The 94107-nt window shown below is 44.7% G+C and carries 93 protein-coding genes, 1 pseudogene and 2 riboswitches; of the genes and pseudogenes, 36 read left to right on the top strand and 58 right to left on the bottom strand.

Features of this window, described 5'->3' with window-relative positions; all coding sequences use genetic code 11:
• Window positions 1-193: 193 nt before the first annotated feature.
• On the bottom strand, window positions 194-1060 hold the full coding sequence (locus CN378_RS20210) for a nucleotidyltransferase-like protein (protein ID WP_098354268.1): 867 nt from the start codon (window positions 1058-1060) through the stop codon (window positions 194-196).
• A 154-nt stretch (window positions 1061-1214) separates the two neighbouring features.
• Here CN378_RS20210 and CN378_RS20205 point away from each other — a divergent pair, with 154 nt between their 5' ends.
• Window positions 1215-1565 carry a YgzB family protein gene (locus tag CN378_RS20205; protein WP_098354267.1) on the top strand — a complete coding sequence of 117 codons (351 nt, stop codon included), beginning with the start codon at window positions 1215-1217 and terminating at the stop codon, window positions 1563-1565.
• A gap of 85 nt (window positions 1566-1650) precedes the next feature.
• Here the strand turns inward: CN378_RS20205 and perR are convergent, their stop codons facing one another.
• From perR to CN378_RS20165, 8 genes are all read right to left on the bottom strand, one after another.
• Complete coding sequence (perR, locus tag CN378_RS20200) at window positions 1651-2091, bottom strand: peroxide-responsive transcriptional repressor PerR (RefSeq protein WP_371928721.1); 441 nt, start codon at window positions 2089-2091, stop codon at window positions 1651-1653.
• Between the two features lie 92 nt (window positions 2092-2183).
• On the bottom strand, window positions 2184-2732 hold the full coding sequence (locus tag CN378_RS20195) for a cob(I)yrinic acid a,c-diamide adenosyltransferase (protein ID WP_098354266.1): 549 nt from the start codon (window positions 2730-2732) through the stop codon (window positions 2184-2186).
• Window positions 2733-2734: 2 nt separating this feature from the next.
• Window positions 2735-3685 carry a D-2-hydroxyacid dehydrogenase gene (locus CN378_RS20190; protein WP_098354265.1) on the bottom strand — a complete coding sequence of 317 codons (951 nt, stop codon included), beginning with the start codon at window positions 3683-3685 and terminating at the stop codon, window positions 2735-2737.
• A 227-nt stretch (window positions 3686-3912) separates the two neighbouring features.
• Complete coding sequence (bcp, locus tag CN378_RS20185; RefSeq protein WP_098354264.1) at window positions 3913-4377, bottom strand: thioredoxin-dependent thiol peroxidase; 465 nt, start codon at window positions 4375-4377, stop codon at window positions 3913-3915.
• A gap of 73 nt (window positions 4378-4450) precedes the next feature.
• Window positions 4451-4855 carry an ion channel gene (locus tag CN378_RS20180; protein WP_098354263.1) on the bottom strand — a complete coding sequence of 135 codons (405 nt, stop codon included), beginning with the start codon at window positions 4853-4855 and terminating at the stop codon, window positions 4451-4453.
• A 61-nt stretch (window positions 4856-4916) separates the two neighbouring features.
• Window positions 4917-5702 carry an ABC transporter permease gene (locus tag CN378_RS20175; protein ID WP_098354262.1) on the bottom strand — a complete coding sequence of 262 codons (786 nt, stop codon included), beginning with the start codon at window positions 5700-5702 and terminating at the stop codon, window positions 4917-4919.
• 3 nt (window positions 5703-5705) lie between these two features.
• The gene (locus CN378_RS20170; protein ID WP_098354261.1) at window positions 5706-6497 is read right to left on the bottom strand and encodes an ABC transporter permease; all 792 of its coding nucleotides are present in this window, start codon (window positions 6495-6497) and stop codon (window positions 5706-5708) included.
• 51 nt (window positions 6498-6548) lie between these two features.
• Complete coding sequence (locus CN378_RS20165) at window positions 6549-7559, bottom strand: ABC transporter ATP-binding protein (protein ID WP_098354260.1); 1011 nt, start codon at window positions 7557-7559, stop codon at window positions 6549-6551.
• A 199-nt stretch (window positions 7560-7758) separates the two neighbouring features.
• Here CN378_RS20165 and CN378_RS20160 point away from each other — a divergent pair, with 199 nt between their 5' ends.
• Together CN378_RS20160 and CN378_RS20155 are read left to right on the top strand one after the other, a co-directional pair.
• Window positions 7759-9045, top strand: coding sequence for a glutamate-1-semialdehyde 2,1-aminomutase (locus tag CN378_RS20160; protein WP_098354259.1), 1287 nt, complete (start codon window positions 7759-7761; stop codon window positions 9043-9045).
• A gap of 259 nt (window positions 9046-9304) precedes the next feature.
• Complete coding sequence (locus CN378_RS20155) at window positions 9305-10387, top strand: FUSC family protein (protein ID WP_098354258.1); 1083 nt, start codon at window positions 9305-9307, stop codon at window positions 10385-10387.
• A 46-nt stretch (window positions 10388-10433) separates the two neighbouring features.
• Here CN378_RS20155 and nikC read toward each other — a convergent pair whose 3' ends face one another.
• From nikC to fabL, 11 genes and pseudogenes are all read right to left on the bottom strand, one after another.
• The gene (gene nikC / locus CN378_RS20150) at window positions 10434-11330 is read right to left on the bottom strand and encodes a nickel transporter permease (RefSeq protein ID WP_098354257.1); all 897 of its coding nucleotides are present in this window, start codon (window positions 11328-11330) and stop codon (window positions 10434-10436) included.
• 28 nt (window positions 11331-11358) lie between these two features.
• Window positions 11359-12363, bottom strand: coding sequence for an ABC transporter permease (locus tag CN378_RS20145; protein WP_098354256.1), 1005 nt, complete (start codon window positions 12361-12363; stop codon window positions 11359-11361).
• Between the two features lie 158 nt (window positions 12364-12521).
• Window positions 12522-14101: pseudogene (locus CN378_RS20140) on the bottom strand (ABC transporter substrate-binding protein).
• Window positions 14102-14176: 75 nt separating this feature from the next.
• Entirely contained in the window at window positions 14177-15142 is a 966-nt protein-coding gene (locus CN378_RS20135) for an ABC transporter ATP-binding protein (protein WP_098354255.1), read from the bottom strand.
• Window positions 15117-16133 (bottom strand): ABC transporter ATP-binding protein, encoded by a 1017-nt coding sequence (locus CN378_RS20130; protein ID WP_098354254.1) that lies wholly within the window; start codon window positions 16131-16133, stop codon window positions 15117-15119. Before CN378_RS20130 ends, CN378_RS20135 begins: the two co-directional genes overlap by 26 nt.
• Window positions 16134-16439: 306 nt before the next feature.
• Window positions 16440-18188: an ABC transporter ATP-binding protein gene (locus CN378_RS20125; RefSeq protein ID WP_098354253.1), complete on the bottom strand. Its 1749-nt coding sequence runs from the start codon at window positions 18186-18188 to the stop codon at window positions 16440-16442.
• A gap of 164 nt (window positions 18189-18352) precedes the next feature.
• Window positions 18353-18883 carry a nucleoside tri-diphosphate phosphatase gene (gene ntdP, locus CN378_RS20120; RefSeq protein WP_034762875.1) on the bottom strand — a complete coding sequence of 177 codons (531 nt, stop codon included), beginning with the start codon at window positions 18881-18883 and terminating at the stop codon, window positions 18353-18355.
• Window positions 18884-19090: 207 nt separating this feature from the next.
• Window positions 19091-19351, bottom strand: a complete 261-nt coding sequence (locus CN378_RS20115) for a YgaB family protein (RefSeq protein ID WP_098354252.1) — start codon at window positions 19349-19351, stop codon at window positions 19091-19093.
• A 187-nt stretch (window positions 19352-19538) separates the two neighbouring features.
• Window positions 19539-19715, bottom strand: coding sequence for a hypothetical protein (locus tag CN378_RS22770; RefSeq protein ID WP_179884999.1), 177 nt, complete (start codon window positions 19713-19715; stop codon window positions 19539-19541).
• Between the two features lie 76 nt (window positions 19716-19791).
• The gene (locus tag CN378_RS20110) at window positions 19792-19995 is read right to left on the bottom strand and encodes a gamma-type small acid-soluble spore protein (RefSeq protein ID WP_098354251.1); all 204 of its coding nucleotides are present in this window, start codon (window positions 19993-19995) and stop codon (window positions 19792-19794) included.
• A gap of 76 nt (window positions 19996-20071) precedes the next feature.
• On the bottom strand, window positions 20072-20815 hold the full coding sequence (fabL, locus tag CN378_RS20105; RefSeq protein ID WP_098354250.1) for an enoyl-[acyl-carrier-protein] reductase FabL: 744 nt from the start codon (window positions 20813-20815) through the stop codon (window positions 20072-20074).
• 103 nt (window positions 20816-20918) lie between these two features.
• On the opposite strand from fabL, the gene CN378_RS20100 reads away from it, so the two are divergent.
• Window positions 20919-21143, top strand: coding sequence for a hypothetical protein (locus CN378_RS20100; RefSeq protein ID WP_034762579.1), 225 nt, complete (start codon window positions 20919-20921; stop codon window positions 21141-21143).
• A 41-nt stretch (window positions 21144-21184) separates the two neighbouring features.
• Here the strand turns inward: CN378_RS20100 and mutY are convergent, their stop codons facing one another.
• Window positions 21185-22288, bottom strand: coding sequence for an A/G-specific adenine glycosylase (gene mutY / locus CN378_RS20095; protein WP_483295105.1), 1104 nt, complete (start codon window positions 22286-22288; stop codon window positions 21185-21187).
• Between the two features lie 52 nt (window positions 22289-22340).
• The gene (locus tag CN378_RS20090; RefSeq protein WP_098354248.1) at window positions 22341-22649 is read right to left on the bottom strand and encodes a hypothetical protein; all 309 of its coding nucleotides are present in this window, start codon (window positions 22647-22649) and stop codon (window positions 22341-22343) included.
• Window positions 22650-22736: 87 nt separating this feature from the next.
• On the opposite strand from CN378_RS20090, the gene CN378_RS20085 reads away from it, so the two are divergent.
• Complete coding sequence (locus CN378_RS20085; protein WP_098354247.1) at window positions 22737-23723, top strand: metal-dependent hydrolase; 987 nt, start codon at window positions 22737-22739, stop codon at window positions 23721-23723.
• Between the two features lie 44 nt (window positions 23724-23767).
• Here the strand turns inward: CN378_RS20085 and CN378_RS20080 are convergent, their stop codons facing one another.
• The gene (locus CN378_RS20080; protein ID WP_034762572.1) at window positions 23768-24043 is read right to left on the bottom strand and encodes a YfhJ family protein; all 276 of its coding nucleotides are present in this window, start codon (window positions 24041-24043) and stop codon (window positions 23768-23770) included.
• A gap of 150 nt (window positions 24044-24193) precedes the next feature.
• Here CN378_RS20080 and CN378_RS20075 point away from each other — a divergent pair, with 150 nt between their 5' ends.
• Entirely contained in the window at window positions 24194-24358 is a 165-nt protein-coding gene (locus tag CN378_RS20075) for a small, acid-soluble spore protein K (RefSeq protein ID WP_034762570.1), read from the top strand.
• Between the two features lie 31 nt (window positions 24359-24389).
• On the top strand, window positions 24390-24548 hold the full coding sequence (locus CN378_RS20070; RefSeq protein ID WP_082051311.1) for a YpzG family protein: 159 nt from the start codon (window positions 24390-24392) through the stop codon (window positions 24546-24548).
• Window positions 24549-24584: 36 nt separating this feature from the next.
• Here CN378_RS20070 and CN378_RS20065 read toward each other — a convergent pair whose 3' ends face one another.
• On the bottom strand, window positions 24585-24911 hold the full coding sequence (locus tag CN378_RS20065; RefSeq protein ID WP_098354246.1) for a YfhH family protein: 327 nt from the start codon (window positions 24909-24911) through the stop codon (window positions 24585-24587).
• Between the two features lie 102 nt (window positions 24912-25013).
• On the opposite strand from CN378_RS20065, the gene CN378_RS20060 reads away from it, so the two are divergent.
• A complete protein-coding gene (locus CN378_RS20060) occupies window positions 25014-25685 on the top strand; it encodes an SDR family NAD(P)-dependent oxidoreductase (RefSeq protein WP_098354245.1) in 672 nt (223 codons plus the stop codon).
• Between the two features lie 47 nt (window positions 25686-25732).
• Here CN378_RS20060 and recX read toward each other — a convergent pair whose 3' ends face one another.
• Entirely contained in the window at window positions 25733-26539 is an 807-nt protein-coding gene (recX, locus tag CN378_RS20055) for a recombination regulator RecX (protein WP_098354244.1), read from the bottom strand.
• A 90-nt stretch (window positions 26540-26629) separates the two neighbouring features.
• Between recX and CN378_RS20050 the strand changes: the two genes are divergently transcribed.
• The 3 genes from CN378_RS20050 (at window position 26630) to CN378_RS20040 (ending at window position 28017) form a co-directional block, all read left to right on the top strand.
• Complete coding sequence (locus CN378_RS20050) at window positions 26630-27535, top strand: TIGR01777 family oxidoreductase (protein ID WP_098354243.1); 906 nt, start codon at window positions 26630-26632, stop codon at window positions 27533-27535.
• Window positions 27536-27606: 71 nt separating this feature from the next.
• The gene (locus CN378_RS20045) at window positions 27607-27732 is read left to right on the top strand and encodes a YfhE family protein (protein ID WP_079531092.1); all 126 of its coding nucleotides are present in this window, start codon (window positions 27607-27609) and stop codon (window positions 27730-27732) included.
• Between the two features lie 99 nt (window positions 27733-27831).
• Window positions 27832-28017: a YfhD family protein gene (locus tag CN378_RS20040; protein WP_060673389.1), complete on the top strand. Its 186-nt coding sequence runs from the start codon at window positions 27832-27834 to the stop codon at window positions 28015-28017.
• Window positions 28018-28111: 94 nt separating this feature from the next.
• On the opposite strand, the gene CN378_RS20035 is transcribed toward CN378_RS20040, so the two are convergent.
• The gene (locus CN378_RS20035) at window positions 28112-28612 is read right to left on the bottom strand and encodes a DoxX family protein (RefSeq protein ID WP_098354242.1); all 501 of its coding nucleotides are present in this window, start codon (window positions 28610-28612) and stop codon (window positions 28112-28114) included.
• A gap of 383 nt (window positions 28613-28995) precedes the next feature.
• On the bottom strand, window positions 28996-29337 hold the full coding sequence (locus CN378_RS20025) for a VOC family protein (RefSeq protein WP_098354240.1): 342 nt from the start codon (window positions 29335-29337) through the stop codon (window positions 28996-28998).
• A 97-nt stretch (window positions 29338-29434) separates the two neighbouring features.
• Here CN378_RS20025 and CN378_RS20020 point away from each other — a divergent pair, with 97 nt between their 5' ends.
• Window positions 29435-29947, top strand: coding sequence for a TetR/AcrR family transcriptional regulator (locus tag CN378_RS20020; RefSeq protein ID WP_098354239.1), 513 nt, complete (start codon window positions 29435-29437; stop codon window positions 29945-29947).
• A gap of 59 nt (window positions 29948-30006) precedes the next feature.
• Here the strand turns inward: CN378_RS20020 and CN378_RS20015 are convergent, their stop codons facing one another.
• A complete protein-coding gene (locus tag CN378_RS20015) occupies window positions 30007-30252 on the bottom strand; it encodes a hypothetical protein (protein WP_098354305.1) in 246 nt (81 codons plus the stop codon).
• Between the two features lie 150 nt (window positions 30253-30402).
• Between CN378_RS20015 and CN378_RS20010 the strand changes: the two genes are divergently transcribed.
• Entirely contained in the window at window positions 30403-32025 is a 1623-nt protein-coding gene (locus CN378_RS20010; protein WP_098354238.1) for an ABC1 kinase family protein, read from the top strand.
• 76 nt (window positions 32026-32101) lie between these two features.
• Here CN378_RS20010 and cphA read toward each other — a convergent pair whose 3' ends face one another.
• The 3 genes from cphA to CN378_RS19995 form a co-directional block, all read right to left on the bottom strand.
• Complete coding sequence (gene cphA, locus CN378_RS20005; RefSeq protein WP_098354237.1) at window positions 32102-34732, bottom strand: cyanophycin synthetase; 2631 nt, start codon at window positions 34730-34732, stop codon at window positions 32102-32104.
• A 14-nt stretch (window positions 34733-34746) separates the two neighbouring features.
• A complete protein-coding gene (locus CN378_RS20000) occupies window positions 34747-35541 on the bottom strand; it encodes a cyanophycinase (protein ID WP_098354236.1) in 795 nt (264 codons plus the stop codon).
• A gap of 243 nt (window positions 35542-35784) precedes the next feature.
• The gene (locus CN378_RS19995) at window positions 35785-36099 is read right to left on the bottom strand and encodes an MGMT family protein (RefSeq protein WP_098354235.1); all 315 of its coding nucleotides are present in this window, start codon (window positions 36097-36099) and stop codon (window positions 35785-35787) included.
• Window positions 36100-36282: 183 nt separating this feature from the next.
• On the opposite strand from CN378_RS19995, the gene CN378_RS19990 reads away from it, so the two are divergent.
• The gene (locus CN378_RS19990; protein ID WP_098354234.1) at window positions 36283-37026 is read left to right on the top strand and encodes a Cof-type HAD-IIB family hydrolase; all 744 of its coding nucleotides are present in this window, start codon (window positions 36283-36285) and stop codon (window positions 37024-37026) included.
• A 115-nt stretch (window positions 37027-37141) separates the two neighbouring features.
• Complete coding sequence (locus CN378_RS19985) at window positions 37142-37654, top strand: CBO0543 family protein (protein ID WP_098354233.1); 513 nt, start codon at window positions 37142-37144, stop codon at window positions 37652-37654.
• A gap of 144 nt (window positions 37655-37798) precedes the next feature.
• On the opposite strand, the gene CN378_RS19980 is transcribed toward CN378_RS19985, so the two are convergent.
• The 4 genes from CN378_RS19980 to CN378_RS19970 all read right to left on the bottom strand — a co-directional run bounded on the left by CN378_RS19980 (window position 37799) and on the right by CN378_RS19970 (window position 43192).
• Window positions 37799-39934 (bottom strand): ATP-dependent Clp protease ATP-binding subunit, encoded by a 2136-nt coding sequence (locus CN378_RS19980; protein ID WP_098354232.1) that lies wholly within the window; start codon window positions 39932-39934, stop codon window positions 37799-37801.
• Window positions 39935-40225: 291 nt separating this feature from the next.
• On the bottom strand, window positions 40226-40672 hold the full coding sequence (locus CN378_RS19975) for a hypothetical protein (RefSeq protein ID WP_142323638.1): 447 nt from the start codon (window positions 40670-40672) through the stop codon (window positions 40226-40228).
• Window positions 40673-40776: 104 nt separating this feature from the next.
• Window positions 40777-40935 carry a hypothetical protein gene (locus CN378_RS22765; protein ID WP_179884998.1) on the bottom strand — a complete coding sequence of 53 codons (159 nt, stop codon included), beginning with the start codon at window positions 40933-40935 and terminating at the stop codon, window positions 40777-40779.
• A 205-nt stretch (window positions 40936-41140) separates the two neighbouring features.
• A complete protein-coding gene (locus tag CN378_RS19970) occupies window positions 41141-43192 on the bottom strand; it encodes a catalase (RefSeq protein ID WP_098354230.1) in 2052 nt (683 codons plus the stop codon).
• Window positions 43193-43420: 228 nt separating this feature from the next.
• Between CN378_RS19970 and CN378_RS19965 the strand changes: the two genes are divergently transcribed.
• The 4 genes from CN378_RS19965 to CN378_RS19950 all read left to right on the top strand — a co-directional run bounded on the left by CN378_RS19965 (window position 43421) and on the right by CN378_RS19950 (window position 47647).
• Window positions 43421-44056 (top strand): DUF4004 family protein, encoded by a 636-nt coding sequence (locus CN378_RS19965; protein ID WP_098354229.1) that lies wholly within the window; start codon window positions 43421-43423, stop codon window positions 44054-44056.
• A 26-nt stretch (window positions 44057-44082) separates the two neighbouring features.
• Entirely contained in the window at window positions 44083-44874 is a 792-nt protein-coding gene (locus tag CN378_RS19960; RefSeq protein WP_098354228.1) for a polymer-forming cytoskeletal protein, read from the top strand.
• Window positions 44875-45045: 171 nt separating this feature from the next.
• Complete coding sequence (locus CN378_RS19955) at window positions 45046-46341, top strand: alkaline phosphatase family protein (RefSeq protein ID WP_098354227.1); 1296 nt, start codon at window positions 45046-45048, stop codon at window positions 46339-46341.
• A gap of 31 nt (window positions 46342-46372) precedes the next feature.
• Entirely contained in the window at window positions 46373-47647 is a 1275-nt protein-coding gene (locus CN378_RS19950) for an MFS transporter (RefSeq protein WP_098354226.1), read from the top strand.
• A 53-nt stretch (window positions 47648-47700) separates the two neighbouring features.
• On the opposite strand, the gene CN378_RS19945 is transcribed toward CN378_RS19950, so the two are convergent.
• From CN378_RS19945 to CN378_RS19930, 5 genes are all read right to left on the bottom strand, one after another.
• The gene (locus tag CN378_RS19945; protein WP_098354225.1) at window positions 47701-48336 is read right to left on the bottom strand and encodes an FMN-dependent NADH-azoreductase; all 636 of its coding nucleotides are present in this window, start codon (window positions 48334-48336) and stop codon (window positions 47701-47703) included.
• 122 nt (window positions 48337-48458) lie between these two features.
• Complete coding sequence (locus CN378_RS22760; protein ID WP_179884997.1) at window positions 48459-48602, bottom strand: hypothetical protein; 144 nt, start codon at window positions 48600-48602, stop codon at window positions 48459-48461.
• A gap of 109 nt (window positions 48603-48711) precedes the next feature.
• Window positions 48712-49254: a DUF3189 family protein gene (locus CN378_RS19940; protein WP_098354224.1), complete on the bottom strand. Its 543-nt coding sequence runs from the start codon at window positions 49252-49254 to the stop codon at window positions 48712-48714.
• A 119-nt stretch (window positions 49255-49373) separates the two neighbouring features.
• Complete coding sequence (locus tag CN378_RS19935) at window positions 49374-49895, bottom strand: ferritin (protein ID WP_098354223.1); 522 nt, start codon at window positions 49893-49895, stop codon at window positions 49374-49376.
• Between the two features lie 81 nt (window positions 49896-49976).
• The gene (locus CN378_RS19930; RefSeq protein WP_098354222.1) at window positions 49977-50915 is read right to left on the bottom strand and encodes a DMT family transporter; all 939 of its coding nucleotides are present in this window, start codon (window positions 50913-50915) and stop codon (window positions 49977-49979) included.
• Between the two features lie 165 nt (window positions 50916-51080).
• Here CN378_RS19930 and CN378_RS19925 point away from each other — a divergent pair, with 165 nt between their 5' ends.
• Together CN378_RS19925 and CN378_RS19920 are read left to right on the top strand one after the other, a co-directional pair.
• Window positions 51081-51419, top strand: a complete 339-nt coding sequence (locus CN378_RS19925) for an ASCH domain-containing protein (RefSeq protein ID WP_098354221.1) — start codon at window positions 51081-51083, stop codon at window positions 51417-51419.
• Between the two features lie 10 nt (window positions 51420-51429).
• On the top strand, window positions 51430-51876 hold the full coding sequence (locus CN378_RS19920; RefSeq protein ID WP_098354220.1) for a hypothetical protein: 447 nt from the start codon (window positions 51430-51432) through the stop codon (window positions 51874-51876).
• Window positions 51877-52072: 196 nt separating this feature from the next.
• On the opposite strand, the gene CN378_RS19915 is transcribed toward CN378_RS19920, so the two are convergent.
• On the bottom strand, window positions 52073-52480 hold the full coding sequence (locus tag CN378_RS19915; RefSeq protein WP_098354219.1) for a potassium channel family protein: 408 nt from the start codon (window positions 52478-52480) through the stop codon (window positions 52073-52075).
• 157 nt (window positions 52481-52637) lie between these two features.
• On the opposite strand from CN378_RS19915, the gene CN378_RS19910 reads away from it, so the two are divergent.
• Both CN378_RS19910 and CN378_RS19905 read left to right on the top strand, forming a co-directional pair.
• On the top strand, window positions 52638-54221 hold the full coding sequence (locus CN378_RS19910) for an ATP-binding protein (protein ID WP_098354218.1): 1584 nt from the start codon (window positions 52638-52640) through the stop codon (window positions 54219-54221).
• Between the two features lie 12 nt (window positions 54222-54233).
• Window positions 54234-54932 carry a response regulator gene (locus CN378_RS19905; protein WP_098354217.1) on the top strand — a complete coding sequence of 233 codons (699 nt, stop codon included), beginning with the start codon at window positions 54234-54236 and terminating at the stop codon, window positions 54930-54932.
• Window positions 54933-54975: 43 nt separating this feature from the next.
• Here the strand turns inward: CN378_RS19905 and CN378_RS19900 are convergent, their stop codons facing one another.
• From CN378_RS19900 to CN378_RS19890, 3 genes are read right to left on the bottom strand one after another with little or no spacing between them, the layout of a single operon-like run.
• Window positions 54976-56490, bottom strand: coding sequence for a tripartite tricarboxylate transporter permease (locus CN378_RS19900; RefSeq protein WP_098354216.1), 1515 nt, complete (start codon window positions 56488-56490; stop codon window positions 54976-54978).
• A 13-nt stretch (window positions 56491-56503) separates the two neighbouring features.
• The gene (locus tag CN378_RS19895) at window positions 56504-56962 is read right to left on the bottom strand and encodes a tripartite tricarboxylate transporter TctB family protein (protein WP_098354215.1); all 459 of its coding nucleotides are present in this window, start codon (window positions 56960-56962) and stop codon (window positions 56504-56506) included.
• Between the two features lie 53 nt (window positions 56963-57015).
• Window positions 57016-58029, bottom strand: a complete 1014-nt coding sequence (locus CN378_RS19890; RefSeq protein ID WP_098354214.1) for a tripartite tricarboxylate transporter substrate binding protein — start codon at window positions 58027-58029, stop codon at window positions 57016-57018.
• A 463-nt stretch (window positions 58030-58492) separates the two neighbouring features.
• Between CN378_RS19890 and CN378_RS19885 the strand changes: the two genes are divergently transcribed.
• Both CN378_RS19885 and CN378_RS19880 read left to right on the top strand, forming a co-directional pair.
• On the top strand, window positions 58493-59215 hold the full coding sequence (locus CN378_RS19885; RefSeq protein ID WP_098354213.1) for a TerC family protein: 723 nt from the start codon (window positions 58493-58495) through the stop codon (window positions 59213-59215).
• 99 nt (window positions 59216-59314) lie between these two features.
• On the top strand, window positions 59315-60019 hold the full coding sequence (locus tag CN378_RS19880; protein WP_098354212.1) for a DUF421 domain-containing protein: 705 nt from the start codon (window positions 59315-59317) through the stop codon (window positions 60017-60019).
• A 33-nt stretch (window positions 60020-60052) separates the two neighbouring features.
• Here the strand turns inward: CN378_RS19880 and CN378_RS19875 are convergent, their stop codons facing one another.
• Window positions 60053-61102 (bottom strand): NAD(P)/FAD-dependent oxidoreductase, encoded by a 1050-nt coding sequence (locus CN378_RS19875; protein ID WP_098354211.1) that lies wholly within the window; start codon window positions 61100-61102, stop codon window positions 60053-60055.
• Window positions 61103-61282: 180 nt separating this feature from the next.
• Here CN378_RS19875 and CN378_RS19870 point away from each other — a divergent pair, with 180 nt between their 5' ends.
• The 4 genes from CN378_RS19870 (at window position 61283) to CN378_RS19855 (ending at window position 65107) form a co-directional block, all read left to right on the top strand.
• Window positions 61283-62128: an ABC transporter ATP-binding protein gene (locus CN378_RS19870; protein WP_098354210.1), complete on the top strand. Its 846-nt coding sequence runs from the start codon at window positions 61283-61285 to the stop codon at window positions 62126-62128.
• The gene (locus CN378_RS19865) at window positions 62079-63005 is read left to right on the top strand and encodes an iron-hydroxamate ABC transporter substrate-binding protein (RefSeq protein WP_098354209.1); all 927 of its coding nucleotides are present in this window, start codon (window positions 62079-62081) and stop codon (window positions 63003-63005) included. Before CN378_RS19870 ends, CN378_RS19865 begins: the two co-directional genes overlap by 50 nt.
• Before the next feature lie 69 nt (window positions 63006-63074).
• On the top strand, window positions 63075-64082 hold the full coding sequence (locus tag CN378_RS19860) for a FecCD family ABC transporter permease (protein WP_098354208.1): 1008 nt from the start codon (window positions 63075-63077) through the stop codon (window positions 64080-64082).
• Complete coding sequence (locus CN378_RS19855) at window positions 64079-65107, top strand: FecCD family ABC transporter permease (protein ID WP_098354207.1); 1029 nt, start codon at window positions 64079-64081, stop codon at window positions 65105-65107. Before CN378_RS19860 ends, CN378_RS19855 begins: the two co-directional genes overlap by 4 nt.
• Window positions 65108-65288: 181 nt before the next feature.
• Here CN378_RS19855 and CN378_RS19850 read toward each other — a convergent pair whose 3' ends face one another.
• The 7 genes from CN378_RS19850 to CN378_RS19820 form a co-directional block, all read right to left on the bottom strand.
• The gene (locus CN378_RS19850) at window positions 65289-66269 is read right to left on the bottom strand and encodes a bile acid:sodium symporter family protein (RefSeq protein WP_098354206.1); all 981 of its coding nucleotides are present in this window, start codon (window positions 66267-66269) and stop codon (window positions 65289-65291) included.
• Complete coding sequence (locus CN378_RS19845; RefSeq protein ID WP_098354205.1) at window positions 66266-67663, bottom strand: FAD-binding oxidoreductase; 1398 nt, start codon at window positions 67661-67663, stop codon at window positions 66266-66268. The genes CN378_RS19850 and CN378_RS19845 overlap by 4 nt, the downstream gene beginning before the upstream one ends.
• Window positions 67664-67880: 217 nt before the next feature.
• The gene (locus CN378_RS19840) at window positions 67881-68975 is read right to left on the bottom strand and encodes a threonine aldolase family protein (protein ID WP_098354204.1); all 1095 of its coding nucleotides are present in this window, start codon (window positions 68973-68975) and stop codon (window positions 67881-67883) included.
• A 15-nt stretch (window positions 68976-68990) separates the two neighbouring features.
• Window positions 68991-69953, bottom strand: coding sequence for an alpha/beta hydrolase (locus CN378_RS19835; RefSeq protein ID WP_098354203.1), 963 nt, complete (start codon window positions 69951-69953; stop codon window positions 68991-68993).
• A 151-nt stretch (window positions 69954-70104) separates the two neighbouring features.
• Entirely contained in the window at window positions 70105-71493 is a 1389-nt protein-coding gene (locus CN378_RS19830; RefSeq protein WP_098354202.1) for a bifunctional metallophosphatase/5'-nucleotidase, read from the bottom strand.
• Between the two features lie 123 nt (window positions 71494-71616).
• Complete coding sequence (locus CN378_RS19825) at window positions 71617-72234, bottom strand: class F sortase (protein ID WP_098354201.1); 618 nt, start codon at window positions 72232-72234, stop codon at window positions 71617-71619.
• Window positions 72234-73025, bottom strand: a complete 792-nt coding sequence (locus tag CN378_RS19820; protein WP_098354200.1) for a DUF4397 domain-containing protein — start codon at window positions 73023-73025, stop codon at window positions 72234-72236. Before CN378_RS19820 ends, CN378_RS19825 begins: the two co-directional genes overlap by 1 nt.
• Before the next feature lie 241 nt (window positions 73026-73266).
• Window positions 73267-73368: riboswitch (purine riboswitch) on the top strand.
• 76 nt (window positions 73369-73444) lie between these two features.
• Between CN378_RS19820 and ade the strand changes: the two genes are divergently transcribed.
• Window positions 73445-75190 (top strand): adenine deaminase, encoded by a 1746-nt coding sequence (gene ade / locus CN378_RS19815; protein WP_098354199.1) that lies wholly within the window; start codon window positions 73445-73447, stop codon window positions 75188-75190.
• 247 nt (window positions 75191-75437) lie between these two features.
• Here ade and CN378_RS19810 read toward each other — a convergent pair whose 3' ends face one another.
• On the bottom strand, window positions 75438-76952 hold the full coding sequence (locus tag CN378_RS19810) for a flotillin family protein (protein WP_098354198.1): 1515 nt from the start codon (window positions 76950-76952) through the stop codon (window positions 75438-75440).
• A 240-nt stretch (window positions 76953-77192) separates the two neighbouring features.
• A riboswitch (cobalamin riboswitch) is annotated at window positions 77193-77383 on the top strand.
• 154 nt (window positions 77384-77537) lie between these two features.
• On the opposite strand from CN378_RS19810, the gene CN378_RS19805 reads away from it, so the two are divergent.
• Complete coding sequence (locus tag CN378_RS19805; RefSeq protein ID WP_098354197.1) at window positions 77538-78011, top strand: acyl-CoA thioesterase; 474 nt, start codon at window positions 77538-77540, stop codon at window positions 78009-78011.
• 29 nt (window positions 78012-78040) lie between these two features.
• Here CN378_RS19805 and CN378_RS19800 read toward each other — a convergent pair whose 3' ends face one another.
• Together CN378_RS19800 and CN378_RS19795 are read right to left on the bottom strand one after the other, a co-directional pair.
• On the bottom strand, window positions 78041-79045 hold the full coding sequence (locus CN378_RS19800; protein WP_098354196.1) for a hypothetical protein: 1005 nt from the start codon (window positions 79043-79045) through the stop codon (window positions 78041-78043).
• Window positions 79038-79922 carry an ABC transporter permease subunit gene (locus CN378_RS19795; RefSeq protein ID WP_098354195.1) on the bottom strand — a complete coding sequence of 295 codons (885 nt, stop codon included), beginning with the start codon at window positions 79920-79922 and terminating at the stop codon, window positions 79038-79040. Before CN378_RS19795 ends, CN378_RS19800 begins: the two co-directional genes overlap by 8 nt.
• 110 nt (window positions 79923-80032) lie before the next feature.
• Here CN378_RS19795 and CN378_RS19790 point away from each other — a divergent pair, with 110 nt between their 5' ends.
• On the top strand, window positions 80033-80611 hold the full coding sequence (locus CN378_RS19790) for a hypothetical protein (protein ID WP_098354194.1): 579 nt from the start codon (window positions 80033-80035) through the stop codon (window positions 80609-80611).
• A 601-nt stretch (window positions 80612-81212) separates the two neighbouring features.
• Window positions 81213-82448 (top strand): IS110 family RNA-guided transposase, encoded by a 1236-nt coding sequence (locus CN378_RS19785; protein ID WP_098354193.1) that lies wholly within the window; start codon window positions 81213-81215, stop codon window positions 82446-82448.
• A gap of 209 nt (window positions 82449-82657) precedes the next feature.
• Here the strand turns inward: CN378_RS19785 and CN378_RS19780 are convergent, their stop codons facing one another.
• The 3 genes from CN378_RS19780 to CN378_RS19770 form a co-directional block, all read right to left on the bottom strand.
• Complete coding sequence (locus CN378_RS19780; protein ID WP_098354192.1) at window positions 82658-83122, bottom strand: SMI1/KNR4 family protein; 465 nt, start codon at window positions 83120-83122, stop codon at window positions 82658-82660.
• A 293-nt stretch (window positions 83123-83415) separates the two neighbouring features.
• Window positions 83416-85386, bottom strand: a complete 1971-nt coding sequence (locus tag CN378_RS19775) for a beta-propeller fold lactonase family protein (protein WP_098354191.1) — start codon at window positions 85384-85386, stop codon at window positions 83416-83418.
• A 12-nt stretch (window positions 85387-85398) separates the two neighbouring features.
• Window positions 85399-87459, bottom strand: a complete 2061-nt coding sequence (locus CN378_RS19770; protein WP_098354190.1) for a hypothetical protein — start codon at window positions 87457-87459, stop codon at window positions 85399-85401.
• A gap of 212 nt (window positions 87460-87671) precedes the next feature.
• Between CN378_RS19770 and CN378_RS19765 the strand changes: the two genes are divergently transcribed.
• The 3 genes from CN378_RS19765 to CN378_RS19755 all read left to right on the top strand — a co-directional run bounded on the left by CN378_RS19765 (window position 87672) and on the right by CN378_RS19755 (window position 94069).
• Entirely contained in the window at window positions 87672-88334 is a 663-nt protein-coding gene (locus CN378_RS19765; RefSeq protein ID WP_098354189.1) for a VC0807 family protein, read from the top strand.
• A gap of 107 nt (window positions 88335-88441) precedes the next feature.
• Entirely contained in the window at window positions 88442-89692 is a 1251-nt protein-coding gene (locus CN378_RS19760; protein ID WP_179884996.1) for a helix-turn-helix domain-containing protein, read from the top strand.
• A 300-nt stretch (window positions 89693-89992) separates the two neighbouring features.
• A complete protein-coding gene (locus CN378_RS19755; RefSeq protein WP_257141216.1) occupies window positions 89993-94069 on the top strand; it encodes a S8 family serine peptidase in 4077 nt (1358 codons plus the stop codon).
• The last annotated feature ends 38 nt before the right edge of the window (window positions 94070-94107 follow it).

The following is a 94107-nucleotide window of genomic DNA, read 5'->3' as shown; positions in this document are numbered from 1 at the left end:
TTCAAGGTTCAATGTGTAAGCGCTTCGTTTAAGCGACTTTTTTATCTTATCAAGTTGCGTCGTTATTGTCAACAACTTTATAAGCTTTTTTTAAGTCGCCACTGACCGCTCGTTGCCGTCGTTCAGCAGCGACATTTATTAATATAACAAGGTTATAGAGTGAAGTCAACGAAAAATTAATATTTTACTATAATTATTTTGCAGCTCGGTAATATCGATGATAAATCCCTTGTCCCTTGGTTTCTATATCTACAATTTCAACAAGCCCTTTATCCGTCAAATATTCAATGAGCATGCTTAAATCTACCGAGTAGTGTCTGGCTTCTGAATGATTAAGAAGATCCTGGAACGTCCAGTGTTCTTTTTGACCGAGGATGTCTAATAGATGCTCGGTCGAAACCTTGGTTCTTGAGTGGATGAGAAACTCGCTTGCTAAAAATAGCAGTTCAAGACGTTTATCAATCTCCTCATCACTTGTGACGAGTTCTTCATAGAGTTTATAAATCTCGGGCTCTATTTGCTTAACCTGGTTCCATACGGTCACCTCCGGGTGGAAACCATTTTCGATAACCGCAAGTCTAGCTAAATGATGCAATGAATGAACAATATGATTGTAGGCATCTAAATAATGTTTGCTTTCAAAGAATTCTTTCCCATCCATGTAACGGCGAATCAATTTTGCGAATTCCATGCCCATCTTGATCTTTCTTCCATAGAAAGGGAAATCTCTTAACTCTGTCTTAAGATTATGGATGAACTCATTCCGGTCAAACAGGACTTTCCCATTGAACAGCCAATCGATCACTTTACGGTTGGATCCGAGTAAAATCCACTCGTTCAGTTTCGCTTCTGTCACGATATGTAACGCGGCCTTTTGTTCCTTATAAGAATAGTGTTTGATGAACACCGGTTCTTCCGCTTCCTTCACAACCAGGAAAAGGACGATATCAAAGGTATCGGTCAACGGGCTTGATTTTTTGCTTTGTTCTATAAGAAGCGCTCCTAAAGTATTGGGGTGACTTGTACGCTCTTGGTATATCGGTCGTAAAATGTCTTCCATTTCATACTCCTCCACATCACTCATTGGTTGGTTACTATTTCGACATTCAAAGAGGATTTCCTTCTCTGAATAAAGTCATTTTTCGACAAATCGGTTTCGTATCCCTCTTATTACAACAAATATGGTATAGTATTTTTTTAGGAGGGACAATCATATGGCTAAGAAATATTCAAGTAAAATCAATAAAATCCGTACGTTTGCCTTAAGTTTGGTTTTCATTGGATTTATCATTATGTACGTCGGTATATATTTTAGAGAACATCCATGGGTCATGACAATATTTATGCTGCTGGGTTTTCTGGGAATCATCGGAAGTACGGTTGTCTACTTCTGGATCGGCATGCTGTCCACGAAGGCCGTGCAGGTGACATGCCCCAATTGCGGAAAGGTCACCAAGGTCCTTGGGCGTGTGGACATGTGCATGTATTGTAATGAGCCCCTCACCCTTGACAAGAACCTTGAAGGTGAAGAGTTCGATGAGGACTATAATAAAAAGAAAAGATAAAGCTGCATGAGAAAAGACCTTCAACGGAAGGTCTTTTTTTAAGGCAAAAAATAAAAGAATGGTCCTGATTCAGAACCATTCTTAGCTAATGTGTTTCTTTAACCGAGCAATCAGAGCAAGTTCCGTAGATTTCCATGCGATGGTTGTTCACTTTGAACCCTGTCACATGGGAAGCCAGCTGTTCCACTTCATCGAGCCCTGGGTAGTGAAAGTCAACGATTTTTCCGCAGCCATCGCAGATGACATGGTAATGATCGGTTGTCACAAAGTCAAAACGACTTGAAGCATCGCCGTAAGTCAACTCTTTTACTAACCCTACTTCACGGAATACGCGTAAATTATTATAAACGGTCGCCACACTCATGTTAGGGAATTTCCCTTCGAGTGCTTTGTATATATCATCGGCAGTTGGATGGGCCATTGAATCTATGAGATACTCTAATATCGCATGACGTTGAGGAGTGATACGGACTCCCGTTTCCTTCAATGTCGAAATCGCTTCTTTTAATTGTCCTTCTTCAGACATCGTCATGCACCTCTTTTCATAAGAATTATTATTTTATAATCTTTATAAATAGTGTACTAATCAACGGTCCCTTTTGTCAATCTTTCTCCTTCTCACTCGTGGAGGTTTTTCTCCTGTTCCCCCAGCTGCTGATTGATGTAACGGCCTGCTACGAACAGGTAGTCGGAAAGCCGGTTCAAATAAGACAGGACCAGCGGATTAATGTCTTCTTCAATTCCTACAGCCTCTCTTTCAGCTCTCCTGACGATCGTCCTTGCAGTGTGAAGGGCGGCACCGGCCGGCTGACCACCCGGAAGAATGAAATTGCTGAGTGGGGTGAGGGAACCGTCCAGAAAATCGATTTGGTCTTCCAATTCTTTAATATGTGTCTCATCCAGCTTCCATTTCACTTCTTTCCCTTCAGGTGTGGCGAGTTCGGCACCGACATGAAAGAGTATGGTTTGCACTTTATGAAAGAACTCTTCAAATTGCTCTTTTCCATCAAAGTATTCGGATTTGATATAACTTAGACCGAGACCGATCATTGAATTCGCTTCATCACATGTTCCGTAGGCCTCTACCCGTTGATCTTTTTTGGATACGCGGGTTCCATATACCAGGGAGGTGGTTCCCTTGTCTCCCGATTTCGTATAAATCTTCATGTTTAATATCCCCTCTCTGTATCAATCACGTTAATAAAGTTTTCCCTGTTATTACTATATGTAGATAAATTCTTTTTAAAGATGTCTAATGCTCTAGGCATATATTTTTTGGTGATACTTGAAAGGTGTGGTGTCACCGTGATGCCTTCAGTCTTCCAAAAAGGGTGATGACCAGCTAACGGTTCCTCTTCGAATACATCCAAATACATCCGGCTGATCAGCTTCTTTTCCATCACTTCAAGAATGACGGACTCCTCCATGAGATCCCCGCGGCCCATATTGATGAAAACGGCCGTATCCTTCATCTTTTTAAAGTCATCCACTTTCATGATGTACGCAGTATGCTCCGTGCTCGGCAAAACGGATACGATGTAATCGAACCCGGCCAGCTGTTCCCTGAAGGTTTCCAGGGTGAACATTCTGTCAAAATGTTCCGCCGGCGATCCTGTGGAGTTCACACCGCTGACATTCATATGAAACGCTTTTGCCAGACGGGCGATTTCCCCTCCGATAGCACCGGCTCCGATAACGAGAAGAGACGCTCCATGAAGCTCGGAGGTAGGCAGTCTTCTACTCCATACGGCGTCCTTCTCCTGCTCCCAAACCGCCTGAAGCTGTTTCGCATGCTGAAGCATCAATCCGATCGAAAATTCCGCCATGGGGATCTTATGGATACCCCTTGCATTGGTTACGAGGATTCCCCTTCGTTTGATCGCATCAAAAGGCATTTTCTCCAATCCCGCTGACGTCACCATGATCCATTTACAACTTTCACTCATCCTAATGTGATCGTCCGTTAAATCTTCCCCCATTGTAACGATCACTTCTGCGTAAGGCAGATCCTTTTCTGCTTCCTTGATTTTTTTATAAAAAAGAAACTCGTTCTCAGGGAAGCTGTTCTCAATATCTGAGACGAATTCTTCCTTAGGACGAAATGTAAAGATGATTTTCATGTCGCTTCCTCCCATTCCCTGTTGCCCATTATTTTACCATATAGAGGCGCGATCGCCCTAGTTAAAGCATACTTTGAGCATAAAAAAAGAGGATCGACATGGTCGATCCTTCTACACGGATGAGACTGACTTATTTGAGGAGGTTGCCCTACTCTTACTATATGTCCTTACACGTCTTGTGAATGGACAAAAGCCTCAAACATATTAAAATAGGCTTGAAAATAGGCTTAGGAAAGGTTGTCTTCAATGTACTGAAGAGCTTCCTCTACATGTCCCTTCACTTTCACCTTTCTCCATTCCTTAACCAGGTTTCCTTCTTTATCGATGATGAAAGTCGAACGTTCGATGCCCATATATTCTTTTCCGAAGTTTTTCTTCAGTTTCCACACGTCATATTCCTCCGCTGCCTTGTGATCTTCATCAACCAGAAGAAGAAATGGCAGCCCATGTTTGTCTATAAACTTTTCATGTTTTTCTACGGGATCAGGACTCACACCCAGGATGACGGCATCAAGATCTTCAAAGTTCTCATGCTGATCCCTGAAATCGCACGCTTCCGTCGTACAGCCAGGCGTCATGTCCTTCGGATAAAAATAAAGGACCACGTTTTTCCCCCGGTAATCGGAAAGCTTCACCTTTTCTCCGTTACTTGCCAATAATTCAAATTCAGGTGCTTTTTGACCAACTGTCATTTGTCTTCCCCTCCAATTGGATATCGTTCTGACATTAGCGTACCCAATAGAAGAAAAAAACTCAAACCATACGCTACTTGTTTTCGTAGTTCAAAAAGGATTTCACCACAAAGGCTGCCGGTATCGTATACCCAAGCCATGACTCTATAAGGGCGATCCCCCTTCCGATCCCGACCGGAGTCACATCCCCATATCCTACTGAAAAAAGGGTGATGCCGCTGAAATACATGGTTGTAAAAAAATGATCGAGAAAATCACCAGTAATGGGAGCTCCCCCCTCAACCAGAATCGGGACCCCCTCAAGTTCGAGCAGCGTGAACATCAGTCCGAAACCGACCATAATCGTGATGTAGCTCATACCCAAAAAGAGAAAGTGATGAAGGGAAACATGATGTTCTTTCCACCTCGAAGGATAAAATAATGCACGCAGGCTCATGATCATGCAGAACAGAATGAAAAACCCAATGATATAAAGCATATACATACCCTCTTTTTTCTGCTTGTCTTAGTATATGTACGCTTACCATCAGGAAATCATTCTAGTTACCTGCGCCTCTGTACCGTTTCACGCCTTCATTCCATAGAACGATGGAGAAAATGAAAAATCCGATTCCAACAAATGGTGTGAGGAACGAATACGGGTACCATTCCGTCTTTTCCAGGAAAAAGGCAGATGGATACACTCCCACGAACGCAAAGGGAAGGATCCACGTCAACACAAACCGGATGACACTATTATAAATATCAACCGGGTATCTTCCATAGTTCCCGATATTGTACATCATCGGCATGATGGACGTTTTCGCATCAGACCAGAATGCAATGCTTGCGAGGGCAATGAAGATCCCCGCATAAACCAGTGCCCCACCGAAAACAAAGACGATGAAAAGGATCGGTTCATACCACTCAAATGTAATATCAAGCCTGCCACCCGCGTAAAACATAACGGCCATCCCGGTGAGGACACCAAAAAGGGACTCTAACTCCATCCGCTCCAAAATCACTTGAAACAAACTATGGATAGGTCTTGTCAGGATCCGGTCGAATTCCCCCTTCACCACATACCGGTCGTTAAAATCCCAGATATTGAAGAAGGAACTGAACAGAGCAAACGGAACCAGGAAAAATCCATAAATGAAAATGATTTCATCCCTCGTCCACCCGCTCAATAACTGGGTGTGTCCGAATACAACGAGGATAAATACAAGATTAACAGCTTGAAATAGCAAATCAGACAGAATCTCGACGATCAGGTCGGCTCGATATTGCAGCCGTATCTTCATATATTGGGCGACGTATTGAAAGAACATCTTCACATAAAACATCGGTCACCCTCCTTGAATGATCATTTGTTTTTTTGCCATGACCCACAGCACTTTGATCGGTATGAGAAGAATCAACGACCAAAGGCCCTGCATCAGAATCGCATGGAACGACTCCGAAGTCGTAAAACCATTCGTGAAAATCATGCTCGGGACATAACTGATACTTTGAAACGGCAAGTACTCCATCACATTCTGCGCCCACAGGGGGAAAAAGTGAATCGGCAGAAGCAGTCCCGAGAATAAATCGATTACCACTCGCTTGGCCCGGATCAGACCGTCATTATTAAATAAGAAAAAGGTCGTGATACCTGTCAGCAAATTGATTTGTGTATTGATAATAAAACTGAAAAGGATCGAAATTGCAAATAAGCCGATCGTGTCAAAACCTGTACCGATTTGAAGCGGAAAAATCAGGCTCACGATGATCATCCCCGGGAAGGAGAAAAAGACCAATCGGAAGATCCCCTCACCAAGTCCCTGCATTGTTTTCATTCCGAGATAGTTATAGGGCCTGATGAATTCAACGGCCACTTTCCCCTCTTTGATTTCCTGCGCAATTTCGCGATCAATATTATTGAAGTAAAAGGCCCTTGCCATCCATGATACGGCTACATATGTCGTCATCTGGATGATTGATAATCCTTCGATATCCTGTTTGCCCCCGTAAATGGCCTGCCATAAGAAATAGTAAGCCCCGATATTGATACTGTAGATTAAGATCCCGCTATAATAATTCGTCCGATAGGCGAGCATCATCAGAAATCGGATACGGATCATTTCGATATACTTAGCCATGATACCCACCCCAACACAAGAGCAGGCGTGGAGTCACTTTTATTCCACCACTCATCTTGTCACAGCCCCTTTTTCATAGATGTTTCGGATGATCTCTTCAGTGGTCGTCTCTTCTATCTTCATGTCCTTCACTTTGAAGTTCGCCACAACGTCGGTGATGAGCTGTGAGATGACTTCTTCATCGGCTTCCGTTACGGCAGAATAAGATTGCTTCTTCTCGTCAAAGGACCATGAAATGCTGTGATTCTTAGTCAGGTCGGATAAAGCGGACAGTGATACTTCATCCAGGAATTGAAAGACGACTTCTTTCTGATCTCCCCAGTTTTCTTTCAAGCGACTCAGTTCACCATCATAAATGATTTTCCCTTCATCCAGCATGACGACCCGTTCACATAAGGCTTCGATATCCGATAAATCATGGGTCGTAAGTAAAATGGTTGTATTGTACTTCTCATTGATTTCCTTTAAAAATTGACGGATCTTCAATTTCACCAGGACATCCAATCCGATTGTTGGTTCATCCAGGAATAATAAAGGCGGGTTATGAACAAGCGCGGCGGCCAGCTCACATCTCATTCTCTGCCCAAGAGACAGCTTGCGCACCGGTTTGTCCAAAAGCGGCGCAATATCCAGTGTCTCAATCACGTGATCCATATGCTCCTTATATTGTTGATCAGGTACTTTGTACACCTTTTTCAAAAGCTGAAAAGATTCCTGTACGGCAATATCCCACCAGAGTTGTGAGCGTTGTCCAAACACAACGCCGATCGTCTGAACGAATTTTTCCCGGTCGCGATGGGGGTTCATTCCATTGACGGTCAGTTCTCCCCCTGTCGGAGTCAGGATGCCCGTCAGCATTTTGATGGTAGTGGACTTTCCGGCCCCATTCTCACCGATGTATCCAACCATCTCCCCCTGTTCCACTTTGAATGAAATATCATTCACCGCAGGAACGACTTTATAATTACGCGTAAACAAATCCCTGAAGGCACCCTTCAGCCCCGAACGACTGGAAAAAGCCTTGAATTCCTTACGCAAATGATTCACTTCAATCGCATTCATCTTGCGTCCTCCTAGATTTTCTTGAAATAGGTTTCTCTTTCACAAACAAACTATAGTGTACCACAGAGAGCACGGTCCCTTTGAACAGTCTGCTTGAAAAGTAGTGTGCCCATTGATTCCCTATTTGCTAAAGTTTAAAAGTCCGTACTACAATAGAGAGGTAGTGCATAGAAAAATATACTTTTACCGGGAGGAAAACATGAAATTCACTGAATCAGAAACTTTACATACAGAAGCACTGGAACATATAGTCGGAGGCGTGAACAGCCCATCGCGTTCCTATAAAGCAGTGGGAGGCGGCTCCCCAGTTGCCATGGAAAGAGGAAAAGGCGCATATTTCTGGGATGTGGACGGAAACAAATACATCGACTATCTGGCAGCATACGGCCCGATCATAACGGGACATGCTCACCCGCATATCACCGAAGCGATTACCAGGGCTGCAGCAAACGGGGTCCTGTACGGAACGCCTACGGGTCATGAAGTGAAATTTGCGAAAATGATCAAAGAAGCTATGCCTTACATGGACAAAGTCCGCTTCGTCAATTCAGGTACAGAAGCCGTGATGACGACGATCCGTGTGGCGAGGGCCTATACCGGGAAAGACAAAGTCATTAAATTTGCAGGCTGCTACCATGGACACTCGGATCTGGTGCTGGTTGCAGCCGGTTCCGGACCGTCCACCCTCGGAACGCCGGATTCTGCGGGTGTTCCAAAAAGCATCGCGCAGGAAGTCATCACCGTTCCGTTCAATGACATTGAACCATTTAAGGAAGCGATGGAGAAATGGGGTGACCAAATCGCGGCGGTCCTTGTAGAACCGATCGTCGGAAACTTCGGGATCGTGGAACCGAAGGAAGGGTTCCTCCAGCAGGTGAACGACATCGCCCATGCCTCTAATTCCCTTGTGATTTATGATGAAGTCATCACAGCGTTCCGCTTTACTTACGGCGGCGCACAGGACATGTTAAAAGTGAAGCCGGACTTGACAGCCCTTGGGAAAATCATCGGCGGCGGCCTGCCGATCGGTGCTTACGGCGGGAAAAAAGAAATCATGGAACAGGTCGCCCCTTTAGGACCTGCTTACCAGGCAGGAACGATGGCCGGTAATCCTGCTTCCATCCTATCAGGAATTGCCTGTCTTGAAGTTTTAAGAGAAGAAGGCGTATACGAGAAGTTGAATCAACTTGGGGAGATGCTTGAAAAAGGGATTTTAGCAGCGGCAGAAAAACATAATACGCCGATTTCCATTAATAGATTAAAGGGCGCCCTGACTCTCTACTTCACTACTGAAAAAGTGGAGAACTACGAACAGGCTGAAGCGACAGACGGAGACATGTTTGCAAAGTTCTTTAAGCTTATGCTTCATCAAGGAATCAATCTTGCACCATCTAAATATGAAGCATGGTTCTTGACGACAGCTCATACAGAAGAAGATATCAAGGTTACCTTGGAAGCCGTCGATCAGGCATTTGCACAATTATAATAGAAGAGGAAAAAACGGATAAGACTGTTTCGCCAGGTTACATGACCTGGTGAGGCAGTTTTTTTTGACGATCAGAATAATTCGTTTCCACCTCACATAACTATGGATGTTGCAGTGAAACTGGTGTTTACACCCCCTCTGAAACAGGTACATATTTTTGTAGAAACTTATTTGAATTTCCCTATTGATATTACTTGTAAGTACATGTATAGTACAGTATTGTTTATTAAAAAGTAACACAAGAAAGGATTCTAATTCCATGAAACTTGGTGCTCGCATCCTCAAAACGGGAATTGCGATTGTATTGGCTCTACTTGTATCCCAGCTGCTCGGCATTCCTTCCCCGGTGTTCGCGGGAATTGCGGCGGTATTTGCCGTCCAGCCCACCATTTACCGTTCTTATCTATCCATTATCGAACAAATCCAAGCGAACCTGATCGGAGCCGGAATTGCCGTTTTATTTGTCCTATTATTCGGCAGCAATCCACTGATAGTCGGCCTGGCAGCTGTGATTGCCATTGCCATCATTCTTAAATTAAAGCTGCAGAACACAATCGGTCTTGCACTGGTTACCATGATTGCCATCATGGAAGTGACAGATCAGGATTTTATCCAATTTGCTTTCATTCGTTTCTCGACCATCATGATCGGGGTCTTCTCATCGTTTCTCGTCAACCTGGTGTTCCTGCCTCCGAAATATGAAACTAAGCTTTTTCATAAAGTATCGGACTCAACCGAAGAGATCCTGAAATGGATCAGGTTAAGCTCGAGGCACGCTACGGAATTCCATCTTTTGAAAAAGGACCTGGAGCGCATCAAGGAAAAACTTATAAAGGTCGACCAACTGTATCTTCTGTATAAAGAGGAACGGGATTATTTCAAGAAGAATTCGATTGTCAAAAGCCGCAAGCTTGTGATTTTCAGACAAATGATTTCTTCAACCAATCGGAGCTTCGAAATACTGAAGCGCCTTAATCGATATGAAAACGAAATCTTTCAATTGCCCGACGAATTACGGGGCGTCATTAAAAACCAACTTGACTGCTTACTTACCTATCATGAACAGCTGCTATTGAAGTTCCTTGGCAAAATGCATCCACATGCGGAATCAGAAGCACAGCAGGATGTATGCCTGCATCGTAAAGAGCTGATGAATATCATGCTTGAGGAAGTCAAGCATCATTCGAAGGACGACAACATCCATAACTTCCATCTGCTTCATATCTTCTCTGCCATTTTTGAATACGATGAGCATTTGGAACATCTAGAAAAGCTTATTACAAGCTTCCAATCGTATCATAAAGATGAAAATGAAGTGATGATTGCCGAAGAAGAAGAATAAATAACAAAAACGGAGCAAAGATAGGATCCTTTGCTCCGTTTTTTGTTTAGTTTTTCATTTTAGGGTCAAGGGCATCCCGAAGCCCGTCCCCCATCAGGTTGAATCCTAATACAGTCAGCATGATGGCAAGTCCCGGGAAGATCATCGTCCACGGGGCCTGAAGCATATACTGTCTCGCATCAGACAGCATTTTCCCCCATTCAGGTTCAGGAGCCTGGGCTCCTAGACCAAGGAAACCGAGGGCTGCTGCTTCAATGATGGCAGTCGCGATGGCCAGTGTTCCCTGCACAATGATGGGAGCCATACTATTTGGCAGCACATGACTGAATAGAATCCGGAAATCGCTCATCCCGATGGCTTTGGCTGCCATTACGTACTCCTCTTGCTTCACACTCAACACCCTTGATCGAATGAGTCGCCCGAAATTTGGGATATTGATGATGGCAATGGCTATCAATGCGTTTCTTAGTGAAGGCCCAAGAGCAGCTACGACGGCAATCGCTAACAGGATGCTTGGGAATGCAAGCATGATATCAAAGATACGGGAAATGATGGTATCGACCCATCTGCCGTAATAACCCGCAACGATTCCAAGTAAACTACCAATTACAGAAGACCCGATAACGGCGAAGAACCCGACCCATAGAGAAATACGGGCGCCATGGATGATTCTTGATAAGATATCCCGGCCAAAGTCATCCGTCCCTAACCAATGCTCTGAAGATGGTGCCTGAAGCCTCTTTGAAAGGTCCTGCTCATTGATTCCCTGTGGTGCGATGAGGGGTGCTGCAATCGCCAGGATGATAAAGAATAGGACGATACAAAATCCGACGAGTGCTATCTTATTCTTGGTGAAGCTTTTCCATGCTTCCTTCCAGGGAGAGACCGTCTCTTCCTCCAGAGAAGGATGAAGCTCCTTTTGCGGTTCTGCTAATTCTGCCATGAGAGATCACCTCTTTCTTCTATTGATGTTAGTTGTATTTAATGCGGGGATCGACAGCCGCATAGAGTAAGTCGACGATTAGATTGATCGTGACAAAGATCATGGCAACGACCAGGATTCCAGATTGCACGACAGGATAATCCCTATAACCGATCGCCTCATAAATATATCTTCCGATCCCTGGCCAGCCAAAGATGGTTTCCGTCAGGATCGCTCCCCCAAGGAGAAGGCCCATCTGCAACCCGATGACTGTCAGGACGGGTATGATGGCATTTTTCAACGAATGTTTATACACGACCCAGAACATTTTTAAGCCCTTTGCACGTGCAGTACGGATATAATCAGATCGCATGACTTCCAGCATACTTGAACGAGTCATACGGGCTATGATCGCCATCGGGATCGTTGCCAAGGCAATTCCCGGTAGGATGATGTGTTTCAACACGTCACCAAGCTGGTCGAACCGCCCTTGCATGATCGTATCAAGAATATAGAAGTTGGTAATGGAATCAACGGGGTTTCGTATATTCTCCCTACCTGTTGTAGGCAGGATGTCCAGCTGAATGCCGAATGTCCATTGTTCCATTAATCCCAGCCAGAAAATAGGCACGGAAACACCGATAAGGGCAAGAATCATGGCCGTATAATCGAACCATGAGTTTTGGAACCACGCACTGATGATACCGGCATTGACCCCGATGACGACTGCAATGATGATTGCCACGATCGCAAGCTCAGCCGTAGCCGCCAAATATGGCCAGATTTCAGATGAAACTTCTGTCTTTGTCCGCAGGGAACTGCCTAAATCCCCTGTCAATAATCCTTTAAGATAATCAATGTACTGGATATACCAGGCATTATCGAGACCGAGCTGATCTCTTAACGCAGCCACGGCTTCTTTCGTAGCCTGCTGCCCTAAAATGACTTGAGCGGGATCTCCCGGAATCGCACGGATGATGGAAAAGACGATAAGAGTCATCCCCAGTAAAACAGGAATGAGTTGCAGTAATCGACGAATGGTGTATTGGAACATTAAGTTCACCTCTCTGTGTGGAGATTCTGATATAGATAGAATAGTAAAATTGCATAATTGGCATTACTCATTTGTTTGTCGGGACTGAACAGTTGGCTCCGCTTTTCTATGTACAAAGGGGAGAAATCTGCGATGTCTCCCCTTTGGTTTGTTGCTTATTACTCCATGTCCACTGCGCCTAACCAGTCGGAACCGGTTGGATGTGGCTTGAAGTTTTTAAGAGCTGCACTTCCTGCAAGTAGTGGTGTAGAGTGAGCAAGTGGTACCCACGGAGCATCCTCATGGATGATTTCCTGGGCTTTCTTGTACAGCTCTTCACGTTTTGCAGGATCTACTTCTGTTTGAGCATCAATTAAGAGTTTGTGAACTTCATCGTTTTTGTAGTAAGAGTAGTTATTGCTTCCGATATTATCTTCGTCAAGAAGGACATAAAGGAAGTTATCAGCGTCTCCATTATCACCTGTCCAACCAAGTAGGAATGCGTCAGCTTCCCCGTTTTTCGCTTTTTCCAGGTACGTCGCCCACTCGTAAGATACGATTTTGGCTTTTACTCCTACTTCAGCTAGATCTGCTTGGATCGCTTCCGCTACCTTTTGGCCGTCCGGCATATATGGACGAGGAACTGGCATAGCCCATAGTTCCATTTCAAAACCATCTTTATGACCTGCTTCAGCAAGTAGTTCTTTCGCTTTTTCAGGGTTGTACTCATAAGCCTCGATATCGTCATTGTATCCGGCGATTACTGGAGGCATCGGGTTTTTGGCCATTTCAGCTTTCCCTTCGAAGAAAGCATCAATGATCTCCTGCTTGTTGATTGCATAATTGATTGCCTGACGTACTTTAGGGTCATCGAAAGGCTTACGAGTAGATGTTAAACCTAAGTATCCAACGTTCATAGATGGACGTTCGAATAATTGCAGGTTGTCATCACCCTCGACTTTGCTTGCATCACTCGGATTGATACCATCAGCAAGATCGATTTCACCGGAAATCAGTGCATTCAGACGGGCTGAGTTTTCAGGAATCGATTTGAATACGACTTGATCTAATTTTGGTAGATCTTTGTTCCAGTAGTCTTCGTTTTTCTCAAGGACGATTTTGTCATTTCGCTTCCACTCGACAAATTTGAAAGGACCAGTCCCTGAATCTGTTGGTGTTTCAGCAAGCTTGTCACCTAGTTCATCAATTGCTTTCGGACTTACGATTGCGAAAGGACTCATGGCAACATTCTTTAAGAATGGAGCTTTAACACAAATTCAACCGTCATATCATCAGTAGCTTTCACTTCTTTGATCACATGACCTTCATCGGCTTTGAAACCGCCGAACATGGAACCGTAGTAAGGGAATTGATCTGCATTCCCGTTCATCCAGCGCTCAAAGTTCTTCACAACGGCATCTGCATTGAAATCAGTGCCATCCTGGAATTTCACTCCGTCTCGCAGCATGAATGTGTACGTTAAACCATCATCGGATACCTTCCATTCTTCTGCTAATCCCGGGTTCACTTCCGTATCCTGCTCTCCGAACTTTACAAGTGTTTCGAAGATGTTCTTCGTTACTTTAAATGATTCACCATCCGTTACTGTTCCTGGATCAAGCCCTACAGAGTCTCCCCCGCGGCCAAAGATCAGTACTTTAGGATCTCCATTATCTCCGCTGTTGCCGCCTTCACCTGAAGATTTCTCATCTCCTCCACATCCGTAAAGCGCGGATGATACGAGCAGGATGAGCAGCATTAAAATTGACCAGCTTTTTTTCCTCAACTAAATCCCCTCCTGAATGTTGTTTATATACTTATGAGGCTTGCCAGCCTAGTAAAGGTGACAAGCTACATAATGCCCTGGTTGGTGTTCCTTGAATTCCGGCACTTTCTGTTTACAAATCTCTGTTGCGTGCGGACATCTGGTATGGAATGTACAGCCGCTCGGCGGATTCGAGGGACTCGGGATATCACCCTGCAAGAGGATGGTTTCCCTCTCAAAATCCGGATCCGGTACAGGCACCGCTGAGAGTAGAGCCTGTGTGTATGGGTGCAGCGGCTTTTCATAGAGATTTTCACTATCGCTCAGCTCAACCATCTTCCCTAAATACATCACACCGACCCGGTCACTAATATGTCTGACTACACCAAGATCATGCGCGATGAAGATATAGGTGAGCCCGAACTCTTTTTGTAGATCCTGCATCAGATTCAATACCTGTGACTGAATGGATACGTCAAGGGCCGATACGGGCTCGTCTGCAATGATCAGCTTCGGCTTCGTCATGAGCGCCCTTGCAATCCCGATCCTTTGCCTTTGTCCACCACTGAATTGATGTGGATAGCGTTTGGCGTGATAACTGCTCAGGCCGACGATATTGAGGAGTTCATGCACCCTCTCTTTTCTTTCCTTGGCAGAGCCCATTCCATGAACCTTGAGGGGTTCTTCAAGAATCTTTTCCACCGTATGTCTTGGATTCAAGGATGCAAAGGGATCCTGGAAGACCATCTGCATTTCCCTGCGTATCTTCCTCATTTCCGAGTTTGATAGACTCGTAAGCTCACGGTCCTCGAATGTAACCTTCCCCTCGGATGGATCAATGAGTCTCATGAGCATCCTGCCCGTCGTGGACTTCCCGCATCCACTCTCCCCTACTATTCCCAGGGTTTCTCCTTTATTCACGGTAAACGATACCCCGTCCACCGCTTTTACAGAGCTGACAGGTCGTCCGAGGATTCCCCCTGTAATCGGGAAATGCTTCTTAAGATTCTCAACCTTTAGCAACGGTTCCGTCATAAACTCCCTCCTCCACTTCATCGAACAGGAAGCATCGTGTGCAATGTCCTTGTGATGTTTCATATAATTCCGGTGTTTCGACTAAACAGCGATCAAATGCTGAATCACAGCGGGCTGCAAAGCGGCACCCAATCTTAATGGATCCCGGTTTCGGAACATTCCCCTGGATCGAATGCAGCCGCTGCTGCTTGATACGCATATCGGGTACGGACTTTATCAGGCCTTTCGTGTATGGATGCTGAGGGTCCTTAAAGATTTCTTCTACGGTTCCCTCTTCCACCACTTTACCTGAGTACATCACGACCACCCGTTCACATGTTTCAGCGACAACCCCTAAATCATGGGTGATCAGGAGTACGGCTGTGTTCAGTTCTTTATTCAAACGCTTCATCAACTTTAAAATCTGAGCCTGGATCGTTACGTCCAGTGCCGTCGTCGGCTCGTCTGCAATCAGTACGCGGGGATCACACACCATCGCCATGGCGATCATGACCCTTTGTCTCATCCCGCCGGATAATTGATGAGGATATTCCTTGATCAATTCTTCCGCTCTCGGCAAACCGACCATCTTCATGATTTCAACAGCTTTATCCCTTGCTTGTTTCTTTCCGACTTTCGTATGTATGCGTATTGCTTCGATTAATTGATCTCCTATGGTAAAAACAGGGTTTAACGATGTCATCGGTTCCTGGAAGATCATCGCTATATCATTACCCCGGATGTCTCTCATCCGCTTTTCAGATGCCTGTGTCAGGTCTTCCTCTTTATAAAGGATCTTTCCACCTACTATTTTCCCGGGGGGTTTTGGTACGAGACCCATGATAGATAGGGATGTGACGCTTTTTCCGCATCCACTTTCCCCTACGATCCCCAGCACCTCCCCTTCATTCACATGAAAACTGACTCCATCGACTGCAGGAACTTCTCCATCATCCGTAAAAAAGGAGGTCCTCAAATCTTCCACTTTCAGTAAAGGACGTTGTTCGCTCATTCAAATCCTCCTCTTTAAAACTATCTCTCTTTTCATAATAGTGATTATTTTCTAAATTTTATATGCTTCTTATTATACAAGATGTTACAAATGTTGCAATCTATTTTCAGAATTTTTCTACATAAAGTCGATATTCCCATATCAATTCAATATATGTCCAATTAACCTTTTCATTCCTTCCATATAAAGTTATTTAGTCCTACTATGTTCATGAAACACCTGAAATTAGTTTCATATATTTTTTTGACATACAAAAAAAGTCATGACATTTATCACAGTAATCGTGATATGTCATGACATTCGATATTATTGATCAAGCTGTTGAACCTGGAAGAGTTTGTGGTAGTGGCCTTGTCTCGCCATCAGCTCATCATGTCTTCCCATTTCAACCACTTCTCCGTGCTCCATGTGAATGATGCGATCAGCATGAGTGATCGTTGACAGACGATGGGCCACGATGAAGGTTGTCCGGTCTTTTGCCAGGATTTCAAGGGATTCCTGGATGAGGTGCTCACTTTCTAAATCAAGGGCAGATGTCGCCTCATCCAAAATGAGGATCGGCGGATTCTTCAGGAATACCCTCGCAATCGCCACCCTTTGCTTCTGACCTCCCGATAGCTTGACGCCGCGTTCCCCAACACGGGTATCATAGCCTTGAGGCAATTTCATAATGAAATCATGCGCATTCGCAGCCTTCGCTGCTTCAATCACCTCTTCATCCGTCGCCTCGGGATTACCGAACTTAATATTCATCTTGACTGATTCACTAAAGAGAATATTGTCCTGCAGCACCATCCCGATATTGTCACGTAAAGATCTGACCTGAAATCTCCTGATGTCCGTGCCGTCTAACAGGATTTCACCTTCCGTTACATCATAGAAGCGCGGGATCAGGCTGACGAAGGATGATTTCCCTCCGCCGCTCATCCCGACTAATGCAACGGTTTCTCCCGTTTGAATATCCAGGTTAAGGTTGCGAAGTACTCTCTCCTCATCTGATTCATAGCGGAAAGAGACATTTTTGAACTGGATATCCCCGCGAACATTTTTACATGGAATCGCTCCCGGTTCATCATCGATATCGTACTTTTCGTCCATGAATTCAAAGACACGGTCCATGGAAGCAATCGATTGAGTGAGTGTCGTGGATGAGTTCACCAGGCGTCTTAGGGGACCATAGAGACGGTCGATGTATGCGATAAAGGCGGCCATTGTACCAATCGTCAAGTCTCCATTAATGACCTGCAGCCCTGCATACCCGATGATGATCAAGGGTGAAATATCGGTGATCGTATTGACGACCGCGAAGGCTTTTGCATTCCAGCTGGTCTGCATTAAAGCTTTCGTTAAGAAATTATTATTCTGCTCCTGAAATTGTTTTTGTTCATAATCTTCAACAGCAAAGCTCTTGATGACAGCCATCCCCTGGACCCGTTCATGCAAATGACTTTGAACTTCCGCCAGTGCCTGGGAACGGTCCCTCGTCAAGCCTCTCAGCCTGCCGAAGAAATAACGGACGGAGAAAGCGTAGAATGGAAAAGCAATGAGTGACACAAGCGTCAGGGATACATCCATCGTGAACATGATGGACAGGGCGATCACAATCGTGGCCGCGTCCAGCCAAAGATTCATCAGACCTGTTATCACGAAATTCTTCGTCTGCTCCACGTCATTGATGACCCTCGAAATGACTTCTCCTGCCCTTGTATTCGAATAGTACTTAAAGCTGAGTCGCTGAATATGAGAGAATAGATAATCCCTCAAGTCAAAAAGGATCTTGTTGCCCGTCCACTGTGCAAAGTACTGCCTGTAATATTCCACCGGCGGTCTTACGAGCACGAACAGGACAAGCATGATCCCCATGATCATGAGCAGCTGACTTGTCTTCTCATCAGCCGTTAATCCTTTAGCCCCCACTATATCATCGATGACATATTTAATTAATATGGGGATCAACAAGGGAATCGTAAATTTAATGATACCTATGATTAATGTACCTATGATTTGCCACTTATAAGGTTTGACAAACTGAAGGTACCGTTTGATACTATCCAAGTGATTACTCCTTTCTAAGATATGCCTGTTTAGTTTGCCCCAATAAAAAGGGGTGACCCAGTATGGAACGCAGCATTGTCCCCCCTCAAGTCAAACAATGGAAATGAGGAGGTTGCTCCTTACTGGGTCAGCCCTTTGATACCTATACAATTTTCAAAACCCTGTTACCCCCTGTGGGTCAAGTAACGCTCGTACCAGATATCAATAAAGTCCGGGGCGAATGGCCCTTTCCGTTGCCGTATCCAGCGAACAAGCTTGTCGACATTCCGCTTGAGGATGTGATCGATCACATCCGGGTAACCGTATAGTTTCCGATGAGCTTCATATTCGTCTTCATCGAGTAGCGTATATGTCATGTCAGGAAACACTTTTATATCCAAGTCGTAATCGATATACTTGATCGCCTCATGATCATATACAAATGGTGAACTTAAATTACAATAATAATAAATACCGTCCTCACGAATCATACAAATAATGTTAAACCATAGCTCCGAATGAAAATAGCAAATGGCCGGTTCTCGGGTCATCCACGTCCTTCCGTCTGACTCCGTCACCATCGTCCGGTCATTTCCACCGATGATCTGATTCGTCGTCCCTTTCAGGACCGTCGTCTCATTCCATATGCGGTGAATGTTTCCATCATGCTTAAAGCTATGTATTTGTACAGATTTTCCTTCAGTGGGAACCGCCATCGTATCCCCTTCTTTCATTTCAAAATTACCCTTATATATGCTTGTCTATTTTATCATTATAACGTTTCCTCAGAAAATTTAAAACAAAAGGGCTATTCTTAAAGAAAATATCCTTTAAGAACAGCCCGATCCGGTTAAAAAATGAGGGTTATATTGAATATGTTCAGCTTCCACGATTGAGACATAGAGGTAACTTGTGAATGCCCTTTACGTGGTGACGCTACTTTGTTCCTTCTGATAAGAAAGGATCACTTCATCTGTCTGTCTTTCGAAAACTTGTTGAATCTCCCTGAGCTCCTTCTTCTTTGAAAGGATTTCCTTTTGAAGTGATTCAACCTTTGTCATTTCCTGAAGCTTCATCAATTCTTCCTCTAACTCCTGACAACGTTCTATCTCAGACTGAAGATATAACAACTTATCCATCGTCTCTAACTGCTCTGTGACCAACTCATTAAAACGCTGATGCATCACTTCAACCCACTCCTCTACACAAGCTCTCCTAACACATTCTCCCTTCTGTGCCCAAACCCTTTGACTACTTATGTCACAATCCCGAAAGTTTTGTCGAGGTGGTGAATCATGTGGGAGCAGGAGGACAGGTTCTATCTATTCCATTATATGTAAAAAGACGCAATAACCTTTCAGAATGACGCAATTAATAGAAAAACGACGCAATAAATTTTAAAATGACGCAAATATCAAAGAAATGACGCAATCCTCTCTCTTCCCCTTCTTTCAAAAAGACTATTCCCCCAACCATCCAAGCTTTTTCACCACTAAAATTCCCACCCAAGACCTCATTTCTCAATCCAATAGTCCATGATCCGGTCATATCCTCCCTAAAGGGGGCAAAAATGCGAAAAAGCACCCAATCAAATGGGTGCTTTTCCCTGTCAAAAACAATTCAATTATTGTTGTTGACCGTATTTACCAGAAGCTTTCGCTTTGTTAGCTTCTGCTTGTTGGTTTTGTTGCTTCACGTGTTGTGCAGCAGTTGTTTCTGAAGCGAACTCAGTTCCGTATTGTTGCTGAGCTCCTGCAGATTGAGCGTTTTGTTGTTTCACGTGTTGAACGCTTGTACCAGATTGAGTTTTGTTTGGTTGTTTTGCCATTGTAATCACCTCCACGCTTATTAAGATAACCAAGCGTGGATTTCACTATTCGATAATTTTACGGAAAAAAATCCCACTATACAAGAAGTGAGCGGCCACCGTCGACGATGATGGTTTGACCCCTGATCATGGAAGAATCGTCCGATATGAGGAACATGACAGACTTCACAAGATCATCGATTTCAACCATACGTCCAGCAGGCGTTTTACTGCGGGCATCCTCCAACAGCTCCTCACGGTTAGGGAAATGCTTCAGTGCATCTGTATCGATTGCGCCACCGGATACGGCATTGACAATAATATCTCTTGGGGCAAGCTCCACAGCAAGGTAACGGGTAAGGGCCTCAACAGCAGCTTTCGAGACACCTACCGTTGTGTAATTGTCTAAATAACGGATTGACCCAAGAGAACTGATGCTGACGATGCGTCCACCCTTATCCATCAATTTTGCGGCTTCCTGGGCACAGAATAATAAAGCCTTGCTGTTAATATTCATCGTCCAATCCCAATGAGACTCTTCAAGCTCCATGACAGGACGCAAAACCCCGGACGCTGCGTTACTTACCAATACGTCCAAACGGCCGAATTCTTCTTTGATCTGTTCGAACATCGATTTGATTTTATCGACGTCCCCCACATTCGCCCGTACAACAAAAGCTTTACGGCCGAGTTTTTCGATTTGTTCAGCCGTTTCAAGGGCACCTTTTTTACTACGGGCATAATTGACGACGATATCGTATCCTTTTTCAGCCAGTTGTATCGCGATTTCTCTTCCAAGTCCGCGGCTGCTTCCTGTTACTAATGCTACTTTTTGACTCATGTTTTTTCATCCTTTCAATTTCATTTTCCAATTGGTCCAAGGCATAAAGACACCCTGAACACGCAAACTAATAAGAGCATATCAGTTAATGGAGGAATGAGTTATGTATGTAGGCAGAGATATGACCGAGCTTTCAATGATTCCCAAAGATGAATGGAAAAAGAGCGAACTTGCTTTCTTTCATCATTCACTACAACAAATAGTACCTTATTTGAACGCGGAAGGACAATCGATTCACCGGGAAATAGTCGAAGAAATTGAAAACCGCGGTGGATTGAAGCGCGGCGAAGCCGATTATACCCATGGTACGAAAATCAGTTACGACTGAAGTGGCAATGATGAAAGGAGCAGCATGTCCCGCTGCTCCTTTTACTTCCGTAAAACCCCTGTTCCTGCTTCCTGCCAGATTTTCTGATGTGAGACAGGAAACGCATACCTCTCCATCTCCTGAGGGGTCACAGCTATCAGGTCGCTGTCCGCGAGCATGCTGCTATTAAGAGATCCGACAAATACTTCAATATCCCAGACGATATGAGAGAAAACATGCTGAATTTTTGTCACAACCCCCGCCTTTAAGGTACAGTCAACGTTATACTCTTCTTGTATGAGATCAAGCAATTGCTTCCTTCCACTGCTTCCATTCCCCACTTCGAAATTAGGGAATTCCCATAGATTGGCGAGCAGGCCTTTACCCGGACGTTTATGGATGACGACCCGATCATCTTCTGTGAACAGAACGGCTGCCGCCATATTCAGCTTACGTGCGGATTTCTTCTTTGATTTGATCGGAAGCTCTGTTTGTACACCTTCTTCAAATGCCTGACAGTGCTCCCTTACCGGACAAAGCAGGCAGGATGGAGATGTCGGGGTACAGATCAAGGCCCCCAGTTCCATCAATGCCTGATTGAAAAAAGAAGGATTTTCTTCTGAAATAAGCTCCCTTACCGCTTCTTCAAATACTTTTCTGGACGAAGGCTTGGCAATATCGAGCCAAATGGAAAGGATACGTGAGAATACCCTCATCACATTCCCATCAACAGCAGGCTCAGGCTTGCTGTAGGCAATACTTAATATCGCCCCTGCCGTGTAGGGTCCCACACCTTTTAAAGAGGAGATTTCTTTCGGGGTATCAGGAACGATTCCTTCATACTTTTCATTCACTTCTTTGACGGCAGTCTGCAAATTTCGGACCCTTGAGTAATAGCCAAGCCCTTCCCATGCTTTGAGTACTTCTTCTTCGTCTGCTTTAGCAAGAGCATCTATGGTAGGAAATCTCTCGATGAATCGGTTAAAATAAGGTATGACCGTATCCACCCGCGTTTGTTGAAGCATGATTTCGGATACCCACACCTTGTAAGGATCCTGATCCTTCCTCCACGGCAGATCACGCTGTTCTCTTGAAAACCATGAAATTAAATCGTGCTGGAATTCCTCGCGGTTGATGGTTTGTAAGTTCTTCAATGGTTCTTCTATCAATTTTGTACCTCCAGGATGTTAAATGTTACATTGATTAGGGAATAAATAATTAATAGTCTGTTTTTAGGCAGACAAGGCTGATTTCTTGTAATCCACCACAAATACATTCGTCCAATAATCCAAATAATAAATGACGACGGGACATCCGTAAACGTTTTAATACATGAAAATGGGATTCAGTCGGCACCACAAAGGTTTCGAAATATGTATTCGAATCACCTTCAGCCTTATCCCAATGGAAATTGAAGGCATCATATTGCGGTAATGTCTCTGCGATATTGGTCATAATTTGCTTATAACGGGTCTTGAAATTCTGCTTGATTTCATATTCCAAGTAAATGTGCACGGTGTTTTTCATTGAAATAATCTCCTTTTAACCATATCATGTTCACCAATGACAAGTCATAAACAAATCTTAGAAATGCGAGCCAAGGGAGGACTTTTTTTGGATACAGGCACTCATATCGTCATGGGCTTTGCTCTCGGGGGCTTAGCCACCTTAGATCCCGTTGTTGCTGAAAGTGCAGCCACTTCTCAAAGTGTGTTAGTTGCAGCAGTCATCGGCTCACAAATACCAGATATCGATACCGTATTGAAATTACGTAATAATGCGGTTTACATCCGTCATCACCGTGGGATTACCCATAGCATACCTGCGGTCGTTCTCTGGCCGCTCTTAATCATCGCTTGTCTTTATCCTTTTTTCCCAGGGGCGGATTTGCTTCATTTATGGATTTGGACATTTGTGGCCGTATTCCTTCATGTATTTGTCGACATTTTCAACGCATATGGGACACAGGCCATCAGGCCGATTTCGTCGAAATGGGTCGCTTTAGGGGTTATCAACACGTTTGACCCGATTATTTTCGGGATTCATATTGTCGGTTTAATCCTTTGGGGAGTCGGACTACCTCCTGGAAAAACCTTTTTGCTCATGTACATTGTGATTTTCGCCTATTATGTGTTGAGGTTCCAGGTCCAAAAAGCCGTAAAAAATGCGGTGAAGCGAAGAATTCCACAAGCGGAAAAAATTATCGTTTCACCTACCATCAGGTTTTTCCAGTGGCGGCTGGCAATCGTAACGAAGGAGCATTATTATGTCGCACGGGCCTACAGACGGTCGATTACGATTTTTGATAAGTTCGAACGGGTGGCGATACCTGAAAATCCAGTCATCATTGCCGCCAAGAAAGATAAAAATCTGGCCGCCTTTCTCTCCTTTTCCCCCGTTTATCGTTGGGAAGTGGATGAATATGACGATCATTTCGAAGTTCGCTTCATCGATCTCCGCTATCGGAATAATGGTCACTATCCATTCGTCGCCCTGGTGCAGCTCGACAAAGACCTGACCATCGTCAGCTCCTACACAGGATGGGTCTTCAGCGAAGAAAAACTACGCTCGAAAGTCGACATCGACATTTTAATCGATTAACTAAAGTGAGGGACGGACCTTTTCAAGGTCCGTCCCTCATCACTTTAATGCACTAAATCATCATCTTCTTTGTCGTCGATCAGGTGTTTGTATTTCGGGTTTTGGGCAGCGAATTCATGGATTTGTTCTCCGTACGTATTGACCCATTGGCGGACGACTTTTTCCGTTACTGCTTTCCCTTTATAATCGTAACCTGCCTTGGCGTATGTTGCTTCGAAATCTTCCCATACCAATTCAATCCAGGTCCTCGCTTTTTCATACGAAAGTTTATTATTCTTTTCGATTAACAATTGTGTTAATTCGTGGAATGTTGACTCCATTTTGTCTCCTCCTTTTCCATATATTAAGTTCGTGCTTTTATGATAATGTCGACCATTTCACCCATACTAAAGGTACGTGGTTAAGCTTAGTTGTGAATCTTTGCTTCTTCACGGTATGAGTCAGTATATTTCACCTTTTAGGAGGCACATATGCGAAATAAATCGACAGGGTTCCCCAATATGAACAACAATAAATTCGAAGGTGAACCGAGAGCAAAAGCGGAATATGCATCTAAAAGGGCTAACGGCACCATCAATACCCATCCTCAAGAACGCATGAAATCTTCTGGACAACGAGATCACGACTCACTTTAATACAGTGAAATTTGATTAGGGGGTAGTCACGATGGCAAACATGAAAAACAACTTCTACCGCAATAAGTACAGCAGTCCATTTAACAAGGCATTCTACAATCCGAAGCATGCCCATTCACAGGCAAATGGACAAACGACACAAACTCAAGACTTAATCATTCTGGAAAACCAGACACGTAAGCGTTCCTAGATTTCTGAGGTCCGTCTCCCTTGACGGACCTCTTCCTTATTTCTTCTCCCCGGCTAAAAGGGAAATGGGTAAAGCTTCTTCTTTCCCGTCTCCGCCCAATCGGTACCCCCAGGCGAATACTCCATTCAGATAGTCCACTTTGAAATAAGTGCCCGGATCTCCTTCAATCCCATAAATCCCACCAGGCTTATAAGCATCTGGATCCATAAGATAAGCCTGCGCCATAAGGGCTTTTCGCTCCAATACGGCAAACTCATTCACAATCCCCAGCTGTTCAGCTTTCCGCGCCTTCTCCGTCAACGAAGCAATCTCCTGCTTCAACTCATGTTCCGTCATCTCACTATATCTTCTCTCTTGTTCCATTCCTCATCACCTCTACTAATAGTAGTATAGAGAAAATGATACAATAAGAAAAGCGGAAGCGGCTTGGTCAGACCCGACAAGCATAAGAAAGGATGATTCAACATGAAGACAGCCATCATCACAGGCGGAGGCTCCGGCCTCGGGAAAGAATTAGGAAAGCTTCTCAGCAAACAAGGATTTCATATCTTACTGCTCGGACGAACAGTAGAAACCTTAAGGATAGCGGCAGCGGAAATTGAAGAGTTAGGGGGCGAGGCATCCTTTGTCGCAATGGATATCCGCTCGAACGTTGACATAGAAAAGCTTTCCGGGCATCACCTGACAAACCACAGCATTTCGTTACTCATACATAACGCAGGCGTAGGCTACTTCGGTCCATTCAAGGATTCGAGTGACGATGAATTGGTAAGCATGTTCGAAACCAATGCCCTCGGGCCGATCCGGTTAACGAAAGAACTGCTGCCTCAACTGGAGCCGGATAGCACCATCATCAATATCATTTCTACAGCCGGTCTCAGGGGTAAGAAAAATGAGTCCTTATATGTAGCCAGCAAGTTCGCCCTCAGAGGGTTTGGTGAAAGCCTCCAGAAAGAATATGAAGGCTCTGACCTCCGTGTCGTCAACGCCTATATGGGCGGGATGAATACTCCATTCTGGGATGATAGCGACCATATCAGTGACCCTTCAAGGCTTCGCTCTCCTAAAGAGGTTGCGGAATTGATCGTGAATGAATACAAAGAAAAAGACGAAATCGTCATCGAATCAAAAAAATAAAAAGCCAGCCCTTGTTACATAACGAGGGCTGACGACTGATCGTCCATTCACTCTTCATTTTCTCTTAATTCTTCCAACAGCCTTTCGATATCTTCCATGGAAAATCCTTTTCGATACAATGTTTGTTTCATCTTCTGTACATATTCAAATCCATCATATTTTGAACTAAGCTTTCTGTGAGCCTTCAATCCCTGATGGTAAACGGCATCCCATCGCTCATCTTCATCCCTGTCCGATTCAACGGTTTCCCATACGATTTTCATAACAGAACCGGGATACCCTTTTCTCATCAAGTTTTGTTCAATCTTCTGCCTGGCAATCATCTTGGAATCTTTTCGATATTTGTGAAGGAGCTTTTCTGTCAGGGCGACCGCCTTGTCCACCTGTTTTTCTTCTGTAAAAGCCGCGAGTGCCTCTTCGATATAAGAGTCGCCAACACCTTTTCTCCTTAATTCCCCGCGGATCCAGGTCGGTCCCTTGTCGGCCGTATTCATCTGAGTAGCGACAAACGCATGGGCAAATTCCAGATCATTGATGTATTTAATCTCATTCAATTTATGGATGACTTCCTGGATGACGCCATCCTCCGGGTCCCCTTCTTGTAAGTGATCGCGGATTTCCTTCTCTGTTCTCATCCGATAGGCTAAATACTGAATCGCTTTATTGAAAGCTTTTTTCACATCATCTTCATATTGAAGCTCAGAAATTTCAAGCTCATCGATTTCCAATCCTTTTCTGAGCTGAAATTTCGCCAATACTGCCTCATCCACACTGAAGGCATATTTCCCATCTATAAATAAATTGTAGCGCTCATCGTTCTTTACTTGCTTCGTTATTTTCGTAATCTTGCCCATTTTTTCCACCTCATAGTAATCCTAACACATTCAGCATATGTTTTTTATTCTGTAGATAGGTAAAATAATAAGTATATTGGAGGGATGATGATGAAGATCGCTATCACAGGTGGTACGGGTTTTGTCGGTCAGGCTTTGACGGAGGAACTTTTAGAACACCAACACGAAGTACTGATCCTTACCCGAAATCCGGATAAATACGACAATCGTTCAGGTGTTACCTATGTAAAATGGCTATCCGACGGTGCAAAACCCGAAGAGGAACTCGAAGGTATCCATGCCTTCATTAACCTTGCAGGGGAATCCATCAACAGCGGCCGCTGGACGGATGAGCGTAAGAAACGAATCATCAATAGCCGGATCAACTCAACTCAAGAGGTTATCAACATTATGAAGGCACTGACAGAGAAACCGGCGTGTCTTATCAACGCAAGTGCAATCGGCTACTATCCTTCTTCAAAAACGAATACGTATACGGAAGCGTCAACAGAAACGGCAGACAACTTTTTAGGAGAAACCGTTCAAATTTGGGAAAAAGAAGCGAGCAAGGCCAATCAGCTGGGAATCCGGGTGGCATATGCACGCTTCGGAATTATTCTGGGAAAAGACGATGGCGCCCTGCCCCGTATCGCTCTTCCTTATAAGATGTTTGTGGGAGGAACGGTCGGATCCGGGGACCAATGGATGTCGTGGGTCCATATAAAAGACATCGCAAGAGCGGTGCATTTCATTGCGGAAACAGAAGGGATTTCCGGACCCGTCAATGTCACCGCCCCTTCCCCCGTCACCATGAAAGAATTCGGGAAGACCCTCGGCTCTGTCCTCGGCAGGCCCCACTGGATACCGGTCCCTTCACTTGCTTTAAAAGTGGCTATGGGGGAAATGAGCGCCCTTGTACTCGAAGGACAAAAAGTCCTTCCAAGTGTCCTGTCTGAACACGGTTTTCAATTCCGGTATCCTGAATTGAGCAGTGCCCTCATTGATATTTATCAATAACTCACAGGTATGTCCCTTCCTTTTCACGGCAAAAATAGAACTAATCTTGAAAAGAAGGGATGTACATAGGAATGGATAATAAGAAAAAGAAGGACAAAAACAAATCGGTTCTATCAAGCGCTCAGGAAGTAACGTACTCAAGGGAGTTCAAAGCAGCTGATCGTGCGGGTGGCTTCAGCTCAAAAGCCCATAGATAGTCATTTATTACCTGACTATAAATCCTTACTTTGAAGAAAGATAAAGGTACAGGCCATAAACCTGTACCTTTATTTTTTAACCAAAAGGGGATGTTGATATTGGGAAGATCACGCGGCCATAGTAAAAGAGGAAATAAAAACAGCCTGCCACAAACACCCGCTCAGCTCAAATCTGATGGTGTTGACGAAGAGTTCTCAAGAGAACTTGCCGACCAGGCTGACATGGAAGCACAAGCCCGTGCGAATGCTGCCAATCAGCGTGCACGTGTGAAGAAAAACCAATAGTAGAGTCCCGTAAGGTAAAAAGACAGGCCCTGAGGAATTCAGTCTGCGAAAGCCCCACGCTGTGACAGCATGGGGCTTTTTACATTTACATTAGTCAAACGACAATCGGCTTTTTATGCTTTCCTTCATGATGATTGAACATCTGTTTCAAGTACGGGATCACCCAATGATCAGCTCCCCAAAGGTAAGCACCTCTGCCTGCAAAAAGGAGGATGATGGCAGTGGTGTAAAGGACGGGATTAGTGCTGACAGTCCCTGCCATTAAGAAGTTAATGTTCATGAAAGCACCTGCAAGAAGAGCCGGGATGGTCATGAATCCTGCAATCAACCCTACCCCCACTAATATTTCTCCCCAAGGAATTAAAACATTGAACAGTTCTACGTTCGGTAAAGCAAAACCTTTCAGAAATTCTGCATACCAGCCTTGTACCGCAGGATGATCGCCTGTCGCTTTAGTCAATGCACCTTGCAAAAATCCGCTTGCATCAAAGCCATCATTCACCTTATGCCAGCCTGCCTCTAACCACTGGACGCCCAACCAAATCCTCATCACTGTCCAAACCGCACTCACCTTTTGATTTTCCCACCATCTCATGATGGATCATCTCCTTTTGGATGTATACTTGTGAAACAATTCACAAATGATATTGCATTGGGATGTCTTTGTGTTTATTATGTGGAAGCTGTATAATTGTGAAGTATTTCACATGTTCTTTACACTTATAATATTCCTCTTCTTAAGCCCTAATACAATAGGCTTTTATGTCGTTCACAAAGGTGTCAAAATCGGTGAGTTTTACGTAGAAGCAGAGGTTCTCGCGGGGGATTGGCACGGGGTTTCAGCTGCAGAAATTGAAACGAAAATCAGCAGCTGAATATTTGGGGGTAGTTTAGCTGCTGATTCATTCTTCCGTTTTAACTGCTGATTTCAAGCGGTATTTCACCTGTTAAATTGAGTGTAAAACCCACCTTACCTCCCTAACGCTCACGGCTCAAATCAAGAATCCGGATTAGATTTTCGCTATCATCCTGATATATGGCATATCTTCCTGGTGGAATATCACATGGAGTCTTAATGAAATGGAGCTCTTCCTGGTGTTGTTGATAATAATCATCGACGCTGTCTACAATAAACATTCCGCCTGGTACTAATTCAGGCTCATCATTTTCAATCATCAATTGAACATCCGTTCCCGGAAGCCTGAGGGCAATTGTATGATCCCCTTCCCTCCATGCTTCTTCAAATCCTAACGTGTCTCGATAATAAATAAGAGATTTCTTTAAATCTGTTACAGGATGACATAGAAAAGCCAGTTTCATTTACTCCACCTCAATTGATATTTTTACCAAAGGCATAACTTGGTTATGTATAACGTAACTTAGTTACAAATTGTTGTCAATATGATATGATACATATATGAAAAATTGGATACCTGTACCGGGAAGTAAAAAAGAGACGATTATCAGATTAGCACTGGAACAATTTAAAGAGAAAGGATATGAAGGAGTCAATATCAAGGATTTAGCGAAGGAGGCGAATATGACGACCGGGGTGATCTATCACCACTTTGGTTCAAAGGCTCAATTATACACGGTGATCAGACATGATGTTGAGCAACGAATTATTGACCGGATGGAGGGGGCAGCCGATACGGTAAATGATCCTGTCAAAAAACTTGAAATGGCTTTTATAACTGGGCTCGATGCCACCATTAAGTTGAACGTCGGCCGGTTACTGTGTGAAGAAAATCCACACGCCATCGATAAAATAGAAGAATTTGTTCAACACCTTCTTACAGGAACCGTAAAAGGGCTTGAATTTATTATCCTTCCATCCTGGCGTTCTATCTTGGAAGCTGTAGAAAATGAAAAAATTGACCAAAGCGAGGGAAAAAGGCTATTATCTTGGCTTTTTCAAGAAAAGATGTGAAAGAGACACCCGCCTCTTTCACATCACCAAAGCCAGTACCTTATCCACCCACGCATCCTTCACCCGGATTTTCTCTTCCATATTGTTTCAATCAATCTCAAAGTCAGATAAATAATCAAAGTTGAGGCTGCCATTAGGAGAAACGAGTTCGTGATTAAATTAAAATCCATTTCCTTCACGGTACTTAGAACATGACCATTGTTATCCATTTTGTAAATGATCCATCCGTTGTATTCTAAGAATCGATAGGAGAGGATCAATCCGACAATAAAGCCACCAACAATGGAAATCCAGCCTTTTTTCAATTCACATCCACTCCCCCTTATCCCATTCATTTTACCATAAAAATCCATAAATCCGACTGCTTTTTTCTGAAAATACAAAAACCGAAACTTTCTTATTTTCCATACGTATTACATAATAGATATAGATATCCGTTTACAGGGGATGAAATGATGAAGACAGAAAACAAGCTTTGGAGAATGTGGAAGGTATTATCACTCGCCTTATCCATTGTCATAAGGGTCTACTGGTACCGACTGCGAGGGAAGTCCCAATGGGAGAAAGATAAACTTTGGGAACGAATCGGAAAAGAATTCAAAGACACTCTGTTTGAATTAAATGGGGTGTTGATCAAGGTTGGACAACTATTAAGTATACGTGAGGATCTGCTTCCAAAAGGATTCATCAATCAAATTCAAGATTTGGTTGATCACGTCCCTCCTTCTCCCTGGGGGGACATTGAATCGGTTCTTGAACGGGAATGGGACGGCTCCGTTTCTTCCAAGGTATTAGCCATTGATCAAGAAGCCATCGCTTCCGCTTCCATCGGGGAAGTGTACAAAGCAACACTGCTGGATGGTACACAAGCGGCCATCAAAGTGCAGCGGCCGGAAATCCCATCACTTGTGAAGACGGATTTCCGCACTCTATCCATCATCATCTGGTTTGCCCGGCACTTCGCTCCAATGCCAAAGGAATTCCTTGATTTTAAGATGCTATATAGAGAATTGAAGCAGGTCATCGAGCAGGAGCTGGACTTTTCGAAGGAAATGAATACCGCCATTTCTTTTAAACAGCGATTTAAAGATCATTCCAATGTAAAGATCCCGGCGATGTACCCCGAACTCTGTACAGACAAAGTATTGGTGATGGAATGGGTCGACGGGGTTCGATTGAATGATAGAAAAGCGATAGGGGCATATGGATTGGATGGTCAGAAGCTGGCAAAACAATTATTCCGTCTCTTTCTTCCCCAATGGCTCGAGCCCGGGATCTTCCACGCCGATCCGCATGCAGGGAATATACTGCTTCAGCACGATGGTACTTTTGTTCTCTTGGATTACGGCATGATCGGGGAAATTTCGAAAAGGGATTCTGCCCATTTTCAAGATCTTCTCGAAGGGATCCTGTTAAAGAATTTCCGTAAAGCATCCGAGGCATTGGCTGACCTTGGATTCCTGCTTCCTGACGCAAGTCCGAAAACGATTGAGCCTGTGTTGAAGGAATTTGTCACACTTGATATGGAGCAGTTCAAGCAGATGGATCTCCTAAGCGTGAAGAAGGAAATCAACGATATGGTGAAATCATTACCTGTACAGGTGCCGACCCGCTTCATCTTTTTGGGTCGATCTTTTGCAACCATTGAAGGGCTCGTCCATACGCTGAGTCCGGATGAAGAAACCCTTGATATCGTCAAGCCGGCCTTCTTGGACTGGGTGAAGGAAAGCAACACGAACAAATGGGAGCTTCTCATGAAATGGGTCAGTGCCCAGCCCCTTTTTCAGACCGTCCAGAAAGTCCGGCAGTTGTTGGATGTCCCTGAAAAAGCACTAGAACAAAAGGACCTTCATCAGCAAAATGAGTTTCAATTCAAGATATACGAAAGCCAAAAAAAGAAAGCTTTTATCCTGATACTGTCAGGGTGCGCCGGCGGATTCACAGGACTTGGTTTCGATATGGAGCTCCTCCTTCAAGTCAGCATTGGACTTGCAGGATTCGGTTTGGCTGTGTATACGGTTACTGCCACAAGACAAAGAAGCTGGCTGAAGAAATTGAAGAACGGGCAGCTGCATTAACGAACAGTGCTTATTGAAAGGAAAAGCTCAGAGTCGCCTCTGAGCTTTTTTACATATGTGTGATTGTAATCCGATTCTATTCAGCCCTTTGAAACTCTGTTATTGATAGAGAACTCTTCATGACCTCTTCTGTAAACGTTTGAATCGAAGCGTAATCGTCATATAAAAACAGTAATGTGTCACCGGGTTGTGACATCTCCCAGGCCATGAACAAAGCATGGATCTCTTCTGGCTGCACATGAATCGATGGTTGTTCTTTGGATTGTTTGACCCCCATGGTCAGCAAATGGACGGTTTCCCCAGGGGTTCTCCCTCTTAAATTCAGGTCTTCCTTGATGATGAAGATATCCGATTGCTCTCCAAAAATCCTCCCCATGTCCTGAATCGTTTCGTCTTTCCTGTCTCCCGCAGCTGAGCCAACCGTGATGACCCTTCCATCCTTAAAATGAACGATGGTGTCGAACAAGGCCCTCAAGCCCGCTGGATTGTGTGCATAATCAACAATGATGGTTCTTCCTTGTACCGTTTGTACATTGAAACGTCCGCGATTTTGGTTTTCTGTCGGCAGAAAACTGATCACCCTGCTCCGAAGTTCCGAGAGTGGACGCCCTAACGAATGGGCGGCTGCAAGCGAGCCGAGCACATTCAGGATATTGTACCTGGCAGCTCCGTTGATGGTGATGGGGATATGGGAGACCGGCAGGAATCTTTCGGTTTTCCCCTCACAGGTATGCATGACCCAGCCTTCATCCATGTACCACGCCTCATACCCGTTCTCTATATGCTCCTGTATCACAGGATTGGAAAGGGAAAGGGAGAAATAGATGATCTTCCCGTACGTTTCAGTTGCCATTTCAACACATCTTGGGTCATCTGCGTTCAATATGCATGATCCTCCAGGCAGAACTACTTCGGCAACGGTCTGTTTCAGCTTTTTTAAATCCTCCAGAGTATCTATGCCATTCAGCCCCAGATGATCTTCACTGATATTGGTGATAACGGCAACGTCACAATGCCTGAAAGCCAGACCTTCCCTAAGCATGCCTCCCCTGGCCGTTTCAAGCACAGCCACGTCTACACCAGGGTGGGATAGGACTTTCCTCGCGCTTTTTGGACCGCTGCAATCACCTTCATCAATCTGATGTTCGTCGATCCAAATCCCGTCCGAGCATGTAAAGCCGACGGTCACATTCTCCTTTTGCAAAAGATGGGAGACCAGCCGGCACGTCGTGGTCTTACCGTTCGTTCCTGTCACAGCGACTATCGGGATGGCGGCTTCCTCGCGATTTGCGAATAAATAGTCTACAATCGCTCCCCCGACGTCCCTGCTTTTTCCTTCTGAAGGATAATGATGCATCCGGATCCCCGGCGCAGCATTCACTTCAAGAATCGCTGCAGTCCCCTTTTCGAATGGGACTGTTACATCCGGGGACAAAATATCGATCCCGGCAATATCCAGACCGATCGCCGCCGCTGCTCCTTCAGCCATCTTCCGGTAATGGGGATGGACATCATCTGTCACGTCAATGGCGGACCCGCCAGTCGAAAGATTCGCGTTCCCCAAAACCTCAAGGGCCTGTCCCGTTTTAAGGACAGAATCAAGGGAATGACCAGCCTTCTCCAGTTGTACAACGGTCCGTTCATCCAGGGGAACTCTGCTCATCGCCTTCTCGTGTCCTTCTCCGCGCAACGGATTTTTGTTTTCGCTTTCAATTAATTCCTTGATTGTTTTACGGCCATCACCGATTACCGAAGGAGGGAGGCGAAGACTCGCTGCAATCAGTTCGCCATTCACGACAAGAAACCGGTAATCATTCCCTTTATAGTAACGCTCGACGATATAATCGGTCCCTTCATTGTATACACAGCGAAATGCCGTCAATAGGTCAAGGTCATTCTGGATATCCGTCACGATATTTTGTCCCTGACGTCCATTGACAGGTTTGATCACGAGAGGGAATCCGAGTTTCTCAGCAGACTGAAGAAGCTCGAATTCGTTTGAAACCACGTCACCATCCGGAACGGGAAGTCCGGCACTCTTCAATAATCGTTTTGTCTCATCTTTATCACAGGAATTCTCTACAGCAAGGTAAGAGGATTGACTCGAGATGGTCGCCTGAACGAATTTTTGTTTCTTACCGGTCCCGAGTCTTAAGTGACTGTTTGTACCCGTCCTTTCAACCGGTATCTTCCGGTCTTTGGCTGCTTGATATATCGCTTCTGTACTCGGTCCCATTTTATGCAGATGATAGAGATCTGAAGTTTTTGATATGTAAGGCTCGGCACTGACCTCTTGTTCATCAAGAATGGCTGAAACGATCTCCATTGCTGCTGTAAACGCATAATAGCCGGACTTCTTCTCCACATAATCGTAGGTCACAAAGTAAATCCCTTTCCTTTCACCCGTGATGGTCTTGCCGCGCTTGACAGATATCCCCGCCAGATGCTGGATTTCAAGTGCGATATGTTCAAGGATGTGGCCCATCCACGTCCCCTCATACAGGCGCTCCACAAAGCCCCCTGCATACCCCCGTGAACATGTATGTGTGAATAAGGATGGCATGACCTTAAGCAAACGGTCAATAAACCCCTCGAGCAGATTCGAGGGCTTCTCTTCGAACCCTTCTATATCGAGTTCGATGCAGATCGTCGGTTTGAAGCTGTATAAATTAGGACCGGATAAGTAATTGACGCGATTGATTTTCATTGAATGTTCTCTCCTTAAGATATAATTAGTTCCCGTTTGGTTAAATCGAAAATCGCGCCCTCACCCAGTGTGTGAAAACGAATATCAGAAATGGTCATGTTTTCTTTATTTTCGGCAACATCTACATAGGAAGAGGTTTTCCCATCGAAAATGCTCACATTGAATTCACCTATCACTTCAAATTGATTCCGTTCACTATTGACCCAAATGGCTGTATTTTCATCAATTCCCACACCGATGATCTGAGGATTTAAGGCAATGGCCCTCATCAGCCTTGTAAATCGATCACGCTGGGAAAAATGCTGATCAATAATGACGTCTTCGAGGAACCCGAAGCCAGAGCCCATTTCCAGGATGGAGACATCTTCTTTTTTTGAAATTTTGGATGATATGATCATCAACCTGCTCATGACAGCAGCGCCTGCACTCGTCCCGCCTATGAAAAGACCCGACTTCCACTCCTGGAAGCAGTGTTTATAGAAGGTTGTCCCCCCAAGGATGCTTGTGAGCCTGAGCTGATCCCCGCCTGTCATGAATAACCCCGACAGTGTCGACAGCTGCTCCATCAGTTCGGGATTGTCCGCTTTCTCCCGGGAATCCAAATGGAGCAAGAGTGGTTTTGTTCCATGTAGAGTGTGAAACAAGCTTGCGTATTCATTCCCCACTTCCTCCGGATAAGCTGTAGCAGTCGTCACGATCCCAATCGGGCCCTGTCTTGTTTGACATAGTTCAGCGAACTTCGATAAGATGACTTTCTCATCCGATTTATCCTCGTTGCCTCCAATGATCAGCAAATCACCTTTTGCCATCTTTCATCAACCTCTTCGCTCTCATTTATTTTCCAAAAATATAGTTGAAAATTAAAAATATAATTTGTATTCAACAAAGCATCTATACCTCTTTTTGCCACTGTTTAAACCTGTGCAGAAAAAAATGACCTGGTCCATCCTTTTTCAAAGTTGGACCAGGTCATCTTGCCATAAAGTTTACCTACATGGTGCTATGCATCAATTTTACAATAATGCAATAATGTTCCATCATCCTTACTTGTCTCACTCAGGTCCGGGTATATACTGATACGCCTTCATCTCAATTCGATTTTCCCCTATAAACTGAACCCCCTCCGCTTCAAGCGATAGCCTTTGGGTCAGCAACTGCTCTTCATCCCGGAAACCGATTTCCCCTTTGCTATTCAAAACCCGGTGCCAGGGGAGTTTATATTTTTCACTCATGGAATGTAGAATCCTCACGACCTGCCTTGCCGCCCTGGGACTGCCTGCCAGTGCTGCGATTTGGCCGTACGTCATCACTCTTCCATGCGGAATGCGCTGAATGATTTTAACCACTTCTTCAGTAAACGGCTTCATGTGAATTCATTCCCCTTTTCATATGTAAATACATAGCCTCTCTTCCTCTCAACATATACTTCTTCCATTGTATTATGTATTCCCCTATATATGAAATCATCTATCACCAAGTCGCGTCCCTAGAAGATATGCTCCGAGTATATTAAACTGTATATGAATGAATAGAAGGACGTGATAGGAAAAATGGATATCAAACTGATTGCACTGGACATGGATGGAACTCTCGTGAATCATGAAGGAGAAGTTTCCCCGGAAAATGAACAAGCCATTCAGCGCGCGAAGGAAAAGGGGATTCACGTCGTGTTGAGTACCGGCCGGTCCCTCTTTACATGCCGGGACATTTCTGATGAGCTTGGACGTTCCTCTTATCTTGTCACCGTGAACGGCGGGGAAATCTACGATCATGAATATAATCTGGTGGACAGCATCCCCCTTGAGACTGACCTTGTAAAGCAGCTGTGGGCCCTTAAGGAAGAGCATGATGTGTATTTCTGGTCTTCCACTTCCCAAGGGTTATTCAATAGTAAGAAGCCTTTTGATCAGGACATCGAATCCTATAACTGGCTGAAATTCGGATTCGATATTCAGGATGATGACGTACGTAAAGTCATGATGGACGAACTCGTAAAAAATGAAGCATTGGAAATCACGAACTCATCACCGACCAATATTGAAATCAATCCAGCCGGGGTCAATAAAGCGGCCGCATTAGTGAAGGTGTGCAAATGGCTGGATCTTTCAATGGACCAGGTCATGGCAGTCGGTGACAGCATGAATGACATCGCCATGATCCGTGAATCAGGCTTCGGAGTCGCCATGGGCAATGCTCAGGAAGCTGTGAAGGAAGCCGCCGATTGGGTAACGGGCATCAATACCGATCACGGTGTGGCTCAAGCGATTGATAAAGTTCTGAAGGAAATGGAATAAATACAGAGAAAGTGCCTGATTCTCGATTGAATCAGGCACTTTCTCTGTACAAAGGGTCTATTCTTTTTCCATTACGTCTATAATAAGTAACAAAAAACAAGGATTGTACCCCATTATGTATCTAATACTGGTAGTCGTGGTTTATATACTTTTCGCAAAGTTCTTTATTGATTGGAAGCGTTGGAAGGACTTTTACCCAACGGTTCAGTTTTATATTATCTGCAATCTCTCTTATAACGTCGTTTTTTATAACCATACGCTTTGGGAGTATAGAGCGGTGACGGTCGACTGGTTGAATCATACGTTAATCGATCTCGTTTTCACCTTTTTCATCATTCCAGTGGTGATTATGATTTATCTTCGTTATTTCCCCTATCGGAAAAAGAAATTTCTGTACGTCTCAAGCTGGATCGCATACTTTACGTTCCTGGAATACTTATTTCATAAAAAAGGGCTTTTCCTTTACGAAAATGGCTGGAATTTAGGCTGGTCTGCTGTATTTAATATCATCATGTTTTCCATTTTGGGACTGCATCACAAGAAACCGCTGCTAGCACTCATCTTATCCGTTCCTATCATTGCCATCCTATTATTGATCTTCCATCCATCTTTTCATGATTTAAAGTGAGGGTGTTTCCATGAACTCCATTTCCACACCTCTATTTATTGTCCTGGTTATAGGCGTCTATGTCACGATGGCCATATACATCGCCATTTTAAAACGAAAAGAATGAAGAAAGAAGCACCCTGGTTTCAGGATGCTTCTTTTCGTTTATTTCACGACGATTTCTTCATTTTCAACGGATACGATCAGTTCCGTTACGCCTTCTTCATCAAGGAGGAAGTCGGCAATGTTATCTTCCACTCTTTCCTGGATCACCCTGCGTAATGGACGTGCACCAAATTCAGGGTGGTAACCAAGTTCAACGAGCTTCCGCTTGGCTTCATCATCGATGGTCACAGTGATGCCCTGTTCCTTAAGCTCAGTCTGTAACTCATTCAGCATGAGATCAAGAATTTGGAGAAGCTCTTCTTTTTCAAGAGATTCAAATTCAATGATACTGTCAAACCGGTTCAGGAACTCCGGTTTAAAGTAGGCACCAAGTGATTGAAGAATATTCGTTTCTTTAATCGCATCTGTGCCTCCGGTGTTGAAACCGACTACGGTTTCCTTCTTGTCTGTCACTCCTGCGTTACTTGTCATGATGATGACCGTTTCTTTGAAACTGACCGTTCTACCCTGACTATCAGTAAGACGCCCGTCTTCAAGGATTTGCAGGAACATATGCTGCACATCCGGGTGTGCTTTTTCGATTTCATCAAGGAGGATGATGGAATAAGGATTTCTTCTCACTTTTTCTGTCAGTTGTCCGGAATCCTCATGGCCTACATAGCCTGGAGGTGAACCGATCAATTTAGAAACAGAGTGTTTCTCCATATACTCACTCATATCTAATCGAAGCATGGAATCTTTGGATCCAAACAGCTCTTCTGCCAGTGTCTTCGTTAATTCTGTTTTCCCTACGCCGGTTGGACCCACGAATAGGAATGACCCGATCGGACGGTGCTTCGCCTTCAAGCCTGCACGGCTGCGGCGGACCGCCTTCGCTACTTTCTTCACTGCTTCTTCCTGGCCGATCACTTTGTGGGCAAGGTTTTCTTCAAGTGATTTCATCCTCTTGCGATCATCACTTTGAAGCTTTCCTACCGGTATACCCGTCTTGCCCTCAATGATTGTCTGGATCAATTCTTTTTCCACAAGAGGCTTGGCATCAGACTTGCCTTCACCCAGCTGTCTTTCCAATTCTGCTTCCTCGTCCCTAAGAATCGCCGCTTGCTCATAATTCTCTTCCTTCGTGGCCTGCTCTTTCTTTAATCGTACATCATTTAATTTTTTGTGGATGGCCGTTTTATCCTTGCCTTCCGATAGCAGATTGACTTTTGAACCTGCCTCATCCATTAAATCAATGGCTTTATCGGGGAGGAACCGGTCCTGGATATAACGGTGGGACAATTTCACACAAGCCTCGATGCTCTCTTCTGTAAATTCCACTCCATGATAGTCTTCATATCTATCTTTTAATCCTTTTAGGATTTCAATGGCTTCCTCGGGTGTCGGCTCATTGACCATCACCGGCTGGAAGCGGCGTTCAAGTGCCGCGTCTTTTTCGATTTGGCGATACTCCTTCAACGTGGTGGCCCCGATTACTTGCAGTTCACCGCGGGCTAAAGCCGGTTTCAGGATGTTTCCTGCATCCATGGAACCTTCTGCGGAGCCGGCACCGACTAATTGATGGATTTCATCAATGAATAGCATTACGTTTTCGCGTTTCTGCAGTTCACTGATGATGGCTTTTAAACGTTCTTCAAAGGAACCGCGAACGCCTGTACCGGCAGTCAATGAAGCAACATCCATCACATACACTTCTTTATTTAATAATTTGGATGGAACATCACCTGCTACGATCTTACGTGCCAACCCTTCTGCGATCGCTGTTTTTCCGACACCGGGCTCCCCGATCAATACGGGGTTGTTTTTATTGCGTCGATTCAGGATCTCAATGACGCGTTCCACTTCTTTGTCGCGGCCGATGACAGGATCAATCAATCCGGCTTTCGCAGCCCCTGTCACATTTCGACCAAACTGATCGAGAATGCCGTTTCCTCCATTCCCATCCTTTTTTTGTGGGGAAGATGGCTGATGGTTGCTTTGGAATCCTTGGTCAGGGCTTCCACCCATACTCATGCCTTTAAACAGTTCATCGAACGGAAAGCCCCCATGAATGCCAGAAGGTGCCTGCTGCTTTTGAAAGCAAGTTGAACACATCTTCATACTGGACTTCTTGCCATTCATTTGCGTATACACTTCGATGGTTGCCTGATTATGCTGACATACTTGGCATTTCATTAAACATGACCTCCTATAGTCTTGTTATATTTAAATGATTAATAATTAGCGAATGGATAAGGTCAGCTTGTTTATGTTTGACTTTGACTTTCTTTGACCTTATATACTCAGTATACTTTGACCTTTTTTGACTTTCAAGATTTTTGCTTATGGAAATTTTTGCTCATAAAGGGCGCGTATGACCGTTGATTGATGAGTATAAAGGGAGGCAGTGGCCAAATCAAGTAATTGATTTAGAGGGGTTCTCTCAAGCGGAAACACAAAAAAAAACCGGCATATTCGCCGGCTCTATTAATACAAGTGTTCCCAGTTACCTTTGTCACAACCATGCTTCTTTTTACAGCACGTACATTTTTTTATCTTCTTTAATTCGTCCAGAATATCTTCAAGAAGTTCTTTGATGTCCCCTAATCCATTCGTTTCCTCGTGCTGGTCTTTTTTACATCCATCATGCTTATAGGCATCTGACTGTTTTTTAGACATACGCTGTTTCACCACCTTTTCAACCATGGGCAGCACATTCATCACGTTCGCCATGGCCCCTAAGTTCCCAAGTGAACCCAGTGCATCCAGAGAATGATTCCCTTCAGCTTTTAATAGTCCTTTTAAACCGTCCTCATTTAATAAAGAACCTAGTGTATCCTTTGCTGACTCCAAATCCAATTTCGCTGCATCTTCTTTTGTGTATTGGTTGATTAATTCCATGATACCTTCTAGTGGATTATTTTTTTCACTCATTGATTTCCCCTCCATCTCTTCGAAAACTCCAATATAAATGGCATTCATTGAATACGGAATCCTTACCTGTCCTAAAAGGAATGGTAGACCTTTATCTCTTCGGTTTAGATAAAAGAACCTACTGCAAGCAGAACGAGAATAGCGATTCCTACAATCAATGCTGCCAGAGGATTAATGGCAAGCAATACTAGAAAAGCCACAATTAGTAGAACTAATAACAAACTGTAAAAATCAAATTCACTATGAGAATGACTGACACCCATTCTTATTCACCTCACTTATTCAGTATTGGTAAATCATTTTACATGGTTATCTTATGTACGCATTGCTAGTTTCGAATGATATAAACGTCTATTCTCTAGTAAAAAGGGCGTTTTTAATATAAAAAAATGCTAGACCTTAAAAAATCAGGTCTAGCATTTCCTTCTTTAAGTAGAGAGAGGGTCTCTCTTCTTTCTTCATTTATTTTCATACCAATTCACGATCCCAATGACGATGGGCTGCGATGGCTGTCGTGTACTCTTTGGCAAATGACTTCATGTCATCTCCCGTTACAACACCGGAACCGCTCACACCGGCTTCTTCCAACCAGTGGATACCTTCATGTGTGGCACCTATCGGCTTAAAGTGAGAATATGCTTCTTTCACAAAGTAGGTCGTGTCCTGAGAGAATTTTTTATCTACGTTCTCCCCTCCTACAACGTAAAGACTGTCGAACAGTACTGATTCTCCTGTTAAGAATGTATGGTCCACTTCAAGCTCGGTGCCATCATCCCCTTTACGCATCCCCAGTTTGTCACTGATGATTTCAGGCTGGACACCCTCTTCCTTAAGGGAAGATAAAACCATCTTCACATCTTCTCCCTTATAGCCTTCTCCAAGGATGACACCCACTTTACGGGTGGCCGGGTTTTTAATCGTATGTTCCTGACTAAGGGCTTTTGAGGACTTCGTTACGTTCGAGCCTTCTCCTTCAGGCACTTCTATATTAATCGCTTCGGCAAAACCTTTTGCAAGGTCCATGCTGACGTTTGCAAACATTTCGACGACCTGCTTTTGAACCGATTTACTCTTCACTTTTCCCAGTTCAAAGCTGAAGGCTTGTACGATATGCTCTTTTTCAGGGCCGCTCATGCTGTTCCAGAACATGGTTGCCTGTGAGAAGTGATCCTTGAAGCTTTCACTTCTTGCCCGGACCTTGCGCCCTTCCACTTTTTCTTGATAATGAGTATAGCCTCCCTCTTCCGCCGAAGCAGGGGCTGGTGTATTGTGAGCAAGCGAATTGTTATGATAGCTCACCTGCCCTTTGTTGATGGTATGCCGGCCGTATCCATCACGCTGGTTATTATGGAAAGGGCACACGGGTCTATTGATAGGAAGCTCGTGGAAGTTCGGACCTCCCAGGCGGATCAATTGTGTATCTGTATAGGAGAATAAGCGGCCTTGTAACAACGGATCATTGGAGAAATCGATTCCAGGAACGACAGATCCAGGATGGAATGCCGCCTGCTCCGTTTCGGCAAACACATTGTCCACATTGCGATTGAGGGTCATTTTTCCGACGATCTTCACAGGGATTTCCTCTTCCGGCCATAGCTTGGTGGGATCGAGCACATCAAAGTCAAAGTTAAATTCATCTTCTTCCTTGATGAGCTGCACGCCCAATTCAAACTCAGGGTAGTCCCCATTTTCGATGGATTCGTACAAGTCGCGGCGGTGGAAATCAGGGTCTTTCCCATTGATCTTCTGAGCCTCATCCCAAACGAGGGAATGGGTTCCAAGCACCGGTTTCCAATGGAACTTCACAAAATGCGCTTTGCCTTCTGCGTTTACCAGGCGGAACGTATGGACACCGAAGCCTTCCATCATCCTGAGGCTCCGGGGAATTGCCCGATCCGACATGGCCCACATCACCATATGGGCGGATTCCTGATTGTTCGCAACAAAGTCCCAGAACGTGTCATGTGCTGAAGCAGCCTGCGGCATTTCATTATGGGGTTCCGGTTTAAGGGCATGAACGAGGTCAGGGAATTTAATGGCATCCTGAATAAAGAAAACCGGGATATTATTGCCGACGAGATCATAATTTCCTTCTTCTGTATAAAATTTGGTTGCAAATCCCCGCGCATCACGTACCGTCTCCGCTGAACCCCTGGATCCCGCTACAGTGGAGAAACGGACAAAAACAGGTGTCTTCTTTGAGGTGTCCTGAAGAAATCCGGCCCGGGTATATTCTTTCATAGAGTCATAGAGTTCGAACTCTCCGTGTGCAGCGAACCCGCGTGCATGGACAATCCGCTCAGGAATCCGTTCATGGTCGAAGTGGGTCATTTTCTCACGGAAGTGGAAATCCTCCATTAAGGTAGGTCCCCGCTCTCCTGCTTTCAGCGAGAACTCATCCTCTGATACTTTCAATCCTTGATTCGTTGTAAGATGCTTTCCTTCATCCTCCACGCGATACTGTTCAAGCTGTTCATCCTTGCTTTTCGCGTTCACCTTCGTACGACGATCTTCTCCCATTCTTTCATCCCTCTCTACGGTTATTAATGTTTACTATGTAAAACATTCTGTTTCCTTAGTACCCTTGATGGGTTGGATTAAACATTAATTGGACAGTTTGGCAGGTAGTGGATGAAAAAAGGGTTCTTCATTTTTTTTACATTTTTCTTTACTAACGTAACATTGTTCTGTTAGACTGTTTATAAAGTAACGTAACAATGTTTTGTTACGAAAAGAGGTGATTCCTCTATGGAAACCGATCTTATTTCCAAGAAGGAAGTATTGGAGCTGACGGGGATATCCTATGGTCAGCTTTACCGGTGGAAACGGAAGAATATCATACCTGAAAGCTGGTTCATCAAGAAATCGAGCTACACCGGGCAGGAAACATTCTTCCCCAGGGAAAAGATGCTTTCCCGCATCGATACGATCAAAGAGATGAAAGACGGCTATTCCCTGGATGAGCTTTCGGACTTCTTTTCACCCAATCCCGCCAGGATGGAGATCAGTAAGGAAGAATTACGCTCACTCAGCATCCTTTCAGAACAAACGATGGCCCTCTGCTCCCCGCTATTGGCGGTTAAAGACGCATTCGAATTCCAGGATATCTTGAATATGCTGATCATCGAGAAGGCACAGAGGCTTGAGGTACCTGAGGAAGCAAGGCAAACCCTATTTCTTTTTCTTCATGAGAAGTTCACACCACTGCAGGAATCTTCCCTTGAACTCATAGGTATCCGTAAAGGAGAGGCGTATATGTGGATGCTCCTGCCCCTCCCCTCGGACTTTGTAGTGGACCATATGGCTCAAGTCGTATTGAGATTCGATTTACAACAGATGACGGAAGAATTGAAAATCACGTTAACAAATACGAAAGGGATTTGATGTCCCTTAATTTGGAGGAAAACAGGATGAATACAGTGGAAAAGAATAAGCTTCATGATTTGAAGATCAGCGGATCAGGGACATCCGGCGGAGGACTGTTTGATGAAGTGAAGATCAGTGGAAGCGGAAAGATCGCAGGTGACGTTGACTGCCGGGAGATGAAAATCTCCGGATCCGGCACCGTTGCAGGCAATGTGAAATCCGGCCTCATTAAAACAAGCGGTTCCTCCACCATCGAAGGCGATACAAAGGCAGAAACAATCACGACGAGCGGCAGCTCTAAGTACGATGGCTCCGTCATGGCGTCCGAAATGAACATAAGTGGATCGAGTAAAGTGACCAGGGACCTTATCGTTGAGAAATTCAAGATAAGCGGTTCATGCAAAATAGGCGGAAAGATCCAGGGCGGATCGATCAAAGCGAGCGGTTCCCTGCGGGTTGATCAGGACTGTGAAGTCGAAACCTTCTCTTCTTCGGGCTCCGTCCATATCGATGGATTGCTCAATGCCGACAAAGTCCACATCGAAATCAATCATGAATCTTCCATTAAAGAAATCGGTGGCGAGAAGATCTCGGTTACACACCACAGCTCGAACGGACTGATCAAGCAAGTGGTCAATTTCCTTCTGCAAAAAGAAGATTATTTGTTTTCCGATCTAATCGAGGGCGATGAAGTCTATCTGGAAAACACGAAAGCGAAACTCGTGCGGGGTAAAAACGTCGTGATCCGTGAACATTGCGTGATCGATACGGTAGAATACTCCGGCACCCTTGATGTACACAAGGACAGCACGATATTAAAAAAGGTAAAAATCTAATATCCTGGTGACAGGGACGGCTTCTCCCTTCCCTGTCTTTTTCAAGACATATCCCCCCCTTTTTACATCCCCTTAACTTCCTCATCATCTAAATTTCATGTTTTTATTCTGAATGTTCTGCTATATTAATAGGTATATAGTACAATCCTGCATCGGAAACTGGAGGACCTTATGAAACGTTTGACCGATCACCTGATCATCATCTCATTCGACTGTTTATCTGCTTTGGATTTTCCCATTCTGAAAGACCTCCCCCACTTCCAGGAACTGCTTGCACATGGATCCTTCTGCCGAAGGGTCAAAACGATCTACCCTTCCGTCACCTATCCCTGTCATGCAACGATCGTCACCGGCAAATACCCCAACCGCCACGGTGTTGTCAATAATACGCTCCTTCAACCGGGCAGGGATTCCCCGGATTGGCACTGGTACCGGAAGTCCATCAAGGGAACCACCCTGTATGATGAAGCAAAAAAAGCTGGAATGACCACGGCCGCTCTGCTTTGGCCGGTGACAGCGAAAGCGGATATTGATTATAATATGCCCGAAATATTCGCCAATCGACCTTGGCAAAATCAAATCCTTGTGTCCCTGTTGAACGGCAGTCCCCTCTATCAACTGCAGATGAACCGGCTCTTTGGTCATAGTCGCAACGGCTTGAATCAGCCTGAGCTGGATGATTTCGTCCTCCAATCAACGGTCGAAACCATAAAAAGGAAACCCGGCTTATTGCTTGTCCATTTTACAGACCTCGACACCCAGCGGCATTACCACGGCTTTTCTTCTGAGGAAGCACATGCGGCCCTCCGCCGACATGATGACAGATTGGGAAGGATCATAGAAGCCCTAAAGGAGAACGGTATGTATGATCAATCGACCATTGTCGCCCTCGGGGATCATAGTGCCCTCGATGAATCAAAGGCCGTTCAACTAAACGTCCTTTTAAGGGAAAGGGGGCTGATCACCATAACCCGCCGCGGGAAGGTGACTGATTGGAAGGCTTACTGCAAAGGATGTGATGGATCGGCTTATGTGTACACAAAGGATCCGGGAACGACCCGGGAAGTGAAATCACTATTGTCAGAGCTGCAAGCTGACCCTTTAAATGGAATCGAATCCATTCTAACCGGTGAAGAGGCTGCAATGAAAGGGGCCGATGAGCAGTGTGCATTTATGCTCGAGGCACGGACCGGTTTTTATTTTAAAGATACGCTGGATGGGCCCTTCATTCATTCGATTACCCCGGAGGATGTGAAAGAGAAGCGTTATACGTACGGCTCTCACGGCTATTCTCCCGAAAAGGAGAACTACTCCACGATTTTCATGGCTTTAGGAAAAGGGATACGCTCAAACCAGGAGATTCCTTCTATGTGCCTCACCGATGAAGGACCAACCTTTGCAAGATTGCTCGGCGTTAGCTTAGAAAATAGTGATGGGAAACCGATCGAAGAGATACTGGATATCTAAAGAAGACTTTGTTTCCTTAGGGGGAAAAAACATGAAACGTTTTTCGAAAGAAGAAAGCAGCTGGATCTTTTATGACTGGGCAAACTCAGCCTATTCCATTATCATTTCTACCGCGGTCTTTCCGCTTTTCTATAAAGCGGCCGCCACCAATGCAGGTATCGGTGCCGCTGATTCGACAGCATACCTGGGGTACACCATCGCAATTGCGACCTTCATCCTCGCCATGATCGGTCCGATACTTGGGACCATAGCAGATTATGAAGGCTACAAGAAGAAGTTCTTTTCCTTCTTCTTTGCATTAGGGGTGACATTCACGGCCCTCCTCGCTTTTGTTCCAAGTGACCAGTGGCTTCTTTTATTAATCTTTTATACAGTGGCAGCCGTCGGTTCAGCCGGTTCGAACGTCTTTTATGATGCTTTCTTGACCGATGTTACGACAGAAGAACGGATGAACCGTGTATCATCGAGGGGATTTGGATTCGGGTATATCGGCAGTACGATCCCGTTCATCTTAAGCATCGCCATCATCATCTTATCCCAGAATGGGACCCTGCCCTTTTCAGTCACCGTCGCCAGTAAGATTGCCTTTGTGATCACCGCATTATGGTGGGGACTATTCTCCATCCCACTGTTAAAAAATGTCCATCAGCGCTACTTCATCCAACGAGAAAAAAGCCCTGTGGCGAATAGCTTCAAACGCCTCGGCAAAACGGTGAAAGAAATCAGGAAATACCGGGCACTCTTTTTATTTCTGCTTGCTTACTTCTTTTATATTGATGGTGTCGGTACCATCATTACCATGTCGACGGCATATGGATCGGATCTCGGGATCACCTCCACCAACCTCTTGATCATTCTATTTGTGACCCAGGTGGTGGCCGGACCATTCGCAATACTATATGGAAGACTCGCTGAAAGATTCACCGGGAAAAAGATGCTTTATGTGGGAATCATCGTGTATATCATCGTTTGCATTTACGCCTACTTCCTGGAAACGACCATGGACTTCTGGATTCTCGCCATGCTTGTCGCTTCGTCCCAGGGGGGCATCCAGGCACTGAGCAGGGCGTACTTCGCCAAACTGATCCCTAAGAAAAATGCGAACGAATTCTTCGGCTTCTATAACATCTTTGGTAAATTCGCGTCGATCCTGGGTCCTCTACTCGTTGCGGTCACAGCTCAAGTGACAGGGGAATCCAACAGTGGCGTCTTCAGTCTTGTCATTCTCTTTATCATTGGTATTGTGATCCTTGCCTTCGTTCCTGAGCCAAAAGGAAATGACATTGAGAAGCCTGCGATTTTCTAATAATAGGAAAGAGCCTGAACAATATCGCTCAGGCCCTTTCCTTTTTTCTGATCTTAAAATGTATGTGCTGCATCCTTCGCCCTTGCGATGGCATTCGCCTTGATTTCCTCAGCTTTATCAGGCATGGCCGCATGCCCTTCTACAAATAGCCCCTCAAAAGAAGGCACTCCAAAAAACTGCATGATAATACTTAAATAACGATGACCCATCTCCATACCCGCAGCCGGTCCCTCGGAATAAATACCGCCACGCGCCTGGATATGCATCGCTTTCTTGTCGGTCAGTAATCCAACCGGTCCTTGCTCTGTATACTTGAAGGATTTACCTGCCACGGCAACGGAATCGATATATGCTTTCATCACCGGTGGGAATGAGAAGTTCCAGAAAGGGGTAACAAAAACATATTTATCTGCCCCGATGAACTGATCTGATAATTCATTGAGGCGATTCACTTTCTTCTGTTCTTCCTGTGAAAGCTCCTCAAAGCCTTTACCCGATTGAAGCTTCCCCCAGCCACTGAAGACATCCGCATCAATATGGGGTATATGCTCCCGGTACAAATCGAGGTGAACTACCTCATCCCCCGGATTTACTTCCTTATACGTATCCATGAATGCCTTCGCAACCGCCATGCTGTATGACTGCGTCTCATCATGGGGATGTGCCGTTATATATAATACCTGTGCCATTCTTCATCCATCCTTTGCTTCGTTATATACACAATCGTATTTTGTGAAGATAAGGATATAATTATCCCCATTGAATGGATAAAAAAATGCCGCCTGTTAATGGCGGCAATGGGTGAAAACTCTTACTCTTCTTCACCAGGTACTTCAAAAGGGTTTCCCCCGATATTTTTTCTCATCTCGTCTGTTAGTTCAAATGGAGTGTTCTCTTGCGCTTCTGCTGCTGCGAAATGGTGACTGCCATCAAAGTGAAATGGTTTACCTTCCAATGTCGACACCTCCGTTTTCTTGTAGTATGACCTTTATGTACGGGTCTATTCAGTTGATGCAAGGTGTTCAGGATACAGACCTTTTACCTAGTAGTATCTAATTATTATACTACTTTTCCTTCCAATACATATCCTTTTTTCCAATTTTATATTGATATTCCTTATTTTCCAGCACAATCACCTGTTCTTGGGAGGTAGCTGCCACTCGTTTGGTCTCTTTCACAAGGTGATGAATGAGGCCATGGCATTGCTGTGCCCCTTTAACCAGAAGGGGCACACCGATCCAGTCGATGCCCAGTTCCCTTGAGAAGAAACCTCCTGCTGTCATGAAGGGAGGGACGGTTGGTGAAGTGTTGGAAATGATGATCTTCTCCCTTTGTCCGTATCTTTTAAGCAGGATGTCACTTAAATCAGTCAGGGCAGGGACGACATATTTGGAATTCCTGCGCCCAATTGTATATACAGGGTTATCATCTTCATCGATCCCATGAAAAAGAATATGACCTGTATCCTTTTTTGTCAGCTTGTTAAAATAAGGGACAGAAAGGATGTCTTGTTTAGTCAAGTTCCCGTTAGTTAATAATTTCAAATGGAAAGCCGCAGCCATCGATGTTGTATGAGTGCCACCGAAATCATTGTAAATGTATATCATATAATCATCCTAAATCGAGTTCTGTTTTCTTCAGTATGGACTCAATGAAGAATCTGTATCCTTTCGTGCAAAAAAAAATCCTCCTTCCGTAAAAGGGAAGCAGGATTTCAATTATAAAATCAACCTCCGGCAGGTGCCGCCCCGGCTGCCGGTGCTGCCGTACGCTGCCCGAGCTCTTGATCCAGTACCAATAGAGCAGCTGGATTATCGCCTGCAATCTTTAACCGGTCCACAATCGTCATTGCCTGAGCTTCTTCATCGATCTGTTCTCTTAGAAATTCCTGAATGATGACGGCGGTCTGTTGATCGTTTTGGGCGGCATAATTATATGCCTGCTGATAGGAATTGGTCACGAAACGCTCATGCTCCAGCACTTTTTGAAAGGTTTCGAGCGGGGTTCCATATACCTTGGGCTGAGCAGGGAGCTGCTGAATATCCACCACTCCTCCCCTGTCCGTCACATAGTCGATAAGCTTCAGCATATGCGTGCGCTCTTCTTCTGACTGAAGTCTCAGCCAGTTTGCCATCCCCGTATAATTCTGATTCGCCATATAGGCGGACATGGCAAGATATAATGTAGTCGATACATGCTCGATCCCAATTAAATTATTCAATAGCTTCTCGATTTGACTATTTAGCATACCCTTCCTCCTCAAAATGTACTGACCTTTTATTTTATTGAAGGAAAGGTGAAAATATGATGGATAAAAAAACAGAACCATCTACATCTGATGATTCTGTTTCCCCTCCAGGAAGCGCTTCTGTTTTCTTCTTATCACATATTCTTCAAGGGTGCCGGAACCGCATATGACGCCAAGCACGATGAACACCAATCCGATCAAGTGATAGAACGTCACGTTTTCACCAAGAAAGATCGCCGCTCCGAGAAGTGAGAAAAAAGTATTGAGATTCAGGAAGATCGAAGTTTCCGCAGCGCCGATCTTTCCAATGGAATGATTGTAGATCATATGCCCCACAGCGGTCGCCAATATGGCCGACGCAAAAAACAGAACCCACATCTGCAGTGATGCTTCCCCTAATTGCTTCAGTCCCCCCGGTTCTGTGATCAGACTGATGACAAACAGGACGACCGATCCGAATACGAGCATATATCCCGTCAGCAAACGGGGATCCAGCGTTTTGGCGGCACGGCTTATGATGATGAAGCTCAAAGCTTGAGAAAAAATGGAGATGAAAATGAATAAATCCCCCATTTTCAGTCCACCGATTCCTTCCCCTCCCGACAAGACAATGATTGTCACCCCGACACTCCCCGAAAGAAACCCGAGGACCTTAATCACGGTCGGCCGGTTCCTGAGGATGATTGTCGCCATTAAAGCCGTTAACAGAGGTCCCGTTCCCAGGATCAGCCCCCCATTGGTAGACGACGTTCCCGTTAACCCGACCGATAAAAAATAATGGTGACTGACTACATTCAAAAGCCCCCCTGTAATAATGAACAGGAACTCTTTAGCTGTCGGCTTCCTGATCTTCCCCATAAAACCAAGAACTATAAAGACCGTAATACCAGCCGTAAAAATGCGTAGTGAAGTGATGGTAACAGGGGTAAATACACTTACCAGGGTTTTCAATGCAGGCACATTGAAGCCCCATATCAACATGATGAACACAAGGATCAAATACGTTTGCCATTTTTTCAAAACTTCCTGCGCCTTCTTTCTTTATCGGATATTTCATCCAATCATAGCACCCAGGGACCTTCCCTGCCAGGGGAAATGATTCAAATGTTAAGAAGGGAATATACGATCAACATTCTTCCCCACCCGTGACTATGCTATAGTAGAAGTCGAAAGGGGTTTTTTAACATGACAAATCATGAACTGCAACCCAAAACATGCAGCGTCGAGCGTCTAGTGACCAAAGCGGAGGACGTTGAAAAAGTGCTTCAGGGTACGAAAACGGCGACACGCCGAAATGGAAGATACGCTGATATCGGGGAAATCATGGAGCTTCAAGGGAAGAACTACATAGTGAACAATGTCTATTCTCAATCACTCGGAGAACTGACGGATGATCACGCCAAGCAGGAAGGCTTTCAAAACGTAGAGGAATATAAGAATACCATCCTCTCCTATCATCCGGGAATGCCTTGGCATCCAGACATGAAAGTATGGGTCCACGAATTCAGTTTAGTGACAGAATAGAGCGCTTTACATGGAGCATCTACTATACAGAACATTGATCTACCTTCATGTACTAAGTGTCGTGGCCTCCATTGGGCCCTTCTTCATTCTGCTGCCGATGATGAAGAAGTTACGGACCGCTCCCGATCCCATCCTTCCTTCGTACCTGGACACGTTCCGCTTCACCGTCCAGCTTTCGAAGCATTCAGGGCATGTACTTGTGGGAACCGGCATCCTCCTCGTTCTTCTCGGTCCATGGACATGGACGACACCGTGGATCATCATGACCCTGGTCATCCTGTTCTGCTCTCTCTTTTTTCTTGCAAGGGCATTCTCGCCGACATTGAGAAAATTTGGAGAGGGTGACGCTGACAGGGAAAAGCTTGTTGGAAAATTACATCGGACGGTTTGGATATACCTCATCCTCCTCTTGGCCATGCTGTGGTTTATGGTCGTGAAGCCGGAGATGTGGGCATAATATGCGTGTGCCTGGTACAATTGCTTACAGTTGTATCAGGCACACGCTTTTTATTTAAATGATACCCTAGCTTTATCCAGGCGCACTTTTTGCATACCCACACGTGTATTAACAGGAAATCTCAGTACCTGTTGTGCACTTTTGGTAAAACTCGTGCCAAATTGTAAACACAACTCGGTTTGGATGCTAAAATACCCTATTCATTCCCCTTACTACCTTTGGATTCCAGCACTTTCATAAAGTAGGCCGTCGGAAGTAACAGCCCGATCGCCGCTTCAAGCAGTGCAAAGAACCTGATATGCCCCGTCGGGATATAATCCCCGTATCCGACAGACAGAATGGTCACCCCGCTATAATATAGATAATTCAGGAATGTATGCTCCACCGGCTTTCCACTCGGGGAACTTATCCGCAGCATCGGGTTTCCAAACGACAGAGCATAATAGAGTACGGCAAATGCAATCATGATACTGAGCAGTACAAAGAAAAGTTTATAAAATAGAGCTGTACTGAAATAACTGTACTTGAAATGCTCATCCTTAAAAAAATAGATTAAGTTCACCAAGATAAATAAAATGGCTCCTATTGTAACGATGGTTGCCAAAACGCAATAAATCCTCCTCTGAAAATAGTCTATGATACCTATACCACGTGCTGTATGTTTAAAACACAGCTCTCAAGTTTTCATCAACTCTTGTACAAACCCTCCGACTCTTTTATTCTAGTAATAATAGAATTTTCTAAAAAAGAAGGAAACCAAGATGAATAAGTTCTCACTTCAGTCTAAGATTATTGCGATTGTGTTAACACTTCTTTCCATTTTAATAGTATCCCTATCGGTCATTTTCTTTCGTATGTTATCAGGGACTCTGACAGACCTGAAAGGAAAGCAGGCCCTGTCCGTGGCACAGTCTGTCTCCAAGATGCCTGCAGTCATCGATGCATTTAGTCAAAACCAGCCGGAAGTTATCATTCAACCCTTAGTCGAAGAAATCCGTAAAGAAACCGGGGCCACCTTCATAGTAGTCGGCAATAAAGACTCAGTCCGCTACTCCCACCCGATGCCTGAACGACTCGGAAAAAAGATGGTCGGGGGAGATAATGATCGGGCATTAATAAATGGGGAGTCATATGTTTCCCATGCGACGGGGTCATTGGGTCCCTCTGTCAGGGGAAAAGTTCCGATCAGAAATAAACAAAATGAAATCATTGGTGTCGTGTCAGTCGGATTTCTTGAAGACAGTATCCACGACATTGTCATCCCCTACCGGACAAAGGTCTTAGTACTCGTCACGATCATCCTTTTAATCGGGATCATCGGCTCCTTTTTCATAGGAAAAGGAATTAAGAAAGCGATCTTCGGTTTGGAGCCCAAGGAAATCGCCATGCAATTCAAGGAAAAGCGGGCAATCATCGAATCGGTCCGGGAGGGAATCATCGCCATCGACCAGCATGGCTCGATTACTGAAATCAATGCGAAAGCTCACAGCATTTTAGCCCTCCATCATCAACATTCATATAGAGGCAGGCACATTTTAGACGTCATTCCCGAAACGAAAATGATGGACGTGCTTGAAACGAGGGAAAGTCAGCTTGACGATGAAATCTCTTTGAATCATCATGACCTTATCGTCAACAGGCTACCTATTTTTGAAGCAGAGAAAATTGTTGGAGTGGTGGCCAGCTTTAGAAGAAAGGATGAAATCGATCAGCTAACGAAGGAATTGTCACAGGTACAAGAATATGCCGGCATATTGCGATCCCAGACCCATGAGTATCGAAATAAGCTGAACACGATTGCCGGTCTGATCCAACTCCATCACCATGAAGAAGCACTGACCCTCATTCAGGAAGAATCCTCTGGTTATGAGGACCTGATTCAATTTTTACTGAGAGCTGTTCCTGATCCTGTACTTGCTGGTCTGATTATTGGAAAATATAATCGCTCTCAAGAATTGAAGGTGTCTTTCTCGATTCATCCTGATAGCTCGATCACCACGCCTCTTACGGATATCCAGCGGGAAAAATTGATCACGATCATCGGCAATATTCTTGATAACGCCTTTGAAGAAGTCCTATCCCGGCCGAAACTTAACAGGCAAGTTCAATTATTCATGACTGATCTCGGGAATGATTTCATCTTTGAAATAGAAGACAGCGGCAGAGGCGTTCAGCATATGGAATCCATATTCATAAAGGGATACTCCACGAAATCCGGCAAGGATAGGGGAATCGGCCTTCATCTTGTACAGAAATGCGTGGAGCAGCTACAAGGGAATTTGACCGTGGGAGATAGTGAACTTGGGGGAGTCGTCTTTACGGTCAGTATTCCAAAGCAACATTAGGGGGAGAATGAATTGCACAAATGGAATGTATTCATTATAGAAGATGATATTCAAACAGCCGAAATCAACAGTCAGTATATCGCTCAAATGGAACGATTTCAGGTAGGTGGTATTGCCACCACTATCACAGAAGCCAAAAAAGTGTTACCTGTCGTCAAACCGGACTTGATACTCCTCGACGTTTACTTCCCTGATGGGACAGGCAGTGAATTTCTATGGGAGATCAGAAAGGATTACCGTAACACCGATGTCATTCTTGTCACGGCAGCCAAGGAGACCGAGCACATTTCAAATGCGATCCGTGGGGGAGCATTCGATTATATCCTGAAGCCGATCATTTTCAGCCGATTTGAAGACACTCTACTGAAATATCAGCAATATAAAGAAAGGATAAATGATTCTCAAGTAGTAAATCAGCATGAAGTGGATAACCTTTTTAATCGAAAGAAAAATACAAGCAGGATTCAGACCGCTCCTGAACCACCGAAAGGGATTGATATGATTACACTGGATTCCATCCTTAAAGCAATTGGAACCGGCGAGACTCGGGGGTATACGGCGGAGGAAATGGCCGGCGAGGTCGGTGTTACCCGGACAACGGCCAGGCGCTATTTGGAGTACCTTGTTTCACAAAACAAAATCAGTGTAGGGCTGACTTATGGAGGCGTCGGCAGACCACAGCGGAAATACTTTTTATCAATACGAGAATAGATGAAAGCAGTGAGGCGTAGATCGTCTCACTGCTTTTTAATAATCAAGCTTCTTTTTTTAAGTTCTCGACCTGTGTGGGTCCCCCCTTTTTCCTTAACCCCAATATTGTTGGAAGTACAAGGGAGAGAAAGGAAACAATCAGTAATCCAATCGTGATGTTACTTTGAAAAAACACACTATAAGAACCATTTGAAATCGTCATCGCCTGCCTGAATGATTGCTCCATCATTCCCCCCAGAATAAACGCCAGGATAAAGGGCGGCGCAGGAAATTTGAACATTTTCAATACATAGCCCAGTACACCGAATCCGACCAGGAGGTATAAATGGAATGTATTAAAGCTGACTGCATACACTCCGATCAAACAGAAGACAATGATCAAAGCAATTAACAACTGCTTGGGAATGTACAGGATTTTTGCCAACATCGGAATTAACGGGAGATTCAGCACCAGTAGGAAGAGATTGCCGATATACATACTGGCAATAACACCCCAGAAAACGTCCGGATGATCCTCAAGCATCAGCGGTCCCGGCTGCACGCCTACAACCAACAAGGCTCCAAGTAGTACTGCAGTCGTTCCCGATCCGGGTATACCTAATGTCAATAAGGGAACAAAAGCACCGCTTGTTGCAGCATTATTGGATGTTTCAGGAGCTGCAAGCCCCTTAATATTCCCTTTCCCGAATGAACTTGGATCTTTGGATAGGCGCTTTTCGGAAATATAGGAAAGAAAAGAGGCTATCGTTGCCCCGGCTCCTGGAAGAACCCCGAGAATAAAGCCAAGAACTGAATGACGGCCAATCGGACCTGCCATTTCCTTTAATTCATGCTTCTCGAGCTTTAAGCTTCCGACTGCTTTCTTCCCTTTCAAGGTGTTTTCATTTCGCGATATAATCAGCTGACAAACTTCTGAAAGAGCGAATAACCCCAGTGCGATGATAAGAAAATCAATTCCTTCGAGTAGACCGGGATTTCCAAATGTGAACCGCTGCGTACCTGTTTGCTGATCGATCCCCACCGTCGCTACCATTAATCCAATAGTAGCCGAGATCAGGGCCTTATTGGTGGATCCCTCTGATAAACTGGAAATCGCCGTAAGCCCAAGAAGCATAAGGGCGAAATACTCTGTTGGCCCGAATGTGATCGCAAGCTTCGCCATATAAGGGGCGACAAGCATGAGTGCCACCACACTGATTGTTCCACCAGCAAAGGAAGAGATGGCTGCTATGGCAAGAGCTTTTCCCGCTTTTCCCTGCTTTGCCATCGGATATCCGTCAAACGCTGTTGCAACCGTACCCGAAATCCCAGGAGCATTTAAAAGAATCGAAGAAGTGGATCCACCGAACACGGCACCGTAATACACCCCTGCCATCAATATCAAAGCGGAAGCCGGGGACATCCCGTAACTAAGGGGGATCATGATCGCTATGGCGCTGATCGGACCAAGACCCGGCAGCATACCAATGATCGTTCCCGCAAGTACCCCGATAAAGGCGAAGAACAGGTTTTCCGGTGTGAAGGCTACTTGAAACCCATATAAAATACTTTCAATCATGCTCTTTCACCTCCTAAAAGGGTAAAATCCCCTGTGGTAATGTTATATTGAGAAGATAGTTGAATGAGTAATACATGACCCCTGAAAAAAGAAAGGCCACCAGTACCGTCGTTCTTTTTTTCTTGAATCCCAGTACGAACGGTATGACGAGTAAAAATAGGATAGTAGATAATAAAAATCCCACCGGTTCTAATAGAAAAATATAAACGAGTAGAGCTGCAAGCACGGAAAATAAAATGATGACATCTTCTTTTTTCACATAGCGTCTCTTCTTATCTTCATCCGTATCATCTTTCGCCTGTAAGAATAGAACTATGGCTAAAATGATGAGCAGGTATCCGAGACCTTTCGGAAGGACGTCGCTGTCAATGACCGCATACGGAAAAGCCGGAAGCCGATAGCTTAGAGCCAGATAGCCCACGGCAAACACAAGTAAAATAAGTGAGATGATCCGATCTGGTTTGGTTCGCATTTGATTCACTCCTTATCAAGAAAGGGGGAACAGAAAATCCTGCTCCCGATCCCCTATTTTTTCAAACCGATTTCCTCCATTAATGCTTCGATTTCCTTGTATTCTTCATCCAGAAATTGACCGAACTCTTCTGAGGACATATAGTTATCCGTCCAGCCGAATTTATCGCGCATTTCCTTCCATTGATTCGTTTCGATCATTTCCTTGAAGGCTTTTTCATAAAAAGCGACGGCATCCGGATCCATATCCTTAGGCCCTAAAAACCCGCGCCAAACCACAAACTCATCATCGATCCCTTGTTCTTTTAAGGTTGGAAACTCTGAAACGGTATCCCCTTCTAAACGCTCTGGAGCGGTAATCGCCAGAACCTTCACCTTACCGGCCCGGGCTTGCTCAGATGCTTCGGCAAGACCTGTGGAATAGACATCCACTTTTCCTCCAAGAAGCATACTCATACCGGACCCGTCCTGAGCGGAAACGTATTTCAGCTTTTTTACATCCACCCCTGCTGCCTTCACGGCTTTAACGAACTGCATATGATCCATGCTGCCCGGTGAAGAAACCCCGACAATCGAAACGGATGTTGGATCTTTCTTTAACGCATCTACAAGATCATTCATTGTATCGTACGGGGAATCCGCATCTACGACAAACGCACCGTAGTCAGCAATCACCCCCGCTATCGGCGTGAAATCCTTGTGTGAAAGGGTCGATTGTCCATTGAGGGGAACAAAGAATATCGGCGGTGAAGTCACAAACATCGTGTGATTGTCCCCTTTCTTCCCATTGATGTAGGACCATCCGACAGAGCCTCCTCCTCCCGGCTTATTGACGACCGCCATGCGCTGATCGATGATATTCTGTTCTTCCATCACCTTTGATACGGTCCTCGCCGTAGTATCCCAGCCTCCTCCTGCGCCTGCAGGAGCCACAACTTCAATCGGTTTAGACGGGGTCCAGTCCCCATCACTTTCAGAATTACTGGCCGTGTCCGAACCTCCGCATGCAGTGGTTACGACTAATAAGCTTGATAAAATAAGAGCCATGATACCGCTTTTCTTCTTCATCCTTGATTTCCCCCTTCAAATTTATTCTGATAACGCTTTCATTATAGAAAATTCAGAAATGAATGAGAATAAATCGAAAATAAACTCCAAAAGGATTCTTTTGGCCATTTTGTTTATAAAGTTCACAGAACCCTATGTCCGTCTTCCTCTTCACAAAAGTCCGCATATGTTGGAGCGACTCCTCTTAATTGAGAAAGGTGAGAAAACCATCACAAAATCCTATCCGCCACCATATCCTCAATAGGAATGAAAACGAAAATCCCCCTACTCTTCTGAATCGAGTAAGGGGATTTTTTTGACATCCGCCACTTTGGACTCTCCTTCTATTAACCATGAAATTCCTCCCATGGAATAGAGTTAACGGCACACATGAATGCTGGAAGTTTTTCTATTGAAAAAATGTGGTATAATAGATTAGTTAGCAAATTATTTCATAGATTCGTAAACACAAGGAGGAAGCAATATGGATTTCCTATTTCCACTTGGACTAGCCATATCTACCGGTGCAATCATTGCCCTTTTAAAAATCATAGCCATCGATATCATTTTATCTGGAGATAATGCCATTGTCATTGCCTTGGCAACGAGGAGATTACCGAAAGACCTTCAGAACAAAGCCATTTTCTGGGGGACGGCGGGTGCCGTGATCCTGCGTATTTTCTTTGCTGCCATCATCGTCTACTTACTTCAGATTCCTTATGTGCATCTCATAGGGGGAGTCCTGTTGCTATGGATTGCCTACCAGGTGCTCGTTGAAGATGAAGAGGAAGCCAATATCAAATCACACACCGGACTCAGACAGGCCATCATGACGATCATTGTCGCAGATGCTGCCATGAGCCTTGATAATGTGGTTGCCGTCGCAGGTGCCGCCCATGGACACATCGGTATGATCGCCCTTGGGGTATTCATCTCGATCCCGATCATGATATTCGGATCGAAAGCCATTGTGAAAATCCTTGAAAGATTCCGCTGGATCGCTTACCTTGGCGCAGGGATCCTTGCTTACACAGCTGGGGAAATGATCGTATCGGATGAGAAGTTCCTGGATCTGATCAATATCGAACATGGACTGATTACTACAATCATCACCATCGTACTAACCGCCGCGATACTTATTGGTGGGTTCCTGGCAAATAAACGTTCTCAATCTGATCAAAATAATGTTCACCAATATAATGCATAACCTTGGAAGATGCCTGCAATTGTAGGCATCTTTATTGTTTCCTGCAAGTGCTTTTTGGAAAGACTAATTGTCAGTTAAGAAAGAAGGAGGACGTGTGTATTGGATTTCTTCATGAGCCAGGATTCATTAACCGCTGTGGAATGGATTTTCCGTGCTGCTATAGGATTCACCTTTTTACTTGTCATAACCAAATTAATGGGGCAACGGTCCATTTCTCAGCTGCGATTCCTTGATTTTGTTATGGCACTTTTAATCGGGAATATTATGGCTCACCCCTTGTCTGACGAAGGGTTAGGAATGAAAGGATCTATGCTCACTATGGGAACGTTGGTGATTCTCTATCTGATTGGGGTTTACCTCAGTCTTCATTCAATCTCCATACGAAAAATACTCGATCCTTCACCTATTTCCATAATACATAACGGGGAAATCTTATATAAAAATCTTAAGAAAGCAAGGATTCCTGTAGAAAGCCTGTTATCTGAATTAAGGAAGCAGCAAATCGAAGAAGTTCATAAAGTTGCGATAGCCCTGTGGGAGCCTGGAGGAGAGATTTCATTTTTTCTCAAACCACAGTATCAGCCCGTTACACATCAGGATGTCGCACTCCCTTTTAAAGCATTTGACCTCCCCATCCCCATTATTGAGGATGGCAGAGTCAACCTATCGGAATTAATGAAGCTGAATAAAGACGAATCCTGGCTGCACGATCAATTAAGAAATTCTTATGATACAACAGTACATGACGTCTTGCTGGCAACGATAGATAAGCAGGATCAGATAAAAATCTATCTGTATAAATGAACACTCCCTCTATCCTCTGGGGCAGCATTACCATTATGATTTCATCATCTGCTTAACCAATTCTTTATTCCTTTTCTTGAATGCTTCGTTATGGGAAGATACCATGGCAAACTTGTTGGCGTCGGGTTGAATGAATTGCTTGGCTTTATTTACCGCATTTGCGGCATCCTGGAAAGCGCCGGCAATCAAATTCACTTTTCCTTCATGTTTCAGGATATCGCCTGCCGCATAAAGCCCTTCTATGGATGATTCGCTCGTAGGTGTACCAGCTATATAATACTCATCGATCATGTCGATATCTAGTGAACTATTCTTAAGTAAAGATGTATCGATTTCATATCCATGATTGATGATCACTTCATCTATCGGCAGATAGGACACTTCCTTTGAATGGTGATTCGTCAACTCTACCCTTTCAATGGATTCATGGTCTGCACCAGCAATCAATTTGGATATGGAGGTGTTCAGTAAGCAGGTAGCCGAGCTGTTCATGAGCTGGGCACATTGTGCTTCATGTCCTTTAAGGGTGTCTTTACGATAGGCTATGTATACCTTCTCAGCCACCGGCTCCAGTTCATTTGCCCAATCAATCGCTGAGTTGCCTCCACCTGAAATGATGACGGTCTTTCCTTTAAATCGTTTCAATGATTTCACCGTATAGTGTAGATTGGAAATTTCGAAACGTTCAGCCCCTTCGATATCTAGCTTTTGAGGATTTATGATTCCACTTCCCACTGCGACGATGACCGTTTTGGAATAGTGTTTTTCACCGGAACAACCCTCAAGAATAAAGATGCCTTCTTCATTGCGTGTGATCGATTCAACCTTTTCATTTAGAACGACTGCCGGATCGAATGTCAGCCCTTGTTGAACAAGCTGCTCTATAAGTTTTGCACCCGGTACAGGAGTCATTCCCCCTACATCCCAAATCATCTTCTCGGGATATACATGTATCTTTCCACCTAATTCAGGCTGAAATTCAATAATCTTTGTCTTCATTTCTCTAAGACCGCTATAAAAGGCTGAGTAAAGGCCTGCCGGACCTCCCCCAATGACTGTTACGTCAAATAATTCATTATCCATTTCCGTTCACTCCTTGAGTAACCAAACTATAATTGATTATCATTCTCAATTACATCCTATCCCTTTTTTGTTCACTTGACAACCAAATTTTCTGTTGACATTGGGAAAAAAGGATTATAGTATTGATATTGTTCGATAATGAGAATCATTATCAATATTTTTATAAATGGAGGTCATTATATGGTTCGCCTCTGTACAGACGAATTAAACATAGGTTACGGGGACCGCCTGATTGTGAAAAATCTCAGCGTCGACATCCCGGATAAAAAGATCACCACCATCATCGGATCCAATGGTTGTGGAAAGTCCACCTTGTTGAAAGCGATTACCCGTATCATCCCCCACCACTCCGGCAATGTCCTGTTGGATGGTGAAAACATTTCAAAAGGAAATACAAAAGAATTGGCAAAAAAGATGGCGATCCTCCCTCAAACACCTGAAAGTGCAAGCGGATTGACGGTTGGGGAATTGGTGTCATACGGACGTTTCCCCCACCAAAAGGGAATGGGACGGCTGACGAAAAAAGATTATGATGTGATCAATTGGGCCCTTGAAGTGACTGGGACTATTGAATTCAAGTACAGAGAAGTCGATGCCTTATCAGGCGGTCAGCGACAACGTGTGTGGATCGCCATGGCTCTTGCCCAGGAAACGGACATCATTTTCCTCGATGAACCTACTACATATTTAGACATGGCCCACCAGCTCGAAGTACTTGAACTGTTACAAAAGCTCAACCTGGAACAGGAACGCACCATCGTAATGGTCCTGCATGATTTGAACCAGGCAGCCCGGTTTGCCGATTATATCGTAGCGTTAAAAGAAGGTGAGATCGTCAAATCCGGAAGTTGCGAGGAAGTCATCACCCGCGACGTATTGAAAAAGGTATTCCACATTGATGCCGAAATTGGAAGAGATCCCCGAACAAATAAGCCAATGTGTATCACATACAATTTACTCAAAGGAGAAGATCAACATGAAAAAATGGCTCATTCCGTTTACTCTGCTGTTGGTGTTACTGGTTAGTGCCTGCAGCAATGGGTCAACGAAAGAAGAAGGATCAGAATCAAAGAAAAAGGAAAGTAAATCCGATACCATCACCTATCAATCTGAAAATGGTCCTGTAGAAGTACCTGCCGACCCACAGCGTGTCGTCGTTCTATCCTCATTTGCCGGAAACGTGATGGCACTTGATGTGAACCTGGTCGGCGTCGACTCCTGGTCCAAATTGAATCCACGATGGGATAAAGAGCTCGAAGGCGTGGAAGAAGTAACAGATGAAAGCCTTGAAAAGATCATCGAACTGGATCCGGATCTGATCATCGGTTTATCCAATATCAAGAATGTGGATAAATTAAAAGAAATCGCTCCTACGGTTACATACACATATGGAAAAGTAGATTATTTAACGCAGCACATTGAAATTGGGAAACTATTAAACAAGGAAGAAGAAGCTCAGAAATGGGTCGATGATTTCAAGAAGCGTGCTCAAGCTGCCGGAGATGATATCAAAGCAAAAATCGGTGAAGACGCGACTGTTTCTGTCATTGAAAGTTTCAATAAGCAATTATACGTATACGGCAACAACTGGGGACGCGGTACAGAGATCCTTTATCAGGAAATGGATTTGAACATGCCTGAAAAGGTAAAAGAACAGGCGCTGGAACCGGGATATTTTGCCCTTTCCACTGAAGTGATGCCTGAGTTTGCCGGAGACTACCTGATTTTAAGTAAAGACCCTAAAGCAGATAACTCCTTTATGGAAACCGAAACATATAAAAACATTCCTGCAGTGAAGAACAACCAGGTATTTGAAGTGAATATGATGGAATTTTACTTCAATGACCCTCTTACACTGGATTATCAGTTGGACTTCTTCAAAGACAAATTTCTAGGTAATTAATGCTTTAAGGGGGATTCTTATGATAAGAATCCCCCTTTACCATATTTTAAAAAGAAAAGATGATGGATGATGCTAACTCAAAATCAACGAATTCCATTTATATTTAAATTGATCGGTGCAGCATTTCTTTTTGCAGCTGCCTTCTTGGTGTCTATTACATTCGGAGCGGCAGAGACCACAGTGAGGGATGTCTTTCATGCCCTTACTTTTTCGGCTGAAGGCGATAAAATAAACATCCTTCAAGAGATCCGCTTCCCGAGGGAAGTTGCCGCCATTGTGGTCGGGGCGGCCCTAGCCGTATCAGGCGCCATCATGCAGGGCATGACACGGAATCCCCTGGCCGATCCCGGTTTACTCGGCTTGACAGCCGGAGCGAATGCATCATTGGCAGTTGCCCTCGCGTTCATCCCCTCCATCAGCTATTACGGGATCATGATTGCTTGCTTTATAGGTTCTGCCGCAGGGGCCATTATGGTATTCGGGATCAGCTCCATGAAAAGAGGTGGTTTCTCCCCCTTTAGGATCGTACTGGCGGGAGCTGCAGTATCTGCCTTTTTATTTGCCATTGCAGAAGGGATCGGCTTGTTTTTCAAGCTATCGAAAGATGTCTCCATGTGGACAGCAGGTGGAATGATCGGTACAACCTGGGCTCAGCTGCAAGTGATCGTTCCGTTCATTATGATCGGTATAGTGGTATCCTTACTTTTATCCAGACAGTTGACGATCTTGAGCTTGAATGAGGAAGTGGCGGTAGGATTGGGGCAACGTACGGCGTTTGTCAAAAGTATCCTATTCATCGTGATCATCCTGCTCGCAGGTGCCGCCGTTGCACTTGTCGGGAATATGGTGTTCATAGGGTTGATGATTCCCCATATGGTCCGGGCGGTTGTCGGGACAGATTACCGTTTCATCATTCCCATCTCGTCCCTGTTTGGGGCTTCATTCATGCTTCTCGCTGACACACTTGGACGCACGATCAATGCCCCCTATGAAACACCTCTGGCAGCGATCGTCGCGATGATGGGACTGCCTTTCTTCCTGTTCATCGTACATAAAGGAGGGAAAGGCTTCTCATGATACATCCTGATTTGATTAAAAAACAAAGATGGTTACTTATAGCGTTCTTCATACTTATTGTCACAACAGCCTTTATCAGCATCGGCCTGGGCTATTCTTCGGTATCGTATAATAGGCTCCTCCCCACTTTATTCGGTGATGGGTCATTCAAAGAAGAATTCATCCTTTTCTCCATACGTTTACCGAGGATCATCATCACGATTCTCGCAGGGATGGCCCTTGCCTTATCCGGTTCCATTCTGCAGGGGATGACCCGTAATGACCTGGCTGACCCCGGAATCATCGGAATCAATTCAGGTGCAGGTGTTGCCATTGCCATCTTCTTTTTATTTTTCCCCATCGATGCAGGGTCATTTGCTTATCTGCTTCCGGTGGTGGCTTTCTGTGGGGCGCTCCTTACAGCCTGCTTGATTTACTTATTTTCATATAGTAAGAGAAACGGGATACAGCCTGTACGGCTCGTCTTAGTGGGGATTGGATTCTCCATGGCCTTGTCAGGGCTCATGATCATTCTGATTTCAAGCGCTGAACGGGCAAAGGTTGATTTCATTGCCAAATGGCTGGCGGGGAATATCTGGGGTGCCGACTGGCCGTTTATATGGGCGATTCTCCCTTGGCTGGTGATCCTTATTCCATTTGCACTTTATAAGTCCCAGATGCTTAATCTGCTGGGATTAAGCGAACCTGTTTCGGTGGGGGTTGGCGTCTCGATCAACCGTGAGCGATTCCTGATGCTGATCGTAGCAGTCGCCCTGGCAGCCTCTGCCGTTTCGGTTACAGGCGGGATTGCCTTTATCGGTCTGATGGCCCCTCATATGGCAAAAGCGATGGTCGGGCCGCGCAATCAACTGTTCATTCCCATCGCCATACTGCTCGGAGGCTGGCTCCTGCTCCTCGCCGATACCATCGGCCGGAACATCCTCCAACCCGACGGAATCCCCGCCGGCATCATGATCGCCCTCATCGGCGCTCCCTACTTCATGTACCTGTTACTAAGGAGGGACGGACCTCACTTTTCAAGTTAAAATGTGATTATGACGGGCTTTGTGCTTAAAAAAGGTAGGTCCGTCCCTCCACAAAAAGGCAGATCCCCCACTTTCATGTGGGGATCTGCCTTTTTCTTTATAGGATATGGGTGGCAATCAATCGATCGAGTTTTAGGATGTCCACTTTTTGTTGAGGCTTAGTTTCATCTTTCCGAATTCCTTATCTCAATGTCGGACTGACTGCACCTTCGCTATATTCCTCCTCCACCTCGACCTCCACAGGCTTCTTACTCCAAAACGTTGCAAGGATCGGTCCTGAAATATTATGCCATACAGCCGCAATGACACTCGGCAGGGCAGCAAGGGGACCAAAATGGGCAGTGGCAAGGGCCACACCGAGTCCGGAATTCTGCATCCCCACTTCTATGGAGATAGCCCGTCTTGTTCCCTCATCCAGCTTCATAAGGACGCCCGTACCGTAACCGAGACCAAGTCCAAATAAATTATGAAGGATCACAGCCGTGAAAATGATGGCCCCGGAAGTTGCGATATTTTCAACATTAGCTGAAACAACGGCTGAAACGATGATGATGATGGCCAGTACTGAAATAAGCGGAATGACATTCAAGCTTTTTTCCACAGTATTAGGGAATAGCTTACGAATGACTAAACCAACTGTGATCGGAAGGATGATCACCTGAATGATTGATAGAAACATGGCGACCGGATCCACCGGCAGCCACTGACCCGCCAGCCCCAGAAGGATCAAGGGCGTTGCGATAGGTGCCAGAAGCGTCGACAGTGAAGTCATGGCGACGGATAAAGCCAGATTCCCTTTAGCCAGATAGACCATGACGTTGGATGCCGTCCCCCCGGGAACAGACCCTAATAATACCAAACCGGCAGCCAGTTCAGCCGGCAGACCAAGTATGTATGCAATTAAAAATGCACCCAGTGGCATAACGATGAATTGTGCCAGCACCCCTGTGATGACTGGAAGAGGTTTTTTTAGTACCAGTTGAAAATCAACGGGCTTCAACGTGAGTCCCATCCCAAACATCACGACACCCAATAGAATCGTAATATACGCTCCTAAAGATAGAAATGGAGCCGGAACAAAATAAGCGACAGCCGCTACCAGGATGACCCATATCGCAAAGTACTTCCCTGCCAGATTACTGATGGATTCAAGTAGTTTCATTTTTGTTCCTCCTTCTTTTTATGTACGAGTTTATGAGGGTTGAAGATTTCATTCGGATCAAGTGCAAGTTTGATTTTCTCCATGACCTTTAGGGCTCCACCATGCTCACGCTCTTGATATTTCATCTTTCCGACCCCTACACCATGTTCTCCCGTGCAGGTCCCGTTTCGTTCAAGGGCGTATTCCACAATCAGTTCGTTATATATTCCGGCCCTTTTCACCTCGTCGGGATCATTCAAGTCAATCATGAGTGAGGTATGATAATTCCCATCCCCCACATGTCCAAGAATCCCTCCGATGAGTTCTAATTCTTCAAGCTTTTTCCGTGCATGCTGAACCGCTCCCGATAATTCTGAAATGGGTACGCAAACATCCGTCACCATGAGCTTCCTTCCCGGATGCCCATGAACATAAGCATAGGCAAGATTATGCCTCGCTTCCCACAGTTTATTCCGTGCTGCCGTGTCCTCTTCAAAGACAATGTCTTCACATTGATGGTCTGAAACGATTTCTTTTGCAAATTCAATATCTTGATTCAGACCTGCTTCATTGCCATGAAACTCAAGGAACAACGTCGGCTTTTCTTTATAATCCGTTTCACTGAACCTGTTCACTTGTACCATGGAGGGTTCATCCACCAGTTCACACCTTGCAATCGGAATTCCCGCCTGCAAGATGGAAACGACCGCTTCCACCGCATCATCGATATGTTGGAATGACGCCCGGGCTGCCACGATATGTTCAGGAATACCATATACGCAAAGGGTTAATTCCGTGATGCATCCAAGGGTCCCTTCAGATCCTACGAACAGGCTATTCAAGTGATACCCGGAGGAGGATTTCTGAGCCATATTCCCGGTGTGGATCACTTCCCCATCAGGGAGCACCACCTCCAAGTCACGCACTTGATCACGCATGACACCATATTTAACGGAAGTCGTCCCGCTCGCATTGGTCGCTGCCATGCCGCCGAGTGTCGCATCCGCTCCCGGGTCCACCGAGAAAAAGAGGCCGTATTTCTTTAATTCTTTATTCAGCTGAGTGCGTGTCACACCGGGTTGAACCTTTACGAGGAAATCTTTCTCCCTCACTTCAAGGATTTTATTCATTTGGGAAAAATCGATCGTGATCCCTTTATCATACGGGATCACATGTCCCTCAAGACTGGTGCCAAGTCCGAACGGAATGATGGGTATACGGTGATCCGATGCCACTTTCACAACCTCAGTGACCTCCTCACTGCTCTCAGGAAACACCACCACATCAGGCGAATGTGGTGAATGATAGGACTCATCCCTGCTGTGTAGATCCAATACCGTTTCATTGACGGTCACCTGATGACTGCCCACAACATTCCTTAACTCGTCCACCAAACGACTAACCTTCACACTCATAAGCCCTCTCCCCTTCAAAAATGTATAATGTATCGAATTATACCCAATAATCAGAATATTTCAATAGTAAAATTGAATTCATTTTGGCGCTTCATTTGAGGGACGGACCTCCAAAAAGGCCTCTTTTACAACCGAATCGTTGAAATACCAGGCTTTTGTTAAGGTCCGTCCCTGATCAAAAAAAGGTATCGGAAATTGTCCGATACCTTGGTTGTTTTCATTTTTTTAGTTGTTTTAATTTTTGGTTCATTAGGTGAAACATGGTTCGCAGTTGTTCTTTTGATACGTTTTCGTATTGATCTCCGATGCTTGCTTCAAATGCACATTCATTTTCGCTTACTTCTTTCACGTAGCCGGTTAAGCCGATCCCCGTTTCTTCATACACTTCAATCAGAGTGGCTTCGATCTGCTTATGAGGGTAGTGGAAGAAGACGTGAAACATATTCGAAACAGGCGTTTCTGGCAGGGTCCTAATCCCTTCACAACCATTCAAATAAGCAGCCAGTTCCTTCGCTCCTTCATAATACTGATCCATCTTATCGACACGTTGATCGAAATAGTGGTCGGCACTGAGAATGTATGGATAAAGACTGATCAGATCACCACCATGGCGCCTTTTCCACACCTTGGATTCGTCAGTGAATGCCTCGTCGCCTGCAAGGATCGCGCCTGCAATACCTCCGAATCCCTTATAAAACGAAATATAGACACTATCAAACAACTCACATATTTCTGCAGCACTCTTCCCATAATAAGGGAGCACTTCATAGAGTCGCGCTCCGTCCAGATGGACACTGATTCCCTTTTCGCGGCAATATTGAGAAATGGCTACAAGTGTTTCATATTCAGGCAGCTGCCCTCCTATTTCCCGTTGCGGCAGCTCCAATAATAAGCAGGCAATCTCCTCTTTCAGACCGGTTACATCATCGAGATCGATCACCCGGTCCTTGTCCGCTAGTAAAACGGGTTCAATACGGTGTAATTTTTTCAGTCCATCCTCTTCATGGATTTCAAGATGACATAATGGATGATACGCCACTTTCGGAACCTCTTTTTGATCACACCAAATACGGAGTGCAATCTGCTGGGCCATCGTTCCACTCGGAAAAAACACAGCTCGTTCTTTACCAAGGTCATCCGCCATCTTCTGTTGAAAATCTTCTATTATTTTACCAGATCCGTAGATATCACTTTCAATATCGCCATCCAGCTTGTCTAATGCCGTTTTCAAGACATCAAGATTCCTTTTTCCATGCCCCTGTATAGGGTGTGGAGCCCTTTTATACGCTTCAAATAACCTGTTCTCTCCCATCAACATGCTCCTTTTCTATGATTTCATTGCCTCGGCAATGAACCCCTTGATCCGTTTCGTATATTCTTCTTCCTCCACGGTAAAGCCTTCCGTGTGACCCGCCCCTGGGACGATCCATAATTCTTTGGAGCCACCCGCTGCCTCATACAGGCGATGGGCCATCTCCGTAGGCACAAGTTCATCCTTGTCGCCATGAATGATGAATAGAGGCAGTCGATTTTTCTTCACCTGCTCCAACGCGGATGCTTCTTTAAATGTGTAGCCTGCTCTCACCTTTGTGACGATACCAGTGACTTCCATGATCGGAAATGCGGGTAGACGATAAAGGTATTTCAACTGATGGGCAAGCTCTTCATCCACTGATGTATATCCACTGTCCGCAATGATCCCCTTCACCTCTCCGGGGAGGTCTTCGCCACTCGTCATCAACACGGTTGCCGCTCCCATGGAGAAGCCGTGCAGGAAGATGGTGTCCTGCCCTTTCTTGTTGACAAGGAAATCGATCCAATTTTTCACATCGAGCCGGTCGTCCCAACCGTAGCCGATATAATCGCCTTGACTCTTTCCATGTCCCCTCGCATCCGGCTTAAGGATGTTATATCCTTCTACATAATAGAATCTGGTGATTTCAGGCATTTGCTCGCTGTTCCCTTTATATCCATGAGCCAGGATCACTGTCTTCCCATTGGGTGACTCGTTTTCGAGGTACTGGCCTCTCAGGGTCAATCCATCCTCCGATTTTACCTCTACCGTTTGAAAATCCCGTTTACTTGTCCAGTTTTGTAATTCTTCCAATCTTTCCTGCTCTTCCTCTAATGCACTGACCGCTTCAACCGCTTCCTCTGTACCACCGTAAAGCTCCACCGCCTCATTGCTGCGGTTAATGGCTACATCATAAAAATAGTTTCCGGCAACGATCAAACCAATGAGGCCCAACACCAGCAAACTGCTTACGATCCACACAATTTTCTTTATCATGGGGCATGGTCTCCTTCGTACAGATAGTTACTTCTATTTTACTCGAAGATGGTACAAGTTTCATAGAATTAGGCATGCCCATATGTGTCCGATCATCTGGATTCTTCCACACTGAAAAGCACCCAGTGATCCTGAGTGCTTGAATGGACGGCTAGACCGTGACGTTACTGATTTCCCTCCACCTTTTCACCTGGGCTTTTTTGATGAAATCACTTCGTTCCCCATAGATCCTGATCACATCGCGGATTTCCTCCGGGAGATATTTCTCATTCCTGCAATGGCGGAGGGATTCATAGCCGGATCCTCTCTGGAGATAATCTGAAGATGCCACCGAATACCATTTCTCCTCTTCCAGAGGCTCGCCACCGATGAGAATGGAGGACACGTGCTGACCATCATGGACGACCTCTGCTCCGGATACATGAAGTCTACCGACGAATTTCCCGCGGAATCCCGGACCTCTTCCATCAGCCAGGCAAACCTGAACATCCAGGGACTCCCCGATCGCCTTTCGGATATGCTTGCCCTGGATTTCGAATGAGGTAGGATTCAATGGGGAAGGACAGATTTCGATGAGTTTCTTCTGACTGATATCCTGAAAAGCCCCGGCATTCACGATTCCACTATTCATCAGGCCGAGATCGCATTTCAGCATGTCCTGCAGTCCATCAGCAATTAAATTCGTCATCGGATTCTCTTCGATCACATCATGCCAAAGTGGCCGGTCGAGTGAGTATAGCGGCCTGCTTAACACCTCAATCGCGATCTTTTTATTTTTCTTCAAAATATCCGTTGCCTCCTGATCGACTGGAGACTCTTTAGTCGCAATCGTTTCCCCGCGAATCAGACGGACTCCTTGGTCGGATACATCCACTTCCACCACACCGATGTACTCCCCATAGCAGCCTGCACTGTTCATGACGATCCCATCCACAACCTTAGCCTGAGTATAGAGCTGATGATCATGGGCAGAGAGAATGATATCCACGCCCTCCAGTTCATGTGCAAGTTCCTCATCGGCAGCGGTCCCCACATGATTGAGAAGGATAGAGACGTCATATGTTCCACGATGGCGTTCAAGTTCCTCCCTGATGGCTTTTTTATAATCCGTAATATGTACACCAAGTCCGTCATTGAAACCCTGTAAGTCAGGGGACGCACCCGTGATGAAGATCCGCAAACCGTTTTTCTCCAGTATGACGCTTGATCTCACTCCCCTGATGACCGCTTTGTCTTTTCTGTAAAGATTATTGCTGATAAAAGGAATGGGACTATTCCCCGCCATATATTCGAGGGTATCGAATCCGTTGAACATTTCATTGTTACCGATGGTCAATGCATCGTATCCGATAGATTGAAGCAATTCAATCGCCGCCATCCCCCTTGTTCCCTGGAGCTCGATACTTCTGAAATCGGCAAAATCTCCCCCGTCCAGGATGATCGTGTTCTCATCTTTATGCTCTTTGATCAGGGTAGCCGCTTTTCCGAATGCTTCAAAATGGCTGTGTATATCATTGGTATGTACAATTTTCAGTTTCATCTTAACCTCCATTTTTTCAGAAAACTCTCTCTATTAATAGTAAAGGAAATTAAGATTGTGTAAAGGCTTTTTATGGAAAAAAAAGAGAGCTTACCTACCATTGGATGGGAGTTAAGCTCTGCATCAAGATTCATTTCCGTCCTCTACCAGTTCTGTATAGACGACTAATCGTTCTACGTAATTATGAATATCATGATCGAAATATCCTGTACAAGTAATCAGATTCAGCATCCTTTTCTCAGTCGGCCCAAAAATCTTTCGAAGTGGTGCATCATCTTTTTCATAGGCAACCTTTTCCTTGACCACAAATGTCAGGGTCTTACCCTTATCATCTTGCAGATGGATCTCGTCACCAGGCTCAAGCGTCTTCAGTTCAAAAAAGACAGCCGGCTTTTTCTCGTCATCCACGTGCCCTGCAAGTACGGCATTGCCCTTTTCCCCAGGTTGGAATCCCGGTTCAAACCACGCTACATCCTTCCCGTTCTCCGGAAGTTCCATATTCCCTTCCTTATCCAGTCCGAACTCTTTGACAGGTGCCTCGAGTCCAAGCTTTGGGATCGAAAGGACGGATGGAGTAATTTTGTTCTCTTCCTCTAATGTACCGCCAGCAGGCGTTGTCGCTTGAACTGGCTGTTCAACGGCAGAAGATTGAACATCACTTTTCGGAACGGTTTGAGGCTCTTCGGCAGCACATGCCGCCAGAAGAGCCATTAGAGGAATAGAGATCAGTAGTCTTTTCATTATTTTTGCAGTTGTCTGCGTGTGACAAATAGTAAGGCCGCTCCACCTAATACGACGGTTGCAAGGACAATTGGAAGAGTAGTGGATTGTTCAGTCGCTGCTCCGCCCATTCCCGTTTCAGGCATGCTGCCAGGCATCATAGTATAATCCTTCAATACCAGTACTTCTAATTGATCGGCAGTGTTAATGGCAAATACGCTGTATACAGTATTTTCTTCAAGCATCGTACCAGATAGATCCAACACTTGATCTCCTTCAGGTGTTCTGATTTCTAAATCATATGTTCCTGGATCCAATTCCTTGTAATCCGTGATTGCTTTGAATTCAGCCCCACTGAATAATGCATCTCCGCCTATAGGACCAACATCAACAGTCGGTGCATCAGGAGATAGATGTCCAACACGTACCTTGGTCATCCCTTCCGTCACGTCCATGGAGTCTTGTGCTACGACCAATTCCAGGTTTTCCAATGTGTTAGCAGCCGCTACAGTGTAAGCCATCCCAGCTTCGACTGTAAGATCTTGGGAAATGACCGGATCTTCGCTTCCCATTGTTCCTGCAGCATAAATTTCGACTTTGTGGTCACCTGCAGGAAGATTCATATAATCCGTCGCCGCTTTAAACTCTGCACCTTCCACCACAGCTTTTCCGTCTACATATACATCGACAGCCGGAGCATCAGGAGAAGCATGGACGATACGGACCATTGCATCATTCTCAGCGGCAAATGCACCCCCGGCCAGTGATAACATAAGCATAGCTGTTACAAAAATCGAGAAAATTCTTTTCATTTCTTCCACTCCTTTTGTGTTTTGTACAAGTTTTGTATTTTACTTGTACACTTAATGTATAATCAATACAAAAAGTTTTCAACTATGAACGATTGAAAATAGCACATTCAACTTTCAGATTGCCTCCGCGGGGGATTGTCAGCCCTGTGTGTCCCCATCGTACCAATGAACGCGCATCGGGAAGACACCCATTGACACATTCCATTCGCTGCATATAAAATGTGACATAATCATTTTGAATAAATAAAAAGATTCGCATTCTCGTATAATATTGGAAATATGGTCCAAAAGTTTCTACCAAACTACCGTAAATGGTTTGACTACGAGGGGATGGGCGGCGGGAGTCCCCGCTCTGTTCTCTCTACGTCAAACCCCGGGTGGCATCCCGGGGTTTTTCTAATCGATAAGGAGAGGATCACATGAGTACAAAGAAAGAAACCCTAAAGAAACGAATTGCAGCTGCAAATAGAGACGTGCCCGCAGACGTGGTCATTCAAAACGGGAAAATCATCGATGTCTTCAACCTGGAAATCATCGAAGGGGATGTGGCAATATCAGACGGGATCTTCGTCGGAATCGGTGATTATAAAGGGAAACAAGTCATTGACGCAAAAGGAAAATATGTAAGCCCATCCTTTATAGACGCCCACGTTCATATCGAGTCGTCCATGGTCCCCCCTTCTGAATTCGCCAAAGTCGTACTCCCCCATGGTGTCACGACCGTCATCACGGATCCCCATGAAATTGCCAACGTGTCCGGGGAGGAGGGCATCCGGTTCATGCTGGACGAATCTGAGCACATTCCATTGGACGTCTTCACCATGCTCCCCTCCAGCGTCCCTGCCACCCCTTTTGAAAATTCCGGGGCAATCTTGACCGCTCATGAATTGAGACCTTTCTACCGGCACAAACGTGTCCTCGGCCTTGCAGAAGTGATGGACTATCCGTCTCTTCAAAAAGGGGATGATTCGATTGTAGATAAAATCCTCGCGACCACTCCCTTCACTTACAATATGGATGGTCACCTGGCCGGCCTTGACACGCATGCCATCAATGTCTATAAAACAGCCGGCATCCGGACCGATCATGAATGCACCACCATTCAAGAAGCAAAGGAACGCTTACGAAGGGGAATGTATCTTCTGATCAGGGAAGGAAGTGTGGCAAAAGACCTGAAATCCCTCATCGGCGCAGTGAATGAACGAAATGCCCGTCGTTGTCTGTTCTGCACGGACGATAAACATCTCGATGACTTAATTGAAGAAGGCAGTATCGATCACAATGTCCGCTTAGCCATAAAGGAAGGTCTCGACCCACTTGTGGCGATTTCCATGGCCTCCCTTCACGCAGCCGAATGTTATGGCCTTTATCAAAAAGGAGCGATTGCACCGGGCTATGAAGCGGATTTCATCCTCCTTGATGACCTTGAAACCGTGGCCATATCGGACGTATACAAAGCTTCAGAACCGGTAGCCAAAAATGGGAAGTTCATCGGAAATCCGATTGTACAAACGGTGCCTCAACCGTCCCTGACGTCAACCGTGCATATACCTGATATCGCCGAAAAGGATCTGCAAATCAAAATCGGCGATACAAAAAAAGCCCACATCATCGAGATTAATCCCAATCAGCTCAGAACGAATAAACGGATTGAAACCGTGCAAGTGGAAAATGGTGTCTTCACCGCCTCCGCCATAAAGGACCATCTGAAAATGGTCGTCGTGGAAAGGCATAACCACACCGGAAATATCGGACTAGGCATCGTAAAAGGCTTTGGACTAAAAGAAGGAGCCTTCGCCACCACCATTGCCCATGATTCCCATAACATTGTCGCAGCAGGCACCAATGACGGGGATATCCTCACCGCCATCCAGGCACTTGGTAAAATGAATGGGGGGCTCGTCCTGGTGAAGGATGGAAAAGTCATCGCCTCACTTCCCTTGGCCATTGCAGGTTTAATGTCCGATAGAGGCCATGAAGAAGTGGCAGCGGGACTTCTCAAGTTAAAGGATGCGTTTGTAGAGCTCGGCTTCTCAGGAGACTTCAATCCCTTCCTTACCCTCTCCTTCCTGACCCTGCCGGTGATCCCGGAGATCAAGCTGACCGACCTGGGGTTGTTCGATGTTTATGATAGCCGGCATATTGAGGTTGGGGTGAAGGAGTGAGGGGGCTTTTCTTACCTGTTGAATTCCAATGGTTTTTTGACAGGTGAATTCCCGTGATACTTCACCTGTTAAATTATAAAGCTATATTGGAAGGTGAAAACCCGGTGGAATTCAGCTGCTGAATCAAAAAACCACAACGATCATTTCAAAAGGTGCCAGGCACAGAATAACCATTCCGTGCCTGGCACCTTCCTTTACCGCCTCAAAAAAGAGATGCCTCCCCGGGAGACATCTCTTTTCTCACTTCTTATTTACTTTCCTTCCCCGTTTCTTCAAACTCTGTTTCTTCCTTTTCGTTTGAAGCTGCCACTTCCTTGTCGGCCGACTTGGAAATTGCCGGCTGATAATGTACCGGCTGGGTTCTATTGGCATATGACTTCAATAATTCCCCTACATCGATGCCTGTCATTTCACGGAGTGGCTCCTGCATGTCAAGCATCGTTCTTGTGATACTCTTACCGAAGGACGGGACTCCTTGGCCGTTACCTGAATCGATGATCTTGACGGAGTCGATATTGTTCAGAGGCTGAGCGATTTTCTCGGCGAAGACCGGCAGCATTTCGATGAGTTTCTCGGTGATGATGACATCTCCGTGTTTCTCCATCGCTTCGGCAAGGAGCTTACGCGATTCGGCTTCGGCTTTACCGCGTTCACGGATGACGTCGGCTTCAGCGGATCCTTCTTCCCTGCGGATCTTCGCTTTTGCTTCCCCGTCGATTTCAGATTTGCGTGCCTCCGCTTCCGCTTTACGAGTCGTTTCGTAGTAATCTGCATCGGCTTTCGTTTTACGGACCTTGGATTCTTCCGCTTCCAGTTTAACCGCGCGCTCGCGTTCAAGGAATTGAAGGGTCAGCTCTTCTTCTTTTACTTCCTTGGCAAGTTTGGCTTTTTCAAGCTCGTAGGACTGTTCGGACTTCGCTCTTGCCCGTTCTGTTTCTTCTTTAAAGGCAGCATCTTTGATATCTTTTTCTTTCTTGGATTGAGCAATGGTAATTTGACGTTTGTACTCTTCTTCCTTCGCTTCCTGATCGGTTTGCGCACGGTGAATCCGTGTTTCACGTTCCGTGTTTGCTTCAGCGATCTCCGCTTGTTTGCGAACCTCTGCGATACGCGGACGACCGAGGTTTTTCAAATAGCCGTTTTCTTCATCGGCATCACGGATATCCGTCAGTCCGAGTGACGTGATTTTAAAGCCCATCAGATCGAGCTGTTTCTGGGCGATTTCCGATACATCGGCATTGAATTTTTCACGGTTGCTGTTAATATCTTCAACGGTCATTTTCGAAAGAATGGCACGAAGATTACTTCCCAGCACTTCAATGATCTCATCTTCAATTTCTTTTTGATCCTTACCAAGGAACTGCTCGGCATAGTTGGCAATCCCGTTCAAGGTGTCCGCCACCTTCACCATGGCCACTGCGTCAGCCACGATCGGTACTCCACCGTTTGTGTACACTCTTGGTGTCGATAATTTCAATTGGAATGACGTAAGGTTAACAGGAGTAGACGTCTGGAACCGTCTTAATCTGTATCCTCCACCACGGATGATTTTCATGGAACGGCCTTCCTGGTCGGTGAAAATATTCGATTCCTTTTCAGGATCCCCCAGTTTCGGTCCGGTAATGATCAGTGCCTGGTTGGATCTCGCTGTACGATAGCGGAACCTCATCCAGAAGTAATATGCAATCCCCACGATGGCCGCAATGACCAGAACAGGAATCAGGAAAACGAAAAATCCAATCACACTTAATGATCCTAGCATTCTGACAACCCCTCTCAACAATTTGTTTAAACCAGCATGCTGTCTGATTTAATTTTTATATAAAAGTGCTAGCTACACTACTATATACGGAGCTCATGACGAAAAAGTTTCAATAAATTAGGTGAATCTCCTAATTTTATATAAACATTGCCTTTACAGCATCCCTTCTCGTTTTTCCTTCCTTTTACTATAAAGACTCATCATGACATGTTCGTCTGTGATAAAATAAAAGCGTTCACAATTTAATCATTGCTCATTGGTGAAAATGATATCAGGTCATTTTCTTAAAAGGGAAGTTGGTGAAAGTCCAACGCGGTCCCGCCACTGTAAAGCTTAGATTTCATATGGATCCACTGTTTCACATCGAAATGGGAAGGAATATGGAATCGATGATGCTGAGCCAGGAGACCTGCCAACTTGAGAAGAACACGAGAGTTCCTACGGGAGATAGGAGGGTGTTGCGCAAGTGGAACGTCACATAGGGAATCACAGGATTCTGGACGCTCTTTTGAAATAGCCGCATCTTCTTTTCACAAAGGAAGATGCTTTTTTGTTTCTTAATGATGAAATCAGGGAGATGAGAAAATGGAACAAGCCTATTCAGTAGAGCGTTCACGAACGGTACAAACCAGATTGGTGCTCCCACCGGACACCAATCACATGCAAACCATCTTTGGAGGGAAAGTGCTCTCTTATATTGATGAGATCGCGGCATTGTCCGCCATGCAGCATTCAAATTCCGTCGTTGTGACAGCTTCGATCGACTCTGTCGATTTTTTATCGTCTGCGACTGTCGGAGATGCTTTAAGCCTTGAAGCGTATGTCACTTCGACAGGCAGAACATCAATGGAGGTATATGTGAAAGTGTACTCAACCAACCTGCTGACGAGTGTTAAAACGTTAACGACGGAATCGTTTCTGACGATGGTCGCCGTAGATGGGGATGGGAAGCCGAAACCGGTGCCAAAGGTCATTCCACAATCAGAAGAAGAGAAGAGATTGTTCAAAACGGCACCACTGCGTAAAGAGCACAGAAAAAATCGTGCGCTGATTCTATGAACGAATAAGGAAGGGGGCATCCCCTTCCTTTACTGTTTCAATGTAAAAAGATCCTTCGTTACTACGACAGTGCCTTCGTGATTGGATACTTCCACCTTTCCCTTCGCTTTGGCCCCTTCTCCTTCAATCAATGATCTCCTTAAGGTGGCACTGATCGAGTTTACGCACAGGATCAAGATGGCGAATAAAGTCAGTGGAACCACCACAAGCATCGGACGCAGAAAAATCTGCTGAATATTGATGGCGATAGTTGCGGCCCATTCGTTGGTTTCAGAGAAGTAAACCGGGATGCTTTCCATGATGCCGAAGTTGGCAATTTTCAGTCCTCCAAGGCACATATGAAGAATGCCCAGTTGAATGAGCAGGGCTAGCGTCTGGGAAACCTGTTCAGAAAATAACACGATCGAATGCCTTCTGAACTGGGGAAGAAGATGCTGTTTGAACAGGTGGAATTTCCCTGCCCCCATCGTCCGTGACACCTGTATAAATTCATTCTTCATAAAGAGCTTCATCTCTTCACCTAAATAGATTCCGAGAGACGGGATCGTCACGACGGCAATCGCAAGCACTTGGATGAAAAAGTACCTGCTTGAAGGAAGCACCTCGGAGTGGAAGGCTCCTTCTAGGGGAACGAGTAACGCATACACTATGATGACAAGGGGGATATACTGAAAAGACTCCCCCAGCCCTTTAATGAACCTCCCCACAAATGCAGGCAGGAAAGTATACATTGCAGCAAAGAAAAACCCCAATACCATCCGTAATAACGCGATGGCCAATGCAGCAAAAATGGTATATTTTGCTCCGACTAATAAGAGCAGCAGAAAGTTCCTCCCCAGCTTATCACTCCCCAGTGGAGGCATTTCACTCGGGGTGAACGGCGGGGCTGCTATCACCCTTCCATTTTCGTCGGAGAGGTAATCCACTACCTCATCATAAGCTGGATTCATCACCGGAACCAGGAAACTGACAGCAATGAAGCCAATCAGTATCAGAATCGGCAGCGCCAATCGTTTAGCCATCCAGCTATTCATTCTGTTCCCCTCCTTTCAGCCATTTGGATAGAATCATAGATCCCATTGTGAACACGATAAAGAACGGGACAAAAATGAGAAGCATCCCAAGGAAGAATGCAGCAGGTGAACTGGTAGCCGTTCGAAGCAACGTCTGCATGAAACCGTTGATATTAAAAAGAAGTTCAATGATTAATAGATTGGAAAGCATCAGTAAGAAAATCGGTTTTAAATGAAAAAAGAAATGGACCCACACATTTCGGAACAGGTGATGCCAGACCGTATATGCCCTTCTGAATCCCTTCGAATAAGAAAACTCGACGTATGGCTTACTTTCTTCTTCTTTAAGCTGAAACAGAAACTGCTTTAACAGAAACACTACAGGGAGCACCGACAAACAAAGAATAGGCAAAAAGTAAATCCTCTCTTCGCCGAGGGCATAAATATCGAACACCAGCAGGTTCGTCTTTTTAAATAACCAGATGATGAAAAGCTGAAATAATACGACAATGAACACATCCGGAAGGGCATCCAGGACATTGACGATTTTGATAGAGAAACGATATGCCTTCCGGGGCAATAACATGAGGGAATAACTCAAGAGGACTGCCAGGCAGACGCTTAAGAAAAAAGAACTGAATAAAATCAGAAAAGAGTAAGTATACGTATTCGAAAAAACCTCGGTTATACTGTATTGCTTATTCCCCTCTCCCCAATAGATGTAAATCGATGATGGGTGCAAGATTTCAATCCACGTCTGTTTTAATCGATCCCCATAGGCCGCTAGATTGATCAAAAGCTCTGTATCATAGCCAAGCAGCGAGCCGATCCCGCTGAGCAAATACAACCCCAACACGACAACCAGAAAATGAAAGGGAGTCTCTAGAACCCTTTTCATAAAACCCCTCCAAATAATTTCCAAATTGATACAAATTTTCTATATTCATGTTACAATACTGTAATATAATTGTAAACACAATTCTGACAACACGCAAAGGAGGGAATCCTATGAGAAAAACAAAATTCCTGATATTAGGTGTAAGCATGATCATTTGCCTCACTTTATTGACGGGATGCCGTGTGATTTTGACGCAGGAAGCCGCCGAGGAAAAACCGATCAAACCGCAAATAGTGAAAATCGATGCCACAGTCAATTTAAAATCACAGAAAATCATCGTCCGGGGGAATACCACTCTCCCACCCGGAACCAGCTTGGAGCTAAGATTAAAGCCATACAGTGACAGTGCCACCCGGGAGGAAATCGAACCGTATTCGATCGATCCCGAAGATACCGTGATGGCATCCGCGGGCGCCAAGGTGATGGAAGATGGATCCATCGAATTAACAGTATTGAAACGACCGGACCCGGCCAAGAGATATCGATTGGATCTCCTCTTCCGTCCAGACAGGCAGCCGGACGATGTGAAACTTAGGGAGAATATAGAAGACAGTGAAGGGTTCGCATCGCTTCAGGTCGACGGAGAGACCGTGACTGGACTGCTCATGCATGTGAATATCTTCAAAGAGGATGAGTTATTCGGTGATAATATTACGATGGATTTCATGCCGAAACAGAAAACTCCATAAAAAAAAGCTTGAGGCAAAAACCTAACGGGTTCGGTTTTGGAGTACAAACATCGAAAAAGCAATAAAAAGGGAGTACCAATTCACGTATGAATTGGTACTCTTGTTTTTGTTGTTATTAAAGGGGCTATGGTCATTTAACACCCTAATTCACAAGGGAATTCGCACCCTAATGCACAACAGTCTGATGGCTAACATACTCCTGCGAATTGGCGTGTTAAAACGTATGCGAATACGCGTGTGGAATAGGGGTCAAAAATACCTGTTCAGCGTCTCGCTGTTGCCAAAAAAACAGAAAAGACCAATGAAATCGGTCTATTCATTCTATATTGCCTTATTCAATTAAAGCCCCCGTTCGTATTATAAGGTCAGCCAGATATTTCTGGTTGACCATTTTTTATATCGATATATGATTACGGTAGCCGGGGTAGAACGGAAGCCCCCGTGGGACTTGATCCCGTCCATTAAACTGTTCGCCCCCTACTTGTAGAAACATGATTGAGGCTGGTTGGGACTAGGATCCCGTATAACAAGCGAAGCTATGAAACTGCAAGATGGATTTAGGGGTTACCGGCAAGTTTATTCATAAGGAGGAGATTTTAGAATGAATCCAGTCGTTGGTCTGGATGTCTCTAAAGGAGAAAGCCAAGTTCAAGCATTCTTGGAAAAAGGAAAGCCTCACCGAAAGAGTTTCAGTATCCCACACACTATAGAAGGACTTGATTGTCTCGTAGAGTATCTTGAGGAAATATGGTCTCTTACTGGGATTAGACCTCCGGTCGTATTAGAATCTACAGGTCACTTTCACCTTCCAGTCGTTCAATATTTGGAGGAGCGTGATTATCTATTAATTATTGTTAATCCCCTTGTCTCCTATAGAGCCAAAAGTTCAAATTTACGGAAGGTAAAAACCGATGTGATTGATGCCTATCACCTATGTGAGCTGTATTATAAGGAGGAGTTAGAGCCCTACAAAAAGAGAGGAATCCAACTCTTGAACCTTCGGAATCTCACAAGGCAACATGAGAATATCACAGAACTTCATGTACAGGCTAAATTACAATTCCAATCACTACTTGATCAAGTTTTTCCGGAATATAAAGGGGTTTTTGGCAGCTTATATTCAGTGGTATCACTACTGACGTTAAAGGAATACCCTTCTTCAGAGGATATTTTAAGGACGGAAGAGGAAGATCTTTCTGATAAGATAGCTGAATTATGTAAGTCTCGATCTAAAGCATGGGCAAAAGAAAAAGCTACTGAATTGAAAGAGGCGGCAAAGCGTAATCCAATTCAAAAAACACTTTATCGAAGCCATATCTTGAGCATGAACATGTATATTCATATGCTTCTACAGTATAAAGAGCATCTATCAAAGTTGGCAGCTGAAATAGACGCTCTCGCAAAAGAAGTAGAAGAATATGAACTTATAAAATCAATCCCTGGAATCGGAGAAAAAATCGCGGCAACGATTATCTCTGAAATCGGGGAGATTGAACGGTTTAGTCACCCCAAAAAGCTTGTAGCCTTCGCAGGAATTGATCCAAGTGTCTTTGAATCTGGCAAGTTCAGAGCCACGATCAATCGCATAACCAAAAGAGGTTCAAGTCGTCTTCGCCAGGCGTTATTTATGGCGGTGAAGTGTGCCATTCGTGACTGTCGCAAAAAGAAGATCACCGATAAGGTTATCCCTCGAAACAAAAGGTTAAGAGCCTTTTATGATAAGAAGCGAGACGAAGGGAAACCTTACAAAGTAGCCGTAATAGCCTGTGTAAACAAACTTTTAAGATGGATCTTCGCCATTTTAACAAGCAAAGAAGTTTTCCAAGATATAGATTAAAAGATAGACTTGTCCACTCAATACAAAACCTTCCATAACAAACATAGTGGAAGGCTGTTTGGTATGCCTAAATTTAGTGTAACATGTTCATTTTGAACTTTTCATTGAAAAATGTTGACAAACTATTAGCTGGTTTACTTGAATAAGAAAATGCCTTGCTCCCTGTTGAAGCAAAGTACCTTTGAATAAAGCTATGTAGAACTCAGCAGTTAATCTTCTAGAGAATTATTTAATAACTCTGCTAAAAAGTCTCCAAAATTATCTGCAATCATTTCAAATGATTGTTCCTTTATCGGAAGTCCACTGATAAACGAAACAACGGGTGCATTGTCATCATTATTACTTTGTACTTTGGAACAATCCAGGCAGAAATACTCACCATTATCAGCGAAATAAAAGCAAATTAGATTATTAGGCAAACTATCTGTTTCCCTTAATTCTTTGGTAATCCAAATCATATTCGGAATTCCCGTTTCATCTGTTCCTAGACCATAAATTTCTTGTCCAAAAATATCTCCCAAACCATATTTCTTTAAAAACACCCTATAACTTTTAGGAAATTTCACCTTTAATTTATTTTCTGCATCAATTATTGTTTGTTCATCGATTTCACCAATAAAATCAGCTTCTTCTTGGTTAGCTTCTATAATTTCTACTGCTTTATTTATTGACACTTACTCTCCTCCATCCCAATCCATTTTTAACTTATTTTAACACTAATCCTTATTCAACTAAACTGCCCGTTAACGGAACAATTCCTTTATCTATACATTAACATAAAATCCCATAAATCCTTTGGAAAATCCTATATAAATAAAGAACGCACAGTTAACCAATCACTGTGCGTTCTTAAATGTGAATTTAGTGAAAATTATATAGCTAATAGGGTAGCGAAAAGTGCTACCATTTTACATTTTGTACTCCAAAACCGAACCCGTTAGCAAAAACCCTCAAGCTTTAGTCAATATTAGTCCAGGGAACGTACGTAATCGGCAATCTTTGCCATTTCAATTTGGCTGAGCTCCGATTTCTCATCGTATTGATGACGCTCTATGGACTCTTCAATCGTCTTCGCACTTCCATCATGCAGATACGGTCCAGTTGCCCACACTCCAACTAAGCTGGGTGTATCAAAGCTTTTTCCATCCCTCGGATTGGAGAAGGCTGCCCTTGCGTCCCCCTTCGATGGGACATCAAACCGGTTGGCTGTTCCGATATCATGAAGATAGTCTGTCATATCCGTGCTTAACTCACCGTTCTCACCGGCTGCTTTCACACTATCTGTAAATTGACTTCCGCTATGGCAGGAGATGCAAGATGCCTTGCCTTCAAACAGAACTTTTCCATCCTTTGCAGAGTTTGACAGTTCCCTGTTTTCCTTATAAGGACTCTGTGGTACGGGAAAAGATGCCGGTTCCTTCAGAAAGGCGAATAGATCATCATACATCTTCTCGACATCTGCCGGCAGTTCTTCACCTGGCTCATACTTCATCATCCCGCCCATTTCACCTTGAACGGTCAGAAGGTAATCCGTAAAGTCGTCACGGCTCCCATCCCAAAGGAAGAGACCGTTCTCTGAGGTTTGTGTGTTGGTCGGGACATTCCGCTTCCCCTTCCCTGTCATGAGGGTCAGGCCATTGATTTCTCCATCACTGTGGCAGGACGCACAGCTCATCCAGTTGTTGCCGGTAATATCAGCCTCGAACTCATCGCTATTGGCGCTGTAGAAAATCGTCTTTCCTTTACGAATCTGAGGGTCGAGTGGATCCTTTTTAATCAAGGAAATGTTGTCATTGAGCTTTTTCGCCCTGGAATGTACAGATGCCCCTCCAGAATCAATGGTCGCGAGATCGTGACTCATGGCATTATGAACGTAGAGTGTGTCCCCGTCTTTACTCAATACGATTCCACGGGGATTGTCCCCCTCGATTCTTCTTAGAACTTGAGTGGCATTCCCGCCCCGTTTTAAATCAAAGACCACCAGGTCCTCACTCCCCGACATGATGGCATATGCTTTGGAGCCATCCTCTTGGAAGGTTACATCATATGGATTTGACACGATCATCGTCTCATTCTTTGAATCCAGCACATTGATCTCATCAAACAATTCTTTTCTCTGATCCACTGCCTCTTCATCTTTTTCAAGATCGATAACGGATATGGCAGGAAAGATCGTTTCTTCGAACTGGATGGCTGTATCGACATTGGTCACTAAGTGAGGGACCCATGCTGTCTTCCCATCAGGTGCAATGACAAATTGTTCAAGGGTATTCGGAATTCCCTGGCTTTTTTTTCGGTCAGAATCATCAGGAGAGTCCGCAAGTTTGATCGTTTTGATGACTTTTTCCTTTTCTGTATCCAATACGGATATCTCTCCGGATAAATAATGAGGAACATACAGCTTTTTCCCGTTTGCTGTGAGAGCCAAGGTTCTTGGTCGATCATGAACAGTGATCGTCTCCGTCACGTCGCCGCTCTTCACATCGACCATCATAACCGTACTCTCTCGATAATTGGCTACATACAAGGTCTTTCCGTTTTGGCTTGTCATGACACCAAAGGGTTCCGATCCCACTTCATAGGAATCTACTACTTTCCCTTCTTCGAGTGAAATGACATCAATCTTATTATCATACCGGCATGAAACATACAGACGATCTTCATCCGGTGATAAAGCCAGCTGGGCCGGCTCTTTCCCGACAGGAATTTCTTTATGGACCTCCTGGGTCTTTTCATCCACAATGGATACGGTGTTGGCATCGAGATTCGCAATATATAGCTCAGTACCTTTTTTATTCTGCAGGATGTTATCACTATGGACTGCATCTTTACGAACGGTATCAAAGCTCGGATCATCTTTAGTTGTGGTTTGGATGGAACATGCAACAAGCGTTCCTGCTATGAGAAACGCCGCCGCATATCCTATTATCTTCTTCATAGGACCCCTTCTTTATCGTTTTTCGACTGTGACTGGAAGCAGGACAGGCGCAATCCCGTTTTCTCCATGTCCTGCCTGGATTTGTGGAACATGGTCTCCATCGGTATTTCCAGTTGAATCCTTGCTGTAATAATCCCCAGTGTCCCAGAATTCGCTTGCCTGCATCCCTTCTTTTAGGGACGGACCATCAATGACCGTATCATAGAAATCACTGTACCTTGAGGTGATTGTATCTATTTCAAGGCTTTCAGGTGCCTCTGAATCTGACTCTCTATTGCTTAAATTCTGCAGGGCAACACGGTAGGTGGCAGACAATGCGCCTGCTGTATATGGGTTATAATCCATTTTTCCTTCTGATGTTTCATATGCTTTCAAGTTTTCATCCCAAAGCTCTGTATCCATCGCTTCATAAATCGAACGGGCAGCTTCACGATATTTCTCATCATCCGTTGCTAAGTATGCAGCTGTCAATCCCCGTATCGCACCTAATTGAGCATCCAGTGTCACTTTCTTGTCCACTCCGTTTTTGATATCGAATCCTTTTGCTACTAATCCAGAATCCAATACTACGTTGCCCATCATGAAATCTGCCTGCTTACGGATCATTTCGAGTGCACGCTTACCTTCAGCGGTTTTTAAACCTTCAGCAGATTCGCCTGAAGCGTACCCGACAGGCAGCCCGTCGATGGCACGTTGGAAGATTCTCATTGATTCCATTGTGTAACCAGCCTGGAACGTATCCATATACGACCCTTGTTCTTTTCCATCATTTTCTGTTACGAACATTCCTTTATCGTCATTGAAATGCATGGCATCAATATTCTTGAATACATGCAGCATCACGTTCTGATTGGCCGTGAACGGATCAGTGCCATCAACGTCGTTTTCAGGTGAGTCATCTGTATTTTCTTTTGGTGCAGAAGGATACGGTGCCCCGTCAAACAACGCTTGGAATGATGGAGTCTTGTTCGGGTTGCTTTCTCTTTGGTCGGTCATTCCGTAGAATTCTGAACTTGGCCAAAGCGTCATCCACTGGTCTTGAAGAACACTGTTTGAATCTTTGATGGAAAGTGACTTTGCGTTTGGTGCCTGTTTACCGTCTTCAGTGACTTCCACACTATGCGGTAAGTAAACTAATCCTTCTGAAGGATCATACTGGCTTCCGAGGCCGGCAGCCGTCAATTTCCCTGTCGTGCCATCCATAAACAATTCATTCGAAATATAATTCACTTTATTCCACATTTCTTCCGTCAGAACCGCTCCCTGGAAACCATCAGCTGAGCTGACCCCCAGCGCAACATTCTTATCATCGTCATCCTTGGACGTTTCTCCTGCCAATTCTTCATCAGCATCTACCGTATGGAAGCCGCCCATGAAATCCCCTGCCCATAGTGCCTGCTTCAAGAACGTTGCCCCATAAGCGGAAGGGACAAGGGTCTTCTCCATTTTGTCACGGTCCCAGCGCAGTGATTCGAAGTTTACTTGATACATAGGTACATAGCTTCCATCATCAATGGAAGCGTACTCGCTCGTATCTACCTCGTTTTGATAATGTGGGTCGCCCGCAGAGTATTCGATAAATGTCGGAAACATATTACGGAAGATTTCATCCTCTGGATATCCTACGGCATCGGCTAATTCATAAAAACGGTTCCCTAATGTTTCATCAGGCGTTTTCCCATTTTGAAGCGTCTCTACCGCCGGGCCATTGATCAAATGCAAGCCCATTCCTGACTTTTCAACGACTTCATACATGGCCTCTTCAGAGTACTCATAGGATTCAACGCCAGCTGTATAATCAAATTTTGTTGGCTGATCCAACTTGTTGATATCCAATATATCTAAATCCAGGCCAAAGCTTTCTGCCAGCGGCTCGCCGGATAATTCAAATTCTGCATACGCAAACATATTCCCGGCAGTATCGAACGTATAATCAGAGACGCTCACCTTGCTTGCTCCCGTTTTCTTTTCTCCATCTGATTTCGAAGCTTCTTCCTTATCACTTACACAACCGGCAAGTAAAAGTGAAGATGCCAATACGGATGCGGATAATACTTTCCATGGTCTGTTCATTCTATGTAGCCCCTCTCAACGATCGCGAATCATTCGAGAATGATTCTCATTACTGTTTATCATTATAGTGCAATTGAGAAGGAATCTCAATAAGATTTTCATATTTATATAAAACGGTTTCAATTCCTCACAAAATAAAATCCATTATTTTGAAACTTTATGATTCAGAGAACCGTAACCTTTGTATACGCAAAAAAGGAAGAGTGATAGAAGTGAAGAAAAATATTGTACTATTGGATCTGATGATTTACGTCGCCCTCCCTCTATTCGTTTGGAATATCTTAAGAGATTACACCGGGGATTATTACGCCATGCTCCTTTCCTCGGTTCCGGGGATCCTGTATACGATTTACCGGTTCATTGAAATGAAGAAGGTGAATACGTTCGGCCTGTTTATTCTTTTCACCTTGATCGTCGGTACCCTGATTGATATTCTGGCTGGCTCGTCGCTTCAGCTCCTTTGGAATAACGTCTATTACGCCGCTGCCATCAGCTTGTTTTTCATCCTGACCATGATCATCAGAAGGCCCATCACCCTGTACTTTGGACTGGATTTTGCCGAGCTCCAGGGCTACGACCGCAGCTTCAATAAACGACTTTTTTATAAGAAGCCCGTGTACCGCATGTTTCAACTGATCACGCTTTGCTTTGCCATGAGGAGCGGGATCCTTGCCATCGTGAAAGCATGGCTCATTATGGAATATGGTGTAGAAGCATTTGATAAAGGCATCATCCTGCGCCAGGCATTCAGCTGGATCATGACCGGAGTCACCGTTGCGGGATTCTTCTATATCGGGAAGATCATCAAGGATTCCCCTCATTTGATGAAAGAAGTGGAGGAGGAACTCCACTCAGAAAAGAGAACCACCGTATAACCATCTGGATGTTATTGCCTTCAGACCTCCGTCTTGTTCCAAACCTATAGCACTTCAAGACTATTTTGCCTATAATGGATAAAAAAATGGATCATTTGGGGTGTACTATGATTGAAGGTAAATTGATTAAATTTCATCGTGAAGATTCAGGATTGACTCAAGAACAGCTTGCACAGGGCATCTGTTCCACGACACATCTAAGTAAGATCGAAAGAGGCATCACAGAGTATTCAACTGAAATTACTGATTTACTCGCAAAGAAACTCAGAATCGATATGGAAGCAGAAAGTGCCCGCTATCATTCCCTCGAGCGTACATTAGCAGGATGGAACGAAGCCATCATCATGCTTCGAACCCATGAAATCCATCAATTAAAATCAGAAATAGAAAAAGAACCTTTGCGATTTCTTTCCGACTTCATTATTCAATACCACCTATTATTGGCCAGGTATTATCTGTTCATGGATCAAACCGTAAAAGCGAAAGAGATCTTGGACATGTTCGAGAATAAACTTGATCCTCCTTCCCCTTACGAGCAAAACCTATTGTTGCATGTGAAGGGAATCTATTATTATGGTACCAGAAAATTCGACTCCTGCATTCACGTCTTAAAACAAATCGATGATGAGTACCCGAACGCTGAATATTATTTTCATTTGGCACTGGCTTATCATTCCATTCACTCAAACACTTTCGCCTATTACTATGGTCAAAGAGCTCTGCAGTTTTTCCAAAAGACATTGAATATCCTCAGGGTCATTGATTCTGAGACCCTCCTCTTAATTCAATTGAATGCCAAAGAACCATTTGATATGGAACAAACCAAGCGACAATATGATAAACTCCTCAGAGTTTGTGAGTCTGTCAACTCCAAGGATAGGGCACATAAAATCCATAACAATCTGGGTTTCGAGTATTTCCGGAGAAAACGATTCACAGAATCGAAAGAAGCGTATGAAAGAGCCTTAAAACTGATCACTAAAGAAACACCCGCTTCTTTTTATCTGGTGACACTCAGCGGATACATACTTGCCTGCATGAAAGGAAATCTGTTGTCAAAGGATGAACTCTATCATTTATCGACAAAAGGGCTGACGATGGCCAGGGAGCATCAGGATCCAAGCCTTGTGTTCTTCGAGATCTACCTGCTCACCCTGAAAGAAAATGAAGAAGAGCTCTATAAGTATATTGAAGGAACTGCCCTTCCCCATTTTAAAAGTACGGGTAGTCAACTGATGTATCAGCATTATGAAAGACAGCTATTTTTATATTATGTAAGAACCGGACAGTCTGATAAAGGGTTTTTACTAGCCTCAGAAAAGATGTCAAATGAGATTAGTTATTATGAATTGGAGTAACCCCCCCAATTAATGATAAAAGGAATTTTTCTTTTATCATTTTTTTTTGCCGTTTCATAGGGATTGAACAGGCAATCTATTTATTTGATTTGGTTTACAACCCCAACTCGAAGTCATTTTATTGCATCTTTTCTCCTATTGCTCGCTCAAAATCTTATGAAAAAGAATCAATCCTTCCAATCAAGCGGTTAAATAGTCCCAACCCAAACCCCCATACAAACATGTCCGCTTCCAACTTACAATAGGAATTGTACTAATATTTAGAATCATCCCATTACTAAATACAGAAAAGAGGTAGAAATGATGAATGGATCTTCCATCGCAAAGAAATCGGCTGTGATTGCATTATCCACCGGATTACTCTTATCCCCGGTATCGAGCTACTCCCCTCTGACCGCTACAGCTGCTGACTGGAAAGCAGAAACGATTTTATCTTCTTTGACAGAAGAGCAAAGGCAAGCACTGCATGAACTGGAACTACATAGCGCAGAGGGTCTCCAAGGATTTCAACCGGATGAATTGACTTCCGGTGAAGAGATTTCCGTCATCGTCCAATTTCAATCCAAGCCTGGGCATGTAGCTGTACTGGAAGCTGCATCGAAAGGGAAAACGGTAAAGAAAGAAGACGCCAAAGCCCAGGTGGAGAAGGAACATAAGATGTTTAAAGAAGATGTGGCGAAACATCTCTCCCCGAGTCTGGGAAAAGGTAAAAAGGTAGAGCCGAAAATCACCCAAACGTATAAGGAAGCTTATAACGGTGTGGCCATGACGCTTCCAGCCAATCAGGTTGAGCTGCTGCTTCATTCCAAAGCCGTCAAGGCAGTATATAAAAACGAGACCTATACAGTCGATCCGGTTCCACAAGATCTTCCTCATGATGTAGAACGTGAAATCACGACATCTGTTGAGAGTATTCCTTATTTAAAGGTGGATGAATTACATAAGGAAGGAATCACGGGGGATGGAATCAAAGTCGGCGTGATTGACACAGGCGTGGACTATAACCACCCTGATTTAAAGGATGCCTACAAAGGCGGATATGACTTTGTTGACGATGATGCGGACCCAATGGAAGCAACGTATGAAGATTGGAAGAACACGGGTGAACCTCAGTTCAGTTATACGGGGAATTCCTACTATACTTCTCATGGGACTCACGTATCCGGAACCATTGTGGGTCAAAACGAGAATGATAGTGAAGTATCGGTAGAGGGTGTTGCCCCGGATGCGGATCTCTATGTGTATCGTGTCCTTGGTCCTTACGGAAGTGGCTACACGGAAGACGTTCTTGCGGGAATCGAAAAATCGGTTCAAGATGGAATGGATGTCATTAACCTGTCATTGGGAGCGGGCGTCAATGATCCCTATTATCCAACAAGCACGGCCATTAACTACGCTGTGTTAAATGGCGTGACGGCCGTTGTTTCAGCAGGGAATGCAGGACCAAAGGACTTTACCGTCGGCTCTCCTGGTACAGCTGCGTTAGCGGTGACCGTCGGAGCGAGTGATGTCCCTGTTTCACAGACCACTTTCACCGGTCGGACGGCAGATGGCTGGTCAGCTGACATTGTAAGTATGGCCAGGGGATTCGCTCACACATTTACTAGCCTTGAAGATCAATCACTGGAATTAGTAGATGTTGGCCTTGGATATGAAAAAGATTATGAGAATAAAAATGTAGAAGGAAAGATCGCTTTTGTCCAGCGAGGAAATTTCGCACTGAATGACAAAGTGAAATTCGCGAAAGAACATGGTGCCAAAGCCGTGATCATGTACAACAACGCAGAGGGTCATGTAGGATATAACCTTGGCGAATCCGCCCATTACGTACCGGCCTTCTCGATGACAAAGGCTGCCGGGGAAGAATTAAAGGCAGCAATGGCCAATGGCATAACGAGCTTCACGTTTACGAACTTAGAAGAAAGCTTTACAGAGGGTGACCAGTTAGCCGATTTCAGTTCAAGAGGTCCAGTCAACAAAAGCTTGGATATGAAACCTGAAGTGGTCGCTCCCGGGGTCAGCATTCTATCCACTTTCCCTTCTTTTATGATCGATCCTGAGAACACGGATGACTATCAGTATGCTTACTCAAGACTTTCAGGAACCTCGATGGCTTCTCCTTTCACAGCAGGGGTGGCAGCTTTACTTTTAGGAGAGAATCCGGATCTCGAGCCAGCTGACATTAAAACGATCCTCATGAACTCATCTGATCCTTTGAAGGGAGACTACAGCGTATTTGAGGTTGGTGCAGGAAGAGTGGATCCATATCAAGCCCTTCATAGTCAAACAACGATTCAAATAAACGATGAGACGTTGCTTCCGAGCGGCGAAGAACTGAATGCAATCGATAACCCGACTGGTTCACTTAGGTTTGGAAATCAGGTGGTGGCCGAAGGGGATCACCTCCGCGTACAAAAAAGCTTTGAAATCGCCAATAACAGCGATGAAAAGAAAACCTTTGACATTACCTTTGAAGAAAATGTACAGGAAGGCACCCTTAGTCTCAAGGAGAATGGAGTTGAAGTGACTTCTGATACATCAATTAAGGTGAACGGAGGCAATAAAAAGACCTCAAATCTCTTCCTGACAATGCCAAAAACTGCTGCGAAAGGGATTTATGAAGGATACCTTGTCGTGACGAACCGAAATGATCAAACAGAAAGCTACCGTGTGCCATTTAGTGTGAAGAGATCGGAGAAAGGTTTTAATACCCTTGAATTGTTATCCCCTACCTATGCACCTCCACAGTATACTCATGGTTATGATCCATTCCGCTATCCTTGGGCCCTGGTTGAATTCAACCTGAGTTCACCGATGGAAAGCTTGGACGTGATCCTGCAGGACGGGGATACAGGTGAAGATCTGGGATTGATCGGTACCATTGGTTTACAGGGGGCCCTGCTTGATAACAACTACTTATTAAGGGCTTTCCAGGGTGGCTATTTCGCATTTACAGGCGATAAGAAAAATCCGGTTTCAGAAGAAATGACGATCGCCAAACCTGGACACTATAAATTCAAGTATGCGATGACAGATCCAAAGGGCAAGGTAAAAACAAAAACAGAGCATTTCTATATCGACATTGAAGGTCCTGTGTTCAAGAGTTCCCTGGATGGTGAGTCCCCGTTCCTTGAATATCAGCCAGGACAGGAGACGTATCCTTTTGAAATTGAAATAACGGATCCACTTATTGAAGACATGAAAGAAGCGGGAATCGACGCAGATCAATCCAAAAACTTTATGATTTATTATTGGAATTCACCTTTCCCTTCATCCCCTCTTTATATGGATGAGAGCGGTAAGTTTGTCGAAGAAATCGCGATGAACGAGAACGTGAAAGCCTTAAACTTTGCAATGAAAGGATATGATATGGCCGGAAACAACACTCTTGAGAAGAACTACTTCTTCATTAAAGAAGGTACACCGAATGCATACCTGCAAACCGATGTCGATACCGTTGTAACAGGTGAAACCGTAAAGGCAGCCCTAGTACTGGATAATGTCCAGGATGCAAAGGAAGCCACCTGGACATTTGAAAATCGCTACGGAAGAAATCCGGAAGTGATCGATGCCAAACTATCCGGGGAGTTTTCCGATAAAGCGTCCCTGACACTTGAAGGAAATGAAATCAAAGTGACGTTCAACGAACCTGTTCAATCATTCGATCATAGTTCAATTGTGGATGTGCAAGTAAAGCTTCAAGATGAAGTGTTTACTAAACAAGACCTTCTGGATCCAACAGTTACCATTACAAATTCTAACAATGAAACAATGAACCTATTGCATGCTGGTGCTGGATTCACTGTAAATCCTGACTTTAATTCAATAAAGGGATTCTTAAGCCCTGAAGGTTTTGATAGCGGGAATGGCTACAATACCAAGAAGGATTGGACAAAAGCAGGTGCAAATGTAGAATTCAAAAATTCAACCGGGGACGTCTTTATTCCATCTTCCATTACGAATAATGGTGAGTACTCCATCGAGAAACTTCCATTAAACAAAGACCCTTATGATATAACGGTAACACTTCCTGGCCACTTCTTAACTAAAAAGAATAATGAGAAAATCGGTTATGAGTACAATGGAGAGCTTTATGGAAAATATCATAGAGTGAGCAATATGAAACCCGTAGGTGGAGACGTCAACCAGGATAACGTCATCGACATCCATGATGCCGTCGCCATTCAGGATGCCTGGAATACAAATGATCGTGCTGCCGACATCAATTTCGACGAAGTGGTGGATGCAAAGGATATGAAATTTGTTCAAGACAACTATCTGTTACAGAATGAGCATGTTAAGGATGCCCCTGCTCCAGTGGAATCTGTTGACGGAAAAACGCTGGATTCCGTCCTGGAGGAATTGGGACTGAATTAAGGAATATTAAAAAAGAATGAGGCTGGGACAAAAGGGTT

The organism is Bacillus sp. AFS015802 (assembly GCF_002561455.1).
Classification (GTDB): domain Bacteria; phylum Bacillota; class Bacilli; order Bacillales; family Bacillaceae_B; genus Rossellomorea.
This window is presented reverse-complemented; position numbering and strand designations above follow the sequence as displayed.

Coding starts and splice junctions, on each gene's coding strand:
- CN378_RS20075 (WP_034762570.1), top strand. CDS start 24,194: ATGCGAAATAAATCGACAGGGTTCCCCAATATGAACAACAATAAATTC.
- ntdP (WP_034762875.1), bottom strand. CDS start 18,883: ATGGCGGTTCCCACTGAAGGAAAATCTGTACAAATACATAGCTTTAAG.
- CN378_RS19830 (WP_098354202.1), bottom strand. CDS start 71,493: ATGAAACTGAAAATTGTACATACCAATGATATACACAGCCATTTTGAA.
- CN378_RS20060 (WP_098354245.1), top strand. CDS start 25,014: ATGAAGACAGCCATCATCACAGGCGGAGGCTCCGGCCTCGGGAAAGAA.
- recX (WP_098354244.1), bottom strand. CDS start 26,539: ATGGGCAAGATTACGAAAATAACGAAGCAAGTAAAGAACGATGAGCGC.
- CN378_RS20190 (WP_098354265.1), bottom strand. CDS start 3,685: ATGAAAATCATCTTTACATTTCGTCCTAAGGAAGAATTCGTCTCAGAT.
- CN378_RS19755 (WP_257141216.1), top strand. CDS start 89,993: ATGATGAATGGATCTTCCATCGCAAAGAAATCGGCTGTGATTGCATTA.
- CN378_RS19890 (WP_098354214.1), bottom strand. CDS start 58,029: ATGAAGAAGAAAAGCGGTATCATGGCTCTTATTTTATCAAGCTTATTA.
- bcp (WP_098354264.1), bottom strand. CDS start 4,377: ATGACAGTTGGTCAAAAAGCACCTGAATTTGAATTATTGGCAAGTAAC.
- CN378_RS19835 (WP_098354203.1), bottom strand. CDS start 69,953: ATGATAAAGAAAATTGTGTGGATCGTAAGCAGTTTGCTGGTGTTGGGC.
- CN378_RS19990 (WP_098354234.1), top strand. CDS start 36,283: ATGGATATCAAACTGATTGCACTGGACATGGATGGAACTCTCGTGAAT.
- CN378_RS22765 (WP_179884998.1), bottom strand. CDS start 40,935: ATGGGTGTCAGTCATTCTCATAGTGAATTTGATTTTTACAGTTTGTTA.
- CN378_RS20035 (WP_098354242.1), bottom strand. CDS start 28,612: ATGAGATGGTGGGAAAATCAAAAGGTGAGTGCGGTTTGGACAGTGATG.
- CN378_RS20080 (WP_034762572.1), bottom strand. CDS start 24,043: ATGGAGTCAACATTCCACGAATTAACACAATTGTTAATCGAAAAGAAT.
- CN378_RS19925 (WP_098354221.1), top strand. CDS start 51,081: ATGACAAATCATGAACTGCAACCCAAAACATGCAGCGTCGAGCGTCTA.
- CN378_RS19920 (WP_098354220.1), top strand. CDS start 51,430: ATGGAGCATCTACTATACAGAACATTGATCTACCTTCATGTACTAAGT.
- CN378_RS19965 (WP_098354229.1), top strand. CDS start 43,421: ATGGAAACCGATCTTATTTCCAAGAAGGAAGTATTGGAGCTGACGGGG.
- CN378_RS19795 (WP_098354195.1), bottom strand. CDS start 79,922: ATGAAAAGGGTTCTAGAGACTCCCTTTCATTTTCTGGTTGTCGTGTTG.
- CN378_RS20130 (WP_098354254.1), bottom strand. CDS start 16,133: ATGAGCGAACAACGTCCTTTACTGAAAGTGGAAGATTTGAGGACCTCC.
- CN378_RS20155 (WP_098354258.1), top strand. CDS start 9,305: ATGAAACTTGGTGCTCGCATCCTCAAAACGGGAATTGCGATTGTATTG.
- CN378_RS19790 (WP_098354194.1), top strand. CDS start 80,033: ATGAGAAAAACAAAATTCCTGATATTAGGTGTAAGCATGATCATTTGC.
- CN378_RS19960 (WP_098354228.1), top strand. CDS start 44,083: ATGAATACAGTGGAAAAGAATAAGCTTCATGATTTGAAGATCAGCGGA.
- CN378_RS19980 (WP_098354232.1), bottom strand. CDS start 39,934: ATGAAATGCCAAGTATGTCAGCATAATCAGGCAACCATCGAAGTGTAT.
- CN378_RS20180 (WP_098354263.1), bottom strand. CDS start 4,855: ATGCTTTATATCATTGGGTTTTTCATTCTGTTCTGCATGATCATGAGC.
- perR (WP_371928721.1), bottom strand. CDS start 2,091: ATGTCTGAAGAAGGACAATTAAAAGAAGCGATTTCGACATTGAAGGAA.
- CN378_RS20020 (WP_098354239.1), top strand. CDS start 29,435: ATGAAAAATTGGATACCTGTACCGGGAAGTAAAAAAGAGACGATTATC.
- CN378_RS20110 (WP_098354251.1), bottom strand. CDS start 19,995: ATGGCAAAACAACCAAACAAAACTCAATCTGGTACAAGCGTTCAACAC.
- fabL (WP_098354250.1), bottom strand. CDS start 20,815: ATGAGTCAAAAAGTAGCATTAGTAACAGGAAGCAGCCGCGGACTTGGA.
- CN378_RS19810 (WP_098354198.1), bottom strand. CDS start 76,952: ATGCTAGGATCATTAAGTGTGATTGGATTTTTCGTTTTCCTGATTCCT.
- CN378_RS19865 (WP_098354209.1), top strand. CDS start 62,079: ATGAAAAAATGGCTCATTCCGTTTACTCTGCTGTTGGTGTTACTGGTT.
- CN378_RS19950 (WP_098354226.1), top strand. CDS start 46,373: ATGAAACGTTTTTCGAAAGAAGAAAGCAGCTGGATCTTTTATGACTGG.
- CN378_RS19995 (WP_098354235.1), bottom strand. CDS start 36,099: ATGAAGCCGTTTACTGAAGAAGTGGTTAAAATCATTCAGCGCATTCCG.
- CN378_RS19860 (WP_098354208.1), top strand. CDS start 63,075: ATGCTAACTCAAAATCAACGAATTCCATTTATATTTAAATTGATCGGT.
- cphA (WP_098354237.1), bottom strand. CDS start 34,732: ATGAAAATCAATCGCGTCAATTACTTATCCGGTCCTAATTTATACAGC.
- CN378_RS19975 (WP_142323638.1), bottom strand. CDS start 40,672: ATGAGTGAAAAAAATAATCCACTAGAAGGTATCATGGAATTAATCAAC.
- CN378_RS20000 (WP_098354236.1), bottom strand. CDS start 35,541: ATGGCAAAAGGTGATTTGCTGATCATTGGAGGCAACGAGGATAAATCG.
- CN378_RS20045 (WP_079531092.1), top strand. CDS start 27,607: ATGGATAATAAGAAAAAGAAGGACAAAAACAAATCGGTTCTATCAAGC.
- CN378_RS19805 (WP_098354197.1), top strand. CDS start 77,538: ATGGAACAAGCCTATTCAGTAGAGCGTTCACGAACGGTACAAACCAGA.
- CN378_RS19820 (WP_098354200.1), bottom strand. CDS start 73,025: ATGAAAAGAATTTTCTCGATTTTTGTAACAGCTATGCTTATGTTATCA.
- CN378_RS19870 (WP_098354210.1), top strand. CDS start 61,283: ATGGTTCGCCTCTGTACAGACGAATTAAACATAGGTTACGGGGACCGC.
- CN378_RS20115 (WP_098354252.1), bottom strand. CDS start 19,351: ATGCATCAGCGTTTTAATGAGTTGGTCACAGAGCAGTTAGAGACGATG.
- CN378_RS19855 (WP_098354207.1), top strand. CDS start 64,079: ATGATACATCCTGATTTGATTAAAAAACAAAGATGGTTACTTATAGCG.
- CN378_RS20135 (WP_098354255.1), bottom strand. CDS start 15,142: ATGACGGAACCGTTGCTAAAGGTTGAGAATCTTAAGAAGCATTTCCCG.
- CN378_RS19935 (WP_098354223.1), bottom strand. CDS start 49,895: ATGCTAAATAGTCAAATCGAGAAGCTATTGAATAATTTAATTGGGATC.
- CN378_RS19940 (WP_098354224.1), bottom strand. CDS start 49,254: ATGATATACATTTACAATGATTTCGGTGGCACTCATACAACATCGATG.
- CN378_RS19900 (WP_098354216.1), bottom strand. CDS start 56,490: ATGATTGAAAGTATTTTATATGGGTTTCAAGTAGCCTTCACACCGGAA.
- CN378_RS19985 (WP_098354233.1), top strand. CDS start 37,142: ATGTATCTAATACTGGTAGTCGTGGTTTATATACTTTTCGCAAAGTTC.
- CN378_RS20210 (WP_098354268.1), bottom strand. CDS start 1,060: ATGGAAGACATTTTACGACCGATATACCAAGAGCGTACAAGTCACCCC.
- CN378_RS22770 (WP_179884999.1), bottom strand. CDS start 19,715: ATGACCGGATCATGGACTATTGGATTGAGAAATGAGGTCTTGGGTGGG.
- CN378_RS20160 (WP_098354259.1), top strand. CDS start 7,759: ATGAAATTCACTGAATCAGAAACTTTACATACAGAAGCACTGGAACAT.
- CN378_RS20145 (WP_098354256.1), bottom strand. CDS start 12,363: ATGTTCCAATACACCATTCGTCGATTACTGCAACTCATTCCTGTTTTA.
- CN378_RS20165 (WP_098354260.1), bottom strand. CDS start 7,559: ATGAATGCGATTGAAGTGAATCATTTGCGTAAGGAATTCAAGGCTTTT.
- CN378_RS19760 (WP_179884996.1), top strand. CDS start 88,442: ATGATTGAAGGTAAATTGATTAAATTTCATCGTGAAGATTCAGGATTG.
- CN378_RS19770 (WP_098354190.1), bottom strand. CDS start 87,459: ATGAACAGACCATGGAAAGTATTATCCGCATCCGTATTGGCATCTTCA.
- CN378_RS19845 (WP_098354205.1), bottom strand. CDS start 67,663: ATGAGTGTGAAGGTTAGTCGTTTGGTGGACGAGTTAAGGAATGTTGTG.
- CN378_RS19785 (WP_098354193.1), top strand. CDS start 81,213: ATGAATCCAGTCGTTGGTCTGGATGTCTCTAAAGGAGAAAGCCAAGTT.
- CN378_RS20100 (WP_034762579.1), top strand. CDS start 20,919: ATGTATGTAGGCAGAGATATGACCGAGCTTTCAATGATTCCCAAAGAT.
- CN378_RS20025 (WP_098354240.1), bottom strand. CDS start 29,337: ATGAAACTGGCTTTTCTATGTCATCCTGTAACAGATTTAAAGAAATCT.
- CN378_RS19850 (WP_098354206.1), bottom strand. CDS start 66,269: ATGAAACTACTTGAATCCATCAGTAATCTGGCAGGGAAGTACTTTGCG.
- CN378_RS20065 (WP_098354246.1), bottom strand. CDS start 24,911: ATGGAACAAGAGAGAAGATATAGTGAGATGACGGAACATGAGTTGAAG.
- CN378_RS19970 (WP_098354230.1), bottom strand. CDS start 43,192: ATGGGAGAAGATCGTCGTACGAAGGTGAACGCGAAAAGCAAGGATGAA.
- nikC (WP_098354257.1), bottom strand. CDS start 11,330: ATGGCAGAATTAGCAGAACCGCAAAAGGAGCTTCATCCTTCTCTGGAG.
- CN378_RS19885 (WP_098354213.1), top strand. CDS start 58,493: ATGGATTTCCTATTTCCACTTGGACTAGCCATATCTACCGGTGCAATC.
- CN378_RS19895 (WP_098354215.1), bottom strand. CDS start 56,962: ATGCGAACCAAACCAGATCGGATCATCTCACTTATTTTACTTGTGTTT.
- CN378_RS19775 (WP_098354191.1), bottom strand. CDS start 85,386: ATGAAGAAGATAATAGGATATGCGGCGGCGTTTCTCATAGCAGGAACG.
- CN378_RS20090 (WP_098354248.1), bottom strand. CDS start 22,649: ATGAAAAACACCGTGCACATTTACTTGGAATATGAAATCAAGCAGAAT.
- ade (WP_098354199.1), top strand. CDS start 73,445: ATGAGTACAAAGAAAGAAACCCTAAAGAAACGAATTGCAGCTGCAAAT.
- CN378_RS20205 (WP_098354267.1), top strand. CDS start 1,215: ATGGCTAAGAAATATTCAAGTAAAATCAATAAAATCCGTACGTTTGCC.
- CN378_RS20050 (WP_098354243.1), top strand. CDS start 26,630: ATGAAGATCGCTATCACAGGTGGTACGGGTTTTGTCGGTCAGGCTTTG.
- CN378_RS20070 (WP_082051311.1), top strand. CDS start 24,390: ATGGCAAACATGAAAAACAACTTCTACCGCAATAAGTACAGCAGTCCA.
- CN378_RS20170 (WP_098354261.1), bottom strand. CDS start 6,497: ATGGCTAAGTATATCGAAATGATCCGTATCCGATTTCTGATGATGCTC.
- CN378_RS19825 (WP_098354201.1), bottom strand. CDS start 72,234: ATGAAAAGACTACTGATCTCTATTCCTCTAATGGCTCTTCTGGCGGCA.
- CN378_RS19875 (WP_098354211.1), bottom strand. CDS start 61,102: ATGGATAATGAATTATTTGACGTAACAGTCATTGGGGGAGGTCCGGCA.
- CN378_RS20195 (WP_098354266.1), bottom strand. CDS start 2,732: ATGAAGATTTATACGAAATCGGGAGACAAGGGAACCACCTCCCTGGTA.
- CN378_RS20010 (WP_098354238.1), top strand. CDS start 30,403: ATGAAGACAGAAAACAAGCTTTGGAGAATGTGGAAGGTATTATCACTC.
- CN378_RS19800 (WP_098354196.1), bottom strand. CDS start 79,045: ATGAATAGCTGGATGGCTAAACGATTGGCGCTGCCGATTCTGATACTG.
- CN378_RS19955 (WP_098354227.1), top strand. CDS start 45,046: ATGAAACGTTTGACCGATCACCTGATCATCATCTCATTCGACTGTTTA.
- CN378_RS19945 (WP_098354225.1), bottom strand. CDS start 48,336: ATGGCACAGGTATTATATATAACGGCACATCCCCATGATGAGACGCAG.
- CN378_RS19840 (WP_098354204.1), bottom strand. CDS start 68,975: ATGGGAGAGAACAGGTTATTTGAAGCGTATAAAAGGGCTCCACACCCT.
- CN378_RS20175 (WP_098354262.1), bottom strand. CDS start 5,702: ATGTTTTATGTGAAGATGTTCTTTCAATACGTCGCCCAATATATGAAG.
- CN378_RS19910 (WP_098354218.1), top strand. CDS start 52,638: ATGAATAAGTTCTCACTTCAGTCTAAGATTATTGCGATTGTGTTAACA.